Annotated in this window: 112 protein-coding genes and 1 other RNA gene (2 of these 113 running past the window's edge); 51 read left to right on the forward strand and 62 right to left on the reverse strand. The window is 67.5% G+C overall.

Annotated features, from left to right (window positions below; all coding sequences use genetic code 11):
* Positions 1-305 carry the 5' portion of a 3-methyl-2-oxobutanoate dehydrogenase (2-methylpropanoyl-transferring) subunit alpha gene (locus ACSQ86_RS24890; protein WP_436309753.1) on the reverse strand. 943 nt of this gene lie to the left of the window's left edge, so the window shows 305 of its 1248 coding nt (coding positions 1-305); the start codon lies at positions 303-305; the stop codon falls past the left edge of the window.
* A 164-nt stretch (positions 306-469) separates the two neighbouring features.
* On the opposite strand from ACSQ86_RS24890, the gene ACSQ86_RS24895 reads away from it, so the two are divergent.
* Positions 470-955 (forward strand): tetratricopeptide repeat protein, encoded by a 486-nt coding sequence (locus tag ACSQ86_RS24895; RefSeq protein ID WP_436309754.1) that lies wholly within the window; start codon positions 470-472, stop codon positions 953-955.
* A gap of 197 nt (positions 956-1152) precedes the next feature.
* On the opposite strand, the gene ACSQ86_RS24900 is transcribed toward ACSQ86_RS24895, so the two are convergent.
* Complete coding sequence (locus ACSQ86_RS24900; RefSeq protein ID WP_436309755.1) at positions 1153-2160, reverse strand: Bug family tripartite tricarboxylate transporter substrate binding protein; 1008 nt, start codon at positions 2158-2160, stop codon at positions 1153-1155.
* Between the two features lie 114 nt (positions 2161-2274).
* Here ACSQ86_RS24900 and ACSQ86_RS24905 point away from each other — a divergent pair, with 114 nt between their 5' ends.
* Genes ACSQ86_RS24905 through ACSQ86_RS24915 form a run of 3 tightly spaced genes read left to right on the forward strand, consistent with a single transcriptional unit; the run spans position 2275 to position 5290 of the window.
* The gene (locus ACSQ86_RS24905) at positions 2275-3942 is read left to right on the forward strand and encodes an MBL fold metallo-hydrolase (RefSeq protein WP_436309756.1); all 1668 of its coding nucleotides are present in this window, start codon (positions 2275-2277) and stop codon (positions 3940-3942) included.
* A complete protein-coding gene (locus ACSQ86_RS24910; RefSeq protein WP_436309757.1) occupies positions 3939-4649 on the forward strand; it encodes an RNA pseudouridine synthase in 711 nt (236 codons plus the stop codon). Before ACSQ86_RS24905 ends, ACSQ86_RS24910 begins: the two co-directional genes overlap by 4 nt.
* The gene (locus ACSQ86_RS24915; protein ID WP_436305479.1) at positions 4649-5290 is read left to right on the forward strand and encodes a Pr6Pr family membrane protein; all 642 of its coding nucleotides are present in this window, start codon (positions 4649-4651) and stop codon (positions 5288-5290) included. The genes ACSQ86_RS24910 and ACSQ86_RS24915 overlap by 1 nt, the downstream gene beginning before the upstream one ends.
* Here ACSQ86_RS24915 and rnpB read toward each other — a convergent pair.
* Positions 5285-5613, reverse strand: an RNA gene (gene rnpB / locus ACSQ86_RS24920) — RNase P RNA component class A. The genes ACSQ86_RS24915 and rnpB overlap by 6 nt on opposite strands.
* Positions 5614-5671: 58 nt before the next feature.
* Here rnpB and cysK point away from each other — a divergent pair.
* Positions 5672-6592, forward strand: coding sequence for a cysteine synthase A (gene cysK, locus ACSQ86_RS24925; protein ID WP_093103959.1), 921 nt, complete (start codon positions 5672-5674; stop codon positions 6590-6592).
* Between the two features lie 18 nt (positions 6593-6610).
* On the opposite strand, the gene ACSQ86_RS24930 is transcribed toward cysK, so the two are convergent.
* The 3 genes from ACSQ86_RS24930 to ACSQ86_RS24940 all read right to left on the reverse strand — a co-directional run bounded on the left by ACSQ86_RS24930 (position 6611) and on the right by ACSQ86_RS24940 (position 7651).
* On the reverse strand, positions 6611-6868 hold the full coding sequence (locus ACSQ86_RS24930; RefSeq protein WP_436309758.1) for a hypothetical protein: 258 nt from the start codon (positions 6866-6868) through the stop codon (positions 6611-6613).
* A 119-nt stretch (positions 6869-6987) separates the two neighbouring features.
* Complete coding sequence (locus ACSQ86_RS24935) at positions 6988-7410, reverse strand: type II toxin-antitoxin system VapC family toxin (RefSeq protein WP_436309759.1); 423 nt, start codon at positions 7408-7410, stop codon at positions 6988-6990.
* On the reverse strand, positions 7385-7651 hold the full coding sequence (locus ACSQ86_RS24940) for a ribbon-helix-helix protein, CopG family (protein WP_093103955.1): 267 nt from the start codon (positions 7649-7651) through the stop codon (positions 7385-7387). Before ACSQ86_RS24940 ends, ACSQ86_RS24935 begins: the two co-directional genes overlap by 26 nt.
* Positions 7652-7735: 84 nt before the next feature.
* Here ACSQ86_RS24940 and ACSQ86_RS24945 point away from each other — a divergent pair, with 84 nt between their 5' ends.
* Positions 7736-9361 carry an NAD(P)/FAD-dependent oxidoreductase gene (locus ACSQ86_RS24945; protein WP_436309760.1) on the forward strand — a complete coding sequence of 542 codons (1626 nt, stop codon included), beginning with the start codon at positions 7736-7738 and terminating at the stop codon, positions 9359-9361.
* A gap of 131 nt (positions 9362-9492) precedes the next feature.
* Here the strand turns inward: ACSQ86_RS24945 and htpX are convergent, their stop codons facing one another.
* From htpX to pyrC, 4 genes are all read right to left on the reverse strand, one after another.
* On the reverse strand, positions 9493-10365 hold the full coding sequence (gene htpX / locus ACSQ86_RS24950; RefSeq protein WP_436305485.1) for a protease HtpX: 873 nt from the start codon (positions 10363-10365) through the stop codon (positions 9493-9495).
* A 184-nt stretch (positions 10366-10549) separates the two neighbouring features.
* On the reverse strand, positions 10550-11326 hold the full coding sequence (locus ACSQ86_RS24955) for a DUF3025 domain-containing protein (protein WP_436309761.1): 777 nt from the start codon (positions 11324-11326) through the stop codon (positions 10550-10552).
* Complete coding sequence (locus tag ACSQ86_RS24960) at positions 11323-12066, reverse strand: NYN domain-containing protein (RefSeq protein WP_436293663.1); 744 nt, start codon at positions 12064-12066, stop codon at positions 11323-11325. Before ACSQ86_RS24960 ends, ACSQ86_RS24955 begins: the two co-directional genes overlap by 4 nt.
* Positions 12063-13103 carry a dihydroorotase gene (gene pyrC, locus ACSQ86_RS24965; protein ID WP_436293664.1) on the reverse strand — a complete coding sequence of 347 codons (1041 nt, stop codon included), beginning with the start codon at positions 13101-13103 and terminating at the stop codon, positions 12063-12065. Before pyrC ends, ACSQ86_RS24960 begins: the two co-directional genes overlap by 4 nt.
* An 80-nt stretch (positions 13104-13183) precedes the next feature.
* Between pyrC and ACSQ86_RS24970 the strand changes: the two genes are divergently transcribed.
* The 9 genes from ACSQ86_RS24970 to ACSQ86_RS25010 all read left to right on the forward strand — a co-directional run bounded on the left by ACSQ86_RS24970 (position 13184) and on the right by ACSQ86_RS25010 (position 22275).
* A complete protein-coding gene (locus tag ACSQ86_RS24970; RefSeq protein WP_436309762.1) occupies positions 13184-14200 on the forward strand; it encodes a LysR family transcriptional regulator in 1017 nt (338 codons plus the stop codon).
* On the forward strand, positions 14184-14957 hold the full coding sequence (gene cnbZ / locus ACSQ86_RS24975; protein ID WP_436309763.1) for a 2-amino-5-chloromuconate deaminase CnbZ: 774 nt from the start codon (positions 14184-14186) through the stop codon (positions 14955-14957). Before ACSQ86_RS24970 ends, cnbZ begins: the two co-directional genes overlap by 17 nt.
* Positions 14958-15030: 73 nt before the next feature.
* Positions 15031-16698: an ABC transporter substrate-binding protein gene (locus ACSQ86_RS24980; RefSeq protein ID WP_436305490.1), complete on the forward strand. Its 1668-nt coding sequence runs from the start codon at positions 15031-15033 to the stop codon at positions 16696-16698.
* 99 nt (positions 16699-16797) lie between these two features.
* Complete coding sequence (locus tag ACSQ86_RS24985) at positions 16798-17751, forward strand: ABC transporter permease (RefSeq protein WP_436293667.1); 954 nt, start codon at positions 16798-16800, stop codon at positions 17749-17751.
* A gap of 13 nt (positions 17752-17764) precedes the next feature.
* Positions 17765-18664: an ABC transporter permease gene (locus tag ACSQ86_RS24990; protein ID WP_436293668.1), complete on the forward strand. Its 900-nt coding sequence runs from the start codon at positions 17765-17767 to the stop codon at positions 18662-18664.
* A gap of 4 nt (positions 18665-18668) precedes the next feature.
* A complete protein-coding gene (locus ACSQ86_RS24995) occupies positions 18669-19706 on the forward strand; it encodes an ABC transporter ATP-binding protein (RefSeq protein ID WP_093103938.1) in 1038 nt (345 codons plus the stop codon).
* 47 nt (positions 19707-19753) lie between these two features.
* On the forward strand, positions 19754-20743 hold the full coding sequence (locus ACSQ86_RS25000) for an ABC transporter ATP-binding protein (protein ID WP_436310298.1): 990 nt from the start codon (positions 19754-19756) through the stop codon (positions 20741-20743).
* 20 nt (positions 20744-20763) lie between these two features.
* Positions 20764-21942, forward strand: a complete 1179-nt coding sequence (locus ACSQ86_RS25005) for an amidase (protein WP_436305492.1) — start codon at positions 20764-20766, stop codon at positions 21940-21942.
* A gap of 123 nt (positions 21943-22065) precedes the next feature.
* Complete coding sequence (locus ACSQ86_RS25010; RefSeq protein ID WP_093103933.1) at positions 22066-22275, forward strand: hypothetical protein; 210 nt, start codon at positions 22066-22068, stop codon at positions 22273-22275.
* On the opposite strand, the gene ACSQ86_RS25015 is transcribed toward ACSQ86_RS25010, so the two are convergent.
* Positions 22272-23096: an isocitrate lyase/PEP mutase family protein gene (locus ACSQ86_RS25015; RefSeq protein ID WP_436309764.1), complete on the reverse strand. Its 825-nt coding sequence runs from the start codon at positions 23094-23096 to the stop codon at positions 22272-22274. The two genes, ACSQ86_RS25010 and ACSQ86_RS25015, sit on opposite strands and share 4 nt — an antisense overlap.
* Positions 23097-23156: 60 nt before the next feature.
* Between ACSQ86_RS25015 and ACSQ86_RS25020 the strand changes: the two genes are divergently transcribed.
* Together ACSQ86_RS25020 and ACSQ86_RS25025 are read left to right on the forward strand one after the other, a co-directional pair.
* Positions 23157-23594, forward strand: coding sequence for a GFA family protein (locus ACSQ86_RS25020; protein ID WP_436309765.1), 438 nt, complete (start codon positions 23157-23159; stop codon positions 23592-23594).
* Between the two features lie 11 nt (positions 23595-23605).
* Positions 23606-24070 carry an SRPBCC family protein gene (locus tag ACSQ86_RS25025; RefSeq protein WP_436309766.1) on the forward strand — a complete coding sequence of 155 codons (465 nt, stop codon included), beginning with the start codon at positions 23606-23608 and terminating at the stop codon, positions 24068-24070.
* Here ACSQ86_RS25025 and ACSQ86_RS25030 read toward each other — a convergent pair.
* From ACSQ86_RS25030 to ACSQ86_RS25040, 3 genes are all read right to left on the reverse strand, one after another.
* A complete protein-coding gene (locus ACSQ86_RS25030; RefSeq protein WP_436309767.1) occupies positions 24057-24548 on the reverse strand; it encodes an ureidoglycolate lyase in 492 nt (163 codons plus the stop codon). The genes ACSQ86_RS25025 and ACSQ86_RS25030 overlap by 14 nt on opposite strands.
* Positions 24548-25753: a Zn-dependent hydrolase gene (locus ACSQ86_RS25035; RefSeq protein WP_436310299.1), complete on the reverse strand. Its 1206-nt coding sequence runs from the start codon at positions 25751-25753 to the stop codon at positions 24548-24550. Before ACSQ86_RS25035 ends, ACSQ86_RS25030 begins: the two co-directional genes overlap by 1 nt.
* Before the next feature lie 137 nt (positions 25754-25890).
* The gene (locus tag ACSQ86_RS25040; protein ID WP_436309768.1) at positions 25891-27009 is read right to left on the reverse strand and encodes an ATP-binding protein; all 1119 of its coding nucleotides are present in this window, start codon (positions 27007-27009) and stop codon (positions 25891-25893) included.
* A 90-nt stretch (positions 27010-27099) separates the two neighbouring features.
* On the opposite strand from ACSQ86_RS25040, the gene ACSQ86_RS25045 reads away from it, so the two are divergent.
* Complete coding sequence (locus tag ACSQ86_RS25045) at positions 27100-27372, forward strand: winged helix-turn-helix domain-containing protein (protein ID WP_436309769.1); 273 nt, start codon at positions 27100-27102, stop codon at positions 27370-27372.
* 109 nt (positions 27373-27481) lie between these two features.
* Here the strand turns inward: ACSQ86_RS25045 and ACSQ86_RS25050 are convergent, their stop codons facing one another.
* Complete coding sequence (locus ACSQ86_RS25050; RefSeq protein ID WP_436309770.1) at positions 27482-27766, reverse strand: hypothetical protein; 285 nt, start codon at positions 27764-27766, stop codon at positions 27482-27484.
* On the opposite strand from ACSQ86_RS25050, the gene ACSQ86_RS25055 reads away from it, so the two are divergent.
* The gene (locus ACSQ86_RS25055; RefSeq protein ID WP_436309771.1) at positions 27750-28250 is read left to right on the forward strand and encodes a hypothetical protein; all 501 of its coding nucleotides are present in this window, start codon (positions 27750-27752) and stop codon (positions 28248-28250) included. The two genes, ACSQ86_RS25050 and ACSQ86_RS25055, sit on opposite strands and share 17 nt — an antisense overlap.
* Positions 28251-28331: 81 nt before the next feature.
* Entirely contained in the window at positions 28332-28979 is a 648-nt protein-coding gene (locus ACSQ86_RS25060) for a dihydrofolate reductase family protein (RefSeq protein WP_436309772.1), read from the forward strand.
* Between the two features lie 17 nt (positions 28980-28996).
* Here the strand turns inward: ACSQ86_RS25060 and ACSQ86_RS25065 are convergent, their stop codons facing one another.
* Positions 28997-30064: a LysR substrate-binding domain-containing protein gene (locus ACSQ86_RS25065; protein WP_436305501.1), complete on the reverse strand. Its 1068-nt coding sequence runs from the start codon at positions 30062-30064 to the stop codon at positions 28997-28999.
* A gap of 213 nt (positions 30065-30277) precedes the next feature.
* Between ACSQ86_RS25065 and ACSQ86_RS25070 the strand changes: the two genes are divergently transcribed.
* Genes ACSQ86_RS25070 through ACSQ86_RS25080 form a run of 3 tightly spaced genes read left to right on the forward strand, consistent with a single transcriptional unit; the run spans position 30278 to position 33653 of the window.
* Positions 30278-31198 (forward strand): Bug family tripartite tricarboxylate transporter substrate binding protein, encoded by a 921-nt coding sequence (locus tag ACSQ86_RS25070; protein WP_436309773.1) that lies wholly within the window; start codon positions 30278-30280, stop codon positions 31196-31198.
* Positions 31195-32637, forward strand: coding sequence for an amidohydrolase (locus tag ACSQ86_RS25075; protein WP_436305503.1), 1443 nt, complete (start codon positions 31195-31197; stop codon positions 32635-32637). Before ACSQ86_RS25070 ends, ACSQ86_RS25075 begins: the two co-directional genes overlap by 4 nt.
* Positions 32634-33653 (forward strand): alpha/beta fold hydrolase, encoded by a 1020-nt coding sequence (locus ACSQ86_RS25080; RefSeq protein WP_093103916.1) that lies wholly within the window; start codon positions 32634-32636, stop codon positions 33651-33653. Before ACSQ86_RS25075 ends, ACSQ86_RS25080 begins: the two co-directional genes overlap by 4 nt.
* 12 nt (positions 33654-33665) lie before the next feature.
* Here ACSQ86_RS25080 and ACSQ86_RS25085 read toward each other — a convergent pair whose 3' ends face one another.
* Positions 33666-34574: a LysR family transcriptional regulator gene (locus ACSQ86_RS25085; RefSeq protein WP_093103915.1), complete on the reverse strand. Its 909-nt coding sequence runs from the start codon at positions 34572-34574 to the stop codon at positions 33666-33668.
* Positions 34575-34685: 111 nt separating this feature from the next.
* Here ACSQ86_RS25085 and ACSQ86_RS25090 point away from each other — a divergent pair, with 111 nt between their 5' ends.
* From ACSQ86_RS25090 to ACSQ86_RS25130, 9 genes are all read left to right on the forward strand, one after another.
* Positions 34686-36815: a 3-hydroxyacyl-CoA dehydrogenase NAD-binding domain-containing protein gene (locus ACSQ86_RS25090; RefSeq protein WP_436309774.1), complete on the forward strand. Its 2130-nt coding sequence runs from the start codon at positions 34686-34688 to the stop codon at positions 36813-36815.
* Positions 36816-36837: 22 nt separating this feature from the next.
* The gene (locus ACSQ86_RS25095) at positions 36838-38028 is read left to right on the forward strand and encodes an acetyl-CoA C-acyltransferase (RefSeq protein ID WP_436305505.1); all 1191 of its coding nucleotides are present in this window, start codon (positions 36838-36840) and stop codon (positions 38026-38028) included.
* Positions 38029-38039: 11 nt separating this feature from the next.
* The gene (locus ACSQ86_RS25100) at positions 38040-39248 is read left to right on the forward strand and encodes an acyl-CoA dehydrogenase family protein (protein WP_436309775.1); all 1209 of its coding nucleotides are present in this window, start codon (positions 38040-38042) and stop codon (positions 39246-39248) included.
* A 10-nt stretch (positions 39249-39258) separates the two neighbouring features.
* Positions 39259-40398: an acyl-CoA dehydrogenase family protein gene (locus ACSQ86_RS25105; protein WP_436309776.1), complete on the forward strand. Its 1140-nt coding sequence runs from the start codon at positions 39259-39261 to the stop codon at positions 40396-40398.
* Positions 40395-42308, forward strand: coding sequence for an acyl-CoA synthetase (locus ACSQ86_RS25110; protein ID WP_436309777.1), 1914 nt, complete (start codon positions 40395-40397; stop codon positions 42306-42308). Before ACSQ86_RS25105 ends, ACSQ86_RS25110 begins: the two co-directional genes overlap by 4 nt.
* A gap of 38 nt (positions 42309-42346) precedes the next feature.
* The gene (locus ACSQ86_RS25115; RefSeq protein WP_436309778.1) at positions 42347-43342 is read left to right on the forward strand and encodes a Bug family tripartite tricarboxylate transporter substrate binding protein; all 996 of its coding nucleotides are present in this window, start codon (positions 42347-42349) and stop codon (positions 43340-43342) included.
* Positions 43343-43443: 101 nt separating this feature from the next.
* Entirely contained in the window at positions 43444-44004 is a 561-nt protein-coding gene (locus ACSQ86_RS25120; RefSeq protein ID WP_093103904.1) for a TRAP transporter small permease, read from the forward strand.
* On the forward strand, positions 44001-45299 hold the full coding sequence (locus ACSQ86_RS25125) for a TRAP transporter large permease (protein WP_093103903.1): 1299 nt from the start codon (positions 44001-44003) through the stop codon (positions 45297-45299). The genes ACSQ86_RS25120 and ACSQ86_RS25125 overlap by 4 nt, the downstream gene beginning before the upstream one ends.
* Before the next feature lie 23 nt (positions 45300-45322).
* Positions 45323-46357: a DctP family TRAP transporter solute-binding subunit gene (locus tag ACSQ86_RS25130; RefSeq protein ID WP_093103901.1), complete on the forward strand. Its 1035-nt coding sequence runs from the start codon at positions 45323-45325 to the stop codon at positions 46355-46357.
* A 263-nt stretch (positions 46358-46620) separates the two neighbouring features.
* Here ACSQ86_RS25130 and ACSQ86_RS25135 read toward each other — a convergent pair whose 3' ends face one another.
* Both ACSQ86_RS25135 and ACSQ86_RS25140 read right to left on the reverse strand, forming a co-directional pair.
* Positions 46621-47022 (reverse strand): nuclear transport factor 2 family protein, encoded by a 402-nt coding sequence (locus ACSQ86_RS25135; protein ID WP_436297252.1) that lies wholly within the window; start codon positions 47020-47022, stop codon positions 46621-46623.
* Between the two features lie 15 nt (positions 47023-47037).
* Positions 47038-47604 carry a hypothetical protein gene (locus ACSQ86_RS25140; protein ID WP_436305511.1) on the reverse strand — a complete coding sequence of 189 codons (567 nt, stop codon included), beginning with the start codon at positions 47602-47604 and terminating at the stop codon, positions 47038-47040.
* A gap of 248 nt (positions 47605-47852) precedes the next feature.
* On the opposite strand from ACSQ86_RS25140, the gene ACSQ86_RS25145 reads away from it, so the two are divergent.
* Both ACSQ86_RS25145 and ACSQ86_RS25150 read left to right on the forward strand, forming a co-directional pair.
* Positions 47853-48842 carry a helix-turn-helix domain-containing protein gene (locus ACSQ86_RS25145; RefSeq protein ID WP_436305512.1) on the forward strand — a complete coding sequence of 330 codons (990 nt, stop codon included), beginning with the start codon at positions 47853-47855 and terminating at the stop codon, positions 48840-48842.
* A gap of 519 nt (positions 48843-49361) precedes the next feature.
* Positions 49362-50921: a Fic family protein gene (locus tag ACSQ86_RS25150; RefSeq protein ID WP_436309779.1), complete on the forward strand. Its 1560-nt coding sequence runs from the start codon at positions 49362-49364 to the stop codon at positions 50919-50921.
* Positions 50922-51011: 90 nt separating this feature from the next.
* On the opposite strand, the gene ACSQ86_RS25155 is transcribed toward ACSQ86_RS25150, so the two are convergent.
* From ACSQ86_RS25155 to ACSQ86_RS25190, 8 genes are all read right to left on the reverse strand, one after another.
* Positions 51012-51389, reverse strand: coding sequence for an IS1/IS1595 family N-terminal zinc-binding domain-containing protein (locus tag ACSQ86_RS25155; protein WP_436306354.1), 378 nt, complete (start codon positions 51387-51389; stop codon positions 51012-51014).
* Positions 51390-51875: 486 nt separating this feature from the next.
* Entirely contained in the window at positions 51876-52613 is a 738-nt protein-coding gene (locus tag ACSQ86_RS25160; RefSeq protein WP_093104165.1) for an amino acid ABC transporter ATP-binding protein, read from the reverse strand.
* 24 nt (positions 52614-52637) lie between these two features.
* Entirely contained in the window at positions 52638-53327 is a 690-nt protein-coding gene (locus tag ACSQ86_RS25165; protein ID WP_436305514.1) for an amino acid ABC transporter permease, read from the reverse strand.
* 1 nt (position 53328) lies between these two features.
* Positions 53329-54063, reverse strand: a complete 735-nt coding sequence (locus tag ACSQ86_RS25170; RefSeq protein ID WP_436293686.1) for an amino acid ABC transporter permease — start codon at positions 54061-54063, stop codon at positions 53329-53331.
* Between the two features lie 93 nt (positions 54064-54156).
* Positions 54157-55056, reverse strand: coding sequence for an amino acid ABC transporter substrate-binding protein (locus ACSQ86_RS25175; RefSeq protein ID WP_436305515.1), 900 nt, complete (start codon positions 55054-55056; stop codon positions 54157-54159).
* Between the two features lie 360 nt (positions 55057-55416).
* Entirely contained in the window at positions 55417-56397 is a 981-nt protein-coding gene (locus ACSQ86_RS25180) for a LysR substrate-binding domain-containing protein (RefSeq protein WP_093103894.1), read from the reverse strand.
* Between the two features lie 21 nt (positions 56398-56418).
* Complete coding sequence (locus ACSQ86_RS25185; protein ID WP_436309780.1) at positions 56419-57357, reverse strand: 2-hydroxyacid dehydrogenase; 939 nt, start codon at positions 57355-57357, stop codon at positions 56419-56421.
* 32 nt (positions 57358-57389) lie between these two features.
* On the reverse strand, positions 57390-59222 hold the full coding sequence (locus ACSQ86_RS25190) for an ABCB family ABC transporter ATP-binding protein/permease (protein ID WP_436309781.1): 1833 nt from the start codon (positions 59220-59222) through the stop codon (positions 57390-57392).
* Between the two features lie 41 nt (positions 59223-59263).
* On the opposite strand from ACSQ86_RS25190, the gene ACSQ86_RS25195 reads away from it, so the two are divergent.
* Entirely contained in the window at positions 59264-59686 is a 423-nt protein-coding gene (locus tag ACSQ86_RS25195) for an acyl-CoA thioesterase (protein WP_436305517.1), read from the forward strand.
* 74 nt (positions 59687-59760) lie between these two features.
* Here ACSQ86_RS25195 and ACSQ86_RS25200 read toward each other — a convergent pair whose 3' ends face one another.
* The 10 genes from ACSQ86_RS25200 to ACSQ86_RS25245 are packed head-to-tail and all read right to left on the reverse strand — an operon-like array spanning position 59761 to position 70334.
* Positions 59761-60525 carry an enoyl-CoA hydratase gene (locus ACSQ86_RS25200; RefSeq protein ID WP_436309782.1) on the reverse strand — a complete coding sequence of 255 codons (765 nt, stop codon included), beginning with the start codon at positions 60523-60525 and terminating at the stop codon, positions 59761-59763.
* A 39-nt stretch (positions 60526-60564) separates the two neighbouring features.
* Positions 60565-61164, reverse strand: coding sequence for a 2-hydroxychromene-2-carboxylate isomerase (locus tag ACSQ86_RS25205; protein WP_436309783.1), 600 nt, complete (start codon positions 61162-61164; stop codon positions 60565-60567).
* Between the two features lie 10 nt (positions 61165-61174).
* On the reverse strand, positions 61175-61903 hold the full coding sequence (locus ACSQ86_RS25210; protein WP_093103884.1) for an SDR family oxidoreductase: 729 nt from the start codon (positions 61901-61903) through the stop codon (positions 61175-61177).
* 4 nt (positions 61904-61907) lie between these two features.
* On the reverse strand, positions 61908-62738 hold the full coding sequence (locus tag ACSQ86_RS25215; protein WP_170855526.1) for an acyl-CoA thioesterase: 831 nt from the start codon (positions 62736-62738) through the stop codon (positions 61908-61910).
* Between the two features lie 31 nt (positions 62739-62769).
* Positions 62770-63675, reverse strand: a complete 906-nt coding sequence (locus tag ACSQ86_RS25220) for an alpha/beta hydrolase family protein (protein WP_436293689.1) — start codon at positions 63673-63675, stop codon at positions 62770-62772.
* A 44-nt stretch (positions 63676-63719) separates the two neighbouring features.
* On the reverse strand, positions 63720-64916 hold the full coding sequence (locus ACSQ86_RS25225; protein ID WP_436305522.1) for an acetyl-CoA C-acyltransferase: 1197 nt from the start codon (positions 64914-64916) through the stop codon (positions 63720-63722).
* 25 nt (positions 64917-64941) lie between these two features.
* Positions 64942-67341 carry a 3-hydroxyacyl-CoA dehydrogenase/enoyl-CoA hydratase family protein gene (locus ACSQ86_RS25230; protein WP_436309784.1) on the reverse strand — a complete coding sequence of 800 codons (2400 nt, stop codon included), beginning with the start codon at positions 67339-67341 and terminating at the stop codon, positions 64942-64944.
* 23 nt (positions 67342-67364) lie between these two features.
* Entirely contained in the window at positions 67365-67796 is a 432-nt protein-coding gene (locus ACSQ86_RS25235; protein ID WP_436293692.1) for a DUF2147 domain-containing protein, read from the reverse strand.
* A 5-nt stretch (positions 67797-67801) separates the two neighbouring features.
* Positions 67802-69598, reverse strand: coding sequence for an acyl-CoA dehydrogenase C-terminal domain-containing protein (locus ACSQ86_RS25240; RefSeq protein ID WP_436293693.1), 1797 nt, complete (start codon positions 69596-69598; stop codon positions 67802-67804).
* 52 nt (positions 69599-69650) lie between these two features.
* A complete protein-coding gene (locus tag ACSQ86_RS25245; RefSeq protein WP_436305525.1) occupies positions 69651-70334 on the reverse strand; it encodes a TetR/AcrR family transcriptional regulator in 684 nt (227 codons plus the stop codon).
* Positions 70335-70568: 234 nt separating this feature from the next.
* Here ACSQ86_RS25245 and ACSQ86_RS25250 point away from each other — a divergent pair, with 234 nt between their 5' ends.
* Positions 70569-71870, forward strand: coding sequence for an NAD(P)/FAD-dependent oxidoreductase (locus tag ACSQ86_RS25250; protein ID WP_436309785.1), 1302 nt, complete (start codon positions 70569-70571; stop codon positions 71868-71870).
* A gap of 29 nt (positions 71871-71899) precedes the next feature.
* Here the strand turns inward: ACSQ86_RS25250 and ACSQ86_RS25255 are convergent, their stop codons facing one another.
* The 16 genes from ACSQ86_RS25255 to ACSQ86_RS25330 all read right to left on the reverse strand — a co-directional run bounded on the left by ACSQ86_RS25255 (position 71900) and on the right by ACSQ86_RS25330 (position 89006).
* Positions 71900-72748, reverse strand: a complete 849-nt coding sequence (locus tag ACSQ86_RS25255; RefSeq protein WP_436309786.1) for an isocitrate lyase/PEP mutase family protein — start codon at positions 72746-72748, stop codon at positions 71900-71902.
* Between the two features lie 7 nt (positions 72749-72755).
* Positions 72756-74171, reverse strand: coding sequence for an FAD-dependent oxidoreductase (locus ACSQ86_RS25260; protein ID WP_436309787.1), 1416 nt, complete (start codon positions 74169-74171; stop codon positions 72756-72758).
* Positions 74168-74782, reverse strand: coding sequence for a cysteine hydrolase family protein (locus ACSQ86_RS25265; protein WP_093103867.1), 615 nt, complete (start codon positions 74780-74782; stop codon positions 74168-74170). The genes ACSQ86_RS25260 and ACSQ86_RS25265 overlap by 4 nt, the downstream gene beginning before the upstream one ends.
* Positions 74772-76847: a hydantoinase/oxoprolinase family protein gene (locus tag ACSQ86_RS25270; protein WP_436309788.1), complete on the reverse strand. Its 2076-nt coding sequence runs from the start codon at positions 76845-76847 to the stop codon at positions 74772-74774. Before ACSQ86_RS25270 ends, ACSQ86_RS25265 begins: the two co-directional genes overlap by 11 nt.
* A complete protein-coding gene (locus ACSQ86_RS25275; protein ID WP_436293699.1) occupies positions 76844-78529 on the reverse strand; it encodes a hydantoinase B/oxoprolinase family protein in 1686 nt (561 codons plus the stop codon). Before ACSQ86_RS25275 ends, ACSQ86_RS25270 begins: the two co-directional genes overlap by 4 nt.
* 2 nt (positions 78530-78531) lie before the next feature.
* A complete protein-coding gene (locus ACSQ86_RS25280) occupies positions 78532-79500 on the reverse strand; it encodes a tripartite tricarboxylate transporter substrate binding protein (RefSeq protein ID WP_436309789.1) in 969 nt (322 codons plus the stop codon).
* Positions 79497-80870, reverse strand: a complete 1374-nt coding sequence (locus ACSQ86_RS25285) for an MmgE/PrpD family protein (protein WP_436305533.1) — start codon at positions 80868-80870, stop codon at positions 79497-79499. Before ACSQ86_RS25285 ends, ACSQ86_RS25280 begins: the two co-directional genes overlap by 4 nt.
* Complete coding sequence (locus ACSQ86_RS25290) at positions 80860-81357, reverse strand: 3-isopropylmalate dehydratase (RefSeq protein WP_436305534.1); 498 nt, start codon at positions 81355-81357, stop codon at positions 80860-80862. Before ACSQ86_RS25290 ends, ACSQ86_RS25285 begins: the two co-directional genes overlap by 11 nt.
* Positions 81354-82631: a 3-isopropylmalate dehydratase large subunit gene (locus tag ACSQ86_RS25295; protein WP_436305535.1), complete on the reverse strand. Its 1278-nt coding sequence runs from the start codon at positions 82629-82631 to the stop codon at positions 81354-81356. The genes ACSQ86_RS25290 and ACSQ86_RS25295 overlap by 4 nt, the downstream gene beginning before the upstream one ends.
* Positions 82628-83584 (reverse strand): tripartite tricarboxylate transporter substrate binding protein, encoded by a 957-nt coding sequence (locus ACSQ86_RS25300; protein ID WP_093103857.1) that lies wholly within the window; start codon positions 83582-83584, stop codon positions 82628-82630. The genes ACSQ86_RS25295 and ACSQ86_RS25300 overlap by 4 nt, the downstream gene beginning before the upstream one ends.
* A 25-nt stretch (positions 83585-83609) precedes the next feature.
* Complete coding sequence (locus tag ACSQ86_RS25305) at positions 83610-84320, reverse strand: ABC transporter ATP-binding protein (protein WP_436305536.1); 711 nt, start codon at positions 84318-84320, stop codon at positions 83610-83612.
* Positions 84317-85072, reverse strand: a complete 756-nt coding sequence (locus ACSQ86_RS25310) for an ABC transporter ATP-binding protein (protein ID WP_436305537.1) — start codon at positions 85070-85072, stop codon at positions 84317-84319. Before ACSQ86_RS25310 ends, ACSQ86_RS25305 begins: the two co-directional genes overlap by 4 nt.
* A complete protein-coding gene (locus tag ACSQ86_RS25315; protein WP_436305538.1) occupies positions 85065-86045 on the reverse strand; it encodes a branched-chain amino acid ABC transporter permease in 981 nt (326 codons plus the stop codon). Before ACSQ86_RS25315 ends, ACSQ86_RS25310 begins: the two co-directional genes overlap by 8 nt.
* Positions 86042-86914 carry a branched-chain amino acid ABC transporter permease gene (locus ACSQ86_RS25320; protein ID WP_436305539.1) on the reverse strand — a complete coding sequence of 291 codons (873 nt, stop codon included), beginning with the start codon at positions 86912-86914 and terminating at the stop codon, positions 86042-86044. The genes ACSQ86_RS25315 and ACSQ86_RS25320 overlap by 4 nt, the downstream gene beginning before the upstream one ends.
* A gap of 91 nt (positions 86915-87005) precedes the next feature.
* Complete coding sequence (locus ACSQ86_RS25325) at positions 87006-88208, reverse strand: ABC transporter substrate-binding protein (protein ID WP_436293706.1); 1203 nt, start codon at positions 88206-88208, stop codon at positions 87006-87008.
* A 15-nt stretch (positions 88209-88223) separates the two neighbouring features.
* Positions 88224-89006, reverse strand: coding sequence for a GntR family transcriptional regulator (locus tag ACSQ86_RS25330; protein WP_093104163.1), 783 nt, complete (start codon positions 89004-89006; stop codon positions 88224-88226).
* A 126-nt stretch (positions 89007-89132) separates the two neighbouring features.
* Between ACSQ86_RS25330 and ACSQ86_RS25335 the strand changes: the two genes are divergently transcribed.
* Positions 89133-89885, forward strand: a complete 753-nt coding sequence (locus tag ACSQ86_RS25335) for a tetratricopeptide repeat protein (RefSeq protein ID WP_436309790.1) — start codon at positions 89133-89135, stop codon at positions 89883-89885.
* 40 nt (positions 89886-89925) lie between these two features.
* Here ACSQ86_RS25335 and ACSQ86_RS25340 read toward each other — a convergent pair whose 3' ends face one another.
* The 3 genes from ACSQ86_RS25340 to ACSQ86_RS25350 are packed head-to-tail and all read right to left on the reverse strand — an operon-like array spanning position 89926 to position 92274.
* The gene (locus ACSQ86_RS25340) at positions 89926-90774 is read right to left on the reverse strand and encodes a fumarylacetoacetate hydrolase family protein (protein ID WP_436305541.1); all 849 of its coding nucleotides are present in this window, start codon (positions 90772-90774) and stop codon (positions 89926-89928) included.
* A gap of 22 nt (positions 90775-90796) precedes the next feature.
* A complete protein-coding gene (locus ACSQ86_RS25345) occupies positions 90797-91543 on the reverse strand; it encodes an SDR family NAD(P)-dependent oxidoreductase (RefSeq protein WP_436305542.1) in 747 nt (248 codons plus the stop codon).
* Positions 91540-92274 carry an SDR family oxidoreductase gene (locus tag ACSQ86_RS25350; RefSeq protein WP_436293708.1) on the reverse strand — a complete coding sequence of 245 codons (735 nt, stop codon included), beginning with the start codon at positions 92272-92274 and terminating at the stop codon, positions 91540-91542. Before ACSQ86_RS25350 ends, ACSQ86_RS25345 begins: the two co-directional genes overlap by 4 nt.
* A 150-nt stretch (positions 92275-92424) precedes the next feature.
* On the opposite strand from ACSQ86_RS25350, the gene ACSQ86_RS25355 reads away from it, so the two are divergent.
* The 3 genes from ACSQ86_RS25355 to ACSQ86_RS25365 are packed head-to-tail and all read left to right on the forward strand — an operon-like array spanning position 92425 to position 95754.
* Positions 92425-93132, forward strand: a complete 708-nt coding sequence (locus ACSQ86_RS25355) for a FadR/GntR family transcriptional regulator (protein WP_436305543.1) — start codon at positions 92425-92427, stop codon at positions 93130-93132.
* Between the two features lie 19 nt (positions 93133-93151).
* A complete protein-coding gene (locus ACSQ86_RS25360) occupies positions 93152-94678 on the forward strand; it encodes a UxaA family hydrolase (protein ID WP_436305544.1) in 1527 nt (508 codons plus the stop codon).
* Between the two features lie 17 nt (positions 94679-94695).
* Entirely contained in the window at positions 94696-95754 is a 1059-nt protein-coding gene (locus ACSQ86_RS25365; protein ID WP_436305545.1) for a malate/lactate/ureidoglycolate dehydrogenase, read from the forward strand.
* 50 nt (positions 95755-95804) lie between these two features.
* Here ACSQ86_RS25365 and ACSQ86_RS25370 read toward each other — a convergent pair whose 3' ends face one another.
* Entirely contained in the window at positions 95805-96395 is a 591-nt protein-coding gene (locus ACSQ86_RS25370) for a hypothetical protein (RefSeq protein ID WP_436309791.1), read from the reverse strand.
* A 14-nt stretch (positions 96396-96409) separates the two neighbouring features.
* Positions 96410-96976: a hypothetical protein gene (locus tag ACSQ86_RS25375; RefSeq protein WP_436309792.1), complete on the reverse strand. Its 567-nt coding sequence runs from the start codon at positions 96974-96976 to the stop codon at positions 96410-96412.
* Between the two features lie 265 nt (positions 96977-97241).
* Here ACSQ86_RS25375 and ACSQ86_RS25380 point away from each other — a divergent pair, with 265 nt between their 5' ends.
* The 5 genes from ACSQ86_RS25380 (at position 97242) to ACSQ86_RS25400 (ending at position 101933) form a co-directional block, all read left to right on the forward strand.
* A complete protein-coding gene (locus tag ACSQ86_RS25380) occupies positions 97242-97574 on the forward strand; it encodes a hypothetical protein (RefSeq protein WP_436305548.1) in 333 nt (110 codons plus the stop codon).
* Positions 97575-97600: 26 nt separating this feature from the next.
* Entirely contained in the window at positions 97601-99046 is a 1446-nt protein-coding gene (locus ACSQ86_RS25385; protein ID WP_436309793.1) for a hypothetical protein, read from the forward strand.
* 114 nt (positions 99047-99160) lie between these two features.
* Entirely contained in the window at positions 99161-99541 is a 381-nt protein-coding gene (locus ACSQ86_RS25390; RefSeq protein ID WP_436305551.1) for a response regulator, read from the forward strand.
* Positions 99542-99679: 138 nt separating this feature from the next.
* Positions 99680-100810 carry a sensor histidine kinase gene (locus ACSQ86_RS25395; protein ID WP_436306356.1) on the forward strand — a complete coding sequence of 377 codons (1131 nt, stop codon included), beginning with the start codon at positions 99680-99682 and terminating at the stop codon, positions 100808-100810.
* Positions 100811-101132: 322 nt separating this feature from the next.
* Positions 101133-101933, forward strand: a complete 801-nt coding sequence (locus tag ACSQ86_RS25400) for a hypothetical protein (protein ID WP_436309794.1) — start codon at positions 101133-101135, stop codon at positions 101931-101933.
* Between the two features lie 180 nt (positions 101934-102113).
* Here the strand turns inward: ACSQ86_RS25400 and ACSQ86_RS25405 are convergent, their stop codons facing one another.
* Together ACSQ86_RS25405 and ACSQ86_RS25410 are read right to left on the reverse strand one after the other, a co-directional pair.
* Complete coding sequence (locus ACSQ86_RS25405; RefSeq protein WP_436296559.1) at positions 102114-102425, reverse strand: hypothetical protein; 312 nt, start codon at positions 102423-102425, stop codon at positions 102114-102116.
* A gap of 73 nt (positions 102426-102498) precedes the next feature.
* A complete protein-coding gene (locus ACSQ86_RS25410) occupies positions 102499-102708 on the reverse strand; it encodes a hypothetical protein (RefSeq protein ID WP_436305552.1) in 210 nt (69 codons plus the stop codon).
* Positions 102709-102973: 265 nt separating this feature from the next.
* Here ACSQ86_RS25410 and ACSQ86_RS25415 point away from each other — a divergent pair, with 265 nt between their 5' ends.
* The 4 genes from ACSQ86_RS25415 to ACSQ86_RS25430 all read left to right on the forward strand — a co-directional run bounded on the left by ACSQ86_RS25415 (position 102974) and on the right by ACSQ86_RS25430 (position 104964).
* Positions 102974-103534, forward strand: a complete 561-nt coding sequence (locus ACSQ86_RS25415; RefSeq protein WP_436295281.1) for a hypothetical protein — start codon at positions 102974-102976, stop codon at positions 103532-103534.
* Between the two features lie 107 nt (positions 103535-103641).
* Positions 103642-103986, forward strand: a complete 345-nt coding sequence (locus ACSQ86_RS25420) for a putative quinol monooxygenase (protein ID WP_436305553.1) — start codon at positions 103642-103644, stop codon at positions 103984-103986.
* A 16-nt stretch (positions 103987-104002) separates the two neighbouring features.
* Entirely contained in the window at positions 104003-104551 is a 549-nt protein-coding gene (locus ACSQ86_RS25425) for an alpha/beta fold hydrolase (RefSeq protein WP_436305554.1), read from the forward strand.
* A gap of 137 nt (positions 104552-104688) precedes the next feature.
* Positions 104689-104964, forward strand: a complete 276-nt coding sequence (locus ACSQ86_RS25430) for a GAF domain-containing protein (protein ID WP_436305555.1) — start codon at positions 104689-104691, stop codon at positions 104962-104964.
* A gap of 152 nt (positions 104965-105116) precedes the next feature.
* Here the strand turns inward: ACSQ86_RS25430 and ACSQ86_RS25435 are convergent, their stop codons facing one another.
* Complete coding sequence (locus ACSQ86_RS25435; protein WP_436305556.1) at positions 105117-105566, reverse strand: topoisomerase DNA-binding C4 zinc finger domain-containing protein; 450 nt, start codon at positions 105564-105566, stop codon at positions 105117-105119.
* Positions 105567-105620: 54 nt separating this feature from the next.
* Between ACSQ86_RS25435 and ACSQ86_RS25440 the strand changes: the two genes are divergently transcribed.
* Complete coding sequence (locus tag ACSQ86_RS25440; protein WP_436305557.1) at positions 105621-106019, forward strand: nuclear transport factor 2 family protein; 399 nt, start codon at positions 105621-105623, stop codon at positions 106017-106019.
* A 138-nt stretch (positions 106020-106157) separates the two neighbouring features.
* On the forward strand, positions 106158-108752 hold the full coding sequence (locus tag ACSQ86_RS25445; RefSeq protein WP_436309795.1) for a winged helix-turn-helix domain-containing protein: 2595 nt from the start codon (positions 106158-106160) through the stop codon (positions 108750-108752).
* Here ACSQ86_RS25445 and ACSQ86_RS25450 read toward each other — a convergent pair.
* Positions 108715-109712: the end of an alpha/beta fold hydrolase gene (locus ACSQ86_RS25450; RefSeq protein WP_436309796.1), read on the reverse strand. It continues 2773 nt past the right edge of the window; only the last 998 of its 3771 coding nucleotides appear in the window; its start codon lies beyond the right edge, outside the window; it ends in the stop codon at positions 108715-108717. The two genes, ACSQ86_RS25445 and ACSQ86_RS25450, sit on opposite strands and share 38 nt — an antisense overlap.

The following is a 109712-nucleotide window of genomic DNA, read 5'->3' on the forward strand; positions in this document are numbered from 1 at the left end:
TTCTTCTGGCGCTGCGCGATCAGCATGCGGGCGTCGAAGATGCGCGTCTTCAGCATCGAGACGAGGCCGCGGCGCAGCAAGGCTGCATCCGCCTCCGGCACCCACGGGCCGACGGCACGGCCCTCGTCGTCGAGCACGCGCACCAGTGTGTAGGCGAGGTCGCTGGTGTCGGCCGGCGATGCGTCCAGCGGCGGCCGCCGCACCTGGCCGGCGCGCGAAATATGCAGGTAGGAAAAATCGGTCTCATGGCCCGGCCGCCCGGTGGGCTCCGGCACATGCAGACGAAGAGGTGCGCCCTGGCTCATCGCGTTGTCTCCGCGCTCGATGGGATCGCTCGCCAGCAAAGCCTAGCGAATTTCAGGCTCCGGCGCAGCCGGTCAATCGCGCGTATCTCGCTTGACACGCGGGGCCGGCAGGACTCGAATTCGATCGGGAGAGAGAGCGGCGGAGCACTCATCAGGAGCACATCATGCGCAAGAAGATCCTGGCGACGATGGCCTGTCTCGCTTGCCTGAGCCTGCCCGCATGGCCCGCGGGCGGTGGAGGTGGAGGCGGGGGCGGTGGCGGCCCGTCGCAGCAGGAGCTGGACCCCGACTACCGCGCCGGCCAGGCCGCCGTCAAGGCCGAGCAATGGGCCGAAGCCCTGCCCCCGCTCCAGGCGGCCATCCGGACCGATCCCAGGAATGCCGATGCCTGGAACCTGCTGGGCTTCGCCTATCGCCACCTGGGCGACATGGACAACTCCTTCGAGCACTACGAGCGCGCCCTGCAGCTCAACCCCGGCCACCGCGACGCGCACGAGTACGTGGGCGAGGCCTATCTGCAGATCGGCCAGCTCGAAGGCGCGGAGAAGCACCTGAAGGCGCTCGACAAGCTCTGCTGGTTCCCCTGCGAGCAGTACACGGAGCTGAAGGAGAAGATCGCGAAGTTCAAGCGCTCGCGCGCCGGGGAATAGGTTCTGTTGACGATGTGGGGGCGCGGAGGCGGGCGGTGTGCCCTGTGCCGGCCGACGTCACCGGCCCTTCGGGCTTCCCTGCGCTGCTCGGCAGTGCCTCAACGGCCGGCCCAGGGCACACCGCCCGCAGCCGTGGAGGAGCCTGGGTCGCATCCCACCCCCGAAGCCCGGCATGCGTCCAAGGGGCTGGCGCCTCCTCAGTCGATACTCACGTTCGCCGCCTTCGCCACCTCGGCCCACTTCACCCGGTTGGCGTGAACGGTGGCCTTGAACTGCGCGGGCGTTTCGATGCGCACCGTGTTGCCCTGGCCCTCGAACTTCTCGCGGATCTCGGGCTGTTCGAGCACGGCCTTGATCGCGGCATTGAGCTTGTCGACGATGCGCGCATCCGTGCCCTTGGGCGCGAAGACGCCGAACCAGATCGAGCTGTCGAAGCCCTGGGTGCCGGCGATGCCGCTCGCGGCAATGGTCGGCACTTCCTTCACCGCCGCCACCGGCTTGGCGGTGGTGACGCCCAGCAGCCGTACCTTGCCCGCCTTGTACTGCGGCAGCACGGTCTGCACCTGGTTCATGATGCAGCAGGTCTCGCCGCGCACCACCGAAGCGATGGCCTCCGGCCCGCCCTTGTAGGGCACGTGCACCATCTGCAGGCCGAGGCGCGAGTTGAGTTCGGCAAAAGCCATGTGGGTGCCGGCGCCGTTGCCGGTGGAGGCATAGTTGTACTTGCCGGGGTTGGCCTTCACGAGTTCGACGAACTCCTTGAGCGTCTTGACGTTGATCACCTCGGGATTGATCGTGAGGACGTTGGAGACGTCGAGCACCGGCGCCACGGGCACGAAGTCGGCCTCGACGTCGAAGGGCAGCTTCTTGTAGAGCGCCGCATTGCTGCCGTGCGTGGCGGCGGTGCCGAAGGCAAGCGTGTAGCCGTCGGGCCTGGCGCGCGCCACGTACTCGCTCGCGATGTTGCCGGCGGCGCCGGACTTGTAGTCGATCACCACCGGCTGGCCGAGCTTCTGCTGCAAGGGCTCCTGGATCGTGCGCGCCACCACGTCGACGCCCGAGCCGGCCGGGAAGCCCATGATCAGCGTGACGGGTTGCTGCGGCCAGTCGGCCTGGGCAAGAGCAGCGGGCGCGGCGCAGGCGCCGAGGGCGAGGCCGGCGGCAGCGAACAGACGGCGCGAACGGCTGGAGAGAGAATGGGGCATGACTGTCCTTCGAAGCGGATGGAGCAAGCGCCGATTGTGGCGCGAGGCTCATGCGAAACCCTGTCGAAGCTTATGCAGCACAGCTCTCTGATCGCCTCTCGATAATTGCGCCCCATGGTCCGCCCCACCCAACAGCTCCATCCCCCGCGCGAACCGGCGCCGCCGCTCGCCGCCGCCACCGTGCTGCTCCTGCGCGACACGCCCGAAGGCATCGAGGTCCTGATGACGCGGCGCTCCGCCAGCGCGAGCTTCGCGCCCGGCGCCTATGTGTTCCCCGGCGGCCGCATCGATGAAGGCGACCGCGCCGCGCACCGCATCGCTTTGCGCCGGCCCACGCAAAGCGAACAGCAGCTCACGCAGGCCGTGGCCGCGGTCCGCGAGAGCTTCGAGGAGCTCGGCGTGCTGCTCGCGCGCCACGAGGACGGCCGCCCGGTGAGCGCCGACGAGGTGGCGGCGATGGACCGCAGCACGGCCGCCAGCGCCATCGCCCTGGCCGACCAGTGCGCGACGCGCGGACTGCGGCTGGCGACCGACGAGCTCTTCACCTTCGCGCATTGGATCACCGACCGCGACCTGCCCAAGCGCTTCGACGTGCCCTTCCTGGTGGCGCGCATGCCCGAGGGCCAGACGCCGACGGCCGACGAGACCGAGCAGTTCGAGCCCTGCTGGGTGCGGCCGGCCGATGCGCTCGCGCGCCACAAGGCGGGCGGCTTCCTCATGATCTTCCCGACCGTGCGCACGCTGGAGCGCATGGCCGCCTACGACTCGGTCGACGCCCTGCTCGACGCCTGCGCCCACCGTGCAGACGGCGAAGGCCCGCTGTTCACCAGCTGTCCGCGCGCCGGCCTGCTGCGCGGCCAGGAGGCGCGCTACATGGAGCACGACTCGCCCTACGGGGAACTGGCGCTGGTCTGCCCCGACGGCCAGATCGTGCATGCGCTCGACTGGCAAAGCGAGGCGCTGGTGCCGCTCTTGAAGAACGTGCAGCGGCTGACCGCGCCGAACCCCGGCGCGATGACCGGGCCCGGCACCAACAGCTACATCGTGGGCGATGCGGCCAGCGGCTACATCGTGATCGACCCGGGACCGAACGACGCGGGCCACATCGAGCGGCTGCACCGCGCGACCGGCGACGACATCCGCATGATCGTCTGCACCCATTCGCATGCCGACCACTCGCCGGGCGCGGCGCCGCTGCAGGCGTTGTGCGCAGCATCGAAGCCGGCCATCCTCGGCCTGCCCTCGGCGCCGACGGCACGCGCCTCGGCGCGCTTCGCACCGGACCGCACGCTGCAGGACCAGGAACGCCTGGTGCTGCACGGCCTGGACGGCACCACGCACACGCTGCGCGCCGTCCACACCCCCGGCCACGCGGCCAACCACCTGTGCCTGGTGCTGGAGGAGGACGGACTCCTGTTCTCCGGCGACCACGTGCTCAACGGCAGCACCACGGTGGTCGATCCGCCGGACGGCAACATGAACGCGTACCTCGATTCGCTCGACAGGCTGGATGCGCTCTGCGCCGAGGGCGAGGTGCGCTTCATCCTGCCGGCGCACGGCTACGTGCTCGGCGAGGCGCGTGCCGCCATCGCGTATCTGAAGGCGCACCGCCTGAAGCGCGAGGCCAAGATCGCCGCCGCGATGCAGCGCCTGCCGCAGGGCACACCCGAGGACTGGCTGCCGCTCGCCTACGACGACGTGCCCGAACGCATGTGGCCGGTGGCCGCGCGTTCCCTGGCCGCGCATGTGGAACGCATCCGGCAACTGGCGCAAGCTCGATGACCGATAGCGACGAAGGCATCCGCCTGGCCAAGCGCGTGGCCGCGATGGCCGGTTGCTCGCGGCGCGAAGCAGAGCTGCTGATCGAGAACGGCGCGGTGCGCATCGACGGCGAACCGGCACTGCTGCCGCAGACGCGCGTGCACGCGCACCAGCAGGTCGAGATCGAGCCCGGTGCGCGGCCCGAGCCGGTGGTGCCGGTCACGCTGCTGCTGCACAAGCCGGCCGGCACGCCGACCGACAACGCGCACCGTCTGCTGGTGCCCGCCAACCACCACGAGCCCGAGCGCGCGGGCCTGCGCTTCCTGCCGCGCCACGTGGCGGCCCAGCGCTGCATGACGCCGCTCGAAACCGGCGCCAGCGGGCTCGTGGTCTTCACGCAGGAGTGGCGCATCGAGCGCAAGCTGCAGGAAGACGCGGGCATCCTCGAGAACGAAGTGATGGTCGACGTGGCCGGGCCGGTCGGGCCCGATGTGCTGGCGCGGCTCGAACGCGCCTCTGCGGCGCGCGTCAGCATCGGCCAGCAGGCCGAAGGCCACACCGGCCTGCGCTTTGCGATCAAAGGTCCGCGGCCGGGGCAGATCGCTCACCTGTGCGACGAGGCGGGCCTGCGCATCCTCGCGATGAAGCGCATCCGCATCGGCCGCGTGCCGCTCGCGGGCCTGCTGCCCGGCCAGTGGCGCTATCTGCTGCCGAACGAGCGCTTCTGATGCCCACGCCCGTGCGCCGGTTCGCCGCCGCAGCCGCACTCATCGGCTGGGCCGCACTCGCGCTGCAGCTGGTGCTGTCGATCGGGCTGGCCACGGCCGGCGGGAGGCCGGCCGGCTGGGGCGTCTTCATGTACCTCGGTTACTTCACCATCCTGACCAACCTGCTCGCCGCGCTGGCACTGACGGCCGCGGCAACCGTTGCGCAAGGCGCGTTGTGGCGCTTCTTCCGAAGGCCCGGCGTGGCGAGCGCGATCGGCGCCAACATCGCGGTGGTGGGCCTGGTCTACTTTTTCGTGCTGCGCCACATCTGGAATCCGCAGGGCCTGCTGTGGCTGGCCGACGTGCTGCTGCACTACCTGATGCCGGTGCTCTTTCTCGTCTACTGGTGGATCGCGGTGCCCGCGCACGGCCTGCGCGGGGGCGACATCCCGTACTGGTGGACCTATCCGCTGGGCTATCTTGTCTATGCACTGGTGCGCGGCGCGATCGCCGGGGTCTATCCGTACCCCTTCATCGACGTGGGTGCGCTGGGCTATGGCCGCACCGCGCTCAATGCGGTGGGCGTGCTGATCGGCTTCTCGCTGGTCGCCGCGCTGCTGGTGGCGATCGGCCGCAAGAAGCCGACCCCGAAAAAAGTGTGAAGCGCGCCTGTAGGCCGGATTCTGTGCGTTGAGGTTGCCCCCAACGTGACCGCCATTACTCTGGGCCGTTTGTCGCCAAACGGCTCGGTGCCACCTACCCGCCAGCTCTGCGGAACCACATCGACGCTGGCCTACTTGGTGTTGCTGCGCGCAGAGATTGCCCGTTTCACCCGACCGGGGTTGCCCCCAGCCGACTCGTCTCTGTTGCTCTGATCCTCACCTCGCGGTGGAGAGCCGTTAGCTCCTGCGCTGTCCTGTGCAGTCCGGACCTTCCTCCAGTGCGCTCTTTCGAGACTTGCACCAGCGGCGGTCTGGCGCGCTTCACACCATGGATTATCGCGACAATGGCAGCCCGCTTCGCGCGCCACGAAAGAATCACCCATGAAAGCTCAGAGCATCCTGCAGACCATCGGCAACACGCCGCATATCCGCATCCAGCGCCTGTTCGGCCGAGCGACGCAGCAGGTGTGGATCAAGTCCGAGCGCGCCAATCCCGGCGGCTCGATCAAGGACCGCATTGCGCTCTCGATGGTCGAGGACGCCGAGAAGTCCGGCGCGCTGAAGCCCGGCGGCACCATCGTCGAGCCCACCTCGGGCAACACCGGCATCGGGCTCGCGATGGTCGCGGCCGTCAAGGGCTACAAGCTGATCCTCGTGATGCCCGACAGCATGTCGGTCGAACGCCGCCGCCTCATGCTCGCCTACGGCGCAAGCTTCGACCTCACGCCGCGCGAGAAGGGCATGAAGGGCTCGATCGCGCGCGCCGAGGAGATCGTCGCCGGCACGCCCGGCGCCTGGATGCCGCAGCAGTTCAACAACCCGGCCAACGTCGAGGTGCATGTGCGCACCACGGCCGAGGAGATCGCGGCCGACTTTCCCGATGGGCTGGACGTGCTCATCACCGGCGTGGGTACCGGCGGTCACATCACGGGCTGCGCGCGGGTGCTCAAGAAGAAATGGCCGAAGCTCAAGGTGTTCGCGGTGGAGCCGGTCGCCTCGCCCGTGATCTCGGGCGGCGCGCCGTCGCCGCACCCGATCCAGGGCATCGGCGCCGGCTTCATTCCGAAGAATCTCGACACCGAACTGCTCGACGGCGTGATCCAGGTCGATGCCGAACCGGCGCGCGAGATGGCGCGCCGCTGCGCGGCTGAAGAAGGCATGCTGGTGGGCATTTCCTCGGGTGCCACGCTCACCGCGATTGCGCAGAAGCTGCCCGAACTGGCACCCAACGCGGTGGTGCTGGGCTTCAACTACGACACCGGCGAGCGCTATCTGTCGGTCGACGGCTTCCTGCCGGCTTGAAGCCTCAGAGCATGTCTTTCAACCCCTCGTCGAGCGGCCGATCGCAGGTAGCGAGCGCCTTGGGTAGCTGCCGCGCGAGATCTCGACCTTCGGGGGTGTCGCCTGAATGGGGTCGGCGCTCGGAGCGGAGGCGCCTTCGCCGGCTGCCGGCAATGGCGCCACGACCTCGGGCATCGCCGAGCTTGCATCGGCCGGCAGGGTGTCGGCCGGTTGCGCGAACACCATCGCATGGGCCAGGATCAAGGTGGCGCAAAGCGCCGTGCGTCGATGGCGCATGCCATCCTCCCTTTGTTGAAGCGACGCGATTGTCTGGTCGGCTATCGGTAGTCGGTTCCGCAACTTGTGCAATCGTTCACAGGAAGGTCGCCGAAATTCGCGGGATGTCGAAGTCTGATTCAGTCCTTCAGCCAGAGCCGCTTGAGCCGCTTTCCGCGCGGGCTGCGATAGCGATCGAAGTCTTTGCGATCCACAGTCAGCACGTTGTAGATGCCGGTGCGATCGGCCGCGAAGACCAGCGCGACATCGGCGAGGTCCGCACCGCCGTCGGTATAGCGCTCGGTGAAGTCGGCGATCTCCGAAAGATCGGCAGGGTCGCTCGACAGCACCGTCAGCCGACCGGCGGCAGCCCAGCGCAGCAGATTGAGCCAAGCCGTGTCGTCGAGCAGGTGGCCGGCCTCGGTGAGCACCTCCCAGACCGTGTAGAGACGCTGGCCGGCGAGTTGCTGCAACATGCCGACGGCGCCCGCGTGGTGCGTATCGCCGTCGTTGAACAGCGCGACCAGGAAACCCGTGTCAGCGAGCGTATCCGTGCTTTTCACGCAGCCGCTCCAGGATCGCTCGCTTGGCCAGGTTGGCAACGCTTTCAGGACGGCGCAGGCCACCACCCTTGCCGATATAGAGCGCATCGATCTCTGCCGCCGCGCGCTCGACCGGCATCACTTTGCCCGCGTAGGCAGCGATGCTGCGGCGGATGAACTCCGACTTGCTGATGTGCAATGCAGCCGCCGCGCGCTCCAGCAGGGTCTCGTCTTCCGCAGGCAATCGAATCGACAGTGTCATGATCAGGCTCCTGTAATACAGAATTGTATTACAATCCAAGATTCCGGCCACAGCCTTTGCCCGATCGACACGGGCCTCAAAGCCATGCTCCGAATCTCCGAAATCAAGCTGCCGCTCGACCACGGCGATGCGGCACTCCCTGAAGCCATCGCAACGGCCCTCGGCACGCCTGCCGCGGCGATCGCCGGCTTCAAGGTCTTCAAGCGCAGTTTCGATGCGCGCAAGCCGCAACTCCTGCAGGTCTACATCGTCGACGCGACGATCACGGACCCGGCGCTCGAAGCCGCGCTGCTCGCGAAGTTCGCCGGACATCCGCACATCGGCGCTGCGCCCGACATGGTGTGGCGCGCCCCGGTCCAGGCGCCGGCCGGGTTGCCGCTGCGCCCCGTGGTGGTCGGCTTCGGCCCCTGCGGCATCTTCTGCGCGCTGATGCTTGCGCAGATGGGCTTCAAGCCGATCGTGCTGGAGCGCGGCAAGACCGTGCGCCAGCGCACCAAGGACACCTGGGGCCTGTGGCGCAAGAGCGTGCTGAACCCCGAGTCGAACGTGCAGTTCGGCGAGGGCGGCGCCGGCACTTTCTCGGACGGCAAGCTCTACAGCCAGATCAAGGACCCGCGCTTCCTCGGCCGCAAGGTGATGGAGGAGTTCGTCAAGGCCGGCGCACCGCCCGAGATTCTCTACGTCGCGCATCCGCACATCGGCACCTTCAAGCTGGTGAAGGTGGTCGAGAACATGCGCGAGCAGATCACTGCGTTGGGCGGCGAGATCCGCTTCGAGCAACGCGTGACCGATGTGCTGATCGAGGACGGGCAGCTGCGCGGCCTGACCGTGCTCGACCAGCGCACAGGCGAGAGCAGCGAGCTGCGCGCCGACCACGTGGTGATGGCGCTCGGCCACAGCTCGCGCGACACCTTCGAGATGCTGCATGCGCGCGGCGTGCACATCGAAGCCAAGCCCTTCTCGATCGGCTTTCGCGTCGAGCATCCGCAGGGCCTGATCGACCGCGCGCGCTGGGGCCGGCATGCCGGCCATCCGCTGCTGGGCGCGGCCGACTACAAGCTGGTGCACCACGCGAGCAATGGCCGCTCGGTCTACAGCTTCTGCATGTGCCCGGGCGGCACGGTGGTCGCCGCCACCAGCGAGCCGGGCCGCGTGGTGACCAACGGCATGAGCCAGTACTCGCGCAACGAGCGCAATGCGAACGCGGGCATCGTGGTGGGCATCGATCCGCGCGACTTCCCTGGTGACGCGCTCGCCGGCATCGCCCTGCAGCGCGAACTCGAATCCAATGCCTTCGTGCTCGGCGGCGGCGACTACCGCGCGCCCGGCCAACTGGTCGGCGATTTCGTCGCCGGCAAGCCCTCGACCGCGCTCGGAAGCGTCGAGCCTTCGTACAAGCCGGGCGTGACGCCGACCGACCTGCACGCCGCCCTGCCCGGCTACGCGATCGAGGCGATGCGCGAGGCCTTCCCCGCTTTCGGCCGAAAGATTCAGGGCTTCGATCTGCACGACGCGGTGCTGACCGGCGTCGAGACGCGCACATCCTCGCCGATCAGGATCACGCGCGGCGACGATCTTCAAAGCCTCAATGTGCGCGGCCTCTACCCCGCCGGCGAGGGCGCAAGCTATGCGGGCGGCATTCTTTCGGCCGGCGTCGACGGCATCAAGGTGGCGGAAGCGGTCGCGCGCAGCGTGCTTGCGCGGGCCTGAGCCCCCTCACAACCGTTCGGGCTGAGCTTGTCGAAGCCGGGGCCGGCCCTTCGACAAGCTCAGGGCGAACGGGGGTGTTTGATCGGCTCAAAAAAACCGCCCGAAGGCGGCTTTGATGCAGGCACTGAAGCTCAGGCCGGTGCGTTTTGGAGCGCAGCAATGCGCTCCTCGATCGGCGGGTGCGTTGCAAAGAGCTTGCCGATGCTGCCCGTGATGCCCATGGCCTCAACCGCCTTCGGCAGTTCGCCGGGCGACAGGCCGCCCAGGCGCGCGAGCGCATTCATCATCGGCTGCTTGCGGCCCATCAGCTGGGCCGCGCCGGCGTCGGCGCGGAACTCGCGCTGGCGCGAGAACCAGGCCACCACGATCGCGGCGGCGAAGCCGAGCACGATGTCGAGCACCAGCGTGGTGATCATGTAGCCGATCCCCGGGCCGGTGCTGTCGCTGCCGCGGCGCAGGAAGCCGTCGACCACATAGCCGATCACGCGCGAAAGGAACACGACGAAGGTGTTCATCACGCCCTGGATCAGCGTCATGGTGACCATGTCGCCGTTGGCCACGTGCGCCACTTCGTGGCCGATCACGGCCTCGACTTCTTCGCGCGTCATGTTGGCCAAGAGGCCCGTCGACACCGCGACCAGCGAGGAGTTCTTGAACGCGCCGGTGGCGAAGGCATTGGGGTCGCCCTCGAAGATGCCGACCTCGGGCATGCCGATGCCGGCCTTGTCGGCGAACTTGCGCACGGTCTGCACGATCCAGGCCTCGTCGGGCGACTGCGGCTCGTTGATGATGCGCACGCCGGCGCTCCACTTGGCCATCGGCTTGCTGATCAGCAGCGAGATGATCGCGCCGCCGAAGCCCATGACCAGCGCAAAGCCCAACAACGCTGTGAGATTGAGACCATTGGCCGTGAGGTAGCGGTTGACGCCAAGCAGGCTGGCGACGACGCCGAGCACCGCGACCACCAGGACGTTGGTCAGGACGAACAGAAGGATGCGTTTCAAGTTGATTTCTCCGTGGGTACAGACGATGGCTCGCCGTGGCGAGCAAATGAGGGCCGCCACCCTGGTTTCAAGCGGTGGACGGTCGGGGGCAGGCAGTTGTTCTTGGTTGTGGAGCCCCGCGTGGCTCAGGCGTACAGAGTGATGATAGGAGCAAAAGTTCTGCGTCAAGCGCACGCCACCACGCTCACTCCGGGTAAAGCCGGCCCGCCGGCCGCGGTGGCCTGAGGACTTCGGTATCGTCATAGAAGCCGGGTGCCTCGTTCGGCGCCCACCAGCCGGGCACGCCGAGCACGGGCAGCGGGGCGAAGGGCTTGCTCGCGAGATGGGCAGCGTCCAGCGCTGCTGCGATCGCCGCATCGTCGATCGCGACCGATCGGCTGGCGCCCGGCGCACAGAGCACATGCGCGGTCATCGGCTTGCGTGGCGAACTCAGCTTTTCGAGCAGCGCATGGCCGAAGACCAGGAGACGCGCCTGCCGCCACAAGGCCCGCTCGGCCACGAACAGCCGCTGCCAGTCGCGCGCGAGCAAGGCTTCCCACAAGGCAGGCGGCGCATCGAGCACGGCTCCGTTCTCGTCGAAGAGCGTGAGCGCATCGCGCAGCGGCCCGCGCTCGGCGCCGATGCCGGCGCGCGCGATCTCGGCCGCCTGCAGTTCGTTGAGGCGCCGCTTGGTCGCGGGGAAATGCAGCCACACGAGGCCGTTGAAGAAGTCGTGCAGGTTGTCGCGCGTGGGCACCTGCGCGGTCCGGAAGATGAAGGCTTCGTAGGCCTCATCGGCCGGCGCCGTGTGCGCGGTCACGAAGCGCAAGGGGCCGGCCGGCAGCCCGATGGGCACGGGTTGGTTCGACAGCGCCTCTGCCACGCCGAGGCCTTGGGCAAGCGTCGCACCCGCGGCGGCCGCCCGCAGCGCATAGGGCGCCAGCCATGGCCGCGCCGTATCGACGGGCCAGGCGGGGTTCACGACGGCAGCGGGCCGACGTACTGCACCTTGTTGGGCGTCTTCTCCGGCGTCAGCGCGAACAGCTCGGGGTATTTCTTGAACAGCTTGGGCGAGCTCGCGCTCTTGCCCAGCAGCTTGGCGCCGCGCAGCCGCTCGGCCGCGTGGTTGAGCTCGATCTTGCCGCCCGCACCCAGTTCGGGAACGGCGTCGAGGATGCGCAGCACGTCCTCGGGCAGCGCCGGCATGCGCGCCACCGGGGGTGCCGGGGCCTTGGTGCGGCGCGGTGCGCGCGCCGCCCGCTTGGCCGCCGGCTTGGCGACGGCCGGCCGCTCGGATTGATGGTGCTGGAGGTCGATGAAGCTGTCGTAGACCGCGACGGTCTCGTCGCCGGTCTTGCCCTGCTGCCCGATGCCGCAGACGCGGCAGCCTTTTTCGCGCAGCCGGATCACCAGCGGCGCGAAGTCGGAATCGGAGGACACCAGCACCACGATGTCGGGACGCTCGGCCACCGCGAGATCCATGGCATCGACTGCGAGCGCGATGTCGGTGCTGTTCTTGCCGGCCGACAGGTTGACCATGGGCCGCACCGAGAGCCGCTTGAAGAGCGCCTGCTGCTTAAACGCGGTCTCGGCATTGCAATACGCGCGCCGCACGTGGATCGCGCCGTGCTCGGCCATCGTGCGCTGCACGGCCTGCTCGATCACGTCGGACGAGACGTTGTCGGCGTCGATCAGCAGCATCACACACGGGGTGGGGATCATGTCAGTCTCCACGCCACGGTTTCGCCGCCGCGCAAGGGTTTCAAGGTTGCATCGCCGTAAGGCACCGTTTCCGGCACGGTCCAGCTTTCGCGCTTCAGGGTCACGGTGTCGGTGTTGCGCGGCAGGCCATAGAAGTCGGCGCCGTGGAAGCTCGCAAAGCCTTCGAGCTTGTCGAGCGCGCCGGCATTGTCGAAGGCTTCGGCGTAGAGCTCGAGCGCGGTCAGCGCGGTGTAGCAGCCGGCGCAGCCCAGTGCATGCTCCTTGAGGTGCGCCGGATGCGGCGCGCTGTCGGTGCCGAGGAAAAAGCGGTCGCTGCCGCTGGTGGCGGCCTCGACCAGCGCCACGCGGTGCGTCTCGCGCTTGAGCACCGGCAGGCAGTAGTAGTGCGGCCGGATGCCGCCGGTGAAGATGGCGTTGCGGTTGTAGAGCAGATGGTGGGCGGTGATGGTGGCGGCGGTGAAGCGGCCGGCATCGCGCACGTAGTGGGCGCCCTCCTTCGTCGTCAGGTGCTCGAACACCACCTTGAGCTCGGGGAAGTCTCGGCGCAGCGGGATCATCACGCGATCGATGAACACGGCCTCGCGGTCGAAGAGGTCGACCGCGGGGTCCGTCACCTCGCCGTGCACCAGCAGCAGCAGGCCGTGCTTCTGCATCGCTTCCAGCGTCTTGTAGGTCTTGCGGATGTCGGTCACGCCGGCATCGCTGTTGGTGGTGGCGCCGGCAGGATAGAGCTTGAGGGCGCACACGCTGGCCGCGGCGGCGCGTGCGATTTCCTCGGGCGGCAGCTTGTCGGTGAGATAGAGCGACATGACCGGCTCGAAGCTCAAGCCCTCGGGCACGGCAGCGCGGATGCGATCGCGGTAGGCGATGGCCTGGTCGGCGCTCGTCACCGGCGGGCGCAGGTTGGGCATGATCAGCGCGCGGCCGAACTGGCGCGCCGAATGCGGCACCACGGCCCCGAGCGCGGCGCCGTCGCGCACGTGCAGATGCCAGTCGTCCGGGCGGGTGATGGTGAGGGTGTCTGCAGGTCTTGTCATGGCGGGATTGTCCCATTGCGCCGCAGGCCCGAGGGCATGCCAATTGCTTGCCCGCGAGGACCCACAGGAAGACCCCCACGATGCTGTCCACTTCGATGCTCTACTTTCGCGAAACGGCGCGCGCCGGGTCGTTGCGCCGCGCGGCCGAAATCCTCGGCATCGCACCCAGCGCGGTCAGCCGGCAGATCGCCAACCTCGAGACCGAGCTCAAGATCCTGCTGCTCGACCGGCGCGCCAACCGCACGACCCTGACGCCGGCCGGCGAACTGGTGCTCGCGCATGCCGAATCGGCCCTGCAGGAAAGCACGGCCCTGCGCGCCGCCTTGCAGGAGCTGGTCGGCAAGCCCTCGGGCACGGTGCGCATCGGCAGCATCGAGGGCATGGTCGGGCACTTCCTGTCCTGCAACCTGGCGCGCTACCAGAAGCGCCACCCGGAAGTGAAAGTACAGGTCTCGGTGGTGGGCTCGCGGGCGGTGCTCGAAGCGCTGCAGGAATGCCGCATCGACATGGCGCTGGCCTTCAACCTGGCCGAGCGCCATCCGTTTCGCGAGCATGCGCGGCTGGAACAACCGCTCTGCGCGCTGGTCGCGCCCACGCATGCGCTGGCGCAGCGGCGCTCGGTGTCTTTTCTCGAACTCGCCGGGCAGCGCGTGGCGCTGCCCGACCGCAGCTTCCAGATCCGCCACCTGGTCGATCGCATCGCGGCCAAGCTGGGCGTGGAACTCGAGCTCGCGGTCGAGACCAACACGCTCGAGATGGCGCGCGGCGTGGTGCGCAACGGCGACCTGGTCACGCTGATGCCGCGCTATGCCGCGCTGCACGAGGTGTCGAACGGCGACCTCTGCGCCGTGCCGCTCAAGGAGCGCGACTTCGCGCAGACCGCGACCAGCCTCGTCACCCTGCCGACGCAGCGCCTCTCGCCGGCCGCGCGCTCGCTGCTGGAACTGCTGGCCACCGCCATGGGCCGCTACGGCGGCAAGGCCGGCGGGCGTTCTGATTTCGGCAACATGCGCATGCCTGAATCGGCCTTCTCTCCGGCGCAGCCCTTGCCTAGAGTGGCTGCTGATCTGGAGGAACCGAATGGCAGCAGCAGCTGAGCTGGAGGACTTCCCCGAAGGGGGCTATCGCTATTTGAAGGGCGTGTTCCAGTACTCGGGCGGCGTGGCTGCGCTGCCCGGCTACGCGATCGAGCGCATGGTGTTTCCCGAGGCGCTGCCGCTGGCCGAGGGCTTCGAGGCGATCGCAGCCCACCTGGCCGCGCTGGGGCGCCCGCTCGCGGCGCTGTGTGCCTGCGAGCTGCGTTCGCCCGCGCCGTTCTCCGAAGCGGGTTTCGAGGCTTTCAACCGCCACTACGCGGGCACGCTCGAACGCTGGGGGCTGGCGCGCGGAGAGCGCAATCCGGTGGCGCGCACCAACGTCTGCCCGCTCGTGAGGGTGCCCGCCGCGCCGGCCTTCCATGCCTTCTCCTACACCGTCGAGACCGGCGACGCGCCCGGCCAGGCCGGCTTCGTGGTCTCGGGCGGCGGCGAGGCGCGCGACGGCCAGGCCAGCTACCGCGAAGGCATGGTGCGGCTCGGCGACACCAGCCGCGACGGCCTGCGCGAGAAGCTGCGCTACGTCATGGGCGAGATGGAGCGGCGCACCACCGCGCTCGGCTTCGGCTGGGCCGACGCCAGCGCCGTGCAGGCCTACACCGTGCACGACATCGGCGCGCTGGCGTTCGACGAGATCGTCCGGCGCGGCGAGCTGGGCTGCGGGCTGACCTGGCAGCTCACGCGCCCGCCGATCGTCGACATGGAAGTCGAGATGGACCTGCGCCGCGTGCGCTGCGAACGGCTGTGGTCGCGCCCGTGAAAAGCCGCACTGGCACGGCTCGTGCATGACTTCTCATCGAATCCATTTTTGTTGCCCTGAACAGGAGTTCTCCGTGAAGCGTGTCGTTCCGTCTCTGCCCCTGAAACCCCTGGCCGCCTGCGCGGCGCTGCTGACGCTGGCGCTGGCGCAACCCGCCGCCTTCGCGCAGGAGAAAACGCTGCGCATCGCGATGACCGCCGCCGACATTCCGCGCACGCTGGGCCAGCCCGACCAGGGCTTCGAGGGCAACCGCTTCACCGGCATCCCGATCTACGACTCGCTCACGCAGTGGGACCTCTCGAAGGCGGATTCGCCCAGCGTGGTGATTCCCGCGCTCGCGACTTCCTGGGCGGTGGACGCGAAGGACAAGACCAAGTGGGTCTTCAAGCTGCGTCCCGGCGTCAAGTTCCATGACGGCTCGGCCTTCAATGCCGACGCGGTGGTCTGGAACGTGGCCAAGGTGCTCGACAAGGAAGCGCCGCAGTTCGACCCCAGCCAGGTCGGCGTGACGGCCTCGCGCATGCCGACGCTCAAGAGCGCCCGCAAGATCGACGACCTGACGATCGAGCTCACGACCAGCGAGCCCGACGCCTTCCTGCCGATCAACCTCACCAACCTGTTCATGGCCTCGTCGGCCCAGTGGGATGCCAAGCTGAAGGCCGTGCCGGCCAGCGTGACGGTGCCGGCCGAGCGCTCGAAGGCCGCATGGACCGCCTTCGCGGCCGACCCCGCGGGCTCGGGTCCCTTCAAGGTCACGCGCTTCGTCGCGCGCGAGCGCCTAGAGCTGGCCGCCAACAAGAGCTACTGGGATGCCAAGCGCGTGCCCAAGATCGACAAGGTCGTGATGCTGCCGATGCCCGAGGCCAATGCACGCACGGCTGCGCTGCTGGGCGGCCAGGTCGACTGGATCGAGGCGCCCGCGCCCGATGCGATGCCGCAGATCACGCAGCGCGGCTTCAAGATCTACTCGAACGCGCAGCCGCACGTCTGGCCCTGGCAGCTCTCCTTCGTCGAAGGCTCGCCCTGGCTCGACAAGCGCGTGCGCCAGGCGGCCAACCTCTGCGTCGACCGCGGCGGCCTGAAGCAGCTGCTGGGCGGCATGATGGCCGAGCCCAAGGGCACGGTGGCGCCGGGCCACCCGTGGTGGGGCAACCCCAAGTTCGACATGAAGTACGACGTGAAGGCCGCGCAGGCGCTCATGACGCAAGCCGGCTTCTCGGCCGCCAAGCCGGTGAAGGTCAAGGTCCAGATCTCGGCCTCGGGCTCGGGCCAGATGCAGCCGCTGCCGATGAACGAGTTCGTGCAGCAGTCGCTGAAGCAATGCTTCTTCGACGTGCAGTTCGACGTGATCGAATGGAACACGCTGTTCACCAACTGGCGCAAGGGCGCCAAGGACGCATCGGCCAACGGCGCCAATGCCACCAACGTGAGCTTCGCGGCGATGGACCCCTTCTTCGCGATGGTGCGCTTCGTGAGCACCAAGGCCTTCCCGCCGGTGTCGAACAATTGGGGCTACTACGGCAGCCCCGAGGTCGACAAGCTGGTGGCCGACGCCCGCACCAGCTTCGACGACAAGGCGCGCGACGCCGCGCTCGCCAAGCTGCATGCGTACATCGTGGACGACGCGCCCTTCGTCTGGATCGCGCATGACGTCGGCCCGCGCGCGCTGTCGGCCAAGGTCAAGAACGTGGTGCAGCCGAAGAGCTGGTTCATCGATATTGCAACCATGAGCATGGACTGAGACCGCCCAACCGTTCGGGCTGAGCCTGCCGAAGCCGGACCCCGCTGGGGCGAGCCCTTCGACAAGCTCAGGGCGAACGGGGTTTGGAGAACCCATTCAATGCTCGCCTACCTCCTGCGCCGCGTCTTCTATGCCATCCCGATCATGATCGGCGTGGCCTTCGTGTGCTTTGCGCTCGTGCACCTGGCGCCGGGCGATCCGCTGGTGTCGATCCTGCCGCCCGATGCCTCGGCCGACCTGCAGGCGCAGCTGCGCGAGCTCTACGGCTTCAACCGCTCGCTGCCCGAGCAGTTCGTGCTGTGGGTGTGGCGCGCGATGCACGGCGACCTGGGCGTCTCGATCGCGAGCAACCGCGCGGTGGCCGGCGAGGTGCTGACTGCGGTCGGCAACACGCTGCGCCTGGCGGTGGTCGCGACCGCGATCGGCTTCGTGCTGGGCTGCCTGTTCGGCTTCGTCGCCGGCTACTTCCGCAACTCCTGGCTCGACCGCGCGGCCTCCATGCTGTCGGTGCTGGGCGTGAGCGTGCCGCACTACTGGCTGGGCATGGTGATGGTGATCGTGTTCTCCTCGCAGCTCATGTGGCTGCCCGCCACCGGCGCCGGCCCGGGCGGCTCGAACGACTGGGCCTGGGACTGGGAGCACCTGCAGTTCCTCGTGCTGCCCGCGCTCACGATGTCGGTGATCCCGATGGGCATCATCGCGCGCACCGTGCGCGCGCTGGTGGCCGAGATCCTCGAGCAGGAGTTCATCGTCGGCCTGCGCGCCAAGGGGCTCACGCACTTCGGCGTGTTCCGCCACATGGTGAAGAACGCGGCGCCCACCGCGCTGGCCGTGATGGGCCTGCAGCTGGGCTACCTGTTGGGCGGCTCGATCCTGATCGAGACCGTGTTCTCCTGGCCCGGCACCGGCTTCCTGCTGAACTCCGCGATCTTCCAGCGCGACCTGCCGCTGCTGCAAGGCACGATCCTCGTGCTCGCGCTGTTCTTCGTGCTGCTCAACCTGGTGGTCGACGTGCTGCAGACGCTGCTCGACCCCCGAATAGCTCGCGCCTGAAACGAGGACGACCATGTCGGCTCTGCCAGCTCCCCTCTCTGCTTCGACTGTTTCGTCGCTGCCCATGCAGCGCTCGCGCGGCTACTGGACTTCGGCCATGCTGCGCTTCACGCGCGACCCGGTCGCGATGGGCGCGGCGCTGGTCGTGCTGCTCTTGATCGCGCTGGCCGTCTTCGGCCCGTGGCTTGCGCCGGCGGACCCGTACCAGTCGTCGATGCTGAAGCGGCTCAAGCCGATCGGCACCGAAGGCCTGCCGCTGGGCAGCGACGAGCTGGGCCGCGACATGCTCTCGCGCCTGATTGTCGGCGCGCGCCTGTCGCTCTTCATCGGCATCACGCCCGTCATCTGCGCCTTCGTCCTCGGCGCGGCGATCGGCATCCTCGCGGGCTATGCGGGCGGCATCGTCAACACCGCGATCATGCGCACCATCGACGTGTTCTATGCCTTCCCCTCGGTGCTGCTGGCGATCGCGCTGTCGGGCGTGCTGGGTGCGGGCGTGGTCAATTCGCTGATCTCGCTGACCATCGTGTTCATCCCGCAGATCGCGCGCGTGGCCGAGAGCGTGACCACGCAGGTGCGCGGGCGCGACTACGTGGAGGCCGCGCGGGCTTCGGGCGCCAACGCCTTCACCATCGTGCGCGTGCACGTGCTGGGCAATGTGCTGGGGCCGATCTTCGTCTACGCGACCAGCCTGATCGCGGTCTCGATGATCCTGGCCTCGGGCCTCTCCTTCCTGGGCCTGGGCGTGAAGCCGCCGGAGCCCGAGTGGGGCCTGATGCTCAACACCCTGCGCACCGCGATCTACGTGCAGCCCTGGGTGGCGGCGCTGCCGGGCGTGATGATCTTCATCACCTCGATCTCCTTCAACCTGCTCTCCGACGGCCTGCGCTCGGCGATGGACAACAAGGGCTGATCCGATGGAAGCAATCAACGACATCGGCGGCCCCGCACAGCCCCTGCTCGCGATCCGCGGACTGCAGAAGCACTTCCCGCTCAAGAAAGACCCGCTGGGCCGCGGCGGCGGCGTGGTGCGCGCGGTCGACGGCGTGGACTTCGAGGTACTCAAGGGCGAAACGCTCGGCGTGGTCGGCGAATCGGGCTGCGGCAAGTCGACCACCGCGCGGCTCTTGATGCAGCTCATCGCGCCGACGGCCGGCGAGGTGATCTTCGACGGCCGCGCCGTGGGCAGCCGCGACCTGCCGCTGAAGGAATTCCGCCGCCAGGTGCAGATGGTGTTCCAGGACAGCTATGCCTCGCTGAACCCGCGCCTCACGATCGAGGACTCGGTCGCCTTCGGCCCGCAGGTGCACGGCGTGGCGCGCAACGAGGCGGTGCATCGCGCGCGCGACCTGCTCGCGCGGGTGGGCCTGGAGCCGCAGCGCTTTGCCGAGCGCTATCCGCACGAGCTCTCCGGCGGCCAGCGCCAGCGCGTCAACATCGCGCGCGCACTGGCCCTGCAGCCGCGCATGGTGATCCTCGACGAGGCCGTGTCCGCGCTCGACAAGTCGGTCGAGGCGCAAGTGATCAACCTGCTCCTGGACCTGAAGGCCGAGTTCGGCTTGACCTACGTCTTCATCAGCCACGACCTGAACGTGGTGCGCTACATGAGCGACCGCGTGATGGTGATGTACCTGGGCCAGGTGGCCGAGATCGGCCCCTCGAACGCGCTCTACGAAGCGCCGGCGCATCCCTACACGCGCGCCCTGCTCTCGTCGATGCCCTCGATGGACCCCGACCACCGCACCGAGGAGGCGGCGCTGGCCGGCGACCCGCCGAACCCGATCAACCCGCCCTCGGGCTGCCGCTTCCACCCGCGCTGTGCGCTGGCCGCGCCGGTGTGCAGCCAGCAGGTACCGGCGCGCGTGATCGCCGGCGCCCAGCAGGCCGTGAGCTGCCTGATCCACGAGCCGGGCAGCGGGCATCCGATGGCTCAAGCGCTGGCGCAGGCCGCATGACTTCCATGTCCGACACCTCATCAACACCCTCCTGCGCGCCCGAACCCATGGTGAGCCTGCGCGAGCTCAGTGTCACCTTCTCTGGTGGCCGCAAGCCCGTGCATGCGGTGAGCGGCGTGAGCCTCGAGGTGCAGCGCGGCGAAGTGGTCGCGCTGATCGGCGAATCGGGCTCGGGCAAGAGCGTGACCATGCGCACCCTGCTGCGCCTGCACCCCGAGCGCCGCACGCGCATGGGCGGCCAGGTCCGCGTGGCCGGGCGCGACGTGCTGGCGATGACGCAGGCCGAGCTCACGGATTTCCGCGGCAAGGTGGCCTCGATGATCTTCCAGGAGCCGCTGCTGGCGCTGGACCCGGTCTACTCGGTCGGCGCGCAGATCGTCGAATCGATCCGCCGGCACGAGCCGGTGTCCGCCGCCGAGGCGCGCCGGCGCGCGCTGGAACTGTTCGAGCGCGTGCGCATCCCGAGCCCGGAGCGCCGGCTTGCGGCCTATCCGCACGAGATGTCGGGCGGCATGCGGCAGCGCGCGATGATCGCGCTGGCCCTGGCCTGCCGGCCGCAGCTGCTCTTGGCCGACGAGCCCACCACCGCGCTCGACGCCACGGTGCAGATCCAGATCCTGCTGCTCCTGCGCGAACTGCAGCGCGACCTGGGCCTCTCGGTGGTGTTCGTCACGCACGACATCGGCGCCGCCGTCGAGGTGGCCGATCGCATCGCCGTGATGTATGCCGGGCGCATCGTCGAGGAGGGTACGGCGCGCGAGCTGATCCGCTCGCCGCGCCACCCGTACACGATCGCGCTGCTGAAGAGCCGCGCCCACGGCGCGCTGGCGCGCGGCAGCCGGCTCGAAACCATCGGCGGTGCGCCGCCCGACCTGTCGGCGCTATCGCCGGGCTGCGCCTTTGCCGAACGCTGCGCGCTCGCGAGCGAAGCCTGCCGCGCGGCGCAGCCGCCGGTGGTCGAACTCGCACCGGGCCATCGCGCGCGCTGCATCCATACCGGCGCCGCCGCGGCCATCGCGCCGGTGGTCGTCGCCTGAACCTCACTCAACACGCCACCATGCCATTGCACGACCCCGCCCACGCCTTCGTCCCCTACCCCGACGTGCCCGTCCGCGGCGCGCCGACCGGCCCGCTGGCCGACCTGAGCTTCGGCGTCAAGGACCTGTTCGATGTCGCGGGCTACCCCACGGGCGGCGGCAGCCCCACGGTGCTCGCGATGTCGGGCATCAAGACGCGCACCGCGCCGACCGTGCAGAAGCTGCTCGACGCCGGCGCCCGTTTCGCGGGCAAGACCGTGACCGATGAGCTCGCGTTCTCGATGAACGGCAACAACGCGCATTTCGGCGCGCCGATCAACGGCGCGGCCAAGGACCGCATCACGGGCGGATCGTCCTCGGGCTCGGCCTCGGCCGTGTCCTCGGGCCTGTGCGACTTCGCGCTCGGCACCGACACCGGCGGCTCGGTACGCGCGCCGGCCAACCATTGCGGCCTGTACGGCCTGCGCCCCACGCACGGCCGCGTCAGCCTCGAAAGCGCGCTCGACCTTGCGCCCAGCCTCGACACCTGCGGCTGGTTTGCGCGCGACATCGGCACCTTCGCGCGCGTGGCCGACGTGCTGCTCGAGGCCGATGCCAACCCGCTGCCGGCCAGGCTTCGGCTGCTGTGGCCGACGGACCTGTGGGCGATGCTGGAGGCGCCGGTCAAGGACGCGCTCGACGGCGCCGCCCAGCGCGTGCAATCGCTGCTCGGCAAGGCGTCGCCGGTCGAGGTCGCGCTCGAATCCTGGGACGCGATGTACTGGAACTTCCGCTACGTGCAGGGACGCGAGTCCTGGCTCACCGACGGCCCGCTGATCGAGCGCTACGCGCCGCCGCTCGGCCCCGGCGTCGCCGAGCGCTTCGCCTGGTCGCGCGACGTGACGGACGCGCAGGTCAACGCCGCGCGCGCCTTCCGCATCGCCTTCCGCACTCAACTCGCAGAATTGCTCGGCACCGACGGCGTCCTGCTGATGCCCACCATGCCCGACATCGCGCCGCGGCGCGATGCCGCCGACAGCAGCCTCGAGGACTATCGCAACCGCGCGATCCGCATGCTGTGCGTGGCCGGACTCAGCGGTTTTCCGCAACTCTCGATGCCGCTGGCGCAGCGCGAGGGCGCGCCGCTGGGCATGTCGCTGCTCGGGCCGGCGGGGTCGGATCGTTCCTTGATCGCGTTGGCGGAGCGCATCGCGGGATAGCCGCCCGGCTCAGATACCTTCGGAAAATGTGGCCTTTTGCCGTATTGAGGCCAGATCCCACGCTCGACACCGTGTCGCATTGAGTACCTTCGCGTTAGCATTCGCGCGCCAAAGGGGACTTGCATGAACACCTATCGCACGCTGAATCAGGCCACCGGAGTCGCTCGCACGCTCAGCGCGCGTTCGGCGCGAACCATCGTCGTCTACAGGACCGATGACGAAAAGTTCGTGACGGCGGCCATGAATGATCCCGTCATGGGAACCATCGAGGGCGTGTACCGCGACGGCTACGCCGTGCGAACGGTGCTGACGCGGGCGCAGCAGGCGGGCTAGCGCCCACTGAAAAACGCATCGAGTTCCTTGCCCGAGGCGGCGTCCGCGAAGCCGTCGAAACGCCCCTCTTCCGAAAGCGTGCGGGCCGCGCGCATGAATCCACCCCATGCCGCTCGCGCCAGCGCACCGCCGACGCTGACGCGCCGCACGCCGAGTTCGGCAATGTCCTGCAGGGTGAGCTCGCTGGTCGATCCGACGAGCAGATTGACCGGCTTGGGTGCGACGGCAGCCACCACGGCGGCGATCTGCTCGCGCGTGCGGATGCCCGGCGCGTAGAGGCAGTCGGCGCCCGCCTCCGCATAGGCCTTGAGCCTGGCGATCGTGTCGTCGAGGTCCGGCCGGCCTTGAAAGAAGTTCTCCGCGCGTCCCACCAGCAAGGTGTCGCCGCCCGCCTCGTCGATCGCCCCGCGTGCAGCGCGAAGCCTTGCGACCGCGACGTCGATGGCATGAAGCGGATGCGCCGGGTCGCCTGTCGAATCCTCGATCGACAGCCCGGCCACGCCGGTCTCGACGGCCATCCGCACGCTTTCGGCAACGCCTTGCGGATCAGGGGCGAAGCCGCTCTCGAAATCCGCGTTCACCGGCAGATCGGTTGCAGCGACGATCTCGCGCAGATGGGCGAGGATGGTCTCCCGCGAAAGCGCGCCATCGGCCTGGCCCCGCGACCAGGCGAAGCCCGAGCTCGTCGTGGCCAGCGCCTTGAAGCCCAGGCCTTGCAGGAAACGGGCGCTGCCCAGATCCCAGGGATTCGGCAGCACGAAGCAGCCTTCGGCATGGAGGGCGCGAAAGGCGGCGCGTTTTTCGGCGACAGTGCGGGTCATGGGAACCTCGGTTTGGGGATGGGCTGGATTTTGAACGCAACGACGCACAAGGGGGCAACCATGAGCGAAGCGACGGTCTTCGAAGGCGGCTGCCTCTGCGGCGCGATCCGGTATCGCGCCATCTCGGCGCCTATCCGTGGCGTCATCTGCCACTGCGCCATGTGCCGCAAGCACTCCGGCGCGCCGGCATTGGCCTTCGTTCATTTCCGCACGCAGGACTTCAGCTGGCTACATGGCGAGCCCGCCCGCTATCGATCTTCGGCATTCGCGGAACGCGGCTTCTGCCCGGTATGCGGAAGCACCCTCAGCATGCACGAGGAAGTGCTGGCGGACCGTGTTCAGATCACTGTCGGCAGCCTGGACGAACCGCAGCGCGTGCGTATCGACGATCATGTGTGGACCCGGCAGCAGGTCCCATGGTTTCGAATCGACGACGCGTTGCCGGGCTTTCCAACGAGCAGTTCCGCCGTAGCCACCAAGGCAAACGGCTCCAATTGAGGACGCTGCACATGAACGAAAAGCCCCATGCCCATGCCGAATCCACCGTGGACCGCGCGTTCGTCCACTCGCGCTTGATCGACGCGCCACGCGAGCGGGTCTTCAAGGCCTTCAGCGATCCCGCCCACCTGGCGCGCTGGTGGGGTCCGAACGGATTCACCAGCACGTTTCACGAGTTCGATCTGCGCCCCGGTGGCAATTGGCGCTTCGTCATGCACGGGCCTGACGGTGCGAACTACCCCAACGAGAGCGTCTTCGTCGAAGTCGTTGCGCCGGAGCGAATCGTCTTCGAGCACATGTCTCAGCATCACTTCCAATTGACCATCACATTTGAGGCGCGAGGAGCCAAGACACTGGTCGGATGGCACCAAGTGTTCGACACCGAGGCTGAACGGCAGCGCATTGCCAAGGTCGTGGTCGAGGCGAACGAACAGAACCTCGATCGCCTCGCCACCGAGGTACTCAACGTGGAATGAACCCGACGTCTGCCGGCACTGCCAAGGCCATGGTGTCGCAGTCGACCGCGGCGCCCACCCGCTCCACCACCACGAAGTCGCCCGCATCCACCGCCAGCAGCGCGTGATGCCAGGTGCCGGGCGCGAGCGTCACGCCCTGGCGGCCGTCGGTGACGAAGGCGGCGAGCGCCTCGCCGGCGGGCGCAGGGCCCGCGGGCGCCACCACGATCACGAAGCGGCGCTCGCCGAGCGGCACGAAGCTCTGGCTGCCCAGCGCGTGCCGTTCCATCTCGGTCACTGCATGTGGAAAGCGGCGCGCCTGCGCGCGGAACAGCGCGAGCATCGGCCGGCCGCCCTCGGCGCCGAGCTGCAGGTCGTCGACCAGATCGAAGCGTTCGGCATTGCCGCCGTTGATGAGACGCCCCTCGCCCGCGGGGGCCGCGAGCACGGTGCCGTAAGGCGCAAAGGCTTCTGCGGTAAGCGGCTGCGCAAGCAGCATCACTGCGCGATCCCCGCGCGGTCCAGCATCGCGTGCAGCAGCACGTTGGCGCCGGCCGCGAGGTGCTCGGGCTTGGCATCCTCGATCTCGTTGTGCGAGATGCCGTCCTTGCAGGGCACGAAGATCATCGCTGTGGGCGCAGTGCGCGCGACGTACACCGCGTCGTGCCCGGCGCCGCTCACGATGTCGAGATGCGCAAGACCGGCACGCTCGGCACCTTCGCGCACCGCGCGCACCAGCGGCTCCGCGAAGTGGGCCGGCGGGAAGTAGACGGTCTGCTCGACCTCGACCGTGAGCCCGCCCTGTGCCTGCAGGGCCGCGCAGGCCGCGCGCAGCTGCGCGTCCATGCGGTCGAGGCCCTCGTCGTCCGTGTGCCGCAAATCGACCGTGAAGGTCACGCGGCCGGGAATCACGTTGCGCGAATTGGGATGCACCTGCACATAGCCGACGGTGCCGCGGGCGTTGGGCTGCTCGCCCATCGCGATCTGATGCACGGTCTGCATGAGGCCGGTGGCGCCCTGCAGCGCGTCGCGGCGCAACTGCATCGGCGTGGGGCCGGCATGCGCTTCCTGGCCCGTCACGACCACGTCGTACCAGCGCTGGCCCAGCGCTCCGGTGACCACGCCGAGCGGAATGTCGGCATCTTCCAGCACCGGGCCCTGCTCGATGTGGGCCTCGAAGTAGGCGCCGAAGCGCGGTGCGCCGTCGTCCACGGCGGCCGGCGTGTCGCCCGCGAAGCCGATGGCTTGGAGCGCATCAGCAACCGTCACGCCTTCGCGGTCGGTGGCGGCGAGCGCATGCGCGAGCGTGAAGGCGCCCGCATAGACGCCCGAGCCCATCATCACCGGCACGAAGCGCGAGCCTTCTTCATTGGTCCAGACACAGACCTCGAGCGGCGCCAGAGTGCGGATGCCGGCATCGTTCAAGGTGCGCAGCACCTCCAGGCCCGCGAGCACGCCGTAGTTGCCGTCGAACTTGCCGCCGGTCGGCTGCGTGTCGATGTGGCTGCCGGTGGCCACGGCCGGCAGGTTCGCGTCCTGCCCTTCGCGGCGCGCGAACAGGTTGCCGATCGCATCGACGCGCACGCTGCAGCCGGCTTCCTTCATCCAGCGCACGAAGAGCTCGCGGCCCTGGCGGTCAAGATCGGTCAACGCGAGGCGGCAGACGCCGCCCTTCTCGGTAGCACCGAGCTTCGCGAGCTGCATCAGCGAATCCCAGAGGCGCTCTGGGTCGATCGAAAGTGGAGCGGCGGCGCGGCCGGCCGCAGGTGTGGGGGTGCTCAAGGCGACATCATTCATGCCGCGAGTACAGCAGAAAGCGTGCCCAGCGTCCAAGCATGTCGCTAGACCAGAGCCTCGCGATAGGCCAGCGGAAGCCGCAGCTGCGCCACCAGCCCGCGCGGCCCGCGCTTGAGCTGCACTTCGCCGCCATGCGCGCGTGCGATGGAGCGGCAGACAGCCAGGCCCAGCCCGCTGCCCTGCTTGCCGGACGCACGCGCGGCGGGCGCGCGGTAGAAGGGCTGGAAGACCCGCTGCAGCTCATCGTCCGGCAGCCCCGGTCCGCTGTCGCTGACCTCGGCCACCGCGTTGTCCTCGTCGATGAACAGTCGAACCCGCGCCTGCTCGCCGTACTTCACCGCGTTCTCGATCAGGTTGTCGAGCAGCCGGCGAACGCCGATCGCGTCGACCTCGACCGCGGCCTGCTCGCTGCGCTCCAGGCGCACGTCCTTGCCGACGAAGGCCGCGTCGTCCACCACGTCCTTGAGCAGGCTCGACAGGTCCAGCCGCTCGCGCGAACCCGGCTCCGAGGCATCGCGGATGAAGGCCAGCACCGAGCTGATCATCCGCTCCATCTCCTCCACGTCCTGCAGCATGCCGGTGCGCATGTCGTCCGGCACGTCCTCGATGCGGAAGCGCATGCGCGTGAGCGGCGTGCGCAGGTCGTGGCTGATGGCGCCGATCATCGCGGTGCGGTCATCGACGAAGCTGCGCAGCCGGCTCTGCATGAGGTTGAAGGCCTGCGCCGCACGGCCGAGCTCCGCCGGCCCCTCGAGCGCGAGGACCGGCGCCGCCGGGTCGCGGCCGAGCCGCTCGGCGGCATGGGCGAAGCCGGCGATCGGCCGCACCAGCCGGCGCGAGAACATCCAGCCCGCGGGCGCGACCACGGCCGCGGCGATCAGGAACCACAGCAGCACGCGGCGCTGCCAGGCGTTCGGAAAGGGCTCGGGCACGGGCTGCACCGTGGCCCAGTTGCCATCGCCGACCCGCATCGCAGCAATGAAGTCGCCCTCGACGAAGGGCGCCGGCGCCAGGCCGAACAGGCCGCGCGCCGGCGGGTTGACGGACACGCTCTTTTCCTCGGGCACCGGCCGCTGGGCGGGCCGCGCCGCCGGCACGCGCTGCAGCGCGGAAGGCGCCGCCGGGACGGACGGAACGGATGCAGCGGGTGGGACGAGCGCCACTGGCTCGGCGGCCGCCGGTTGCGGCGTGTCGGCAGGAAGGGGGAGGGCCTTGCGTGAGGATACCGGTACCGGTGCCGCCGTGGGAGGCGGGTGCTGTACGACCCGGCGAACGCGGTCGTCAGCCTGTCGGACGGCGAATTCCGCCTGCTGCGCGCCTTCACGCAGCATCCGCGGCGCGTGCTGCAGCGCGACCAGCTGGTGGACTACGCGCTGGGCTCGGACAGCGACTCCTACGACCGGGCGATCGACGTTCAGGTCAGCCGCCTGCGGCGCAAGCTCAGCTTCGGCGATGCACGCGCCGACCTGATCCGCACGGTGCGCAACGAGGGCTACATGTTCGTGCCTGCCGTGACGCGCGGCTAGTTCCGCCGGCTTCGCAACAAAGCCGCAAGGCGGCGAAATCCGCCGGCAACATCGTGGCTCGAAGCTCGGGGCTCCACCCACCCACGGAGCCACAGTGTCAGTCCACGATTCACACCCCACGCGGAACAACAACAGCCACGCTTTCACCGAACCGTCGCATGGCCACCATCTGGCCGACGATCTTCCGCTGATCTCGGCGCAGCTCCTTCAGCGCCGCAGAGCGCTGGCATGGCTGGGCTCCACCACCGCCGGCTCGGCACTCCTGCTGGCCGGCTGCGGTGGCGGCGGCTCCGACGGGAGCAGCCTCGCGGGCCAGCGGCATCGTCCGCAGCGACATCCGCAGCAGCTTCATCAGCACGACGACGCAGGCACCCGGCGTGCTGACCACGCTCACGCTGACGCTGGTCAACACCAATTCGAGCTGTGCTCCGCTGGCCGGCTACGCGATCTACCTCTGGCACTGCGACCGCGACGGCAACTACTCGCTGTACACGGCCGCGGCCGAAAGCTACCTGCGCGGTGTGCAGGTCACCGATGCCAACAGCCAGGTCACTTTCACGACGATCTTCCCCGGCTGCTACGCCGGCCGCTGGCCGCACATGCACTTCGAGGTGTTCGCGAGCCTCGCCACGGCCACCACCGGCCGCAACGCGGTGCTGACCTCGCAGCTGGCGATGCCGAGCGCGGCGTGCAGCGCGGTCTACCCCTACGCCACCGGCTACACCACGAGCGTGAACAACTTCGCCGCCGTCTCGCTCACGACCGACAACGTGTTCAGCGACAACACCGCGGCGCAGATCGCCGCCATGACGCCCGCCATGACCGGCAGTATCACGGCCGGCTACACCGCGACCGCGACCATCGGCATCGCGCGCTAGCTGCTAGCGCCGGGTTAGCCCCCCATCGCCTCCAGCGTGATGTTGGTGGGCTGACAATGCAGGATCACCAGGAGACGCGACATGCCCAAACTGCGCTTCAAGATTGCCATGTCACTCGACGGCTTCGTGGCCGGTCCCGATCAGAGCGTGCAGAACCCGCTCGGCATCGGCGGCACGCGCCTGCACGAATGGGCCTTCCAGCTCGAGGTGTTTCGCAGGCTCCATGGCCAGGAAGGCGGGGAAGTCAATGCAAGCGCGGCGGTCGTCGAGGAATCGCTGGCCAACATCGGCGCGACGATCATGGGACGCAACATGTTCGGCGGGCATCCCGGCTCCTGGGATGCGAACACGCCGTGGAAGGGCTGGTGGGGAGACAGCCCGCCCTTCCATCATCCCGTCTTCGTTCTCACGCATCACGCGCGCGAGCCGCTCGAATGCGAGGGCGGAACGCGCTTCACCTTCGTCACCACCGACATCGAGGACGCGCTGGAGATGGCGAAGCGCGCCGCCGGAGGCAAGGACGTATCGCTCGCCGGCGGCGCCAGGGCCGCGCAGCAGTATCTGGCAGCCGGTCTCGTCGACGAGATGGAGATCAGCCTGGTGCCGACGCTGCTCGGCAGCGGCGAAAGGCTGTTCGAGAACGTCGGCGACCAGCTCCGTGGCCTCGAGCTCGTGCGGACGGTGGCCGCGCCGGGCGTCACGCACCTCAAGTTCGCCAAGCGCGGCTGATCGGCAGGCGTGAGATCTCAGTGCGCCGCCGCGCTGCCCGGGTCGGGCGGCAGCATCGTCGCACCGGGGCCGAGCAGCACCCGGCTGTCCCACCCCTGCGCGCGCGCCATCTCGCTCAAGGCCTGGTCGTTCAGCGCCAGTCCGTCGATCGAATGGAACAAGCGACGGCGCGCAGGATCGTCGGAGCCGAGCGCGCGGTAAACCACCGCGTTGAAGCATTCGATGAAGCAGCGCGCGGCCGCGCTCATCGGGTCGCCGCGGCGCGAGATCAGGCTCACCGTCGTCTCGTTGAGGCGCTCGGCCAGCGGCAGCACGCAGAGCTGCTCGCGGCCGGCGATCGCCTCCACCAGGGGCCAAGGCATCAGCGTCAGCATGTCGGTGCTGCGGATCAGGCTGGTGACGATCACCGTCGAATGCGCCACGTGGACAGTCGGCGCGCATTCGCGCAGGTAGCGGGCGAACACGTCCTCATGCGGGTCTGCCGGGTCGTCGCCGGGCGTCCAGTTCAAGAGCCACTGCGCATCGCGCAGCTCGGCCAGCGATCGGCTGTGCGCGAGCGGATGGCCTTCGCGCCCCACCACCGCCGAGCTGGTGCGGAACAGCGGCACGTGAGCCATGTCCTCATGGGTGGACGCCGGGCCGGCGCGGCCGATGCAGAAGTCCAGCGTGCCGTCGCGCAGCTTCGGGATCGAGACCGTCAGCACGCTTTCCATCAACTCCAGGCGCACCGTCGGCATGCGCTGCTGGAACAGCTTGACGACGTCGCCCAGGCAGGTCAGGGCGAGCCACGAATTCACGCCGATGCGCAGCGGCGCCCGCCCGCGGCCCGATAGCTGCGCCATCTCTTCCTCGGCACGCGCCAGCTGGCCCACGACCAGCCGCGCGTGCACCAGCAGCGCCCGGCCGGCATCGGTGAAGGTCACGCCCTTGGCCTCGCGCGTGATGAGCAGCGTCCTGACATCTTCCTCGAGCTCGCGCACCGCCTTGGTCACCGCCGCCGGCGACAGCCCGGCGGCGCGCGACGCAGCGCGAATGCTGCCGTGGTCGCCGACGGCGACGAGGGCCTTCAACTGGTGAACCTTCATGCGCGTCTCCGAAAAATGTGAGGCGCGGGCCGCAAGATGCGTACCCGGCAACCGGCGCTCAACAGCGCCACCGTTGCAGGACTGTTGCACACGGGCGGCAAATCCTAGGATCGGGCCAGATTCATCCCCACGCCCTTCCCGACCATGATGGCCCATTGCCGATCCCCTCTCCCGCGCCTCTTCGCGGCCGTGTTCGCAGGCACGGTCGCGACCGTGGCCCCCGCCCAGGACGACTACCCCTCGCGGCCGATCACGCTGGTCGTCGGCTATTCCGCCGGCGGCTCGACCGACAGCGTCGCACGGCCCTTCGCCGAGGTGTTCGGCCGCGTGCTGAAGACCCGCGTGATCGTCGAAAACTTCAGCGGCGCCGGCGGCGCGCTGGGGGCGCTGAAGGTGGTCACCGCAAAGCCGGACGGCTACACGCTCCTGATGGGCGGCAACAGCGAGCTGATCGCGACCAAGCTGATCAATCCGAAGCAGCGCTACGACGGCCAGAAGGACCTGGCGCCGATCGGCGTGGTCAACCACCAGGGCGGCATGCTGCTGGCGTCGCGCCAGTCGGGCGTCAAGACTACCGACCAGTTCATCCAGCTGCTGCGCAAGAACCCGGACAAGTACAACTACGGCAGCTCGGGCACCGGCTCGATGTTCCACTTCGCCGGCGAGCTGGTGCGCGAACGCACCGGCACCCGGATCACACACGTGGCCTATCGCGGCGTCCCGGCGCTGGGCAACGACCTGGCCGGCGGCGCGGTGGAGTTCGGCTACATGGGCACCGGGCCGGCCAAGCCGCTGATCGACGCCGGCGTGGTGGTGCCGATCGCCGTCACCAGCGGCACGCGGGCGCCGATCTATCCCAACGTGCCCGCGCTGGCCGAGCATCCGGAGCTCAAGGGCTATGAGCTCACAGGCTGGTTCGCGCTGATGGCACCCAAGGCGGTGCCGGAGCCGGTGATCGCGAAGCTCAAGGCGGCGCTGAAGGAAACCTTGAAAGACGCCCGCCTGCGCCAGACCTTCAACGACCTGGGCGGGCTGCCGATGGTCGAGGACGAGGACCTGCCGGCGCTGATGCGCGCGGAGGACGCACGCTATCGGAAGTTCGTGGCGACCGCCCAGCTGGAGACGCAGAAGTGAAGCCCGCCTCCGCCGTCGCCGAGATCGCCGCCGCCGTCGAGGCGCGGCGCCGCCCCTACATCGAGATCGCCGACCGCATCTGGGGCCTGGCCGAAATGCGCTACCGCGAGTTCGAGTCGGCCGAGCTGCACGCGGCGGCCCTCGAGGCCGAGGGCTTCCGCGTCACGCGCGGCGTGGCCGGGATGCCCACCGCCTTCGTCGCCGAGGCCGGCAGCGGCGGCCCGGTGATCGGCTTTCTCGGCGAGTACGACGCGCTCGCGGGCCTGAACCAGGCCAGCGGCGCGCTCGAGTGCCGGCCCGATCCGGAACGCGCGCTCAACCAGGGCCATGGCTGCGGCCACCATCTGCTGGGCACGGCAGCGCACTTGGCGGCGGTGGTCGCGCGCGACCACCTGAGGCGCCATGACCTGCCCGGCACGGTGCGCTTCTACGGCTGTCCGGCCGAGGAGGCTGCCGCCGGCAAGACCTTCATGGCGCGCGCCGGGCTCTTCGACGATCTCGATGCCGCGCTGTCCTGGCACCCGTCGGTGGCCAATTCGGTGTTCATGAACGCCACGCTGGCCAACGTGCAGGCCTACTTCCGCTTCCGCGGCAAGTCGGCGCATGCCGCACTCGCGCCGCACCTGGGACGCAGCGCGCTCGACGCGGCTGAGCTGATGAACGTCGGCGTCAACTACCTGCGCGAGCACATGCCCGAGCAGGCGCGCGTGCACTTCGCCTACATCGACTCGGGCGGTCCGTCGACCAACGTGATTCCGGCCCATGCCGAGCTGCTCTACACCGTGCGGGCGACACGCATCGACGAGGCGCTGGCGCTGTTCGAGCGCGTCGAGCAGGTGGCGCGCGGCGCGGCGATGATGACCGGCACCACGGTCGAGATGGTGTTCGACAAGGCAGTCTCCAATGTGCTGCACAACGACACGCTCGACCGCGTCATGGCCGAGCAGATGGAGGCCGTGGGCGCGCTCGAGGTCAGCGAAGACGAGCGCCGCTTCGCCGCCAAGATGCAGGCCACGATCTCGGGCGAGGAGCTGGCCAGCAGCGCCAAGCATTTCGCCGCCGCGCTGCGCGACCCGCAGCCCATCGCCACCGGCATCCAGCCCTACCGGCCCGACGCCGCGCGCCCGGTGACCGGCTCCACCGACATGGGCGACGTGAGCTGGGCCGCGCCGACCACCCAGTGCCTGACCGCCTGCTTCGCGTGGGGCACGGCCTTCCATTCGTGGCAGATGGTCGCGCAGGGCAAGACCTCGCTGGCGCACAAGGGCATGCTGCTGGCCGCCAAGTGCCTGGCCGCGACCGGCGTCGCGCTGGCCGGGCGTCCCGAGCTGCTGTGCGAGGCGGAGAACGAGCTGCGCGCCAAGCGCGGTGGCGCAGCCTACCGCTGTCCGATTCCCGAGGAGGTACTGCCGCCGCCGGCGCGCGAAGCCAAGCCATGAAAGGAATCCCGGCCGCGATCCTTGTCGCGCTGACCTCGATGGGCTGTACGAGCACGGACGCCATCCGGGTGCGCGAGATCGGCAGCTTCCACGTCGGTGGCCAACAGGTGACGCTGTCCGGCCTGCCTGCACGCGAGATCCGCTTCACACCATCCACGCCGCCCGTTCGTCGCGATCCGAACGGGGACTTCGAGTCGGGCCAGATGTATGTGCAATACGTGCGGCTGGCCTCGCCGGCGCGCAGCCTGCCTCTGCTCCTGTGGCATGGCGGCGGCCTGAGCGGCGTGACCTGGGAGACCAAGCCCGACGGCCAGCGCGGCTGGCAGGACTTCTTCATGCGCGCCGGCTACGACACCTATGTCAGCGACGCGATGGAGCGCGGCCGGGCGTCCTGGTCCCGCTATCCGGAGATCTTTGCCGGCGAGCCGCTGTTCAGGACCAAGAAGGAGGCATGGGAGGTGTTCCGCATCGGGCCTGCGTTCGACGGCGGCCCGCAGGGACGTACCGCCTTCCCAGGCACCCAGTTTCCGGTCGGCGCCTTCGATCAGTTCATGAAGCAGAGCGTCCCGCGCTGGACGACCACGGACGCGGTCACCCAACAGGCCTATGACGCCCTGGTCGACAAGGCGTGTCCCTGCGTGATCCTGGCGCACAGCCAGGGCGCCAACTTCGCGTTCCAGGCCGCGCTGCGGGCGCCGGCCAAGGTCCGGGCGCTGGTGCTGGTCGAGCCCAGCGGGGCGCCCGAGGCGGCGACCCAGGACATGACCGCGCTGAAGCACACGCCGATCCTCTACGTCTGGGGCGATCGCCTGGACACCAGCGTGTACTGGAACCAGCAGGTCCTGCCTGCCGTCCGGCGCTTCCGGGATGCGCACCGGGCCGCGGGCGGCGTCTCGGACTGGATCGACCTGCCGGCAACCGGCCTGCACGGCAATTCGCACATGCTGATGATGGACAGGAACAGCGACCAGATCGCGCAGATCGTCGACCGCTGGATCGGCCAGCGTGCGCCCTGAGGCGGCCCTGCCTCAGCGCGATCCCTCGTCCGGTGTGCCCCGCGCCCGCTCGAGGATGAAATCGATGAAGGTCCGCGTCGCCCGCGTGTGCTGGCGGTTCGGCATGTAGAGCATGAACATCTGCGTGCCGAAGATGCTGAGCCGCCAGTCGTCCAGCGTGGTCAGGACTTCGCCGCGCCGCACGTCCTCCTGCACCACGTAGTCGGGCACCAGCCCGATGCCGAGGCCGGCCAGGATGGCCTGGCGCAGGAACAGGAAGTTCTCGGAGATCAGCGTCGGCTCCAGCAGCACCTCGCGCCGCTCCTCGCCCTGGTAGGCCGAGATGCGCAGTTGCCGGCCGATGACCGCCGCGGTGACCACGGGCGCGGCCGTCAGCTGGTCGAGCTGGGTGGGCAGGCCGTGCTCCTGCGCGTAGGCACGCGAAGCGCAGGCGACATAGCGCACCGGGCCCAGCGCTCGCGCCACCAGATTGAGCGGCGGCTCGGGGATTACGCGGATCGCGATGTCGACCTCGTCGCGCAGCAGGTCCTCGATGCGGTTCTCGAACAGCACGTCGAGCACGATGCCCGGGTACTGGCGCTTGAAATCGATCAGCCAGTCGGACATGACCAGCTGCCCGTAGCCGCTGGGCACGCTGAGCCGCACGCGCCCGACCAGGCCCTGGCCCAGCGCCGACGCCGACTCGCGCGCGGCCTGGAGCTCGCTCTGGATGGCGAGGCCGTGCTGGTAGAGGCGCTGGCCGATCTCGGTGGCTTCGGCGCGCCGCGTGGTGCGCCGCACGAGCTGCGCGCCGACCGAGCGCTCGAGCTGGTTCAGGTGGTAGCTCACGTTGGCGCGGCTCATCTTGAGCCGGCGCGCGGCCTCGCTCAGGTTGCCGGCATCGAGGATCTCGACCAGCAGGGTCAGCGATTGCAAATCCATGATGAGGCGGGCATTGTGTCAAAAATTCTTTGACAGTCTGTCAATCGCCAATGCAATTGTCAAAGCGGCGAGCCGGGCCAAGAATGCTGGGTTCACCCGGAGACAAAGACCATGGCCACGACTGACACCCTTCCTGCGTCCGATCCCGTCACCTTCCAGCGCCAGGCCGATGTGCTGGTCGTCACCATCGACAACCCGCCGGTCAACGCCCTGGGCGTGGATGTGCGCCGCGGCTTGGTCGAGGCCATCGACGCCGCCGAGGCCGACGGCGCCGTGGCCGCGGTGCTGGTCGTCGGCGCCGGCCGCAACTTCATCGCCGGCGCCGACATCCGCGAATTCGGCAAGCCACCGCTGCCGCCCTCGCTGCCCGAGGTGTGCAGCCGCATCGAGAACTGCAGCAAGCCGGTGCTGGCCGCGATCCATGGCGCCGCGCTCGGCGGCGGGCTGGAGATCGCACTGTCGGCGCACTACCGCCTGGCCGTGCCTTCCGCCAAGCTGGGCCTGCCGGAGGTGCAGCTCGGGCTGATGCCCGGCTCCGGTGGCACGCAGCGTGCGCCGCGCCTGATCGGCGTGAAAGCCGCACTCGATCTGATGTTGAGCGGCCGCCATGCGGGTGCCAAGGAAGCGTTGGCCCTGGGCCTGGTCGATCGCCTGGGCGAAGGTACCGACGCGCTGGCCGAAGGCCTGGCCCATGCAAAGGAACTGGTCGCGGCCAAGGCGCCGGTGCGCCGCACGCGCGACGCGAACGCGCTGGCCGAGCTAGAGGCGCAACGCGCCGCACTCGAAGCCGCGCGCGCCGACACCGCCAAGAAAAGCCGCGGCCTCTTCTCGCCGATGAAGATCGTCGAGGCCACCGAGGCCGCGCTCACGCTGCCCTTCGACGAAGGCATGGCGCTGGAGCGCAAGCTCTTCCTGCAGTGCATCGAGAGCCCGCAGCGCGCCGGCCTGATCCATGCCTTCTTCGCCGAACGCGAAGTGCTGAAGGCGCCCGAGACCAAGGCCGCCAAGCCGCGGCCCATCGTATCCTGCGGCATCGTCGGCGGCGGCACCATGGGCGCCGGCATCGCGGTCGCGATGCTCGACGCCGGGCTGCCAGTGACCATGATCGAGCGCGACGAGCCCAGCCTCGCGCGCGGCCGGGCCCATGTCGAAAAGGTCTACGACGGCCTGATCCAGAAGGGCCGCATGACGGCCGAGGCCAAGACCGCGGTGATGGCGCGCTTCTCGGGCTCGACGGCCTACGACGCGCTGGCCAACGTCGACCTCGTGGTCGAAGCCGTGTTCGAGGACATGGCGGTCAAGAAGGCCGTCTTCGCCGAACTCGACCGCGTGTGCAAGAAGGGGGCGGTGCTCGCCACCAACACCTCCTACCTCGACATCGACGAGATCGCGTCCGGCATCTCGCGCCCGGCCGACGTGCTGGGCCTGCATTTCTTCTCACCGGCCAACATCATGAAGCTGCTGGAGATCGTGGTGCCGGCGAAGGTCAGCGCCGACGTGGTCGCGACCGGCTTCGAGCTCGCGAAGAAGCTGAAGAAGACGCCGGTGCGCGCGGGCGTCTGCGACGGCTTCATCGGCAACCGCATCCTCGCGGTGTATCGCCAGGCGGCCGACCACATGATGGAGGACGGCGCCTCGCCCTACCAGATCGACAAGGCGGTGCGCGACTTCGGCTACCCGATGGGCCCGTTCCAGGTGTCCGACCTGGCCGGCGGCGACATCGGCTGGGCCACGCGCAAGCGCAAGGCCGCCACCCGCGACCCGAAGGCGCGCTACGTGCAGATCGCCGACCGCATCTGCGAGCGCGGCTGGTTCGGCCAGAAGACCGGCCGCGGCTACTACCTCTACCCCGAGGGCGCGCGCACCGGCACGCCGGACCCCGAGGTCGAGGCCATCATCGATGCCGAGCGCCAGCGCGCGGGCGTCGCGCCGCGCAAGTTCAGCGACGAAGAAATCATGCGCCGCTACATGGCCGCGATGATCAACGAGGGTGCCAACGTCGTGCACCAGCGCATCGCGCTGCGTCCGCTGGACGTCGACGTGACCTTTCTCTACGGCTACGGCTTTCCGCGCCATCGCGGCGGGCCGATGAAGTACGCCGACACGGTGGGCCTCGCCAAGGTGCTGGCCGACATCCGCGAGTTCGCCAAGGAAGACCCGCTGTTCTGGCAGCCTTCGCCGCTCTTGGTGGAGCTGGTCGAACGCGGCGCCGATTTCGCGAGCCTCAATCAATCCGAGTAAGCCGAACCAGGAGACAAACACCATGCGCGAAGCCGTCATCGTTTCCACCGCCCGCACGCCGCTCACCAAGGCGCACCGCGGCGAGTTCAACATCACACCCGGCCCCACGCTGGCCGCCTTCGCGGTGCGCGCCGCGGTGGAACGCTCGGGCCTGGACCCGGCGCTGATCGAGGACGCCATCCTCGGCTGCGGCTACCCCGAGGGCACCACCGGCCGCAACGTGGCGCGCCAGAGCATCGTGCGCGCGGGGCTGCCCATCAGCATCGCCGGCACCACGGTCAACCGCTTCTGCGCCTCGGGCCTGCAGGCCATCGCGATGGCCGCGGGCCGCATCGTGGTCGAGGGCGCGCCGGCCATGATCGCGGGCGGCGTGGAGAGCATCTCGCAGATACGCACCCGCAGCGCCACCGACAGCGGTGACAGCGGCATGGACCCGTGGATCGTCGAGCACAAGCCCGCGCTCTACATGGCGATGATCGAGACCGCCGACATCGTCGCCCAACGCTACGGCATCGGCCGCGAGGCGCAGGACCGCTTCTCGGCCGAGAGCCAGCGCAAGACCGAGGAAGCGCAGCTCGCCGGCCGCTACCGCGAGGAAATCGTGGCCTGCACCACCACCATGGCCGTGACCGACAAGGACACCAAGGAAGTGAGCCATCGCGAGGTGACGATCGACGTCGACACCTGCAACCGCCGCGGCACCACCTACGAGGCGCTGGCCAAGCTGCAGCCGGTGATGGGCGCGGACAAGTTCGTCACCGCCGGCAACGCCTCGCAGCTGTCCGACGGCGCCTCGGCCTGCGTGCTGATGGAGGCCAAGGACGCCGAGCGCGCCAACCTCAAGCCGCTGGGCGCCTTCCGCGGCCTCGCGATCGCGGGCTGCGAGCCCGACGAGATGGGCATCGGCCCGGTGTTCGCGGTGCCGAAACTGCTGGCGCGCAACGGCCTGAAGGTCGACGATATCGATCTCTGGGAACTCAACGAAGCCTTTGCTTCGCAGTCCATCTACTGCCAGCAGAAGCTGGGCATTCCGGCCGAGCGGCTCAATGTCGACGGCGGCGCGATCTCCATCGGCCACCCCTTCGGCATGACCGGCGCGCGGCTCACGGGCCATGTGCTGATCGAAGGCAAGCGGCGCGGCGCCAAGTACGCCGTGGTCACGATGTGCATCGCGGGCGGCATGGGCGCTGCCGGGCTGTTCGAAATCTACTGAGGAGCACGGACATGGACCTGAACTTCACCTCCGAAGAAGAAGCCTTTCGCGACGAAGTGCAAGCCTTCCTGGCCGAGAAGCTGCCCAAGCGCCTCTCCGACAAGGTCGCGAGCGGCAAGCACCTGGGCAAGGCCGACATGGAGGAATGGCATGCCATCCTCCACGCGCGCGGCTGGCTCGCCAACCACTGGCCCGAGCAGTACGGCGGCCCCGGCTGGACCGCAGTGGAAAAATTTATCTTCGAGAACGAATGCGCGCTGGCCCATGCGCCGCGCATCGTGCCCTTCGGCGTGAACATGCTCGGGCCGGTGCTGATCAAGTACGGCAGCGAGGCACAGAAGCGCCGCTGGCTGCCGCGCATCCTCGATGGCTCCGACTGGTGGTGCCAGGGTTATTCGGAACCCGGCGCGGGCTCCGATCTCGCCTCGGTCAAGACCTCCGCGGTGCGCGGCACCGATGCCCAGGGCGATCACTACATCGTCAACGGCCAGAAGACCTGGACCACGCTGGGCCAGCACGCCAACATGATCTTCTGCCTGGTGCGCACCAACCGCGAGGCCAAGAAGCAGGAAGGCATCAGCTTCCTCCTGATCGACATGAAGACGCCCGGCGTCGAAGTGCGGCCGATCATCACGCTCGAGGGCGAGCACGAGGTCAACGAAGTCTTCTTCTCCGACGTGCGCGTGCCGGCCGAGAACCTGGTGGGCGAGGAGAACAAGGGCTGGACCTGCGCCAAGTACCTCTTGACCTACGAGCGCACCAACATCGCGGGCGTGGGCTTCTCGGTGGCTGCGCTGGAGCAGCTCAAGGCCATCGCCGCGAAGCAGACGAAGAACGGCAAGCCGCTCGCCGAAGACCCGGCCTTCGCCGCGCGCATGGCGCGGGTGGAGATCGACCTGGAGAACATGTTGACCACCAACCTGCGCGTGATCGCGGCCGTGGCCGGCGGCGGCGTGCCGGGCGCCGAGAGCTCGATGCTCAAGATCCGCGGCACCGAGATCCGGCAGGAGATCTCGTCGCTGAACCGGCGCGCGATGGGGCCCTACGCGCGGCCCTTCGTCGCCGAGGCGCTCGAAGAGGGCTTCGACGGCGTACCGATCGGCCCGGACTATGCCGCACCCGCAGCGGCCAAGTACTTCAACAACCGCAAGCTGTCGATCTTCGGCGGCTCGAACGAGATTCAGAAAAACATCATCTCCAAGATGATCCTGGGCCTGTGAGGAAACTGCCATGAACTTCGAACACACCGAAGACCGGCGCATGCTCGCCGACAGCCTGAACCGCTTCATCGCCGAGCAGTACGCCTTCGAGACGCGCGACCGGATCGCGAAGTCGGCCCAGGGCTTCAGCACCGAGATCTGGCAGCAGTTCGCCGAGCTCGGCGTGATCGGCGCACTGTTTCGCGAAGAAGACGGCGGCTTCGGCGGCGGCGGCTTCGACCTGGCCGTGGTCTTCGAGGCGCTGGGCCGCGGCCTGGTGGTCGAGCCCCTGCTCGGCGCGGTCATGGTCGGCGACGCCATCGCAGCCGCCGGCAGCGAGGCGCAGAAGGAAACGCTGGCCGAGATCATCGGCGGCGGCACCATCGCGGCGCTCGCGCACGACGAACCCGGCACGCACTACGAACTGGCGCACGTGCAGACCCGCGCCGACCGCAGCGGCGACCGCTGGCTGCTGAACGGCGCCAAGGCCGTGGTGCCGCAGGGCGAGCAGGCGGATCTGTTCCTGGTCTCGGCCCGCAGCTCGGGCGCGCCGGACGACGAGGCCGGCATCTCGCTGTTCCTGGTGCCCGCGAAGACAAAAGGCGTCTACGTGCGCGGCGCCCCGGCCATCGACGGCGGCCGCGTGGCCGAAGTGGTGCTGGACGGCGTGACGCTCCCCGCCGATGCGTTGCTCGGCGCCGAAGGCCAGGGCCATGCCGTGCTGGAACGCGCCGTCGGGCGTGGCGTGCTGGCCCTGTGCGCCGAAAGCCTGGGCGCGATGGAAGCCGCCAAGACGGCGACGCTGGAGTACCTGCGCACGCGCAAGCAGTTCGGCACGCTCATCGGCAGCTTCCAGGCGCTGCAGCACCGCATGGCGGAGCTGCTGCTCGAGATCGAGCAGGCCCGCTCGGCCGTGATCAATGCGGCCGCCGCCATCGACGACACCGACCGCGCCACACGCGAGCGCGCGCTGTCGGCGGCCAAGGCCAGCATCGGCCGCATCGGCGCGCTGGTGGCCGAGGAAAGCATCCAGATGCACGGCGGCATCGGCATGACCTGGGAGCTGCCGCTGGCCCACTATGCCAAGCGCCTCGTGATGATCGACCACCAGCTGGGCGACGAGGACCATCACCTGCAGCGCTTCATCGCCTTCGGCAGGCAGGCAAGATGAGCACCGCGCCCTTCAGCCCGTCGTTCCCCGTCCGCAGCATCGAGGACGTGCGAAGGCTCGAGGAGACGCCGCTTTCCGAGGCGCTGACCGTGCGCAGCACCTACGAGATCTTCCGCAATGCCGCCGCGGCCTTCGGCGACAAGACGGCGCTGACCTTCCTGCGCACGGCCGATCCGGCCGACGAGCCGATCCGCTGGTCCTACGCCGAGCTCTTGGCCGGCATCCACCAGACCGCGAACGTGCTGCACGCGCTGGGCGTCGGGCCGGATGATGCGGTGGCCGTGCTGCTGCCGGGCTGCCTCGAGTACCACCTGGCCCTGTGGGGCGGAGAAGCGGCCGGCATCGTGCAGCCGCTCAACCCGCTGCTCGCCGACGAGAAGCTGGTCTCGCTGATGACGGCCGGCCGCGCCAAGGTGCTGATCGCCTACGGCTCGGACGAGGAATCGGGCATGTGGTCGAAGGCGATGCGCCTGCGCGGCCAGGTGCCCACGCTCACCACCGTGCTGCGCGTGGCGCCGCACGACGAGCCCGTGGGCAGCGCCGGCGAGCTGCCCGAGGGCGTGGCGGACTTCAACGCGATGTGCGCGCACGTGCCGGCCGACCGCCTCGCGAGCGGCCGCGACATCGCGCCTGCCGACATCGCCGCCTACTTCCATACCGGCGGCACCACCGGCGCGCCCAAGCTCGCGCGCCACAGCCATGGCGCGCAGGTCTTCACCGCCTGGGCCAGCGTGAAGCTGCAAGGACTGAAGAGCAGCGACGTCACCATCAACGGCTATCCGCTGTTCCACGTGGCGGGCGTGCTGCCGGCTTCGCTGTCGGCGCTGTCGGCCGGCGTGGAGGTGATCATTCCGACCACGGCGCTGCTGCGCAACAGGCAGGTACTGGCCAACTACTGGCGGCTGGTGGAGAAGTACCGGCCGACTTCGCTGTCGGCCGTGCCCACGGTGCTGGCGGCACTCGCCAACGTGCCGCTGGACGGCGCCGACATTTCCTCCATCCACTACTGCCGCACCGGCGCCGCCGTGCTGGCGCCCGAACTCGCGGCGCGCTTCGAGCGCCTGTTCGGCCTGCACGTGCATGAAAGCCTGGGCATGACCGAGATGGCCGGCATCTCGACCATCACGCCGCCGGGCGTGATCGGGCCGGCGGGCTGCGTGGGTTTCAGGCTTCCGTATTCGCAGCTGCGCATCGTCGCGCTCGACGAGCACGGCAACCCGAGCGATCGCGAACTGCCGGCGGGCGAGCAGGGCATGGTGCTCTTCAAGTCGCCCAATCTGTTCTCGGGCTTCGTCGATCCAGCCGACACGGCCAAGGCCTTCACCGCCGACGGCTGGCTCGCCACCGGCGACCTGGGCTGGCTCGACGGCGAGGAGCGGCTCAACCTGAGTGGCCGCTCCAAGGACCTGATCATCCGCAGCGGCCACAACATCGACCCCAAGACCATCGAGGACGCGCTGGGCGCGCACCCGGCGGTGCAACTGTGCGCCGCGGTCGGCGCACCCGATGCCTACGCAGGCGAGCTGCCTGTGGCCTTCGCCACGCTGGTGCCCGGCATGACGGCCAGCGAAGCCGAACTGCTGGCCTTCACCGCCGCGCGCGTCGACGAAGCGCCGGCCAAGCCGAAGTCGGTGGTCGTGATCGAGCACATGCCGATGACCAACGTCGGCAAGATCTACAAGCCCGAGCTGCGTGCCCTGGCCGCGCGCAAGGTGGCGGAGGCGCTGGTCGGCGAGGCCTGCGCCGCGCTCGGCCTGGCGGCACGGCCCGAGGTGCAGGCCGATGGCGAGAGCGCGCTCAAGGTCGTGATCGATGCGGCCGCGGCCGGGGCGCAGGCCGCGCCGCTGCAGGCGCGGCTTACGGAGGCGCTCGGACGCCTGCCCTTCAAGACGCAGGTCGTCCTGCGATAAGCCCCCCATTCCAAAAAAAAACCGTACAGGAGACACACATGAACATCCACTCCCTGAACCGCCGCGCCTGGCTCTGCGCCGCGGCCTCGGCCCTCGCGCTGGGCGCGGGCAGCGTTGCGCACGCCCAGGCCTACCCGAACAAGCCGATCAAGATGGTGGTGCCCTTCGCCGCCGGTGGCGGCACCGACGTGCTGGCGCGCGTGATCGGCGAGAAGCTGGCGGCCGGCCTGGGCCAGCCGGTCGTCATCGACAACAAGCCCGGCGCGGCCGGCATCATCGGCACCGACGCGGTCGCCAAGGCGGCGCCCGACGGCTACACCATCGTGATGTCGCTCTCCAACGCGCTGCTCACCAACCAGTTCCTCTACGAGAAGCTGCCCTACCACCCGGAGCGCGACCTGACGCTGGTCTACCAGGTCGCGATGGGCCCGCTGGTGCTGGTGGTGCATCCCGGCGTGCCGGTCAAGACCGCGCCCGAGCTGCTGAAGTACGTGGCCGCCAACAAGGGCAAGCTGGCCTACGGCTCCTACGGCCTGGGCGCCTACCCGCACCTGGCCGGCGCGCACATGAGCCTCACGCAAGACGCCGACATGAACCACGTGGCCTACAAGGGCGAGGCGCCGATGGTGCAGGACCTGATCGGCGGCCAGATCCAGATGGCCTACGCGAGCGCGCTGCAGGCCAAGCCGCACATCGAGGCCGGCAAGCTCAAGGCCATCGGCGTGACCGGCGAACGCCGCATGAGCACCCTGCCCAACGTGCCCACGCTGGCCGAGCAGGGCCTGAAGGACGAGGCCTATCGCCTGACCGGCTGGCTGGCCGTCGCAGCGCCCGCCGGAACGCCCAAGCCGATCGTGCAGCGGCTCGCCGACGAGATCCGCAAGGCCACGCAGCAGCCAGACGTGCAGCAGAAGGTCGCGGCCATGGGCTTCGAGCTCAAGGACAGCTCGCCCGAAGCTTTTACCGCGGCCTACAAGGCCGAGCGCCCGGTGTGGGAGCGGCTGATCAAGCAGTCGGGCGCCAAGCTCGAGTGAACGACGAGGACCGGGGCTCAAGGAAAGCCCCGATGGGGCGAGCGGTTATGGATCGTTACGATCTGCGCTGGCCGAATTCCGGCCGCTGACCCGTTCCCCCGATGTCCTCTCCCCCTGAGTCCGGCCCTTTGCTGGACGCCGCCAGTCCCCTGCCCCCCGAAATCGAAGCCGCCGACGAGCCCACGCGCGTGCCGCTCGCCATCGAGGACTGGGCCACGGTGATCATCATGGGCCTCTTGGCCTGCATCACCTTCGCCAACGTGCTGGTGCGCTACTTCACCGACTCCTCCTTCGCATGGACCGAGGAGTTCTCGGTCTTCCTCATGATCCTGCTGGCCATGGTCGCGGGCTCGGCCGCCGTCGCGCGCGACCGCCACATCCGCATCGAGTACTTCGCCGAGGGCGGGTCGATGGCAAGGCGTAAGCGGCTCGCGCAGTTCGGCGCGCTGATGGTGGCGCTCTTGTTCTTCCTGATCGCCGCGCTCAGCGTGCGCGTGGTCTGGGACAACTACCGTTTCGAGGAAACCTCGCCCGGCATCGGCGTGCCGCAGTGGTGGTACTCGATCTGGCTGCCGATCGTGTGCTCCGCGATCGCGCTGCGCGCGGTAGGCCTGTTCGTCCGGCGCGGCCGCGAGATGCGCGCCGGGGGCTCGGGCGAATGATCCCGACGCTGCTCTTCGTCGCCTTCATCCTGATGATGCTGGTCGGCGTGCCGATCGGCGCGGCGCTCGGCCTCGCGGGCGCGGTCGCCATCGGGCTCGCCAATGCCGACGCGCAGTGGTTCGGCCTGCTCGCCGTGCCGCAGAACTTCTATGCCGGCCTGGGCAAATACCCGCTGCTCGCGATCCCGATGTTCGTGCTGGTGGGCTCGATCTTCGACCGCTCGGGCGTGGCGCTCAGGCTCGTCAATTTCGCGATCGCGATCGTCGGGCGCGGGCCCGGCATGCTGCCGCTGGTGGCGATCGTGGTGGCGATGTTTCTCGGCGGCATCTCGGGCTCGGGCCCGGCCAACGCGGCGGCCGTGGGCGCGGTGATGATCGGCGCGATGTCGCGCGCGGGCTACCCCAATGCGTACTCGGCCAGCGTGGTCGGCGCGGCTGCGGCCACCGACATCCTGATCCCGCCCTCGGTGGCCTTCATCGTCTACTCGGTGCTGGTGCCGGGCGCCTCGGTGCCGGCGCTGTTCGCCGCCGGCATGGTGCCGGGCGTGCTGGCCGGCATCGCGCTGATCGTCCCGGCCGTGTGGCTGGCGCGCAAGCACAAGATGGGCGCGCTCGAATCCACCCTGCCGCGCCCACCTTTCTGGAAGAGCCTGCGCGATGCGGTCTGGGGCCTGGCGGCGCCGGTGCTCATCCTGGGCGGCATGCGCGCCGGCTGGTTCACGCCCACCGAGGCGGCCGTGGTCGCGGTGTTCTACGGGCTCTTCGTCGGCATGGCGATCCACCGCACGATCAAGGTCCGCGACCTGTTCGTGATCCTGCGTGAATCGGGCGAGCTCTCGGCCGTGATCCTGCTGGTGGTGTCGCTCGCGGGCATCTTCGCCTACTCGCTCTCGACGCTGGGCGTGATCGATCCGGTCACGCGCGCGATCGTGAATTCGGGGCTGGGCGAGTACGGCGTGCTGTCGCTGCTGATCCTGCTCTTGATCACAGTCGGCATGTTCCTCGACGGCGTGTCGATCTTCCTGATTTTCGTGCCGCTCTTGTGGCCGATCGTGCAGTACTACAAGTGGGACCCGGTGTGGTTCGGCGTCATCCTCACGCTCAAGGTGGCGCTGGGTCAGTTCACGCCGCCGCTGGCGGTGAACCTGATGGTCTCGTGCCGCATCGCCGGCGTGCGCATGGAAGAGACCGTGCGCTGGGTCGGCTGGATGCTCGTTGCGATGTTCCTCGTGATGGTGGCGGTGATTGCCTGGCCCGAATTGGCGCTGTGGTTGCCCCGAAAACTAGGTTATTAGATTTTTCCAAAGGAGACTGACCCATGAAATTCCGTCGTTCCCTGCTCGGCCTGATGGCCGTCGCCGCCGCGCTCGGCGGCTTCTCGGCGGCCGCGCCCGCGCAGACCTACAAGCCCGAATACAAGATGTCGCTCGTGGTCGGCACCGCCTTCCCTTGGGGCAAGGGCGGAGAGATCTGGGCCAATCTGGTTCGCGAGCGGACCCAGGGGCGCATCAACATCAAGCTCTATCCCGGCGTCTCGCTGATCCAGGGCGACCAGACGCGCGAATTCAGCGCGCTGCGACAGGGCGTGATCGACATGGCCATCGGCTCGACCATCAATTGGTCGCCGCAGGTCAAGCAGCTCAACCTGTTCTCGCTGCCCTTCCTGATGCCCGACTACGCGGCGGTGGATGCGCTGACTCAGGGCCAGGTGGGCAAGGAGATCTTCGCGACACTCGAGAAGGCCGGCGTGGTGCCGCTGGCCTGGGGCGAGAACGGCTACCGCGAGATCACGAACTCCAAGCGGCCCATCAAGACGCCGGAAGATCTGAAGGGCCTGAAGATCCGCGTGGTGGGCTCGCCGCTCTTCGTCGACACCTTCACCGCGCTGGGCGCCAATCCCACGCAGATGAGCTGGGCCGACGCGCAGCCCGCCTTCGCCAGCGGCGCGGTCGACGGGCAGGAAAACCCGATGTCGATCTTCACCGCGGCCAAGCTGCACACCGTGGGCCAGAAGAACGTGACGATGTGGGGCTACGTGGCCGATCCGCTGGTCTTCGTGGTCAACAAGGAGATCTGGAATTCGTGGACGCCGGCCGACCAGGCGATCGTGCGCCAGGCGGCGATCGACGCCGGCAAGCAAGAGATCGTCATCGCGCGCAAGGGACTCGCCGAGGCCGACCAGCCCCTGCTCAAGGACATCGCCGCGCTCGGCGTGACGGTCACCAAGCTATCCCCGGCCGAGCGCGAAGCCTTTGTGAAGGCGACACGGCCGGTGTATGCGAAGTGGAAGCCGACGATCGGCAACGATCTGGTGGCGAAGGCAGAGCAGGCGATTGCCAGTCGGAAGAAGTAGGGCTCACATGCAATAAAAAAGCCCCGCGATGCGGCTAGGGGTTGGCTTAAAGTGTTGACGCTGAAGCCCTAAACGCCAACGATCTCCGAGTCACTTGCTGCCCGGGGATCGTTTCTTTTGTGCGCGACCCGTAGGTCCGCAATGAAGCAAGGGCGAACAGCCGGTTAGGGCCCAAACCGGCAGGTCGCATCGCTGGATTCGTGGCCAGAAAGCCGTCGCCCGCGCCGGGTGGGTTGTCGGCGCGGCGTCAGTGCTTCCGGTTCTCACGCAAGGAACTCGTCGCCGAACATCGGCAGCCCGCTCTTCGATTCGGCCCGAGTCGCCTCGTCCTGCAGCACATCCCAGTGCTCGGCCAGAACTCCGTCGGCGATGCGCAGGATGTCCACCCCGATCCAGTTCACCGGACGGTGTTCACCCCAGAAACGGCCGTGGATCATCACGTGGTCGCCCTCGGCCATGATCAGGCCCGGCTCGTAGCGCAGCGACGCCGGCAGGCTCTTGATCAGGTTGAAAAGCCCGTCGCGGCCCGGCGAAATGTGAGCACTGTGCTGGATGTAGTTCGGCGACCAGTAGCGTTCGGCCTTCGCGTAGTCGCGCTGGTTGAACAATGCGTCGAAGGCCTCGAGGACCAGAGCTTTGTTTCTCGCTTCGATGGACAGACTCACTTTCGTTCTCCAGACCTACTTGCGCGCAAGCGGGATCTGCAGGTTCGTCGGCCGGTTCTCTTCCTTGTCGAACCCACGACCGTCCACGTTGCGCGCGCCCCAGAACAGCATGTCGTGGCTCAGGTAGACCAGATCGAATTCCATGAAGTTCTTCCCTTCGGTCAACCCGAACGGGGGAAACGCCTTGCCGAACACACTTTGCGTGTCGTTGACTTGCCACTTTCCGTAGCCAGTGGCGGCCACCTGATTCAGCAGATCGGCAAACCCCTGGATCAGCGGCGCGACCTCGTATCCCTCGTCAGCGACGAAGTCCACCTTTTGCGCCCCTGGAGCGATCGAGTGAGGGCCGCGCCAGATCATGTGACCCCGGATGGCGATTCGGGCGATGGGCACCGCACCGTTCGGGTCTGCCGAATTGACGATGTTCAGCTCGAATCGATCCCCGGCCAAGTACTTGAATTCACGCTTCAGATAGAACGGCTTCAGCGTGCCGTCGGGATTCTTGCTGGCGCTCGGGCGGACCTCCGGGGCGATGCTGGCCCAATCACCGACGAGGGCCTCCTTGATCTGTTCCACGTTCATGACGGTCTGTCCTTCGGGTTTGCGGGAGGGCGATTCGGTCGATGACGCACAGGCTGCGAGAGTCAACGCCAGCACGAGCGCCAAGAGGCGCGAAATGCGTCGTGTCCACATCTGGAAAGAGTCCTCGCCTGAGAAGGTGCGCAAATTATGAAGCGCGAGCGCCCTGCTCCGTTAGCCCAAATCGGCAAAGCGACACAGCGTGCCAGCCTAGGCTATTCTTCGATTGCAGCGCCGCCACCGAACACCGCATGACACTCAAACTGGACGTATTCGACGACTTCCACGTGCATGGCGCCTCGGCGCCGGAGTGGAATCAACGCTATCTGCAGGTATCGCCGGGGGCCATGCACAGTTCGCTCGCCGAGGTGACGACGGACAGCATCCATGTCTTTCGCAAGTGGATGAGTGAGCGGGTGATTCAACAGGGCTGTCTACCCAACGGCAAGATCTGCTTCGCGATCCCACTTGGGAAGTTCGCTGGAACGCCCCGAATGCAAGGGCACGAAATGCACGAGGACAGCGTCGTCGTTCTTCGCGGCGGCGACGAGTTCACGCTACAACGGCCGAAAGGGATGGAGCTGATGGCGGTGACGTTCGAGCTCGACGAATTTCGTCGCCTGTCTGACGAACGGCCGTGGGCACCGGGCGCCCGGGCTCTACTGTCCCGCTCCGTGCTGCGAGCCCCGGGTCGCGCGATGCAGCGATTGCGGTACGACCTTCTTTCGTTGTTCGATGAGACGTCGACAACCGATCCATGCAAGTCGGAAGCGATCAACGACCAGTCAGTGTCCCGAGGCGTGTTCGAAGCGCTTTGCGAACTGTTCGATGGTGCCGCCGACGCGAGGCAGCCCGTCGGGAGCGCTTCGGCCAGTTTCATCGTCGCGCAATGCCATTGGATGGTGGCAGGCAGCGGGGATTCCCCACCTAGCGTAGAGGAACTGTGCCTGCGCCTTCGCACGAGCCGGCGCACCTTGCAGAACAGCTTCAGGCAGGTCGCCGACGCGACGCCTGTGCACTATCTGCGCTGCGTGAGGCTGAACGCCGTGCGTCGGCAGTTGATGTCGACACGAGCGGTGGACCTGAACATTGCGCAGGCGGCCGCAGACAGAGGATTCAACCATCTGAGCCACTTTGCTCAACGGTACAAGGCGCTGTTCGGAGAATTGCCGTCACAGACGATGCGAGGCCGCACCTGCGCCAGCTCGCAGGACGGCGGCGGGCAAAGCTACAAGGCGTGAGCGGCCTGCACCGGACGGCGGGGTTGGCTGCGTACCGCCATCCCAGTACGGCTCACCGTCGACCTCGATGGAGCGGTGAATCCAGGGTGGGCAGTCCGCTCAAACCGCCACGTCATTCCCATTCACACCCGCACCCGATTCCGATCCAAACGGGCACCACGTTCGTTTGATTCGCCTGGTTCGCTTGCAAGCTGACAGTCGCGGCCGACCGTTCATCGCCGCCTTCAGGCATCCGGCAGAGGTTCCCGTGCGGACTTCGGTTGCTCGCTCGCCAGCGCTGAACGTGGCGAACTACGCGGAGGGGTTTCAGGGCCGCTTGCAGGGCGGCGCCGCTCAGAAGGCCGAAGGGGGAAGTGTCTGTCATTTCTGGAACGCTGGCCTTGTAGATTGTTTTCTGGTTGATGGCCAAAAAGTAGATATCACACCAACAAATGTAGACGAATTTGGTAGAATGGCCCGTGAAGTAGATGGTTTTTCAACCCACCTAGACAAATCCGGACCTAGACGCTGCTCGAGTAGATGAATTCGCTTGCCGAACCCGCCACTGGTAGCCCGCGCGTCGCGCCGGTCTACCTGGGCTACGAAGCCCTCATTCGGCGCTATCAACTGCAGGTGCCGCCGCTACGCACGGTGAGCGTAGGCGTGGACCGTGCTGTCGAGCGCCATATCATCGCAGCAGACGGAGACGAGCGCGTCGAATTGCCTCTTCCACGACTGACCGACACCAACAGCTTGGTGGGCCAACTGACCTTCGCACTCAAGCGCGAGCGACTGAACCTCACCGTGTTGGGCGCCCTCTTCGAGCACAGGGAGACTTTAGAGGGTGTGCAGGCTTGGCTAGAGGACAAGCCCTCGTCGAAGTACGCCCGAATGGCGGGACATTTGGCCCAGTGGTTGACGGGACACGAATTTGCATACAAGTTGCCGCCGGGCACCCCACGCGTGCCTGTGCTCGACCCAAAGGAGTACATCACCGGCCCAGCCGTGCCGGACACCAAGTTTGGCGTGACGCACAACCTGGTGGGAGGCCGCTTCTTCAGCCCTCTGATTCGGCGTACTGAAAGGCTCGACGCGCTACTCGCTGAGGACCTCGGCGCAAAGGTGGCGAACGCCCTGAGCAACCTCGAGCCGCAAATGTTGGCACGAGCCGTGGACTTCCTGTACCTATCGGAGACGCGCTCGACCTACAACATCGAGGACGAAATTCCCGACAACAATCGCTCGGCCAAGTTCCGACGCCTGCTGGAACAGGCCGGCGAGCCCGGCGCGCTCAGCGAAGAGCAGCTGGTGCAATGGCAGTCACAGATTGTTGGCCCCTTGTCCATTGAAGCGTCTTATCGCAATAGTCAGAACTGGCTTTCGCGCCCCGGAGGACGCCTGCGGAACATCGCTGACTTCATACCTCCGCCGCCGACGCTCGTGGACTCGATGATGGACTCAGTGGCCGAGGTCGCTGCGTTGGCCGCGGGGCGGGGCCTTCATCCGGTACTGGCTGCTGCTTGTTCCTCGTTCGGCCTGGTCTACGTGCATCCGTTTCTAGATGGCAATGGGCGGCTACATCGTTTCTTGCTGCACCATGTGCTGCGACAGGCCGGCTTCACGCCTGCCGGTGTGGTACTGCCACTGTCTGCGCGCATGCTCAAGGACTTGCCTCGCTACTCCGCCCTGCTCAAGAGCTACTCGCGGCCGCGCACGGAGCTTCTCGACTACCTGCTGGATGCAGAAAGCGCCACCATCTTGGTACGGTCTCCGCAACCAGCATGGCTGTACGCCTACTTCGACGCCACCGAGATGTGCGAGTTCATCCTCGAGTGTGTGAAGCTATGCGTCGAAGAGGACCTGCTGGACGAGGTGGCCTACCTTCGCGCCCATGACCTTACCGTGCGCGAGATGGGAAACTGGCTCGACATGCGCCAGTCGCAGCTCAACACACTCATCGACGTTATCGTCCAAGGACACGGCAAGTTGTCCACGAACAAGCGCAAGCTGGCTGAAGGACTGAGCGATGCCGAGGTCGAACGCATGGAGGCGACCGTCAACAGCCGCTTTGCAGAGTACTTCGAACGGCACGCGCCCTGAGCGGGCAACGATATTGCCTCGATTGGGCTCGGGCGTCGAACGACCGGTGTTGGCGGCGACTGTAGCCTTTCAAAGCTGTCTGCCCGCGCCTTATGCACCGCTAGTGTAGCTCGGCACCCACAGTCCAGCCATGCGAGCCGCCGACCACCGGCCACAGGTGGCTCTAAGCTTGATGGCGCCGCGCGGGGCTGCTTTCAGAGTGAGGCCTTCCTTGAAAGTACAGCACCTCCTCAAGCTGAATAGGCCCATCAACATCATGAACACGTCGCGGTTCTTGTGAGTCTTTCGCTGCCTTATTAGGAGCGGGTTGCCTCCGTCTGTGAACGTCTTTCCGCAGGAATTGCAACGCCATCTGGCCGTGCCAAAGCGAGTCTTTCCGAAGCGGGCGTAGTGACCGGGTTCGCCAATGGCTTTGCCGTCGTTCTCGCACTTCTCATTCGGGCACGACGCAGCGGTACGACCAAGAATGTGCGAGCTGAGCCGATGTAGCGATGTAGCTCCTCGACCACAGCTTGGTTGCTACGAATTGGCATGTGCGCCTTGCAGAGCGCACATTTCATCAAAGTGGAGTCGTTGGCACCGTGGCGCGCGTAGTCGCCAGGGTTCGGATCGGACTCAGGTGCGCGTCGCCTTTGATCGGGCGACTCGGCGACGCCAAAGGAGCCACACCTGATCGTCTTGCAGAAGTTGACTTGGATGCCATCAACGGCATCGGGAAACCGAAAACCTGACGGAGAAATCTTGTCCAGAAAAAACCCTCCGAGCCCGAATGGGCAGGGAGGGCAGTCAACGAAACCAAGCCGTCGGGATCAACACTTTAAGCCAACGGCTAAACCGATGCGGGGCTTTTTTGTTCGTGGGGTGCCGCCGATCCGGCTTCGCCGGTCGGCTGGCGCCGCCCCTGGTAAGGGGTTGGCGCGCGCGACACGAAGTGCGCGAAGCCTGGGGGCGAGCCTAATGCGCCAGGATCTTGTTCAGGAAGTCCTTGGTCCGCGGTTGACGGTTCTCCGGATGGCTGAAGAACTCGTCCTTCGAGCAGTCCTCGAGGATGCGGCCGCCGACGTCGATGAAGATCACCCGGTTGGCCACCTTGCGCGCAAAGCCCATCTCGTGGGTGACCACCATCATGGTCATGCCTTCCTTGGCCAGCGCCACCATCACGTCCAGCACTTCGCCGACCATCTCGGGGTCGAGCGCCGAGGTCGGCTCGTCGAACAGCATCACCATCGGGTCCATGCTCAGCGCGCGGGCGATCGCCACGCGCTGCTGCTGGCCGCCGGAGAGCTGGCCAGGGTACTTGTCCTTGTGCGCCATCAGGCCCACGCGGTCGAGCATCTTCAAGCCGCGGGTCTTGGCCTCGTCGGCGCTGCGGCCCAGCACCTTGATCTGCGCGATCGTGAGGTTCTCAGTCACCGAAAGATGCGGGAACAGCTCGAAGTGCTGGAACACCATGCCGACCTTGGAGCGCAGCTTCGGCAGGTTGGTCTTCGGGTCATGCAGCGGGATGCCATTGACCGTGATCTCGCCCTTCTGGAAGGGCTCGAGCGCATTCACCGTCTTGATGAGCGTGGACTTGCCGGAACCCGAGGGCCCGCACACCACCACCACGTCGCCCTTGGCGATGTCGACCGAGCAGTCCTGGAGCACCTGCACCGGGCCATACCACTTGGAAACGTTCTTGATTTCGATCATTTTGTCGGACATCTTTTTTCTCCTTCAGCGGATGATGGCGATTTTCTTGTGCAGGCGTTTGACGAGCCAGGACAAGGCATAACACATGATGAAGTACACGACCGCCGCGAGCAGGTAAGCCTCGATCGGACGGCCGAAGTTCTTGCCCGCGGTCTCGAAGCCCTTGAGCATGTCGTAGGCGCCGATGGCGTAGACCAGCGAGGTGTCCTGGAACAGGATGATGGTCTGCGTGAGCAGCACCGGCAGCATGTTGCGGAAGGCCTGCGGCAGCACCACCAGCTTCATGTTTTGGCCGTAGGTCATGCCCACCGCCTGGCCCGCGTAGACCTGGCCGCGCGGGATCGACTGGATGCCCGCGCGCATGATCTCGCTGAAGTAGGCGGCCTCGAACGCGATGAAGGTGATCACGGCCGAGATCTCGGAGCGATAGTTGCTGCCCACCGAGCCGAAGGAGGCGTAGAACGAGCCCGGCACCAGCAGGAAGAACCACAGGATCACCATCACCAGCGGAATGCTGCGCATGCCGTTGACGTAGACGGCGGCGGGCGCATCGAGCCACTTCTTGCCCGACAGCCGCATCAACGCCAGGATGGTGCCGAAGATCACGCCGCCGATGGTGGCGATGATGGTCAGCATGATGCTGAAGTAGAAGCCCTTGACGACGAAGTTGCTGATGACGTCCCAGTTGTAGAAGGACAGGTCGAGATTCATCATGTCAGTGTCCTCCGCCGCCGGCGTTGGCCGAGACGATGAAGCCCGGCACGCGGGTCTTCTTCTCGATGTACGCCATCAGCCGGTTGATCGCGAAGGCCGAGATCACATACAGCCCCGTGACGGCCAGGTAGACCTCGATGCCGCGCGAGGTTTCTTCCTGCGCCTGCATCGCGAACATGGTGAGTTCGGCCACCGACACCGCGAAAGCCACCGACGAGTTCTTGAAGATGTTCATCGTCTCGCTCGTGAGCGGCGGAATGATGATGCGGTAGGCCATCGGCAGGATCACGTAGCGGTAGTACTGTGGCGTGGTGAAGCCCACCGCCATGCCCGCGTAGCGCTGGCCCTTGGGCAGCGCCTGGATGCCGGAGCGCACCTGCTCGGCGATCCGCGCCGAGGTGAAGAAGCCCAGCGCGAGCACCACCAGGATGAAGCTGGGCACATCCTTCAAGACCGGAATCATGGCCGGTATGACGTGGTACCAGAGGAAGATCTGCACCAGGAGCGGAATGTTGCGAAAGAGCTCGACCCACGCGTTGCCGAAGCGGATCAGCCAGGGGCTGTCGGGCAAAGTGCGGATGATGCCGATCAGCGAGCCCAGCACGAGCGCGACGATCAATGCCAAGAGGGCCACGGACACGGTCCAGCCCCAGGCCGACAGCATCCATTCCCAGTACGTCGGGTACTTCCCCCCGGGGTCTTGCAAGAAGACCTGCCAATCCCAGTTCGATCCCATCGGGACTCTCCTTCTCTACCTGATTGTTATGTTGGGCGTTAAAACAAACGCCCGCCGGGTGCGGCGGGCGTTGCGCGGCGACGGGCGCGGGATTTACTTCTTCACCGCGTAGTCTTCCATCGGCTTGTCGTTCGGATTCGCCCACGCGTTCTTGGTGGCGTCCGACAAGGCCAGGCCGATCTTGACGTTCGATGGCGGAATCGGCTGCAGGAACCACTTGTCCCAGAGCTTGTTGAGCTCGCCCGACTTGATCTGCGCCTTGATGCTGTCGTCGACCGCCTTCTTGAATGCCGGGTCGTCCTTGCGGATCATGATCGCGATCGGCTCGACGCTCAGCACTTCGCCGACGATCTTGAAGTCGGCCGGCGTCTTCGCCTTGGCGATGTTGGAGGCGAGGATCGAGCCATCCATCACGAAGGCATCGGCGCGGCCCGATTCGAGCAGAAGGAAGCTGTCGGAGTGGTCCTTGCCGTAGAGCTCCTTGAAGTCGACGCCGGTGGCGCGCTCGTTCTTGCGCAGCGTCTGGACCGAGGTGGTGCCGGTGGTGGTGGCGACGGTCTTGCCGTTCAGGTCGGCGATCTTGGTGATGCCCGAGGTGGCCTTGACGGCGATGCGCACTTCCTCGACGTAGGTGGTGACGGCGAAAGCGACGTCCTTCTGGCGCGTGGCATTGTTGGTAGTGGAGCCGCACTCGAGGTCGACGGTGCCGTTCTGCACCAGGGGAATGCGGTTCTGCGAGGTCACGGGCTGGTACTTGGTTTCCAGCTTCTTGCCGACAGCCTTCTCGAGGTCCTTGATGATGTTGGCGCAGATGTCGTAGTGGAAGCCGGTGTACTGGCCGCCGCCCAGCGTGTAGGAAAGTCCGGAAGATTCGCGCACCCCTTCGGTGATGCTGCCGGCGGCCTTGATCTTCGCTAGGGTGTCATTGGCTTGCGCGAAAGCGCCGCCGGCGGCCAACGCCATCACTGCCATTGCCAATACTTGCTTCTTCATTTGGAAAACTCCTGTGTGACTGAGAGAGATACGCCGAAATTCTAGACACTCGCATTCTGCGGGGTACCCGGGCCAACCCGGTGCGCCCTGCACCGATGACGGACACGCCGAGTGTGGCAGGAGTACCGCACTGGTGCGCCGCATCGCATTCGTCTTGAGCGCATTCGACTAAGCAGCCTTTGTGCCCGAAGGCACGGCTAAAAAAAAGCACGCGCGTGGGCGTGCGTCAAAACCGTGTGCGACAGCAAAACTTGGGGCCAGACTGTAGGGCCGGCATCGCGCGCAGGCAAATGCGCAATGCGGAGATCGGCATGCCGCAGCGTCATAGATTGTGCAGTGCACAAATAACCCGGGCCTCGTTCAAGGCGCCGGCTGGGTCCCGACCAGATAGGCCCACAGCGCTTCGACCGTGCCCTTGGCCCGCGGGCCGGCGGCCTCGCTCTTGGCGCTGCGCGCACCAGCCTTGGCCGGCGCCGATGCGGCGGGCCGCTCGCGATAGGCGCGGATCTCCATCGTCGCCTCCAGGCTCTCGATCTCCGGCGGCAAGGCACTCACCAGCGTGCGGGCGCGCACTTCCCTTCGCACCGCGCTCTGCGGCAGGAAGGCGATGCCGTGGCCTTCGAGCGCCATCACCTTGAGACCCTCGGCCATGTCGGTCTCGTAGACGCGATCGAGGTGGATGGCGGTGTCGGATTCCTTGAGCAGCTGGTCGACCACGCGGCCCAGGTAGGCGCCGGGCGCATAGCCCAGGTAAGGCAGCGGCTGGCCGGGCCGGCCCGGCAGGCGGTAGCGCGGCGCGCCGTCGGCATCGGGCTTGACCCAGGGCGCGACCACCTCCTGGCCAAGGCTCACCATCTCGTAGCGGGTGGCGTCCAGCGGCAGCGGCTGCGAGGGATGGTTGTAGGCGATCAGCAGATCGCAGCTGCCTTCGACCAGCCGCAACACCGCATCGTGCACGTTGAGCGCAATGAGCCGGCTCTTCATCGGCCCGAACTGTTCGCGCAGACTCGTGACCCAGGCCGGAAAAAAGGTGAAGGCCAGCGTGTGCGGCACCGCGAACTCGATCACGTCCTGCGCCGCGGCCGAGTGGCCGCGCAGCATGGCGCGCGTGCTTTGCAGCGCCTGCAGCATCTCGATGGCCTGGCCGTACAAGGTCTGGCCGGCGGGCGTGAGGCGCGTGGGGTAGGAGCTGCGGTCGACCAGGTCGGTGCCGGCCCAGCCTTCGAGCGCCTGGATGCGGCGCGAGAAGGCGGGCTGGGTCACGTGGCGCAATTGGGCCGAGCGGCTGAAGCTGCGGGTCTCGGCAAGGCTGACGAAGTCTTCAAGCCACTTGGTTTCCATGAAGGCTGATTATGTCTTTCCCTAAATAGGCGACACCACGCCGCGCCGCGCGAAGTGCCCTTCGGCATTGGCCATGAAGCGGTTCACCGAGGCCTGCGTCGCCTCGGGCGACCAGCCCGCCATGTGCGGCGTGAGCAGCACGTTGTCGAGCCCGATCAGCGGCTCGGGACGCTTCGGCTCGCTTTCGTAGACATCGAGGCCGGCGCCCGCGATGCGCTTTTCGCGCAGCGCCTTGGCGAGCGCCTCGGTGTCGATCACGCTGCCGCGCGAGATGTTGACCAGGAAGCCCTGAGGGCCGAGCACGTCGAGGATTTCGGCATCGACCATGTGCCGCGTGCCCGGCCCGCCCGGCGTCGCGACCATCAGCACGTCGGCCCAGGCGGCCAGCGCCTTCAGGCTGTCGAAGTAACGGTGCGCCGCCCCCTCGCGCGGCTTGCGGTTGTGGTAGCCGATCTCCATGTCGAAGCCCGCGGCGCGCTTGGCGATCTTCTGGCCGATGGTGCCCAGGCCCAGGATGCCGAGACGCTTGCCCGAGACATTGGGCGGCTGCGGAATCTCTTCGCGCCATATGCCTTCGCGGCATTGCCGGTCGAGCGTGCGGATGCCGCGCACCGCACCGATCAAGAGGCCGAAGGCGTGGTCGGCCACGCAGTCGTCGTTGGTGCCGGCGCCGTTGGCGAGCGCAATGCCGCGCGCACGGGCCGCCTCGAGCGGGAGGCCCTCGTAGCCGGCGCCCATCGCGCAGATGAGCTCGACCTTCGGCATCGCCGCCAGCTCCTGGGGCGTGAGGCCGATCACGCCGATGGTCAGCACGGCGCGGAACTCCGCGCCCTGCGCGGCGATGGCGGCCGCGCGCTCGGCCTTGGTGGGCGCGTAGCTCATGTCGTAGACCGCGGCAATCTGGGCCTGGTGGGCGCTCGAAAGGCTGTTGAGCACCAGCAGGGGAATCTTCTCGGACACTCTCGAATCGCTCCTGGGTCAGTAAAAAGAGTTCAAAGAACGGGCTGGGCCTCGATCTTCTGCAAGGTCCACATCTGCGCGTACTTGCCCTGCTGCGCGAGCAAGGCCGCATGCGTGCCGCGCTCGACGATCACGCCGCCCTCGAGCACGAGGATCTCGTGCGCATCGACCACCGTCGAAAGACGGTGCGCGATCACCAGCGTGGTCTTGTTCTGCGCCGCGCTCTTGAGCTCGGACTGGATCGCGCGCTCGTTGGCCGAATCGAGCGCCGAGGTGGCCTCGTCGAAGATCACGATCGGCGGGTTCTTCAGCAGCGTGCGCGCGATCGCCACGCGCTGCTTCTCGCCGCCCGAGAGCTTGAGGCCGCGCTCGCCGACGGTGGTTTCGTAGCCCTTGGGCGTGGCGGCGATGAAGTCGTGGATACGCGCCGCGCGGGCGGCCTCCTCGACCTCGACGCGGCTTGCGCCCGGCCGGCCGTAGGCGATGTTGTATTCGACGGTGTCGTTGAAGAGGACGGTGTCCTGCGGCACGATGCCGATGGCCTGCCGCACGCTGGCCTGCGTGACCTGGCGGATGTCTTCGCCGCCGATGCAAATTCGCCCCTGCTGTACGTCGTAGAAGCGGTAGAGGAGTCGAGCCAGCGTCGACTTGCCCGAGCCCGAGGGACCGACCACGGCCACAGTCTTGCCCGCCGGGATCTCGAAGCTCACATGCTTCAAGATCGGCCGCGCGGCTTCGTAGGCGAAACTCACGTCCTCGAAGCGCACGGTCGAATCGGTGCCGGCCAGGGGCTTCGCGTCGGGCGCATCGCGCACCTCGCGCTCCTTTTCCATCAGCACGAACATCTTGTCGAGGTCGGTCAGGCTCTGCTTGATCTCGCGGTAGATCACGCCCAGGAAGTTCAGCGGGATGTAGAGCTGGATCATGAAGGCGTTGACCATCACCAGGTCGCCCAAGGTCATGCGCCCGTCGACCACACCGGCCGTCGCGCGCCACAGCATCAGCACGAGGCTGACCGCGATCAGCAGCTGCTGGCCGGTGTTGAGCATGGAGAGCGTGCGCTGGCTCTTGATGGCCGCCTTCCGATAGCGGTCGAGGCTGGCGTCGTAACGTCCGGCCTCGAACTCCTCGTTGTTGAAGTACTTGACGGTCTCGTAGTTCAAGAGCGAATCGACGGCACGGCTCTGCGCCACCGAGTCGAGCTCGTTCATGGTCTTGCGGAACTGCGTGCGCCATTCCGTCACCGTGACGGTGAAGACGATGTAGATCACCAGCGCGACCGCGGTGATCCAGACGAAGAGCGCGTCGAACTTGACGCCCAGGATGGTCAGCACCAGCGTCAGCTCGATGATGGTCGGCACGATGCTGTAGAGCGACATCGAGATCAGCGAATGCACGCCGCGCGTGCCGCGCTCGATGTCGCGCGTCATGCCGCCGGTCTGCCGCTCGAGGTGGAAGCGCAGCGAGAGCGCATGCAGGTGGCGGAACACCTCCAGCGAGATGCTGCGCGCCGCGCCCTCGGTCGCCTTGGCGAAGACCAGCTCGCGCAGCTCGCCGAACAGCGAGGTCGAGAAGCGCAGCAATCCGTAGGCCCCCAGCAGGGCGATCGGCACCACCAGCAGCGCCTGCGCCATGTCGGGCTTGGGCGTCATGGTGTCGACCAGGTTCTTGAGCAGCACCGGCACGCCGACGTTGGCCACCTTGGCGCCCACCATGAAGGCGAGCGCGGCCATCACGCGCCACTTGTAGCGCCAGAGGTAGGGGAACAGGCGGCGCAGCGTGGCCCAGTCGGAGCGGTCGCCGCGCGCGGGCTGGCCCGCAGAGACGGGGTGGGGAGAGGAAAGGGCTTCGCCGCTGCGGCGCATCGGAGACAATCGTGGCTGTTTGTTGTTCTCAGATTGTGCCCATGTCCGAATCTCCAAGTGCCAATGTGGCCGCCACCCTCAAGAGCCTGCCCGCCGACATGGAGCTGGTGCTCAAGGTGATTCCGCTGCCGGCCGACGTCAACGCCAACGGCGACATCTTCGGCGGCTGGGTCATGGCCCAGTGCGACCTGGCCGGCTCCGTCATCCCGGCCCGCTACGCCAAGGGCCGGATGGCCACCGTCGCGGTCAACGAGTTCATCTTCAAGCAGCCGGTGCGGCTGGGCGACATCCTGTCCTTCTATTCGAAGCTGGTGCGCATCGGTCGCACCTCGGTCACCGTCACGGTCGAGGTGTTCGCCGAGCGCTTCAAGGCGCAGGGCGAGTACATCAAGGTGACCGAGGCCACCTTCACTTACGTCGCGATCGACGACAACGGGCGACCGAGGCCGATCGTCAAGGACTGATCGGCAACGCTACGAGGTGGTCACGGACTGTGACCACCTCACAGACACGACAGCGCACCAGAGGTCGCCTGACCTCAGATCTTCGAGAAATCCGGCCGCCGCTTTTCCATGAAGGCCGTGAAGGCCTCTCGCGCCGCCGGCTCGCGCAGCATGCGGCCGAAGCTCTGGCCTTCTTCGCCCATGCGTTCGAGCACGGCCGACTGCTGCGACTTCTTCATCAGGCGCTTGGTTTCGATCAGCGCCGTGAGCGGCTTGGCCGCCAGCTTGCGCGTCTGCGCCTGGGCGATGGCGTTGGCCTCGGTGGGCGGGACCACGCGGTTGATCAGGCCGACTTCGAGCGCCGCCTCGGCCATGAAGGGCTCGCCCAGGAGCAGCGCCTCGGCCGCGCGGTGGTAGCCCAGCATCTGCGGCACCAGCAGGCTAGAGGCCGCCTCGGGGCACAGGCCCAGGTTGACGAAGGGCATCGAGAAGGCCGCGTTGTCGCCCGCGTAGACCAAGTCGCAATGGAACAGCATCGTGGTGCCGATGCCCACGGCCGGACCGCAGACCGCGGCCACGATCGGCTTCGGGAAGGTTGCGATGCCGTGCAGGAAGCGAAACACGGGCGAATCCGGCGTCGAGGGCGGGGCGTCCAGGAAATCGCCGATGTCATTGCCGGCGCTGAAGATGGTGGCGTCGCCCTGGATCAGCACGGCGCGCACCGCGCCGTCTTGCTCAGCCTTGGCCAGCGCATCGGCGAGCTCGGCGTACATCGCGCGGGTGATGGAATTCTTCTTGTCGAGACGGTTGAAGGTGAGGGTCATCACACCCGCTTCGGTGTGGACGAGGATGTCGCTCATGGGAGTTCCTTGCTGCAAAGAAATGAAAGTATCGGGCGATCAGGCGCCGAGTGCTTCACGGACGAAATCGAGCCGGTCCTGGCCCCAGAACATCTGGTCGCCGACGAACATGGTGGGCGCGCCGAAGACCCCGCGCCGCACAGCTTCTTCGGTCTGGGCCTTGAGGCGGTCCTTGACCTCCTGTGCATTGGCCAGCGCGATCATCGATGCCGGGTCGAAGCCGGCCTCGGCCAGGGCGGCAGCGAGCGTGGCCGGGTCGTTGAGATTGCGCGGCTCGACCCACATCGCGTGGTACACGGCATCGACGTACGCGCGAAAGCGCTCCGGCTCGCGCATCTGCATGCCGGTGGCGCCGCGCATCAGCAGCAGCGTGTTGATCGGGAAATAAGGGTTGTGCTGCAGCGGCACGCCGTAGCGCCGAGCGAAACGTGCCAGGTCCTCGAACACGTAGGGGCCCTTGGCCGGAATGGCGGCCGGCGACTGGTTGCCGGTGGCCTGGAACACGCCGCCCAGCAGCATCGGCTTCCACACCAGTTCGGCGCCGGCGTCGGCGCACAGGTGCGGCAACTGGGTGGCGGCCAGGTACGAGGCGGGGCTGCCGAAGTCGAAATAGAACTCAACCGATCGCGTCGTCGTCATACCGGTCTCCTCAGAACTTCTCGGACCACGGGCGCAGATCGAGCTCGTGGGTCCAGGCATCGCGCGGCTGCGCGTGCAGCATCCAGTAGGCATCGGCGATGTGCTCGGGGTTGAGGATGCCGTCTTCCGTCTTCAACGCATAGCGCTCGGGGAAATTGCTGCGGATGAACTCGGTGTCGATGGCGCCGTCGATCACCGTGTGCGCAACGTGGATGCCGCGCGGCCCGAGCTCGCGCGCCATGCTCTGGGCCAGCGCGCGCAGCGCCATCTTGGCACCGGAGAAGGCGGCGAAGTTGGCGCTGCCGCGCAGCGAGGCCGTGGCGCCGGTGAAGAGGATGGTGCCGCGCCCGCGCGCCACCATGCGCTTGGCGACTTCGCGTCCGTTCAGGAAACCGGAGAAGCAGGCCATCTCCCAGACCTTGAAGTACTTGCGCGCGGTCTCGGTCAGGATGCTCTCGGGCACGTTGGCGCCGATGTTGAACACCAGCACCTCGATCGGCCCGATGCTCGACTCGATCTGCTCGACCAGCGCGACGACCTCCTCTTCCTTGCGCGCATCGCTGGCAAAGGCATGCGCAGTGCCGCCTTCGGCTTCGATCTGCGCGACCAGCGGCTGCAGTTTGTCGAGGCTGCGGCGCGTGACGCAGGCCGCATAGCCCGCGCGCGCGAAGCGGCGGGCGATCGCGCCGCCGGTGGCATCGCCAGCGCCGACGATCAAGGCTGCTCTGCTGGCCGTCATTCAGTCATTCCTTGAAGTAGACGATCTGATTGCTGGTGGCGAGCAGCGCGCCCGCTTCGCTCCACAGCTGCGCCGACTGGTCGAAATAGCCGTTCTGGAACTGTTGCCCCGTCGCGCGGCCCAGCAGGTAGCCGTGGCCTACCTCCGCCAGGTGCCTCGCGTCGGCATGGAAGTAGGTCGTGATCGACACCGTGCCGATCGGCACCGGCTTGGCGCGGCGCAGCCAGACGCGCGGGTAGAAGGTGTCGCTCAAGGCTGCGAGCGAGGCGAAGTCGAGCGGACGCGGCTCTGCATCCCGCAGCCACATGCGCGTTTCGCTGTGATCGCCGCTGCCGTCCCACTTGGCTGGAATCGCGCCGCTGATCGGACGCATTTCGTACTGCGAGATCCAGGCCACGCGCGCGGGGCCGATGCTCAGGCGCTCGACCTCTTCGGGCGACGGCACCTCGGGCATCGGCAGATCGTTGGCGCCCCAGGTCTCGCGGCGCAGTGCCGTGACCGCGGTCGCGGTGGTCGTGACATGCGGCTGGCCGTCGGCGCCGGCCTGCGACATCTGCATGGTCCAGTGCTGCGTCGAGCGGTTGGTGCGCACCGGTATCGCCAGCACCTCGAAAGCGCCCGCCTCCAGCGCCGCGGCGTAGTTCACCGTGAGCGCCACCGGCGCGCCCAGCAGTTCGGGATGCTTCAGCACCGACTGCAGCATCACCGCCGCGGTCGTGCCGCCGAAGGGCCCGACCATGTTCCAGTAGTCCGGGCTCGTGGCACCGGTGAAAAGCCCGGCGCGGATGTCGCTGTGCGCGAGCGCGAGGGCCTTGTCCAGAGGATGTGTGCTCATGATCGTCGCAGTGTGCCTCCGTGACCTTGGCTTATGCAGTCGTGTGCGGGACGCCCGATGGCGCTGTAGAAGTCAGCGCCGCGAGCCGGTGCAGGCTGTCGGCCAGGCGCGGCCACAGGCTCAGGCTGAACTGCTCGCGGAAGAAGCCGAAATGCCCGATGTGGCGGGCCTGCACGTCGGCCGGCGCGATGCGCTGCATCGCGCGCGGCGCGCCAGCGTAGAAGCTCAGCAGGCTCTCGGTGCCTTCGAGCGTCATGAGTTCATCGTCGGTCATCGACAGGGCCAGCACCGGGAAGCGCACGCGCTCGTAGCTGCGGGCGGCCGCAGCGCCTTCGGCGCCGACGCTGTAGCGCGGGTTCAGGCACCAGCGCCGCCATTGCAGGATCACGCCGCGCGGCAGGTCGCCCACCTTCTTGAGCTTGCGACCGGGAAAGTAGCCCCAGAGCCGCGTGGCCAGCGGCACCAGGAAGAACCAGAAGTAGAGGATGCTGCGCTTGAGGCGCGGCGCGTTCTCGCGCCAGTAGCCGCTGCCCGCCGCGATGCTGATGAGGCCGTCGACCTGCTGCGGCCGCTCGAGAAAACCCGGCAGCTGCGCGCCCAGGCTGTGGCCCAGCAGGTAGAGCGGCCGGTCGGAGCGCGCGGCCTTGGCGGCGTCGATCACGGCCTCGTAGTCGCGCGCCCAATCGAACAGGTCGGCCTCGAAACCGCGCAACGAGCCGCCGGCCGTCGCCGGCCGCGAATCGCCCGAGCCGCGGTAGTCGAAGGTCCAGACGCTGAGGCCCTCCTGCGTCAGCCAGCGGGCAAAAGGTTCATAGAAGGCCTGGCGCACGCCCATCGCGCCGCCGATCACGACGCTGGCGCGCTGCGGGCCGATGGGCTCGTAGATCCGCAGCGCGAGCTGCGTGCCGTCGTCAAGCTGCAATGTCTCTTGTCTCACGCTTGTCTCCTTGTTTTCTTTTCGAGCAAGCACCGGCCCGGACGTCAGACGCGTTCAAAAATCCCGGCAGCGCCCTGCCCCATGCCCACGCACATCGTGACCATGCCGTACTTGAGTTTCTTGCGCTGCAGCGCATGGACCACGGTCGCCGACCGGATGGCGCCGGTCGCGCCCAACGGATGGCCCAGCGCGATCGCGCCGCCCATCGGATTGACCTTGGCCGGGTCCAGGCCCAGCGTGTTGATCACCGCCAGCGACTGCGCGGCGAAGGCTTCGTTGAGCTCGATCCAGTCGATCGCGTCCTGCGTGAGTCCGGCATAGCGCAGCGCCGCCGGAATCGCCTCGATCGGGCCGATGCCCATGATGTGCGGCGGCACGCCCTTGCTCGCGAAGCTCACGAAGCGCGCGAGCGGCTTGAGGTCGAACTGCTTGCAGGCCTTCTCGCTCGCGAGGATCAGCGCGCCCGCGCCGTCGGAAGTCTGCGAGCTGTTGCCCGCCGTGACCGAGCCGCGCGCGGCGAACACGGTGCGCAGTTTGGCCAGGCCTTCGAGGCTGGTGTCGGGGCGCGCGCCTTCGTCGAGGTTCACCGTGCGGGTTTTGGGCGTGGCCTCGCCGGTCTCGAGGTTCGGCGCGCGGTCCGTCACCTCAATGGGCGTGATCTCGGCAGCGAACTCGCCGGCCTGCTGCGCGGCCAGCGCACGCTGGTGCGACTGCAGCGCGAAGGCATCCTGCGCCTCGCGGCTCACCTTCCACTGCTGCGCCACCTTCTCGGCCGTGAGGCCCATGCCGTAGGCGATGCCGACGTCGCCGTCGCGCTCGAAGATCGATGGCGACAGCGAGGGCGAGTTGCCCATCATCGGCACCATGCTCATGCTCTCGACGCCGGCCGCGATCATCACCTCGGCCTCGCCGACGCGGATGCGGTCGGCCGCCATCTGCACCGCCGACAGGCCGGAGGCGCAGAAACGGTTGACCGTGATGCCGCCGATGCTGGTCGGCAGGCCCGCGAGCACGGCGCCGATGCGCGCGACGTTGAGGCCCTGCTGCGCCTCGGGAATCGCACAGCCGCAGATGATGTCCTCGATCGCCTTCGGATCGAGCCCCGGCACCGCCGCGAGCGCCGCCTTCAGGGTGGTCGCGAGCAGATCGTCGGGACGCATGTTGCGGAAGAAGCCGCGGTGCGAGCGGCCGATGGGGGTGCGGGTGGCGGAGACGATGTAGGCGTCTTGAAGTTGTTTCATGGAGGATGCTCCTTCTGGGTATTACTTAGTTGCGTAGCGGCTTGCCCGTCGAAAGCATCCCCATGATTCGCTCCTGCGTCTTCGGATGCAGGATCAGCGAGCAGAAGGCCTTGCGCTCCAGCGCCATCAGGTATTCCTCCGTGACCAGGCTGCCGGCATCGACGTCGCCACCGGTCACCACGCCTGCGATCAGGCCCGCGATGTGGAAGTCGTGCTCGCTGATGAAGCCGCCGTCGCGCATGTTGACCAGTTGCCCCTTGATGGTGGCGGCGCCGCTGCGGCCCGCGACCTTGAATTGACGGCGCAGCGGCGCGCGCCAGCCGGCGTCGGCCATGGCCTTGGCCTGCTGCAATGCGACGTAGAGCAGCTCGTCCTTGTTGGGCACGATCACGTCGCTCTCGAGCAGATAGCCCAGCTTCTTCGATTCCAGCGCGCTGGTGCCGACCTTGGCCATGGCCGCGGCGGTGAAGCCTTCGGTCAGGAAGGGCAGCAGGTCGGTGCCGGTGGAGGCTTCGGCGTTCTCGGCCGCACGGCGCGCGATGTAGGTCAGGCCGCCGGCGCCGGGCACCAGGCCCACGCCGACTTCGACCAGGCCGATGTAGCTTTCCATCGCCGCGACGCGCTTGGCCGAGTGGATGGCCAGCTCGCAGCCGCCGCCCAGCGCCATGCCGCGCACGGCCGAGACGACCGGCACGCCGGCATAGCGGATCTTGAGCATCACGTTCTGCAGCTCTTCTTCCGCCCCCTCGACCGCGCCGATGCCCGCGACCACGAAGGCCGGCAGCATCGCCTGCAGGTCGGCGCCGACCGAGAACATCTCGTCGGGGGACCAGATCACCATCGCCTTGTATTCGCGCTCGGCGAGATCGACGCCCGCGGCCAGCGCATCGGCGACGTCGGGGCTGATGGCGTGCATCTTCGAATGGATGCTCGCGATCAGCACCTCGCCGTCGAGCGTCCAGAGGCGCACGTCGCCTTCGTCCTGGATCGTCGTGCCGGCCTTGCTGGCGTCCGGCGCATTGCTGCCCAGCACGCTCTCGGGGAACAGCTGGCGTTCATGCACGGGCAGGCGGCGCGGCGCGATGAACTTGCTCTGCGATGCGCTCCACGAACCTTCGGGCGTGTGCACGCCACCCGCTTGTGCGACCGGACCTTCGAACACCCAGGAGGGCAGCGGCGCAGTGGCGAGCGCCTCGCCGGCATCGATGTCTTCCTGGATCCACTTGGCGACCTGCGCCCAGCCGGCCTCCTGCCACAGCTCGAAGGGGCCCTGCTTCATGCCGAAGCCCCAGCGCATCGCGAAGTCGACGTCGCGCGCACTCTCGGCGATGGTCGCGAGGTGCACGGCCGCGTAGTGGAAGCTGTCGCGCAGGATGGCCCAGAGGAAGCGGCCCTGCGCGCCTTCGCTTTCGCGCAGCAGCTTCAGGCGCTCCGGCGCCGGCTTCTTGAGCATGCGGCCGTAGACCTCGTCGGCCTTGTCGCCCGAAGGCACGTACTCGCCCTTGGCGAGGTCGAAGCGCAGGATGTCGCGACCGGCCTTCTTGTAGAAGCCGGCCTTGGTCTTCTGCCCCAGGTTGCCGAGTTCCAGCAGCTTGGCCAGCACCGGCGGCGTCGCGAAGTTGCCGTAGAAGGGATCGGTCTCCGCACTCAGGTTGTCCTGCAGCGTCTTGACCACGTGGGCCATGGTGTCCAGGCCCACCACGTCGGCGGTGCGGAAGGTGCCCGAGCTCGCGCGGCCCAGCTTCTTGCCGGTGAGGTCGTCTACCACGTCGGGCGTGAGGTCGAACTTCTCGACTTCCTTCAGGGTCGCGAGCATGCCGGCGATGCCGACGCGGTTCGCGATGAAGTTGGGCGTGTCGTGCGCGCGCACCACGCCCTTGCCGAGCGTGCTGGTGACGAAGGCTTCCAACTGGTCCAGCACCCCGGGCTCGGTGGTCGGCGTGTTGATCAGCTCGACCAGCAACATGTAGCGCGGCGGGTTGAAGAAGTGGATGCCGCAGAAGCGCGGCTTCAGCGCCTCGGGCAGCGCCTCGCTGAGCTTGGTGACCGAGAGGCCCGAGGTGTTCGAGGCCAGGATCGCGTGCTTGGCGACATGCGGCGCGATCTTCTTGTAGAGATCGAGCTTCCAGTCCATGCGCTCGGCAATGGCTTCGATCACCAGGTCGCACTCGCCGAGCTTGGCGAGGTCGTCTTCGTAGTTGGCCTGCTCGATCAGCGTCGCATCGGCCGCATCGCCCAGGGGTGCGGGCTTGAGCTTCTTGAGGTTGTCGATAGCGCGGCTCACGATGCCGTTCTTCGGACCCTCTTTTGCAGGCAGGTCGAACAAGACGACCGGCACGCGCACATTGACGAGATGGGCCGCGATCTGCGCGCCCATCACGCCGGCGCCGAGCACGGCGACCTTTTTCACTTGAAATCGGGACATGGAATTTCCAACAAATAGGTGTCTTACTGAACGCGAACCCAGGTCTGCGTGCGGCCGATGCCGAACACCGAGCCGCGCACTTCGAGCTTCTTGCCGCCGTCGATCGGCGTGAGCCGCAGCGTGTAGGTCTTGCCGTTTTCGGGGTCGAGGATCTTGCCGTCCTCCCAGACCTCCCTGCCCTCGGCCTTCTTCGCGCCGCGGATGATCTCGAGACCAAGCAGCGGCTTGCCCTTGCGGTCGTCGGTGCACTCGTCGCACACCGCATCCTGCTTCGCATCCTTGCGCAGCAGCTTCTCGATGCGGCCGTTGAGCGCGCCGCCCGACTCCGCGACGCGGATCTGCGACTTGGCTTCGTTCGTCTTGTCGTCGATGCTCTGCCAGACGCCGACGGGCGACATCTGCGCGAAAGCCGAGCCGGCCGACGCGAGTGCGATGGCTGCAAGAAGGCGCTTCATGATGCTTAGGCCAGGGCGGCGTCGGTGTTCATCAGCGGCGCGCTGCCGGTGCGCGCGGTGCGCATCAGCGTCGCGGTCTCGGGGAAGAGCTTGGCGAAGTAGAAGCGCGCTGTCTGCAGCTTGGCCTGGTAGAACGGATCGGTGTTGCCGGCCGCGATCTCGGCGAGCGCCACGCGCGCCATCAGCGCGAAGAAGTAGCCGAACACGAAGTGGCCCGCCACGCGCAGGTAGTCCACGGCCGCAGCGCCCACCTCGTCGGGATTCTGGAAACCCTTGAAGCCGATCTCGGTGGTGAACTTGGTGAGCTGCTCGCCCAGCACCGCGATCGGCGTGATGAACTCGCTCATCTTCTCGTTGACGCCTTCTTCCTCCACCAGCTTGGCGACCAGCTTGCCGAACTTCTTCAGCGTGGCGCCGTTGTTGCCCAGCACCTTGCGGCCCAGCAGGTCCAGCGACTGAACGGTGTTGGTGCCCTCGTAGATCATGTTGATGCGGTTGTCGCGCACGAACTGCTCCATGCCCCATTCCTTGATGAAACCGTGGCCGCCGAAGACCTGCATGCAGGCGTTGGTCGAGATGTGGCCGTTGTCGGTGATGAAGGCCTTCACGATCGGCGTGAGCAGGGCGACGATCTCGCCCGAGTCCTTGCGCACCTTCTCGTCGGGATGGTGGTGCTCCTTGTCGAGCAAGAGCGTGCAGTAGATGGCCAGCGCGCGGCCGCCTTCGGCATAGGCCTTGGCGGTCATCAGCATCTTGCGCACGTCGGGATGGAAGATGATCGGATCGGCTTCCTTGTCCTTGGCCTTCACGCCCGAGAGCGAGCGCATCTGGATGCGGTCCTTCGCGTAAGCCAGCGCGTTCTGGAAAGCCACTTCGGTCAGGCCCAGCGACTGGTTGCCGACGCCCAGTCGAGCCGCGTTCATCATCACGAACATCGCGGCCAGGCCCTTGTTGGGCTCGCCGACCAGCGTGCCGGTGGCACCTTCGAGCACGATCTGCGCTGTGGCGTTGCCGTGGATGCCCATCTTGTGCTCGAGGCCGCCGCAGTAGATGCCGTTGCGGCTGCCGAGCGAACCGTCGGCCTTGACGTTGAACTTCGGCACGACGAACAGGCTGATGCCCTTGCTGCCCTTGGGCGCGTCCGGCAGGCGGCCCAGCACCAGGTGGATGATGTTGCCGGCCATGTCGTGCTCGCCGGCCGAGATGAAGATCTTGTTGCCGGTCAGCTTGTAGGTGCCGTCGGCCTGCGGTTCGGCCTTGGTGCGAAGCAGGCCGAGGTCGGTGCCGCAATGCGGCTCGGTCAGGCACATGGTGCCGGTCCATTCGCCGCTGGTGAGCTTGGGCAGGTAGGTCTTCTTCTGCTCGTCGGTGCCGTGCGCCACCAGCGCCTCGTACGCGCCGTGCGAGAGGCCCGGGTACATGGTCCAGGCCTGGTTGGCCGAGTTGAGCATTTCGTAGAAGCACTGGTTCACCACGAAAGGCAGGCCCTGGCCGCCGTATTGCGGATCGCACGACAGCGCCGCCCAGCCGCCTTCGACGTACTTGGCGTAGGCCTCCTTGAAGCCCTTGGGCGTCTTCACTTCATGCGTGCTCTTGTCGAGCACGCAGCCCTCCTCGTCGCCGTTGATGTTGAGCGGGAAAGTCACTTCGGCGGCGAACTTGCCGCCCTCTTCGAGCACCGCGTTGATGGTCTCGGCATCGACGTCAGCGTGCTTCGGGAGAACCTTGAGTTCTTCGGTGACCTTGAGCACTTCGTGCATCACGAACTGCATGTCGCGAAGGGGCGGGGTGTAGGCGGGCATGGAAAGGTCTCCAGGGAATAGAAAGAAAAAGGGGAGAGGGTGAGCGGCTGCTTCAGCGCACGGTCTTGAGCCGGCGCGTAGACGGCGCGGTGTCGCCGGCCAGGGCCTCCGGCGTGGCGCAGCGCGCCAGGATGTTGTCGAAGCCCACGTTGGCGCGCGAGAGCGAATCGGGCGAGCGCAGGAAGCGCGCTTCGTAGTGCAGGGCCAGGATCAGCGCGTGGATCTCGAAGGAGATCTGCTTCGCATCGGCATCGGCGTGCAGGTGGCCTTCTTCCTGGGCCTGCATCACGGCGCGCAGCATGGCCGCGAGCCAGATGTTCACCGACTCGGCCAGCGCGTCGCGCACCGGGCCGGGCCGGTCGTCGAATTCGACCGCGCCGCTGATGTAGATGCAGCCCGAGTCGATCTCGGCCGAGGTGCGCTTCATCCAGTTGGCGAACAGCGCGCGCAGCCGCGGCAGGCCGCGCGGCGCCTGCAGGGCGGTATAGAAGACTTCCTGCTCGAAGCGCGCGTGGTACTCGCGCACCACCGAGATCTGCAGTTCCTCGCGCGAGCCGAAGTGGGCGAACACGCCCGACTTGCTCATCTGCGTGACCTCGGCCAGCGCGCCGATCGACAGGCCCTCCAGCCCGATCTGCGCGGCCAGGTTCAGCGCCGCATCGACGATGACGGCCTTGGTCTGCTGGCCTTTCTGGGGCGCACGGGTGGCCTTGGGGGGAAGGTCGGTGGCGGGCATGGGGAAGGGCTTCGAATAAAACGAACGGTCGTTCTATTTTGCAGTCCTTTGGCGCCCGGCCCGTGCAAAGACCTACGGCGGAGGAAGGTTATCGACGGTTCGGCAGGGCTTGCAGGCCTGCTCGCGGACGGCGCTATCCTGCGCATCCCGACTTTCCTGGACTGATTCGCCGTGCCCCTGCCAAGCCCCTCCCCCACCGCGCATGAAACAGCGTCGAACGAAGAAAACTGCGACGTGCTCGTCATCGGCGGCGGCCCGGCCGGCTCCACCATCGCGGCGCTGCTGGCGCAGCAGGGCCGCGATGTCGTGCTGCTCGAGAAGGAACACCACCCGCGCTTCCACATCGGCGAGTCGCTGCTGCCGGCCAACGTCGCCCTGTTCGAGCGCCTCGGCGTGCGCGAGCAGGTCGACAGGATCGGCATGACCAAGTGGGGCATCGAGTTCGTTTCGCCCGAGCACGACCACTGCAGCTACGTCGAGTTCGCCGAAGCCTGGGACAAGACCATGCCCTCCGCCTGGCAGGTGCGCCGCTCCGAGCTCGACGAGCTGCTGTTCCGCAATGCCGCCGCGCGCGGCGCGCGCACGCTCGAAGGCTGCAAGGTGCGCGACGTGCGCTTCGACAACGCGGGCGCGACCGCGCAGGCGCAGCTGGAAGACGGCTCGCAGCGCAGCTGGCGCGCGCGCTTCGTGGTCGACGCCACCGGCCGCGACACCCTGCTCGCGAACAAGTTCCGCAGCAAGGAGAAGAACCCGGCGCACAACAGCACCGCGCTGTTCGGGCATTTCCGCAACGTGCGGCGGCTCGAAGGCAAGCGCGAGGGCAACATCAGCATCTGCTGGTTTCCCCACGGCTGGTTCTGGTTCATTCCGCTGGCCGACGGCACCACCAGTGTGGGCGCGGTCTGCTGGCCCTACTACCTGAAGTCGCGCGACAAGCCGCTGGCGGAATTCTTCCGCGACACCATCGCGCTGTGCCCCGAGCTGGCCGACCGCCTGAAAGAGGCCATGCTGGTCGACGGCGCGGTGCATGCCACCGGCAATTTCTCCTACAGCAGCACCCATGCCACGGGCGAGCGCTACCTGATGCTCGGCGATGCCTTCACCTTCATCGATCCGATGTTCTCCTCGGGCGTCTACCTGGCCATGCACAGCGCCTTCGACGGCGCCGAGCTGGTCTCCACCGCGCTCGACCGGCCGGACGCGCTGGCAGCCGAACGCAAGGCCTTCGAGGCCATGATGCGCAAGGGGCCGCGCGAGTATTCGTGGTTCATCTACCGCGTGACCAACCCGACCATCCGCGACATGTTCATGCATCCGGCCAACCCCTTGCGCATCAAGGAGGCGCTGATGTCGCTCCTGGCCGGCGACATCTACGGCAGCACGCCGATGTGGGGCGCGCTGCGCATGTTCAAGTTCGTCTACTACCTCGTCTCGCTGCGCTACCTGCGCCGCACCTGGCGCGGCTGGCGGCGCCATCGCTACAACATTCGCGACATGGGGCAGCTCAAGGGCGAGACCATTCTCAAGCCGGAATGAGGCCGCGCGAGGGCGGTGTGCATGCGCGCCTATTCGTAGCGCTTGCCCAGCGCCATCAGCTCCGGCGTGCCGATCACTTCGTTGAGGCCGTCGAAGTCCAGCATGCGGTCGCGCCATGGCTCGGTCGTGCGGTGCTGCGCGAGGCTCGCGTAGTAGCCCTGCAGCGTGTGGACCACCGCGCGCGCCGTGCCGCCGGGAAAGATCGCGATGCGAAAGCCGTGGGCCTGCAGCGCATCGGCATCCTGGATCGGCGTCTTGCCGCCTTCGACCATATTGGCCAGGAGCGGCACGCGGTGGGCGAAACGCTTGCAGGCGGCCTCCATCTGCGCGGGCGAACGCAAGGCCTCGATGAAGAGCGCATCGACGCCGCATTCCAGGTACGCCTCGGCGCGGTCGAGCGCCGCGTCCAGCCCCTCGACGGCGACGGCGTCGGTGCGCGCGAGGATCAGCGTCTCGGCCGAGGCACGCGCATCCAGCGCAGCCTTGAGCTTGCCCGCCATTTCGCGCGCAGGCACGACCGTCTTTCCGTCCAGGTGACCGCAGCGCTTGGGAAAGCCCTGGTCCTCGATCTGCACCATGGCCGCGCCGGCACGCTCGAAGCCGCGCACCGTGCGCTGCGTGTTGAGCGCATTGCCGAAGCCGGTGTCGGCATCGACGATCACCGGCAGGTTCACGCGCTCGCAGATGCGCGCCAGCGTGTCGGCCACCTCGGTGAAGGTGGTGAGGCCGACGTCCGAACGGCCCAGCCGCGTGTAGGCGATCGAAGCGCCCGAGAGGTAGAGCGCCTCGAAGCCGGCCAGCTCGGCCACCAGCGCGCTCACGGCGTCGTAGACGCCGGGTGCGAGCACGATCTCGCTGGACGCGAGCCGTTCCTTCATTGAAGTGTCATTCGCCATGTTGGTTCCTTCCTGCCTTGACGAGCGCCGCCGCCGTGCGCGCCGCGATGGCGCCGCCGGCCACGGCACTCAGGAGGCCGTTGCCCGAGAGATAGCCCCACACCGCATCGCCCGAAACGCCGCCGGCTGCGCCGCCCGCCGCGATCAGGTTGGGCAACGCCGTGCCGTCCTCGCGCAGCACGCGCATGTCCGGCCCGATGTCGAGGCCGCCCTGAGTGTGGAACAGCGCGCCCGACACCTTGACCGCGAAGTACGGCGCGGCCAGCCCGCGCTTGAACACGCGGCCGTCGGGTTGCGGACCGATGGCGCGCAAGGCATCGAGCGTGGCTTGCAAGGTGGGCACGTCGCAGCCGATGCACGCGGCGAGCTGCGCCACCGTGTCGCAGCGGCGCAGCGCGCCGGCCGCCTCGGCCTCGCAGAAATCCGGGAACTCGTGCGCCAGCGCGAGCAGCGGCGCATCGAACACATTCCAGGCGACGCCGCCCGGCTGCGCGAGCACCTTCACCGCGGCCTCGGAATAGCCCTGGGTCTCGTTATGGAAGCGCCGCCCTTCGCGGTTGATCTGCACGCCGCCTTCCATCATCACGGCCCAGGACATCAGCGCGCCCTGCGGCGTGACCCAGGAGCCGTGTCCCTGGTAACCGCCGAGGTCGCGCAGCCGCGCGCCCAGTGCCCGGCCCCAGAGGATGGCGCTGCCATCGTTGCCGGTGTGGCCGCCGAAAGCGGCATCCGCCATCTCGGGCAGCAGCGCGCGCACCATCTCCGCGTTGCCGCCGAAGCCGTTGCAGGCCAGCAGCAGCGCATCGCAGCCGAGCAATTCTTCGCGGCCGTCGGGCCGGCGGTAGCCGATGCCGATCGCACGGTCCTCTTCATCGAAGCACAGCGTTTCGACCAGTGCCTGGGTAAGCACCGGGATGCCTGCCGTCTCTACCGCCGCCTGCAGCGCGGCCATGAGCGCAGCGCCGGTCTTCTGCGGCAGCGCATGCATGCGATGGGCGCTGTGGCCCGGATAGAGAAAGCCGTCGAGCAGGATCCAACCGAGCCCGTGCCGCGCCTGCAATGCGTCGAGCGCGGGACCGATGGCTTCGGCATAGGCCCGCACCAGCGCAGGCGCGGCGCGGCCGTGGGCCTTGGCCTGGATGTCGGCGGCGAAGCGTTCGGCGCTGTCATCGTGCACGCCCTGCGCGCGCTGCACGCGGGTGCTCGGCGCGGGGATGAAGCCCGAAGAGAGCGCGGTCGATCCACTGGGCGTCGCATCGCGTTCGAGCAGCACGCAGTCGATGCCCGCGTCGTGCAGCATCAGCGCCGCGGTGAGGCCGCAGGCGCCGGCGCCGACGATGGCGACGCCGGTGTGCGCCTCCGCATCGATGGCCGATGCGCGACGGATGTTTCGCTGCAGCGTCATGCCAGCGACTGGATGAAGGCCGCGCAGTCGGTGACTTCGGCCACGTTGCGCATGTCGGCCAGCGAGGTCTGGTGCCGCTCCTCGCCGAAGGCCGCGCAGCCGTCGGCCAGCACCAGCGTGCGGTAGTCGCGCATGTGGGCGTCGCGCACCGTGCTGGCGACGCCGCCGTTGGTCACGATGCCGCAGACGGCCACGGTATCGATGCCGGCGCGGCGCAGCACCCAGTCGAGCTGGGTGTTGAAGAAGGCCGAGTAGGCGACCTTGCTGACCGTCACGTCGATGAGTCCTGCCAGTTCGTCGACGTTCGCCTGCCCCCAACTGCCCGGCGCGAAGTCGCCCTTCGTCAGGTAGGGCCGCAGCGCCTTCAGGTGCGGCGACACCATGGGCTCGCCGGCCGCATCGGGCCACAGCGTGAACTGGCTCGCGACCACCATGCCGCCGGCGCTCTTGAGCGCACGCGCCACGCCGGCCACGCGCGCCGGCAGCAGCAAGGCAGGTGGGTTGGTGTCGCCGCCGCGCGCATAGGCACCCTTCGGGTCGAGGAAGTCGTTCTGCAGGTCGATGATGACCAGCGCGGTCTTCGCAGCCGCAATGCGTGTATCAGCGTCCATGTGAACTCACCAGCAGGTTGCCGAAGGCATCGACCTCAGCCTGGAAGCCGGGCTCGAGCCACACGGTGGTGTCGACCTGCTCCAGGATCGCAGGCCCTTCGACGCGCGCGCCCACCGGCAGGTCGAGGCGCGCGAAGCGCTGCGCCTCGTGCCAGCGCCCTTGGTGGAACACGCGCTGCGTGCCCAGCGGGGCGATGCTGCCCTCGCCTTCCGGCGCCAGCACGGCCAGGTCGAACTTGGGCCGCACGCCGATGCGCGCGTAGCGCAGGTTCATCACGCGGATGCCGATGCCGTCGAGCACGCGGCCGAAGGTGGCCTCGTAGCTCGCTTCGAAAGCGGCGCGGATCGTCTCTCGCGTGAGCGTCGCGCCGCTGCCCGGCGGCAACGGCACCGGCAGCGTATGGGTCTGGCCCGCATAGAGCATGTCGAGCGCGACGATCTCGCGCACCTCGTCGAAGCGCACGCCGGCGGAATCGAGGCGCTGCTGGCAGGTCTCGGCCAGCTGCGCGATGCGCTGCCGCATGGAATCGACGTCGAGATCGGCCAGCGGCCGATTGAGGGTCTGCACCGCGTCGTGCCGCATGTCGGCGATCACGCAGCCCAGCGCCGAAGTGACGCCGGGATAGCGCGGCACGATGCCGGTGGCCACGCCGACCTCGCGCATCATCGCGCACACGTGCAGGGCGCCGCCGCCGCCGAAGGGCATGTAGGCGAAGCGGCGCGGGTCGTGGCCGCGCTCGATCGACACCAGCCGGATCGCGCCGGCCATGCGCGCGTTCGCGACCGTAAGGATGGCCTCGGCCGCCGCATGGACGTCGAGCCCCAGCGGCTTCGCCACGTGCGCCTCGATGGCCTGATAGGACTTCTCCGCGTCGAGCGCCGCCAGCAGGCCGCCACCGAGCGGCCGGTCGGCCGCAATGCGGCCCAGCAGCACGTTGGCATCGGTCACCGTCGGGCGCATGTTGCCGCGGCCGTAGCAGGCCGGGCCGGGAACGCTGCCGGCCGACTCGGGCCCGACCTGCAGCATGCCGCTCGCATCCACCGAGGCGATCGAGCCGCCGCCGGCGCCGATGGTCTCGATCTGGATCATCGGCGAGCGGATCACCATGCCAAACTCGATCGCGGTCTGCGCCGCCAGCGCCGCCTCGCCGTTCGCCACCAGCGAGACATCGAAGGAGGTGCCGCCCATGTCGCCGGTGATCGCGTTGGGGAAGCCCGCCGCGCGCGCGATCTCGGCGCAGGCGATCACGCCGGCCGCCGGGCCCGAGAGCGCAGTGCGCACCGGCAGCTCGCTCGCGGTGGCGCGCGACATCACGCCGCCGTTGCTCTGCACCACCAGCAGCTCGCCGGCGAAGCCCTGGCCGCGCAGATCGGATTCGAGCCGTTCGAGGTAGCTGCCGACCACCGGCTGCAGCGCGGCATTGAGCGTGGCGGTGGAGCAGCGCTCGAACTCGCGGATCTCGGGCAGCACCTCGCTGGCCGAGGTCACGTGCGCGTTGGGCCAGATCTCGCGCACCGCGGCGACGGCGAGACGCTCGTTCTCCGGGTTCGCATAGGTGTTGATGAAGAACACGCACACGGCCTCGCAGCCCTCGGCCAGCAGCGCGCGCGCTTCAACGCGCACTTGGTCGAGGTCGACCGGCGTGTGCAGCGTGCCGTCGGCCAGCACGCGCTCGTCGACCTCACGTCGCAGGTTGCGCGGCACCACCGGCGTGAAGCTGCCGCGCAGGCCCCAGGTCTGCGGGCGGTCGCGGCGGCGCATTTCCAGCACGTCGCGGAAGCCGCGCGTGGTGAGGATGCCGGTTTTCGCCACCTTGCGTTCGAGCAGCGCGTTGGTGCCGACCGTGGTGCCGTGCACGATGGTGGCGATGGCCGCGGCCGAATCGGTCACGCGCGCCACGCCGTTCATGAAGCCGCGCGCTTCCTCGCCGCGGGTGGAAGGCACCTTGACGATGCGCGCCGTGCCGGCCGACTCGTCGAGCACGAAGAGGTCGGTGAAGGTGCCGCCGACGTCGACGCCGACGACCAGCGAGCCGCCTTCAGCGGATTTGATTGCTGCTGTCATTGCTGATCTTTCTTCTTCGCGGGCTCGACGCTCACGTAGCCCATCGCCCTGTCCTGCGCGCGCTGTTCTGGCCGGCGTTCCGCCGCATCGCCCCAGCCGCCGCCGCCGGGCGTTTCGAGCCGCACGCGTTCGCCGCGCGCGAGCCGGATGCCGCGCATCTTCGACACCATCGGCGGCACGTGCCAGGCGCCTTCGTTCTCGTAGCGAAAGACATTGAGCGCACCCGCGCCGCCGCCCGCGATGCCCTTGGGCGGCGAGCTGCCGCGCTCGCCGAAGACGAAGACCTCGGCATCCTTCTCGAGCAGCTCGATCTCGTAGACCGCGCCGAGGCCGCCGCGGAACTGCCCGTCGCCGCCCGAGTCGGCGCGCAGCGACCATTCGGTGAAGCGCACCGGGTAGGCGGCCTCGAGGATCTCCAGCGGCGGGATGGTGGCGGTGGAGATCGGCGCGTTGCCGTGCGAGAGGCCGTCGCCGCCCGAGTGCCCGCCATGCCCGCCGCCGAAGAAGCTGAACATCACCCAGCGCTGCCCCTCGCGCCCCGCGTCGCTGCGGTGGCCCGCGATCGACAGCGCATTGATGGTGCCGTAGGCCTGCGCGACGGCGCGCGCCGGATCGGCCTGCGCCGCGGCGCTGAAGATCACGTCGATCATGCGCAGGATGGTCTCGGTATAGCCGCCCATCGGACGTGGCCGCTCGGCGCTGATCACCAGCCGGTCGGGGATCTCGAAGTCCACCGCGTCGAGCACACCGGCATTGGCCGGCACATCGGGGAACAGGTGCTTGAGCGCGACGTAGCAGGCCGCGACCGCCGTGGCGCGCGAGATGTTGACCGGCCCCGCGCACTGTGGCGAGCTGCGCGAGAAGTCGAGCAGGAGCCGCTCGCCGGCCACCGTCATGTCGAGCGCGATGGTGAGCGGCTCGCTGGTGATGCCGTCGTTGTCGAGCAGGTCCTCGAAGCTGTAGCGGCCGTCGGGCAGCGAGGCGATGTGCGCGCGCATCAGCTTGAGCGCGCGGCTGCGCAGCTCGCCCATGGCCTGCAGCACCAGCGCATCGCCGTACTCGTCGAGCAGTCCGTGCAGCCGCTTCGTGCCGAGCTCCAGCGCGGCGAGCTGGCCGTTCAAGTCGCCCCACAGGCTTTCGGGCAGGCGCGTGTTGGCGCGCAGGATCGCCAGCACGTCGGCGTCGAGCTCGCCGCCGCGCACGATGCGCACCGGTGGGATCTGCACCGCCTCCTGCCAGCACTCGGTGGCCGCCGGGTTGTAGTTGCCGGGCACCGCGCCGCCGACGTCGTGCCAGTGCGCGGCCGAGGCCATGTAGCAATAGAGCTTGCCGCTGCGGAAGAAGGGCCGCACCAGCTTGAAGTCGTTGGCGTGCGTGCCGCCGTCGTAGGCGTCGTTGCTGATCCAGATGTCGCCGTCGACCATACCGCCGCGCGGCGCCGCCGCGGCCGCGGTCATGCGCACCGCGAAGGCCATGGCGCCGACGAACACCGGCAGGCCCGACTTGCCCTGCACCAGCGTGTCGCCGCTCACCGCGTCGTAGAGGCCGTGGCAGGCGTCGTGGGCCTCCGCGATGATCGGGTTGAAGGCGCTGCGGTAGAGCGTCGCGTCCATCTCGTCGGCCACCTGTTCGAGGCGGCCGCGCAGCACGGCGAGGGTAACGGGGTCGAGTGCGTCGTTCATGGTCAATCCACTTTCGCTCCGCTTGCCTTCACGACCTTGCTCCACTTGTCGATTTCGCGCTTCACATGCGCCGCAAACTGGACCTGCGTGGAGCCCACCGGCTCGGCGCCCAGCGCGGCCAGCTTCTCGCGCACCTCGGGCAGCTTCAGGATGCGCTGCACCTCGGCCGAGAGCTTGTCCACCACCGGCTTCGGCGTGCCCTTGGGTGCGAACAGGCCCGACCACGCGTCAGCGTAGAAGCCCGGGTAGCTCTCGGCGATGGTCGGCAGCTCGGGCAGTGCCGGCGCGCGGTGCAGGCTGGTCAGCGCAATGGCGCGCAGCTTGCCGGCCTTCACGTGCGGCAGCGCCGAAGGCAGGCCATCGACCATCATCTGCACCTGACCGGCCAGCAGGTCGGAGACCGCGGGCGCACTGCCCTTGTAGGGCACATGCGTGATCTCGATGCCGGCGGCGGACTTGAGCATCTCCATGCCCAGGTGCGCGGCCGTGCCGTTGCCGAGCGATGCGTAGTTGAGCTTGCCGGGCTCGCGCCTGGCGAGCGCCACCAGCTCGGCCAGGTTGCTGACCGGCACGGAGGGGTGCACCACCAGCACGTTGGGCACCACCGCGACCTGGCTGATGGCGACGAAGTCGGCCACCGGGTCGTAGGGCATCTTGCTGTAGAGCGAGGTGTTGATCGCGTGCGATCCGGTCACGCCCATCACCAGCGTGTAGCCGTCGGGCGCGGACTTGGCGACGAAGTCGGAGCCGACATTGCCGCCGGCGCCCGCGCGGTTGTCCACCACCACCGGCTGGTTCCACTTCTCGCTCATCTTGGTGGCGACCAGGCGCGCCGCGGCGTCGGTGGCGCCGCCAGCCGGGAAGGGCACGACGATGCGGATCGACTTGTTCGGGAAGTCGTCGGCCTGGGCCGCGGCGAGAAGCGGCAGGCTAAGGAGGAGCGTGGTCGCGAGATGGCGCAGGCGTTTCATGGTCGTATGGAAGTGGTGTGAAGAGGAACGAGTTGCTGCCAGAGCAGGCGCAGGTCGATGTCCTGCTGCGCGTCGAGCGCGGTGTTGCAGAAGAGCGCGGCCCGCTCGCCGGCGAGGCTGCGCGCGACGTAGCGCCTGAACTTGGCGACGAGCGCCGCGCGGTCGAGCGGATGGGCGGCATCGCCCGCAATGGTGTGCACGGCTTCCTGCAAGCGGCCGGAGGAATGCTCCACCACCAGCGTGGCGCCGCGCTGCTTGCGCGCCGTCAGCTCCGCATCGGGCTTGAGCACCACCAGCGCTTCGAGCCGCCGCAGCTCGGCGTCGTCGAAGCGCGCTTCAGTGTAGACCGAGGGGTCGATGTCGCCGAAGCGCAGCATCGCCGCGATGCCGAAGCTGAGGCTGAACTGCGCCTGGATCGGCGTGCGCGGCGCGCGGTTGCCGCAGTAGACGATGGCTTCTTCGTAGACCTTGAGCGTGATGCCCTGAATGCCCCGGGTATCGCCGGCCAGTCGTTCGCGAAGCTGCCGCGCAGCCACCGCGCCGTAGTGAACGTGGCGCACCGCCGCGAAGGGCTTGAGATACGCATCCAGCAACAGCGTGATCTCCGCATCGGGCAGCGCCTGCGGCGCGGCGGCCGCATGCGCGTTGGCATAGTGGGCCAGCGCATCGGCCGGCGCGTCGATGCCGGCCGCGCTCGCGAAGGCCGCTTGCAGGCCGAGCGAGGCGCTGTGCCCGAGGTAGGTGTTGCGCGCCGTGCGGCCCTGGGTCACGGGCAGGTAGAGGCTGGTCGCGAGCTGGCAGGCGGCGATGCCGATCGCCTGCACGATGCCCGCCGCGGGCAATCCGATGAGCCGCGCCACGCCGGCGGCGACGCCGAGCGCCGGCCAGTTGGCATCGACATGCATGCCCGGGCGAATGCGCAGCCAGGCGCCGCAGCGTGCGCCGACCTCGTAGCCGAGCACGAAGGCATCGACGAAGGCGTCGAGCGTCGTATCTCGCTGCAGCGCCAGCGGCAGCAGCGCCGCCACCAGCGGCACGCCGGGCCGGCCGTGCGCGAGCGCGTGGCCTTCGCAGGCTTCGTCCCAGGTGGCGGCCATGGCCAGCACCTGGGCCGCGGCGTGCACGCTCATCGAGGGACCGTCGGGCAGCGCGAAGCCGCCGGGTTCGCAATCGGCCACCGCCGCTTCGAGCTGCCGCACCTCTCTTGCATGGCGGCCTGCGATCGCGCAGCCGACGGTGTCGACGAGCAGGCGCCGCGCCTGCTGCGCGGCTTCGGGCTCTGCCGAGCGCGCCGCGTGCCGCGCCACGGTGGCATGCAGCACCGCGAGATGCGCGTCCCAGCGGCGCAGGTCGCCTTCTTCAGCGCGCATGCGCGTCCCCGGTGGCGAGACGCAGGCGCAGCTGCTTCAACAAGCCGCCCGCGCGCGCCATGTCCATGAGGAAAGCCGGCACCGGCTCGCAGGCCAGCGTGCGGCCCTCGGCGGTGCGCACAGCCGGCGTCTCTACATCGAGCTCTACCCTCTCGCCTTCCTTCAGCGATTCGGCTTCCGCGCAAGTGAGCAGCAGCAGCCCCACGTTGAAGGCGTTGCGGAAGTAAAGCCCGCTGTACGAGGGTGCGATCACCGCCGCCACGCCCAGCTGCACCAGCACCGCCGCGGCCTGCTCGCGCGAAGAGCCGATGCCGAAGTTCGGGCCGGCCACGATCACGTCGCCGCGCCGCACCTCGCGCGCGAACTCGGGGCGCACGGCTTCGAGGCAATGCTGCGCGATGGTCTCGATGCCGTGCTTCATCGCATGGCCGGGGGCCAGCGCGTCGGTGTCGATATCAGCGCCCAGGCACCACACGCGGTGAGTCATTGCAGGATCTCCCGCGGGTCCGTGACGCACCCGCGCAGCGCCGAAGCGGCCACGGTATAGGGCGAACCGAGGTACACCTGCGCCGTCGCCGAACCCATGCGCCCCTTGAAGTTGCGCGCGGTGGTCGAGATCACGGTGATGTCGTCGCCCATCGGATCGCCATAGCCGGAGCACGCGCCGCAGGCGGTCGGGAAGAGTTCGGCGCCGGCGTCCATCAGCACCTGCAGCACGCCCTCTTCGCGCGCCTGCTCCTGGTCCTGCAGGCTGGCCGGCGCGACGATCAGGCGCACCCCGGCCGCCACCTTGTGACCGCGCAGCACCTGCGCGGCGGCGCGCAGGTCGTCGAGCTTGGCGCCGGTGCAGGCGCCGATGTAGGCCACGTCGACCGGCGTGCCGGCATCGCGGCTCACGCCGTGGGCATTGGCCGGGCTGTGCGGCGCCGCGACCTGCGGCTCCAGCGCGGCGGCGTCGAAGCGGTGCTGCTCGAACGTGGCACCTTCATCAGTGAACCACGGCGCGATGTCCACCGGCGGCGCGCCGGCCTCGGCGAGGTAGGCGGCGGTGGTCGCGTCCGGCGCGATCAGCCCGGCCTGCGCGCCGAGCTCGGCGCTCATGTTCGACAGCGTCATGCGTTCCTGCATCGACAGCGCGGTCACGGCCGGACCGCAGAACTCGACCGCCTGGTAGCGCCCGCCGTTCATGCCGAAGCGGCCGATCATGGAGAGCATCATGTCCTTGGCCGTCACGCCGGCAGGCAGCGCGCCATCCCACCACATGCGGATGGTCTCGGGCACGCGCAGCCAGATCTCACCGGTGACCACCACGCCGAGCATCTCGGTGCTGCCGACGCCGAACATGTAGGCACCGAACGCGCCGCCGGTGGGCGAATGCGAATCGCCGCCCACGCACAGCATGCCGGGGCGGATGTGCCCGTGCTGCGGCACCACCACGTGGCAGATGCCCTGGCTGTCGTAGACATGCGGCAGCTTCTGGTCGCGCGCCCAGTCGCGCGCGATGCGCACGATGCGGCGCGAGTCCTCGTCGCGCTCGGGCACGTAATGGTCCATCACCAGCACGATGCGCGACTTGTCCCAGACCTGTGCGCCCAGTTCCTCGAGCATCGGCTGCAACCGGCGCGGGCCCGATGAGTCGTGGAACATCGCGAGATCGACCGCGCAGGTCACGACCTCGCCCACCGCCACCTGCGCGCGCCCGCAGGCGCGGGCAATGAGCTTCTGCGCCAGCGTCTGCGGCGCGCGTGCAGCGGCGCTCATTCCGGCCTCGCTCCGGAGAACTTGACCACCTTGGCCCAGCGCGTGATCTCGCTCTGCACGAAAGCCGAGAACTGCTCGGGCGCGTTGCCGACCGGGATCGCGCCCTCGGTCTCCAGGCGCTTGCGCATCTCGGGTTGCGCAATCGCCTGCCGCGCCGCATCGCTGGTGCGGCGCGCGACGTCGGCCGGCATGTTGCCCGGCCCGAAGAGCCCGAACCAGGCGCTCGACTCGTAGCCCGGCAGCACCTCGGCGATCGCAGGCACCTCGGGGAAGGCGGGCAGGCGCTTCGCGCTCGTCACGCCCAGCGCCTTCAGCTTGCCGGCCTTGATATGCGCCTGCACGTTGCCGACCGCCGCGAACATCAGCTGCACCTGGCCCGCGAGCACGTCCTGCACGGCCGGCGCGGTGCCGCGGTAGGGGATGTTCACGATGAAGGCGCCCGACTGCATCTTGAAGGCGTCGCCCGCCATGTGCAGCGAGGAGCCAATGCCGCCGATCGCGAAGTTGAGCTGCCCCGGCTTGCTCTTGGCCAGCGCGATCAGTTCGCGCACGTTGTTGGCCGGCACCGATGGATGCGCGACCAGGATGGAAGGCGCGGTCGCGACGCAGGTCAGCGCCGTGAAGTCCTTCACCGGATCGAAGGGCAGCGACGGGTAGAGCGTGGCATTGATCGCATGGCTGGTGAAGCTCATCAGGAGCGTGCTGCCGTCCGGCGCCGCCTTGGCCACCGCGTCCGCCGCGATGTTGCCGCCGGCACCCGGCCGGTTCTCGACGATCACCGTGCGGCCGAGCACCGGCCCCATGCTGGCCGCCAGCGTGCGCGCCAGCGTGTCGGTGGAGCCGCCGGCCGGCGCGCCGACCAGGATGCGCACCGGCGCGCCGCCGATCTGGGCGCGCACGCCGCCGGCGAATGCCGCCGCCATGGGTGCAATGAGGATGTCACGACGTTTCATGTTGTCTCCTTCTGGCGCGGCCGGATCAAAGGCCCAGGTAAGCGCGCCGCAAGTCATCACTTGCCAGCAAGTCCTTCGGCAAGCCCGAGAAGCGCACGCTGCCGTTCTCCAGCACGTACGCACGATCCGCGATCTCCAGCGACTGGCCCACGTTCTGCTCGACCAGCAGCACCGCAAGGCCGTCGTCGCGCAGTTGGCGAATGAGCGAGAACATCTCCTCCACCAGCAGCGGCGACAGGCCCAGCGAGGGCTCGTCGAGGATCAGCAGCACCGGCTCGGCCATGAGGCCGCGGCCGATCGCGAGCATCTGCTGCTCGCCGCCGCTCATCGTGCCGGCGTGCTGGCGCAGGCGCTCCTTCAGGCGCGGGAAGATCGCGAACACGCGCTCCAGGTTGAGCGCGCGGCGTTCGCGGGCGCGCGTGAAGGAACCGAGCTCGAGGTTCTCCAGCACGCTGAGGTTGGGGAACACCTTGCGACCCTCGGGCACCTGGATCAGCCCGGCGCGCACCACCTCGCGGTAGTGGGCGCCGCTCAGGTCCTGCCCGTCGAAGCGCACCGTGCCGGCCCAGGCCGGGCAGAGGCCGCAGACCATCTTGTTGAGCGTGGACTTGCCGGCGCCGTTGCTGCCCAAGAGCGCGACCATCTCGCCGGCATTTACCTGCAGGTCGACCCCGCGCAGCACTTCGACGCGGCCGTAGCCGCCGCGCAACTCCTTGATGTCGAGCAGGACCGTCATGCCGCCGCTCCCGCGGCGCGCAGCCGCGCCGCCGTGCCGTGGCCCAGGTAGGCCTCGACCACCTTGTCGTTCGACGTGACCTCGGCCGGGCTGCCCTCGGCAATCAGGCGGCCCTGCGCCAGAACCCAGACATGCTCGGCCAGGTGCATCACGGCCTGCATCACGTGCTCGATCATCAGCACCGTCACGCCGCTCGCGGCAATGCCACGCACCACCGGCATCATCTCGGCGATCTCCCGCGGATTGAGGCCGGCCAGCACCTCGTCGAGCAGCAGCAGGCGCGGCTGCGTGGCGAGCGCGCGTGCCAGCTCCAGCCGCTTGCGGCCGGCCACGGTGAGGTCGGAGGCCGGTTTGTCGATCTGTCGCGCAAGGCCCACTTGCTGCGCCACCGCCTCCGCGCGCGCCAGCGCGATGCCGCGGCTGCGCTCGTGCAGGTGCGCGCCGACCGCGATGTTCTCGCGCACCGTCTGGGCCGCGAAAGGCTTGACGATCTGGAAGGTGCGCGTCATTCCCAGGAGCGCATTGCGATGCGGCTCGCGGCCCGTGATGTCCTGACCCGCGAAGCGCACCGTGCCGCTGTCGGGCTTGAGGAAGCCCGACATCAGCGCGAACAGCGTGGTCTTGCCGGCGCCGTTGGGGCCGATCAGCGCGCACAGGCGCCCTTCTTCCACCGCGAGGCTCACGTCCTGCACCGCCGCGAGGCCGCCGAAGGAACGCGAGATGCCGGCGAGGGACAGCAGCGCTTCAGCCACGGCGGCCTCCCTTCCCGGCCCAGAGCTGCCGTGCCGACAGGCCGATGCCCGCGATGCCGCGCGGCACGAAGATCACGATCAGCACCAGCACCACGCCGTAGATCACCATGTTGATGCCCGGGAGCTCGCCGAACAGGTTGCGCGTAAGGTCCGACAGCACGTGCAGCACGAGCGCGCCCAGCACCGGCCCCCACAGCGTGCCCATGCCGCCGACGATGGCCGCGACCAGCGCCTCGACCGAGGTCGCGGGGCCGTAGGCGATGCCGGGGTCGATGTACTGGAACACCTGCACGTAGAACGCGCCGGCCGCGCCCATGAAGGCGCCCGAGATGCCGATGGCCGCGAGCTTGACGTTGAAGGGGTTCACGCCCACTGCGCGCGCCGCATCCTCGTTGTCGCGCACCGCCTGCAGGCAGGCGCCGAAGCGGCTGTTGCGCAGCCACCAGGTGACGATGAGCGCGGCCGTGACGAAGCCCAGCACCAGCCACAGGTAGCCGCTGCGCGAGGCGAACTGCAGGTTGGCGGCGGACTCGCGCAGCGGCACCATCAAGCCCACGCCGCCGCCGGTGAAAGGCACCGACAGCGCGAGGATGCGGAACGCCTCCGCGAAAGCCAGCGTGACCAGCGCGAAGTAGGAACCCTTGAGTCCGTAGCGAAAGCTCAGCGCGCCGACGAAGAGTCCCACCAGCGCCGCGCCCGCCACCGCGAGCGGCAGCGCGACCCAGGCGTTGATGCCGCCCTGCAGCTGCGCGATGGCCTGGATGTAGGCGCCGGTGCCGAAGAAGAGCGCATGGCCGAAGGAGAACTGCCCGCCAAAGCCGCCGAGGATGTTCCAGGCCTGCGCAATGAGCGTGGCATAGAGCGCCATCATCACGAAGTTGAGCGTGGTGCCGGACGCCGTGACCAGCGGCACGCAGGCCACGAGCACCGCGAACAGCGCAATGAGGGCGAGTTGCCGGTTGCCTGCGCTCATGCCCTCGCTCCGAACATGCCTTCGGGCCGGAACAGCACGACGCCGATGAAGATCGCGAAGATGCCGATCTGCCCCAGCGACTCGCCGAGGTAGAGCCCGCCCAGCGACTCCACCACCCCGACCAGGAAGCCGCCGACGAGCGCGCCGACGAAGCTGCCCATGCCGCCGAGCACGACGACGGTGAAGGCCACCAGCACGAAGCCGCTGCCCACCTGCGGGTTGACGTAGTAGGCCGGCAGCAGGAAGCACGCGGCCGCGCCCAGGCAGGCCAGGCCGATGCCGAAGCTCATCGCGTAGACATGGTCGACGTCGATGCCCATGAGCTTGGCGCCTTCCCTTTCCTTGGCCACCGCGCGGATCGCGCGGCCCAGGTCGGTACGGCCCATGATCCAGAACAGCAGTGCCGACACCACCAGCGCGCCCGCGAAGGCCACCAACTTGGGCACCGCGATCATCGCGGGCCCGATGGCCACCGTGCTGAGCGAATAGGCGGTGTCGATGTTGCGCGTGTCGGACTTGAAGAAGATCAGCGCGAGGTTCTCCATCACGATCGCGATGCCCAGCGTGGCGAGCAGGATGTTCTCGTCCTTGCCGTGGCCCGCGCGGTTGATCACGATGCGCTGCAGCGCGTAGCCGAGCGCGAACATGCCCGGCACGACGATCGGCAGCGCCAGGTAGGGGTCGACGCCCCAGCGCTCCTTGAGGAAGTACACCGCGTACAGCGCCAGCATCAGGCAGGCACCGTGCGCGAAGTTGATGATGTGCAGCACGCCGTAGATCAGCGTGAGGCCGAGCGCGATCAGCGCATAGACCGCGCCGGTGGTGAGGCCGTTGAGGACGGAGGGAAAGAGAATGCCGAAGTCGAGCATGGTCAGGCGTCTCGAAGATGCACGCCGATGGACAGGCCCGCAGCCCCCAACCTAGCCCTCTCCCGGGAGGGGAGGGAACAAGAGATGGTGCTCATGCCTTGAGCGGGAACACGGGATCCACCTCGCGGTAGTCGCGCGGAATGATCACCTTGATGTCGTTCTTCACCACCTGCGTCATCAGCGGCTGCGCGCCCTCGTTCTGGCCGTTCGTGAATTTCGTCGGGCCATACGGCATGATGTGATTCGAGAAGGTGCTCTTCTCCAGCGCATCGATGATGGCAGCGCGCTCGGCCGACCTGGCACGCTCCAGCGCATCGGCCAGCAGCCACATCGCGGTGTAGGTCATGAACACCTCGTAGCTGAAGAACTGGCCCTTGGCCTCGACCCGCTTCTTCAGTTCCTGCGAGCGCTTGTCCTTCGGGTTGAACCAGTGATTGCAGTCGATGATGCCGTTGGCCGCGTCCGGAAACTCCTTCACGAACTTGTAGCTCGATGCCGCGCCGCCCAGCACCGAGAAGATCGCCTTGGGACTGACCTTCTGCTGCTGCATGGTGCGCACCAGGAGCGCGTACTCGTTGTAGTAGTTGGCCGGGATCACGATGTCCGGGTTGACCGACTTCATGCGCAGCACGATGTTGTTGAAGTCGCGCGTCGGATTCGCGTGCTTCACCACTTCCTTCACGTCGAAGCCATAGCCCGGCAGCTCGCGCGACAGCAGCGCCGCCGTGCCGGCGCCGAACAGCGACTCCTCGTGGATGATCATCACCGTCTTGGCCGGATTGCCCGCGGCCTTGTTGAGCACCAGCAGATTGGCCATCGCGACCTCGGTCGACTTCTTGTAGCCGGGGCCGAAGCGAAAGGTGTTCTTCAGGCCGCGCTCGACGATCTGGTCGGCCACGCCCACATCCACCACGTGCGGCAGGTTGTACTTGGCCGCGGCCTGCGTGGTCGCGAGGCAGATGGCCGAGGCATAGGCGCCGACGATGGCCGAGACGCCTGCCTCGTTCATCTTCTCGACCTCCGCCGTGCCGGCCTGCGGCTGCGACTGCGCATCGCCGAGCAGGGCCTCGATCTGCGCGCCGCCGAGCGACTTGATGCCGCCGGCCTTGTTGATGTCCTCGATCGCGAGCTGTGCGCCCAGGCGGCATTGCTGGCCCGAATAGGCGAGCGCGCCGGTCACCGGATGCAGCACGCCGACCTTGACGGTCTTCGGCTGCGCGCCGGCCACGAGCGGGAATGCGATGGCGGAAGCCACGGCGGCGGATTGCGACATGAAGCGGCGACGATTCGACATGGGGCTTTTCCTCTTTCAGTTGAACTGGGCTGACACATCCTTGCTGACCCACACCTTGGCGTCGATACTGCCCACGCGGGACAACTGCATCTCGTAGGTGTAGCGGTCGGGCCGGTAGAAGCCGTGCAGCCACTGCACCGGCCGATCGGCGTCGTCGTAGACGAGGCGGCGCACGGCCAGCAGCGCCGAGCCGACGGAGACTTCGAGGTGTTCGGCCAGCACGTTGTCCGCAAGCCGCGCAGAGATCGTCTGGTGCGCGCGCCCGACCTTGACGCCCGCCTCTTCCAGCAGCACGAGGATGGGCTTCTTGGCGAGTTCGCGCCGCCCGAAGCGCCGCGCCACCTCGGCCGGCACGTAGGTGGTGATGTGCGAGAGCGGCCCCTCGCGCGTCGAGCGCACGCGCACCGCCTTCTGCACCGCATCGCCGAGCTGGATCTGCAGCGCCTCGGCCACCTGCGTCGAAGCCGACACCATCGCGACATCGACCACCTTGACCGAGGTGCGCAGGCCCATGGTGACCAGGTTCTCCAGCAGGCCATGCAGGTTGGCGCGCTGGCTGCCCTCGTTCTCGCGCGGCTCGGCGGCCGACACGGGCGGCACCGGCCGCGTCCGGCGCCCGGGGTTGCGCGAGATCAGCCCTTCGGTGGACAGCCGCTCCAGCGCGCGCCGCACGGTGACGCGCGCCACGCCGAACTGCGCCATCAGCGCCAGCTCGCCCGGCACGCCTTCGGCGAAACGCCCTTCATCCAACTGCTCGCGCAGCACCAGGTAGATCTGGTGGTATTTCGGCAAGGGCATCTGCGACATGCCCTGAATGTTTGTGCAGTTCTAATGTTCTGTCAATGAGACATTTGAAGTCGGCGCGGGCCCTCTGTCCTGGGGACGCGTGTTCAGCTAAGCTCGCCCGCAGAGGAGGAGGGAAACGTGAGGACATTCCTGCTGGCGCTGGCGATGACCGTCGCCTTCCTCGCTTCCGGCTGCGCGACCGGCCCGGGTGCCAAGGCAACGGCGCCCATCGCGAAGGAGACACAGGCACAGGACTTGGCCGACTTCCAGAAGGCGAGCCTTCTGGTCTTCAAGCAAGCCAAGCCTGCGGAAGGTCTGCAAGTGATCGATGGATTGATCGGTCGCTTCGAGGCCCGATACCGCGACAGCAAGCAGCGCATCTACAGCGCGCGCACCTTGCCCGAAAGCCTCTACTACATGACCCAGGCGGCGAGCGATCGGAAGGATGCGATCGACGTCGGCCCGACCTGGGGCCATGCCCAATACCTCAAGGGCTATGCGCTGATCGAACTGAAGCGAGTTCCCGAAGGACGCCGCGCGATCGAGCGCGCGATCGAGCTCTCGCCTGCCAATGCGCAATTCCGCTCGGAGCTCGGCCACACCTACCAGGTCGACAAGAACTGGCCGAAGGCGCTCGAGATCTTCACCGAGGCCGAGCGCCTCATCGAGTTTTCCAAGGACGACGAAAGGGTTCGCCACCAAACCCGCGCACTGCGCGGCCAGGGCTTCGCCCTCATCGAGATGGGCCGTCTCGACGAAGCCGAGAGCCGCTATCGCCGCTGCCTCGAACTCGATGCCGGCGACAGGCGGGCGCAGACGGAGTTGCGCCTCATCGACAGTCTTCGCGCGCGCGATCGTACGACGCTTCCCGGACGCCCCACGCCGCTTTGAAGACAAAAAGCGGCGGCAAGCAGGCCGCCGCCTCGCGCGTTCAAAGCTTGAACGCCACCACGTCCTGCCGCTGCTCCCCCAGCCCCTCGATGCCCAGCGTCATCACGTCGCCCTTCTTCAAATAGAGCGGCGGCTTCATGCCGAGGCCGACGCCGGGCGGCGTGCCGGTGGTGATGACGTCGCCGGGCACAAGCGTCATGAACTGGCTCACGTAGCTCACGATCTTGGCGATGTTGAAGATCATGGTCTTCGTGTTGCCGGTCTGCATGCGCTTGCCGTTGAGGTCGAGCCACATCGCGAGCTTCTGCGGGTTGGGCACTTCGTCGCGCGTCACGAGCCAGGGGCCGATGGGGCCGAAGGTGTCGCAGCCCTTGCCCTTGTCCCAAGTGCCGCCGCGCTCGATCTGGAATTCGCGCTCGCTCACGTCGTTGATGACGCAGTAGCCGGCCACGTAGTCGAGCGCGCTCTTCTGCGAGACGTAGCGCGCCTGGGCGCCGATCACCACGCCGAGCTCCACCTCCCAGTCGCTCTTGACCGAGTTCTTGGGCAGCATGACCGGATCGTTCGGGCCCTGGATGCAGCTCGTGGCCTTCGTGAAGACCACTGGCTCGGCCGGGATCGGCAGGCCCGACTCGGCCGCGTGGTCGGCGTAGTTGAGGCCGATGGCGATGAACTTGCCGACATCGGCGACCGGGCTGCCGTAGCGCGGCTTGCCCTTGACCAGCGGCAGCTTGTCGGTCTTCAGCTTGCGCAGCTTGGCCAGCGCGGCATCGCCCAGCTGCTTGGGGCCGATGTCCTCGACCACCGCGCTCAGGTCGCGCAGCAGACCCTTGTCGTCGATGAGGCCGGGCTTCTCCTTGCCGGGGTTGCCATAGCGAACGAGTTTCATGTGTGCCTTTCTTGTTGCGAGTTCAGTAAGTGGAGCGGCCGCCGGACAGGTCGAACACGGCGCCGGTGGAGAAGGAGCAATCTTCGGTGCAAAGCCAGCTCACCATCGCGGCGATCTCCTCCACCGTGCCGAAGCGCCCCATCGGGATCTTCGAGAGCATGAAGGCGATGTGCTCGGGCGTCATCTGGTCGAAGATCGCGGTCTTCACCGCGGCCGGCGTCACGCAGTTGACGCGGATGCCGGTGTCGGCCAGCTCCTTGCCGAGCGACTTGGTGAGCGCGATCACGGCCGCCTTGCTGGCGCTGTAGGCGCTAGCGTTGGGATTGCCGTCCTTGCCAGCGACCGAGGCGATGTTGACGATGCGGCCATGACCCTGCTTGCGCATCTGCGGCACGACCTCGCGGCAGCAGAGAAAAACACCGTTGATGTTGACCTCCATCACCTCGCGCCATGCATCCACCGGATAGTCCCAGAGCCGGGTGTTGGGCCCGGTGATGCCGGCGCTGTTGACCAGCGCATCGATGCGCTTCGCCTGCGCCAGCGTGTCCGCCACGGCCTTCGCCACCGAGGGCTGCTGCGACACGTCGACCGCGAGCGCGAAGGCCTTGGCGCCGAGCGCCCAGGCCGCCTTGGTGACCGCTTCGCTGTCGCGGTCCCACAAGGTCACGCTGCCGCCGGAGGCGATGAGCCGCTGCGCGATGCCGTAGCCCAGGCCCGTCGCGCCGCCGGTGACGACCGCGTGCCGGCCGGCGAAATCGAGCTGGTTCATATGGTGATACCGCCGTCGGCCGCGTAGGCCTGGCCGGTGACGAACTGCGATTCGTCGCTGGCGAGGAACACGACCAGCGGCGCGATCTCTTCTGCCTGCGCCAGCCGGCCCATCGGCTGGCGCGCGATGAAAGCCTTGCGCGCTTCGACCGGGTCGGCATTGGCGTTGATGCGCTCGCCCAGCGAGGGCGTGTCCACCGTGCCGGGGCACACCGCATTGCAGCGGATGCCCTGCCCCACGTAGTCGGCCGCGACACTCTTGGTGAGCCCCAGCACCGCGGCCTTGGTGGTGCCGTAGACGCAGCGGTTCGGCAGGCCCTTGATGCTCGAACACACGCTGGCCATGTTGATGATGCTGCCGCGGCCCGCGGCCAGCATGCCGGGCAGCACGGCCTGGATCAGCCAGAACTGGGCCCGCACGTTGAGCCGGAAGGCGAAGTCGAGGTCGTCGTCGGTGGCCTGCAGCGCGGCGCCGTTGTGCACCACGCCAGCGCAGTTGAACAGGATGTCGAGCGTGGGCAGGGTCTTGGTGAAGGCGTCGATCGCGGCCTTGTCGAGCACGTCGAGCTTGGCGGCCTGGATGTTGGCGACGCCTGCGTAGCGCGCGAGCAGCTTCTCGTTGACGTCGGTGGCCCAGACCTGCGCGCCCTCGGCGGCGAGTGCGAGTGCGCTGGCATGGCCGATGCCCTGCCCGGCCGCGGTCACGAGCGCGGTCTTGCCCTTGAGTCTCATGGGATGTCCTCGTTGGAATCTGGGTCGAAAAAGGGACGCGATGCAGGCGTTCAGGGTTTGGCCCGATGGCTGCATCTCGGGGAGAATCGTATTCTGAATTGGCCTTACCACTTGTCCAATTCAGGACAACCCTTAAACCCATTGACCCACGTGCCCCTGCAGACCGTCGAACCCAGACGCCTTTACCGCCAGATCGCCGACCAGCTGCGCGCGCTGATCGCCAAGGGCGAGTTCGCGGCCGGCGCGCGCCTGCCGGCCGAACGCGACCTGGCCAAGCAGCTGGGCGTGAGCCGGCCCTCGGTGCGCGAGGCGCTGATCGCGCTCGAGGTCGAGGGCTGGGTCGAGGTGCGCACCGGCTCGGGCGTCTACGTGCTCGACCGCTCGCACCGCGCCGCGGCGCCCGTGGCCGCCACCGAATGGGGCCCGCTCGAATTGATCCGCGCCCGCCGCGTGGTCGAGGGCGAGACCGCGGCGATCGCGGCGGGGCTCGCCAAGCGCAAGGATATCGATGCGATGACGCGCGCCATCGAACGCATGCGCGAGCTGGCCGACCGCAACCTGATGCCGCTCGATGGCGACCGCGCCTTCCACCTTGCGATCGTCGAATGCTGCGGCAACGTGGTGCTTTCCGAAACGGTGCAGGCCTTCTGGGATTCGCGCAAGGGGCCCATCTTCACGCGGCTGGGCGGCTACTTCGAGACCGTGAATTCGTGGCGCAGCGCCATCGCCGAGCACGAGGCGATCCGCGACGCGATCGCCGCGCGCGACGCCGACGCGGCGCGCCGCGCGATGCACGCGCACATGGACAAATCGCACCAGCGATTCAGCGCGAGCTGGCGCCGCGCGAATGCCGCTTGATACTTCAAGGACACACACGATGAACCCCTTTATCCGCCTCCACCCCGCCGACGATGTCGTCATTGCGCGCGGCCAGCTGCTCGGCGGCACGCCGGTCGAAGGCGTCGCCGCGCGCGGCCTGATCCCGCCCGGCCACAAGATCGCCATTCGCGCCATCGCCCAGGGCGAGCCGGTGCGCCGCTACAACCAGATCATCGGCTTCGCGAGCAAGCCGATCGCGCCCGGCGAGCACGTGCACACGCACAACCTCGACATGGGCCCCGACAAGGGCCACTTCGACCGCGACTACGCCTACGGCGCCGACGTGAAGCCGCCGCCCGCGCGGCGCGAAGCCACCTTCATGGGCATCAAGCGCGCCGACGGCCGCGTGGCCACGCGCAACTACATCGGCGTGCTGACCAGCGTGAACTGCTCGGCCACCGCGGCGCGCGCCATTGCCGACCACTTCTCGCGCAAGACCAATCCGGCCGCACTCGCGGACTACCCCAACGTCGACGGCGTGGTCGCGCTCACGCACGGCACCGGCTGCGGCATGGACACCGGCGGGATGGGCATGCAGATCCTCGAACGCACGCTCACCGGCTACGCCACGCACGCCAACTTCGCCGCCGTGCTGGTGGTCGGCCTGGGCTGCGAGGCCAACCAGATCAACGCCTGGCTCGCGACCGGCAACCTCGCCGAGGGCGAGAACTTCCGCGTCTTCAACATCCAGGACACGGGCGGCACGCGCAAGACGGTGGAAAAAGGCGTGGCGCTCATCAACGAAATGCTGCCGCGCGCCAACGCGGTGAAGCGCGAGCCCTGCAGCGCGGCGCACATCACCATCGGCCTGCAGTGCGGCGGCTCGGACGGCTATTCGGGCATCAGCGCCAATCCGGCGCTGGGCGCCGCGGTCGACCTGCTGGTGGCGCACGGCGGCACCGCCATCCTGTCGGAAACGCCCGAGGTCTATGGCGCCGAGCACCTGCTCACGCGCCGCGCGGTAAAGCGCGAAGTGGGCGAGAAGCTGGTCGAGCGCATCCACTGGTGGGAGCACTACACCGAGATCAACGAGGGCGAGATGAACAACAACCCCTCGCCCGGCAACAAGGCCGGCGGGCTCACCACCATCCTCGAGAAATCGCTGGGCGCGGTGGCCAAGGGCGGCACCAGCAACCTCGAGGCGGTGTACGAATACGCCGAGCCGGTGACGGCGCACGGCTTCGTCTACATGGACACGCCGGGCTACGACCCGGTGAGCGCGACCGGCCAGGTCGCGGGCGGCGCCAACATGATCTGCTTCACCACCGGCCGCGGCTCGGCCTACGGCTGCGCGCCCTCGCCCTCGCTCAAGCTCGCGACCAACTCGGCGCTGTGGCAGCGGCAGGAAGAGGACATGGACATCAACTGCGGCGAGATCGTCGAAGGCACGGTGTCGATCCAGGAGATGGGGCAGCGCATCTTCGAGCTGGTGCTGGCCACGGCCTCGGGCGAGCAGAGCAAGAGCGAGAAGCACGGCTACGGGCAGAACGAATTCGTGCCGTGGCAAGTCGGCGCGGTGATGTAGCCGGATTGGAAATTTTCATGCCCAAAACACTTCAAGCATCCACCCTCCGCGCCCAAGTCGCCGCCATCATCGCCGGCACCGGCAGCACGCCCGCCGAAGCCGAACAGGTCGCCGCCAACCTCGTGCTCGCCAACCTCAGCGGCCACGATTCGCATGGCGTGGGCATGGTCCCGCGCTATGTCGACGCCGCAGCCGAAGGCGGCCTCAAACCCAACGCCAGCGTCAAGATCAACCTCGACACCGGCCCCATGCTCGCTCTCGACGGCCAGCGCGGCTACGGCCAGATCGTCGGCGTGCAGGCGATGGAACTCGCCATCGCGCGCGCCAAGCAGCACGGCAGCTGCATCCTCTCGCTCGCCAACGCGCACCACCTGGGCCGCATCGGCCACTTCGCCGAGATGGCGACCGCGCAGGGCCTGGTGGCGATGCACTTCGTCAACGTGCTCTCGCGCCCCGTGGTCGCGCCCTGGGGCGGCGGCGACGGGCGCTTCGGCACCAACCCGTGCTGCATCGGCATACCGATCAAGGGCGCAGAGCCCTTCATCCTCGACTACGCGACCAGCCGAGTGGCGCAGGGCAAGATGCGCGTGGCCCACAACAAGGGCGAGCGCGTGCCGCCCGGCTACCTGATCGACGAGCACGGCGCGCCCACCGACGACCCCGGCGTGGTCGTCGTGCCCCAGAGCAACGGCCTCTTCGGCGCGCTGATGACCTTCGGCGAACACAAGGGCTACGGCATGGCGGTGGCCTGCGAGCTGCTCGGCGGCGCGCTGACCGGCGGCGGCACCTGGCACCGCCCCGCCGACACCGCACGCACGGTGCTCAACGGCATGCTGGCGATCGTGATCGACCCGGCCAAGCTCGGCACGCAGGCCAGCTTCGAAGAGGAGGCGAGCGCTTTCATCGCCTGGCTGCGCCAGAGCCCGGCAGGCCAGGGTTTCGACGCGGTGCAGATCGCGGGCGAGCCCGAACGCAAGGCGCGTGCGGCGCGCGAGCGCGAGGGCATCTGGCTCGACGACGCGACCTGGGGCGAGATCGTCGCGGCCGGGGCGAAGGTGGGCGTGAGCCTCGGCTGAGGCAGCCGAAAGTCCGGCTCGCCGCCCAATCCTTCAGGCGCGACGCGCCTTCAGCGCAGCTTGTCGTTGGCCCTGATCTCGGCGCTCAGCTTGCTGGCGACATCCGAACCCGCACGGTTCGCCGCGAGGCTGAAGTTGCTCTTGAATTCGCTGAACTCCGCGTTGCCCGATCCGGCAGCACGCACGCTGGCAACTTCCTGGCCGGACGCATCCGTGACCTTGCACGCGATCTCGCTGGTAAAGCGCGTCGGCGGCCAGGTGAACGGAGACGGCGATCCGGAGGTGGTCTTGATCTCGGGCGTGAAGACCAGCGCCACGCCCGAGTCGCGCATCGCGTTGGCGTCGGCCGCCGAACGGATCACGATCACGTCCGCGTACACCGAGCGAAGCGCTTCGCGGATCGCCTTCTCCAGATCGCGATACGGGTAGTAGCTGACGCGGTCGCCGCCGCCGCCTTCTGTGGTCACTTCCTTGGCGCGGTCCGCATCGGTCATTGCATAGGCGACCTTCTTCTGGACCAACTGGGACTCGACGCGTTCCGGCGTCTTCTCGGCGCTGACCACGATGGGGTGGGCACAACCGGCGAGAACGGCAACGACCGCGGTCGCGGCACAAAGACGAACAAAACTGCGGATGGACATGGGATCTTTCTTTTTCACTTGCTGATGGCGGCGATGAACGCCGGGTCTGTGTACACCTCGCGCAGCAGCGCGCGCACGAGGTTCGGGTATTCGGCCTGCCCCTTCGGGATCGCCACCGCGCCGGCGAAGCTCGACTCGAAGCTCGTCTGCGCCGAATACACCTTGCGCAGCCTTTGCTTGCCGTCGCGGGCGACCGTCAGCTCGACGTCCATCAGCCCGGTGCCGGTCGATATGTTGGCCACCGCGATTTCGTTCTTCTGAATGACCGTGTCGATGCGCGTACGGGCGGTGGCGTCGTACAACGAGATTTCCTTCAGGTCGCCAACCAGCGCGTATTCCAGGTACTTGGCGAAAGTGCCGCTGCCCGACCGAAAACCCGCGCCGCGCAGCGACAGGTTGTTGACGGCGTTGTTCGCGTCCGTGGGCTGCACGGTCGCCACGGCGACGCGCTCCGCCGGGACGCGCTTCAGGCGGTCGAGCGCTTCGTAGTCGCTGGAGTAAGGGGGTGCGATCAGTTGCGCGCAGCCGGTGGCTAGAAGCGCAGCCGTGCACATCGAGATCAGTCTCAGGCGTGATGCCATCTCTCGCTCTTTCTTCTGGTTGTTTGAGGAGCGGGAAATGTAACTTGCTGTACAGCAAAGGCCGCCGCGCCCTGAAACTGCCCCCGGGTTTCGCAACCGTTCGTGAAATTTCTCTCTCAGGCGCCTCATGAACCGAGCGTCGGTCCCCTTCCCCCGAACGCGGGATGCCAAACGCGAAGGCGGCATTTCCGCCGCGGGGCTTCTTTTCTAGATTGCATGCACGCGCGTTTCATTCAGCGCGTGCCGATCGAAGGAAGGAAGCACCATGCAGTTCCAAAAAAATCGCCTTGCCACCGCTGCGCTCCTCGCCGCCTGCGCATGGATCGCCACCGGCTGCGACATGACGCCCGGCGTGATCTATGTTGCCAACGGCGCCGACTTCAACGTGATGAGCCTGACCGATGCGCAGGACGTCTGCGACACCCCCGGCCGCGTGGCCTACCTGAGCTGGTGGGACTCGGCGACGCTGAAGGGCTGCTGGGTCCGCGAACGCGGTGAGATCGTCGCGCGCTTTCCGGGGATGGCGGAGCGGCGGATTCCTGTGGGGGACTTTCAGCGCACCGAGCTGGCGGGGTACAGGAATTTGACGCTGGACTGAGCGCCCGGCCATACATCCTTTAGTGGATGGCGCCCGCGGGCGCGCGGGTCATCATGCGGCCTGCGACCACTCTCGGAGCCGGCAGCATGGGTTTCATCGTTCTTCCCCCCGGCAGGTGGCAGGTGATCTGCGCGAGCAGCGCGGTCTTCGAGGTCGACAACGCGGCCAGCACCGCGGACAAGCAGCTCGACTTCGGCGAAGAAACCAGGCCGCCGCTGGTCATCGACCTCGTCTCGGGCGCAATGCGCCAGCTGAAGGACGGCGAATCGTGGAACGCGGCGACCGACATCGCGGGCGCGCCGGTCTCGACCCCGCTCCCCGCCATCACCGTTGAAGCGGCGCGCGCCAGGTCGGCCACCGCACCGGCCACGCGCGCACGCGAACGGTCGATGCGCCTCGCGCCCATGGTCGACGACGCGATGAAGCTGCTTCGCCATGCGGCATCGACCAAGAGCCCCGACATCGACGACGACCTGCGCAACGCCATCATCTCGACCCACGACCTCGTCGGGCGCCACGCGGCAACGCTCGAGGACGAGCAGAAGTTCTTCAAGGCCTACCAGGAGCTGACCCGCAAGCTCGCGCCCGTGACCGCCGAAACGCTGCAGGCATCGATGCAGCGGCTGCCCCCGCTGTCGTCGCTGTTGCAGTTGCGCGGCAACTTCATGACCCGGATGTCGGGCATGACCTGGGGCCGCTTCATCCACGCGGTGCTTTTCGTCGTCGTGCTCATCATGGCCGCCCTGGCGCTGGGCCACCAGACCATCGGCAGCGCCGCGCTGGCACGCCACAAGGCGCTGAGCGACGACATCACCAAGCTGGCCGACGACAGGGTGAAGCTGCAGGCCGCGATGTTCGACAAGCAGGCGCTGGCGGACAGGGACCGGTCGGAGCCCGGGTCGCCTGCGGCGCGTGCCATTGCGAACGCGGTGCGGCAGGCCGGGGACGAACTGGTGGTGAAGAGCGAGCAGAAGAAGCAGCTCGAATCCGAAAGAGACGGCATCCCGCCGACACTGGGCCGCTGGGAGCAGCGGCCGTGCAACACGTGGCTGCTGAAGGCGTGGCTGTGCCTGGACAGCGGCAATGGCAACGGCGGCAACGTCCGCAACGGCAATGGCAACGGCACGACATCCGCCGCCGAAGTGCTCGACAGCGCCAGGACCACGCTGGACCGACTCAACCGCATCGTGCTGCCCCTGCTCTTCGGGCTGCTCGGCTCCTACTCTTACCTGCTGCGCAACATCAGCCTGGAGATTCGAGCCCAACAGTTTGCGCCGCACTCGTCACTGCACCACATCGCGCGGCTCTCGCTCGGCGCACTGGCCGGCATCGCATCGACCTGGCTGCTGACGCCGCAGCAGGTGGGGCTGTCGAGCAGTCTGCCGATATGGACGCTGGCGTTTGTGGCGGGGTACGGGACGGAGCTGGTGTTTGCGTTTATGGATCGGATTGTTTTGGCGTTCAAGGCTTAAGCAGCTTGCAGCTGCCAGCAGGTGTTGGTCCCACAAGAAGTCGGGCAGCATGCCCACCCACCTCCTTGGGCGAGTCAGGCGCCATGGGCTCCCCTCTCTCCAATGCGTGCGCCTGTGGCAGCCATCACTTATCTCGTTGAGGACAATGCGATCATCAGGGAAAACTTGATTCCTACGCTGCACGATCTTTCCAACTGCAGGGTCGTAGGGTTTGCCGAAGGCGAGCATGACGCGAGCGAGTGGCTCGACGGCCACAACGGCTCCTGGGACTTGGCGGTGGTCGACCTCTTTCTCAAGGATGGGTCAGGGCTCGGTGTTCTGAAAGGGTGCGACCACCGACAGCCGCACCAACGAGTGGTCATCCTCACGAACTACTGCACGGTCGACATCCGTGCGCGATGCATGGCTCTGGGTGCGGATGCCGTCTTCGACAAATCTACGGAACTGGACGGGTTTTTCGACTTCTGCAATGCGCCAAAAGATACCCCCATGTGACGCGCCTGGACTGCGCGAGCTGGAACTTCTCCGTGCTTTACCGCACGGACTCATCGCGCTTGAAGTCGTAGAAGAGAAGAACGAGAGTTCGGCGTTCGTCGAGATGAAGTACGTTAGAAGCTCACGAGGCGTTCCATGATGCAAAGATTCTTGATCAACAACCGGGATGAGCTGATCTCACGCTGCAAGACAAAGGTTGCGCAGAGACCCAGACGAGCCGCAACTGAACAACAGCTTGCAAATGGCGTTCCATTGTTTCTGGACCAACTGACAAGAACGCTTGCAGCGGAAAAGGCTGACGAAGCTGAGGAAGGCATCAGAATCTCGGGGGCCTCGGGCGGGGATTCGCTGGCATTGTCTGAGCTGGGCCTGAGCGCCGCTGCGCATGGAAGAGAACTGCTGAAGCTTGGCTATTCAGTCGACCAGGTCGTTCACGACTACGGCGACGTCTGCCAGGCAATCACTGATTTGGCATTTGAGAGAGACGCGCCATTCGCCATCGGGGAGTTCCGCACCCTGAATCGGTGTCTGGACAATGCCATCGCCGACGCTGTCACAGAGTTCAGTCTTCAACGCGACACACAGATCGCCCGGCAGCAAGACGTCGATGCGCACGAGCGTCTCGGCTTCCTGGTTCATGAATTGCGTAACTCCTTGGGTACGGCAATTCTTGCGGTCCGAGCCCTTGAGTTGGGCAACATGACAGTGAGCGGCGCTACTGGAGCCGTCCTGAAACGCAGCCTTTCATCGCTTGGAAATCTGATCAGTCGGTCGCTCGCCGAGGTACGCAGTAGCTCACCGGAGCAACGCCAGACATTCTCCGTAGCCTCGTTGATAACGGACGCCGAAAACGCGGCCCAACTAGTTGCAAGCGCCGCAGGTTGCACCTTTGAGGTCGCACCAGTAGACCCTCTTCTGCGCGTTAGCGCGAACCGCGAACTCTTGCTCGCTGCGTTGACCAACCTCGTGCAGAATGCGTTCAAATTCACTCGCTCTCAAACAGAGGTCATGTTGACGGCCCGCGGAGTGGGAGAGCACGTCCTCATCGAAGTCGAGGACCACTGCGGCGGGCTGTCGCCCGAAAGTGCCGCCAAGATGTTCATCCCCTTTAATCAAGGCAGTGATGACAAATCAGGCCTGGGTCTCGGTCTTTGCATCGCCCGGCAGAGCGTTGAGGCCGACTCCGGCACGTTGACTGTTCGAGACGTGCCTGGCACCGGATGCGTTTTCAGCATTCGCCTTCCGCGCTGCCCGCTAAAACCGGAATGAGCTCCGGGCGGCACGGTATCTCGTCGATGCTCCGGAAGGTGCCGTACTGATCGCATGCGCTGAGCTAGAGGCGACCATTGCCTTGAGTTTGGTATCGAACAGACCAACTGATGTTTCAGCGATAGCCTGACGTTGTGCCCATCGGGCATATCGAGCAACCTCATGGCCCTTTCGCTATTTGCCGCTGAATCCCTCGTCCGCGATTGCTGCCACCATGGCCCGGGCTAGGGGGGAGGACGCGTTCTCTCGAGGCGAACGCCGTCTGAATCTCCCCGAGTACATCGGGCTGGTGGCTTCGTGCCAGGCCGCTTTCGATGCTGTCATGGCTAAGCTGCCTCCGCGAAGCCAGATCGACCTCTGGAACGCTCTTCAGCCGCAGACCATCATCACATCCAGCGGAAAACGAATGCTTTGGGTTCTGCGTCGCGGCGTCCTGGATGACCTCGCACCCCGGGTCGAGAGCATGCTGACCCGCACCTGGCAGCCCGAGCCCACGGAGAACGACCAACTTGTCTTTCGCGCAGTGCTAGAGGCGCTCGCGACCGGCCGGGAGCGATTGAGTGAAATCACCGAGTTCTGCAACGAGATTCACCCCTGGCCTTCCGTACTGGGGGTGGCCGGCTACTTGACGGGAAACCTGGCGGCCGCGGTCAAAGTGGCCATGTGGGATGTCGTGGGCGACCGTCAGCCGCGGCGTTTGCGATTGCCCAGCTGGGTGCTGGTGGGAACGCTGCTCGACGCCCTTGGCGCCGCTTCGAGGCGGGCTCGTGCAACCCTCGCGGCACTCACTGCAGCACTGGGCACCGTCCTCGGCCCGGAGAAAATGCAGCTGACGGGTGAACACGCGCGCCTGCTGGTCGAGCTATACCGTGCCACGAACGGCGGCCGTTGGCACTCGGCCTCGGAATCGGCTCTTCGAGACGGCATGGAGTACGCCCAGCAGGGCACGGCCTTTGGTAACACGCTTGGGGACGAGTTCCAGAGTCTCTTGAAGGGGCTGACGGGGCTGCAGCTGATTCGGATAGGCCTGGAGCAGGAAATACGCTGGACCTCCCTCACCTTGATTCACCTCGCACCTGGCGAAGCCGCGGGGGAGCTGACCGCGTTCGCTTTCAAAGCGTAGTCGCCTTCGGAGGCGCGCGGCCGATGAGCGAAGACATGTTCCTTCGACCGGGCTTGATCAACGCCGCTGCGAGCACCAAAGGTCTTCAACCAACAACCGGTTCAGCAGATTCCTTGACCGAAGACGGTTTCGGGTACGCGATCCCGCCCGAGATGTGGCGGGGAGGCGTTTCTTCGGCGGCTACCAGGTCATTAGGGCCGTGTTCGCCTCGGCAACCCCGGCTTCGAACCTGCGCCGCCGCGCACTCTCCGCACTCAGCGCGGTATGCAGTAGATCGAGGTCTATCGCGCAGCCTAGAACGGCCCCCTGGATCTGGCGTGCGACCTTGGTCCGGGCAGATAAGGGTTCATCGTATGGCTCCCCGACGCTCGATCGCAGCTTTGCAATCACTGCCATCAGCAGGCGGTTCCAATCCCTAAGCACAGTGACGTCCGGGTCGGCCTCGACGCCGGCCGGGACCGAATGCGACACGTGGGTAGTCTTGTCGATCATGGTGAGTCCCGTTCGGGTTGCTTTTTCTGATGGGCCGGAATACGGGCAAAGGGTGCCTCTTGTACGGACCGCTTCAGTGCGACGTCGTTGGCCGGACGTCAGGCCATTCAACTTCCATTCCCATGACCGCTCGCGCATACAGGTAGTTGTCGCGCGCGCGCTCGGAGAGTGAGTCCATATCGACATGACCGACCGCGTCGCACGGAAAGACATAGGCGCGACGAGTGGAAATGAGAGAGCGGAAGAGCAACTCATAGCCAGTGGATGCGGGAGAAGCAATCACGACGGACTCCTTTGCGCGCGCCGGTGGTCCTGGGGGGTGAACAGAGTAAGGATTTGGATTCTCCACAACCAAGGTAGCGATTGATTGGTAGGAATACTCCTACATCCAATCGAACCTTACAAGACGTGCTTTCTTCTACGTTTGCCCAAGAAGTAGGCAGTCGAAGGCCAAAAGGATTTGGGAATGGCGGCGACCGCCGACACTGCACGCCCCAACAAAGTGCTACCACTTGGTGTCGCTGCTACCTGCGGCGCCTAGGCTCCTCATGACCTCATCTGCAGTCGACGACGCTCGACAGATATTCCTGGCGGCAACACCCGTCATCCGCATCAGCAGCCTTGGCGACAGACGCTGGAAGCGCGACGTCTCCAAGGGCCCGCAAGCCGGCGGACCCTTCCTCCGAGCCCGGTACGAAATTCTCGACGAAGCGGCATGGGAGGCGTTGAGGCCCTATCTCTACCTGGTGGCTGGCGACGACCAAGTCATCCTGTACGTGGGCATCTCTCGCAATCGGCTGCAGGACAGGTGGCATCTGTTCACTGGCTACGATGCAAAAACGGGCACTCTCTTGGTGGGAAAGCAGCTTTTTCATCGTGAGTGCTGGCTTCACTTCGAGAGCGAAAATGAAACCAACGCTGAGCGCACGTACGAGGTGCGGTGTATCGACGGAAAAGGCTTGGCGCAGGTCCTTCATCGCCTTGGGTTGCCTCTGTCGGACATCGGCGTGTTCGGTCGCAGTGATGCATCCGTCATCTCGGGCATAGAGCGGTGGATGTCACGAAGCTTTGAACTGGCGCCGTGGAATCGGAGCACGGCGCATTCCTGACATCAAGAAGGCACCTCGGAACGCGCTGAGTGCGTTAACGAACGGACGGCAGACGCTGGCGCACCTAGAACGTCCCGGATGCCACACTTTATTAGGGAAGATCGGCCATGTCGCAGTTCGTCGTCATAGTGCGCAATCGCGTGAAGCCCGGCCATGAGCAAGAGTACGTCGCCCTGGTAACGCCAGTCCTCGATGCAATGCGCCACGAGAAAACCTTCATCAATACCATGCTGCACCAGGATCCAGCAGACCCTTGCGAGTTCACGCTATACGAGACCTGGATCGACAGGGAAGACTTCCTTCGGATCCAGATGGGTCGGGCATACCGCAAAGCGTACGAGTCGCGCCTTCCGGAGATACTCGAGCGTCCGCGAGAGATGCATTACTGGAGTCCCATTCGCTGCGACTATGTTTTCGCAACGCCCGGATTGGCAGTTTTGTCGCAGCCCTGAGAGTGACTGGGGAGGCATGGTCGCCTGGCATCTCGCCGCCAGAAACCCGGACCAGTTGATTGGCGTTGCCATTCTCAACGCACCGCACCCGGCGACCTTCACCTCATTCGCACTCACTCATCCTATACAGCTTGCAAGAAGCGCCTACGTGGCCCTGTTCCAAGTTCCATGGCTGTCCGAAATCTTGCTGAGTGCCTACGAGTACGCGGCGCTGAGCTTGGCGCTCACGCGCACGAGCCGACCTGGCACGTTCAGCGATGCCATGCTCGCCCACTACCGAAGCGCCTGGTCAGAGGAAGGTGCTCTGACCACGATGCTCAACTGGTACCGTGCTATGCCGCTCGCCAAGCCTCAAACCTGCCGTATTCAAACCCCCGCCAGGGTAATTTGGGGTGATGGTGATAGCGCCTTGGAACATGGATTTGCAGAGGCCGGTATTGCCTACTGTGAACGCGGCGATGTGGTTCACATCCCAGGCGCTACGCACTGGGTTCACCACGAGGAGCCGGAGCTCGTGAACTCTCTGTTGACGGAATTCCTGGAGCCGATGCGCGCGAGCGCGTAGCAGTCACGCGAGCAGCGGCTGCCCAGCCTCAGCGGAAGAGCGCGTAGGCGTCAAATCAGTGAGCCCAGCGACACCTGGACTTCGGGTATCCATCATTTCCGCCTCCTCCAAGGCGGGGAAGATACGGCCCGAGTACCTTGCTGCAGTGCCCTTCGACAAAAGCTTCTGTCAGTTTGTTCTTCGGGACAGCTCGTTCAGGAACAGACGACTCGGCGGCTGACCCAAGGCTCGAAGGCCATCCTTATCAAGGCGTGGTCGTCTCGTATCACAGCGTTCCGCTGGTGACAGCTGCCGGCGAGCTGTGGGGCACGCTGAGCCATTTCGACATGGCGTCCCTGCCGCTGTCTGATGACGAGTTCGAGCTTCTGCAGAGTGCAGCCAGGCTGCTGCCAAGTTTCCTTGTCGAAGGTTGAATCAGCGGCGGTCTTTCCAATCTCTTCATCGGACGTTCGCCGAGATTCAATCTCGGCGCCGACACAGCGAATCGCTCAAGCGCCCTTGTCCAGCCGCGCATGGATGTTCCGCACCGTCCATCAGCTTCTTCACGCGCGACCTCGACCGGCGCTCATGCAGTGCCCCTGCATTTGGGAAACGCAGCGCATCCCCAGAAAGATTCGCCCACATGCGCGCCCTTCCTCGCGGTCCTTCGCACCATGTGCCCCGCGCATCGTGGGCATACAGGCGTTGCCGATGCGCTGCTGGTGTCCGTCGCTTCAGGCTGGGGCTTTGCTTCAGCACTCCATGAGCGCTCGTCGAGCCCTGCTCCACGCGCCGATCGGATCAACTCGAAGAGCACATCGCCACCCAAATCAACTTGGCATTGCGTCCCTTGGCGAACTCGCGCGCCTCGTCCGTGAATCGCCCCGACGTCACGACGAACCCACCACCCGCGGCGCTGCCCGATGTGACCTGCGGCCTGGTCACTATCTCGGCCGCGATTCGAACAGCCCATGCATGCGCAAGGAAGTAGCTCACCGGTGCCAGCGAAACGCTTAACCGCAGCGCGGCGTTGCATCTTGCACTTGTAGTACTAAACTATTCGCCCTTTCAACCCACAAGGAGACGCGCCATGGGTACCCCCACCGAGATTGCGAAGCAAGGCTACGCAGCGTTCGCCAGCCGCGATATTCCTGCGCTCCTCGCGCTCCTTGCAGATGACGTGGAATGGCGATTCCTGGGCAGTCCGGAAACCGGTACGCCCTATGGCGGAACCTGCAAGGGCAAGCAGCAGGTGGCCGAATTCTTCGGAAAGCTCGCGCAGGCCGATGAGATTCAGGAGTTCGAGCCTCGCGAGTTCCTCGAAGGGCCCAACCACGTGACGGTCCTCGGCCGCGTAAAGAGCAGGGCGCTCCCGGATGGCAAGATGCACGAGTCCGAATGGGTGCAGGTCTTTACGTGGAAAGACGACACCAAGATCAGCCGCTGGATTGGGACGGGGGACACGGCCGCCAGACTCAACTCGAAGTAGCCGGGCATCGACAAAAATTGTTACCGCAGTTGTTACTTTCGACCGACGCGGTTACAACCCTGGCTTTGCCTGTGTTCATACCGCTTTGAGGTCGCTTTGCTTCCGACTGATTCGATCTACCGCTTCGACAATATCGAATTGCGCCCTTCCACCCGGCAACTGCTGGTAGGGGGCCAGCCCGCCAACCTGGGGAGCCGCGCCTTCGATGTGCTTTCGGCCTTGATCGCGCACCGCGAGCGGATGCTGACCAAGAACGAGCTGCTCGAGATGGTGTGGCCGAACCTGGTGGTGGAGGAAAACAACCTCCAGGTGCATGTGAGCGCGCTGCGCAAGCTGCTGGGGCCCAAAGCCATCGTCACGATTCCGGGCCGCGGCTATCGCTTCGCCGCCGCGCTGGACGCCCTGCCCGCTTTGGCCGCGGTCGCCGCGGTTGCCGCGAGCGCCGGGGCGCCCGCATCGAGTCCCAGGGGCGCTCCCATGGCATCTGCCGCCAGGGCCCTGCGCTCGGACACCGGCAACCTGCCTGCCCTGCTGCCCCCCTTGCTGGGCCGGGATGCCGAGCTGGCGATGCTGCGCGAGCTGGTGCTGCAGCAGCATCGGCTGCTCAGCCTGCTGGGGCCGGGCGGCATCGGCAAGACCAGCCTGGCCCGCGCCGCCGCCCGCCAGGTGGCGCACGACTTCCGGGACGGCGCCTGGATGGTGGAGCTGGCCTCCATCTCGGACCCGGCCGCGCTGCCCGGCGCGGTGGCGCTCGCCTTGAGCATCAACCTGCCCGGCCGGGCCGACGCGAGCGTCGAGCTGGCCGAACGTCTGCGCGGCCACGAACTGCTGGTGCTGGACAACTGCGAGCACCTGATCGAGCCCGTGGCTGCGCTCGTGGGCTACTTGCTCGAAGCCGTGCCCAAGCTGCATGTCCTGGTCACGAGCCAGGAGCCCTTGAAGCTGGCCACCGAGCGGCCGGTCCGGCTCGGCGCCCTGGCAGTGCCGGACCATGCCGTCCTGGCCGACGCGGCGACGCATGGCGCGGTGGCCCTGTTCGTGGCTCGCGTCGGCGCCATGCAGCCGGGCTTCCGGCTCGACGAAGGCAATCTGGACGCGGTGGTGGACATTTGCCGCGAGCTCGACGGCCTGCCGCTGGCGCTGGAACTCGCCGCCGCGCGCGTGCCGCTCCTGGGCGTGCAGGGCGTGCGGCAGCACCTGGCCCAGCGCCTGCATGTGCTGAAGAGCGGCGTGCGCGATGCGCCTTCGCGCCATCGCACCCTGCGCACCACGCTCGATTGGAGCCATGCGCTGCTGAGCCCGGATGAGCAGAAGGTGTTCCGCCGGCTCGGCGTGTTCGTCGGCGGCTTCGGCCTCGAACTGGCGCAGCAGGTGGCGTCCGACGAGAGCATCGATATCTGGGCCGTGCTGGACCATCTCGGCAACCTGGTCGACAAGTCGATCGTCGTGGTCGATGCCGGCCCGGTGCCGCGCTACCGCCTGCTGGAGACGGCCCGCGTCTACGCCCGCGAGCAGCTCGAGGCGGCCTCCGAATGGGACAGCCTGCGACAATGGCATGCGCGCTGCATGCAGTCGGCGCTCGACCGGCGCGTGCGTGCCGGCCACCTGGGCGCCGAGACGGTGGACCAGTGGGTGCTGGCCTGCAGCCCCGAGATCGACAACCTGCGCAGCGCGATCGAATGGGCCTGCGGCCCCGGCGGCGATGCCGCGCTGGCGCTCGACCTGGTGAACATCGCCGCGGTGCTGATGTACCAGGCAGGCCGCTACCCCGAATGCCTGCGCTGGATGCTGATGGCCGAGCCCCTGATCGACGAGGCCACGCCGGCGCAGGTGGTGGCCGAGTTCAGCCTCGGCCTGGCGCTGGTCGGGCTGCACGGCGGCATCAGCGCGCAGCGGCGGATGCAACTGCTCGACCGGGCCTGCGACATCTTCGAGCGGCAGCCGCCGCACGGCCTGCTGGCCCTCACCCTGTGCTCGAATGCCTACGTGGCAGCCGTGAGCGGCGATTTCGACAGCGCCGAGCGCAGGCTGGCGCAATGCCGCGAGCTGGTCGAGCAACCCGGCCTGCGCCCCTTCAAGGGCACCTGGCTGTACTGCACGGGCATGGTGCGGCGCTACCAGGACCAGCCCGTCCAGGCGCTGTCTGCCTTCTCCCAGGCGCTGCCGCTGGTGCGGTCGGAGGGCAACGCGCGCACGCTGTTCCATGTGCTCAACAACCTGGCTGCCATGCATCACGAACTGGGGCATGTCGACGAGGCGGTGGCCCAGTTCCGCGGGCTCATCGACCATTTGCAGCGCTCGCCGCTGGCCGATGCGCAGATGATGGCCTTCGCGCTGAACTGGTACGCGCATGCGCTGACCGGTCAGGGCGCGCTCGAGGAGGCCCAGGCCCAGGTGCTTCGAAGCCTGCCGCATTGCCGCCGTTCGGTCGGGCTGCGCCACTTCGCGGGCATGCTGGCGCTGCTGGCGGCGCGCCAGGGCCGGCTGCGCGAGGCCGCGTTGCTGATCGGCTGCGACGACGCCGCGCGCCAGCGGCGCGGCGAGCGGCGCTCGCCCAGCGACGACCGCGCGATGGCGGCCGCCCTGGCGCTCATCGGTGCCGCGCATCCGGCGGCCAGCATCGAGGCCTGGCGCCTCGAAGGGGCCGGGCTCGACGAGGACGCCATCATGGCGCTGGTGTCCGAGCGGCACCTTCTCAACGCTGCCTCGGGTCCGCACGTTCGAGCTGCGTGATCAGGTAGGGGAAGACGTCCCGCGCCGCATCGCGCCCGATGAACAGGTCCATGTGGGCGTAGCCGTCGAAGATGTGGCGCGTGTAGAGCGCCGGGTCGTTGAAGGCCGACAGCCAGCTCTGCGTGCGGATGCAGGTTTCCGGGAAGAAGAGCTGGTTGCCGGCGCCGGCCACGAAGCTGATCGGCAGCGCCAGCCGCGGCGCGTTCTCCGGCACGACATAGACGTCGCGCCCCTCGCTGTCCACCGCCTTGGCCTGCTGCATCATCAGGCTCAGCTGCTCGAAGGGGCGCAGTGACACGCAGCCGAACATTTCCGCCAGCGCCGTGTGGGTGGCGTTGTTCAGCTGCGCATGCGCATACGAGGGGCCGAAGATGGAGAACACGCGGCGGCACAGCGGGTTCTTGCATTCCTCGCCGGCGGGAATGGGCACCTTCCAGGCGAGCGTGTCGATTTCGCGGTCCAAGTCGGTGGTGCCGGGCACGCTGTCGAAGCGGTCCTCCAGCGGTGCATAGCCTTCCAGCAGCCGGGCCAGGCCGAGATCGGCCTTGGCGTAGTTGAGCCAGTTCGTCACCGGATGCAGCGTCAGCTGCGAGGAGACGATCGACCGCACGCCGGTCATGCCGTCGAGCAAGGCCATCAGCAGGCTCATCGAACCGACGCAGTGCGCGATCGCCTGCAGATCCCGTGCGCCCGTGGCCTCCAGGATGAAGCGCACTGCGGCCGGCCAGTCGATGCGGGCGATGTCGTCGATGGTGAAGGGGGCGATCGGGCTGCCGGAATCGGGGCTGGCCCGGTAATCGAACAGCCACACGTCCCAGCCGCGCGCGCAGAGCGCTTCCACCAGGTTCTGCTCCACCGTGTCGGTGGCGAAGGACGACGCCCGCACCGAGAAGCCCGGCGCCAGCACCACCGGCCCGCGCGCGCCGCCGGCATAGCGGGTGAGCTTGATCCGGAAGCCGT

Source organism: Variovorax sp. LjRoot130 (assembly GCF_964253755.1).
Lineage (GTDB): Bacteria > Pseudomonadota > Gammaproteobacteria > Burkholderiales > Burkholderiaceae_C > Variovorax.

Excerpts from the sequence above, each read along its gene's own strand:
- ACSQ86_RS25435 (WP_436305556.1), bottom strand. The coding sequence starts at position 105,566 with ATGCAACGCCGCGCTGCGGTTAAGCGTTTCGCTGGCACCGGTGAGCTA.
- ACSQ86_RS25345 (WP_436305542.1), bottom strand. The coding sequence starts at position 91,543 with ATGAACCAGCTCGATTTCGCCGGCCGGCACGCGGTCGTCACCGGCGGC.
- ACSQ86_RS25285 (WP_436305533.1), bottom strand. The coding sequence starts at position 80,870 with ATGCGCGCTGAAGAAGGCGACCTGCGCCGCTGGGACGCGCATCTCGCG.
- ACSQ86_RS25145 (WP_436305512.1), top strand. The coding sequence starts at position 47,853 with ATGACACTCAAACTGGACGTATTCGACGACTTCCACGTGCATGGCGCC.
- ACSQ86_RS25400 (WP_436309794.1), top strand. The coding sequence starts at position 101,133 with ATGGCTAAGCTGCCTCCGCGAAGCCAGATCGACCTCTGGAACGCTCTT.
- ACSQ86_RS25205 (WP_436309783.1), bottom strand. The coding sequence starts at position 61,164 with ATGACGACGACGCGATCGGTTGAGTTCTATTTCGACTTCGGCAGCCCC.
- ACSQ86_RS25095 (WP_436305505.1), top strand. The coding sequence starts at position 36,838 with ATGCGCGAAGCCGTCATCGTTTCCACCGCCCGCACGCCGCTCACCAAG.
- ACSQ86_RS25200 (WP_436309782.1), bottom strand. The coding sequence starts at position 60,525 with ATGAGCGACATCCTCGTCCACACCGAAGCGGGTGTGATGACCCTCACC.
- ACSQ86_RS25015 (WP_436309764.1), bottom strand. The coding sequence starts at position 23,096 with ATGACCCGCACTGTCGCCGAAAAACGCGCCGCCTTTCGCGCCCTCCAT.
- ACSQ86_RS25280 (WP_436309789.1), bottom strand. The coding sequence starts at position 79,500 with ATGAAACGCCTGCGCCATCTCGCGACCACGCTCCTCCTTAGCCTGCCG.
- ACSQ86_RS25110 (WP_436309777.1), top strand. The coding sequence starts at position 40,395 with ATGAGCACCGCGCCCTTCAGCCCGTCGTTCCCCGTCCGCAGCATCGAG.
- ACSQ86_RS24970 (WP_436309762.1), top strand. The coding sequence starts at position 13,184 with ATGCTGTCCACTTCGATGCTCTACTTTCGCGAAACGGCGCGCGCCGGG.
- ACSQ86_RS25150 (WP_436309779.1), top strand. The coding sequence starts at position 49,362 with ATGAATTCGCTTGCCGAACCCGCCACTGGTAGCCCGCGCGTCGCGCCG.
- ACSQ86_RS25085 (WP_093103915.1), bottom strand. The coding sequence starts at position 34,574 with ATGGATTTGCAATCGCTGACCCTGCTGGTCGAGATCCTCGATGCCGGC.
- ACSQ86_RS25130 (WP_093103901.1), top strand. The coding sequence starts at position 45,323 with ATGAAATTCCGTCGTTCCCTGCTCGGCCTGATGGCCGTCGCCGCCGCG.
- ACSQ86_RS25360 (WP_436305544.1), top strand. The coding sequence starts at position 93,152 with ATGAACCCCTTTATCCGCCTCCACCCCGCCGACGATGTCGTCATTGCG.
- ACSQ86_RS25005 (WP_436305492.1), top strand. The coding sequence starts at position 20,764 with ATGCCATTGCACGACCCCGCCCACGCCTTCGTCCCCTACCCCGACGTG.
- ACSQ86_RS25290 (WP_436305534.1), bottom strand. The coding sequence starts at position 81,357 with ATGACTCACCGCGTGTGGTGCCTGGGCGCTGATATCGACACCGACGCG.
- ACSQ86_RS25270 (WP_436309788.1), bottom strand. The coding sequence starts at position 76,847 with ATGACAGCAGCAATCAAATCCGCTGAAGGCGGCTCGCTGGTCGTCGGC.
- ACSQ86_RS25350 (WP_436293708.1), bottom strand. The coding sequence starts at position 92,274 with ATGAGACTCAAGGGCAAGACCGCGCTCGTGACCGCGGCCGGGCAGGGC.
- ACSQ86_RS25265 (WP_093103867.1), bottom strand. The coding sequence starts at position 74,782 with ATGGACGCTGATACACGCATTGCGGCTGCGAAGACCGCGCTGGTCATC.
- ACSQ86_RS24900 (WP_436309755.1), bottom strand. The coding sequence starts at position 2,160 with ATGCCCCATTCTCTCTCCAGCCGTTCGCGCCGTCTGTTCGCTGCCGCC.
- ACSQ86_RS25255 (WP_436309786.1), bottom strand. The coding sequence starts at position 72,748 with ATGAAGGAACGGCTCGCGTCCAGCGAGATCGTGCTCGCACCCGGCGTC.
- ACSQ86_RS25060 (WP_436309772.1), top strand. The coding sequence starts at position 28,332 with ATGCCCAAACTGCGCTTCAAGATTGCCATGTCACTCGACGGCTTCGTG.
- ACSQ86_RS24915 (WP_436305479.1), top strand. The coding sequence starts at position 4,649 with ATGCCCACGCCCGTGCGCCGGTTCGCCGCCGCAGCCGCACTCATCGGC.
- ACSQ86_RS25035 (WP_436310299.1), bottom strand. The coding sequence starts at position 25,753 with ATGCAGCTCGCGAAGCTCGGTGCTACCGAGAAGGGCGGCGTCTGCCGC.
- ACSQ86_RS24945 (WP_436309760.1), top strand. The coding sequence starts at position 7,736 with ATGCTCCGAATCTCCGAAATCAAGCTGCCGCTCGACCACGGCGATGCG.
- cysK (WP_093103959.1), top strand. The coding sequence starts at position 5,672 with ATGAAAGCTCAGAGCATCCTGCAGACCATCGGCAACACGCCGCATATC.
- ACSQ86_RS25100 (WP_436309775.1), top strand. The coding sequence starts at position 38,040 with ATGGACCTGAACTTCACCTCCGAAGAAGAAGCCTTTCGCGACGAAGTG.
- ACSQ86_RS25235 (WP_436293692.1), bottom strand. The coding sequence starts at position 67,796 with ATGAAGCGCCTTCTTGCAGCCATCGCACTCGCGTCGGCCGGCTCGGCT.
- ACSQ86_RS25300 (WP_093103857.1), bottom strand. The coding sequence starts at position 83,584 with ATGAAACGTCGTGACATCCTCATTGCACCCATGGCGGCGGCATTCGCC.
- ACSQ86_RS24930 (WP_436309758.1), bottom strand. The coding sequence starts at position 6,868 with ATGCGCCATCGACGCACGGCGCTTTGCGCCACCTTGATCCTGGCCCAT.
- ACSQ86_RS24960 (WP_436293663.1), bottom strand. The coding sequence starts at position 12,066 with ATGATCCCCACCCCGTGTGTGATGCTGCTGATCGACGCCGACAACGTC.
- ACSQ86_RS25415 (WP_436295281.1), top strand. The coding sequence starts at position 102,974 with ATGACCTCATCTGCAGTCGACGACGCTCGACAGATATTCCTGGCGGCA.
- ACSQ86_RS25230 (WP_436309784.1), bottom strand. The coding sequence starts at position 67,341 with ATGTCCCGATTTCAAGTGAAAAAGGTCGCCGTGCTCGGCGCCGGCGTG.
- ACSQ86_RS25225 (WP_436305522.1), bottom strand. The coding sequence starts at position 64,916 with ATGAAACAACTTCAAGACGCCTACATCGTCTCCGCCACCCGCACCCCC.
- ACSQ86_RS25115 (WP_436309778.1), top strand. The coding sequence starts at position 42,347 with ATGAACATCCACTCCCTGAACCGCCGCGCCTGGCTCTGCGCCGCGGCC.
- ACSQ86_RS24995 (WP_093103938.1), top strand. The coding sequence starts at position 18,669 with ATGGAAGCAATCAACGACATCGGCGGCCCCGCACAGCCCCTGCTCGCG.
- ACSQ86_RS25275 (WP_436293699.1), bottom strand. The coding sequence starts at position 78,529 with ATGAACGACGCACTCGACCCCGTTACCCTCGCCGTGCTGCGCGGCCGC.
- ACSQ86_RS24990 (WP_436293668.1), top strand. The coding sequence starts at position 17,765 with ATGTCGGCTCTGCCAGCTCCCCTCTCTGCTTCGACTGTTTCGTCGCTG.
- cnbZ (WP_436309763.1), top strand. The coding sequence starts at position 14,184 with ATGGCAGCAGCAGCTGAGCTGGAGGACTTCCCCGAAGGGGGCTATCGC.
- ACSQ86_RS25090 (WP_436309774.1), top strand. The coding sequence starts at position 34,686 with ATGGCCACGACTGACACCCTTCCTGCGTCCGATCCCGTCACCTTCCAG.
- ACSQ86_RS25215 (WP_170855526.1), bottom strand. The coding sequence starts at position 62,738 with ATGAGCACACATCCTCTGGACAAGGCCCTCGCGCTCGCGCACAGCGAC.
- ACSQ86_RS24910 (WP_436309757.1), top strand. The coding sequence starts at position 3,939 with ATGACCGATAGCGACGAAGGCATCCGCCTGGCCAAGCGCGTGGCCGCG.
- ACSQ86_RS25000 (WP_436310298.1), top strand. The coding sequence starts at position 19,754 with ATGGTGAGCCTGCGCGAGCTCAGTGTCACCTTCTCTGGTGGCCGCAAG.
- ACSQ86_RS25065 (WP_436305501.1), bottom strand. The coding sequence starts at position 30,064 with ATGAAGGTTCACCAGTTGAAGGCCCTCGTCGCCGTCGGCGACCACGGC.
- ACSQ86_RS25260 (WP_436309787.1), bottom strand. The coding sequence starts at position 74,171 with ATGACGCTGCAGCGAAACATCCGTCGCGCATCGGCCATCGATGCGGAG.
- pyrC (WP_436293664.1), bottom strand. The coding sequence starts at position 13,103 with ATGACAAGACCTGCAGACACCCTCACCATCACCCGCCCGGACGACTGG.
- ACSQ86_RS25180 (WP_093103894.1), bottom strand. The coding sequence starts at position 56,397 with ATGGAAACCAAGTGGCTTGAAGACTTCGTCAGCCTTGCCGAGACCCGC.
- ACSQ86_RS24940 (WP_093103955.1), bottom strand. The coding sequence starts at position 7,651 with ATGACACTGTCGATTCGATTGCCTGCGGAAGACGAGACCCTGCTGGAG.
- ACSQ86_RS25420 (WP_436305553.1), top strand. The coding sequence starts at position 103,642 with ATGTCGCAGTTCGTCGTCATAGTGCGCAATCGCGTGAAGCCCGGCCAT.
- ACSQ86_RS25125 (WP_093103903.1), top strand. The coding sequence starts at position 44,001 with ATGATCCCGACGCTGCTCTTCGTCGCCTTCATCCTGATGATGCTGGTC.
- ACSQ86_RS25440 (WP_436305557.1), top strand. The coding sequence starts at position 105,621 with ATGGGTACCCCCACCGAGATTGCGAAGCAAGGCTACGCAGCGTTCGCC.
- ACSQ86_RS25330 (WP_093104163.1), bottom strand. The coding sequence starts at position 89,006 with ATGCCCTTGCCGAAATACCACCAGATCTACCTGGTGCTGCGCGAGCAG.
- ACSQ86_RS25190 (WP_436309781.1), bottom strand. The coding sequence starts at position 59,222 with ATGCGCCGCAGCGGCGAAGCCCTTTCCTCTCCCCACCCCGTCTCTGCG.
- ACSQ86_RS25080 (WP_093103916.1), top strand. The coding sequence starts at position 32,634 with ATGAAAGGAATCCCGGCCGCGATCCTTGTCGCGCTGACCTCGATGGGC.
- ACSQ86_RS25325 (WP_436293706.1), bottom strand. The coding sequence starts at position 88,208 with ATGTCGAATCGTCGCCGCTTCATGTCGCAATCCGCCGCCGTGGCTTCC.
- ACSQ86_RS25295 (WP_436305535.1), bottom strand. The coding sequence starts at position 82,631 with ATGAGCGCCGCTGCACGCGCGCCGCAGACGCTGGCGCAGAAGCTCATT.
- ACSQ86_RS25405 (WP_436296559.1), bottom strand. The coding sequence starts at position 102,425 with ATGATCGACAAGACTACCCACGTGTCGCATTCGGTCCCGGCCGGCGTC.
- ACSQ86_RS25160 (WP_093104165.1), bottom strand. The coding sequence starts at position 52,613 with ATGATCGAAATCAAGAACGTTTCCAAGTGGTATGGCCCGGTGCAGGTG.
- ACSQ86_RS24905 (WP_436309756.1), top strand. The coding sequence starts at position 2,275 with ATGGTCCGCCCCACCCAACAGCTCCATCCCCCGCGCGAACCGGCGCCG.
- ACSQ86_RS25165 (WP_436305514.1), bottom strand. The coding sequence starts at position 53,327 with ATGATGAATCTCGACCTGTCCTTCTACAACTGGGACGTCATCAGCAAC.
- ACSQ86_RS25365 (WP_436305545.1), top strand. The coding sequence starts at position 94,696 with ATGCCCAAAACACTTCAAGCATCCACCCTCCGCGCCCAAGTCGCCGCC.
- ACSQ86_RS25370 (WP_436309791.1), bottom strand. The coding sequence starts at position 96,395 with ATGTCCATCCGCAGTTTTGTTCGTCTTTGTGCCGCGACCGCGGTCGTT.
- ACSQ86_RS25240 (WP_436293693.1), bottom strand. The coding sequence starts at position 69,598 with ATGCCCGCCTACACCCCGCCCCTTCGCGACATGCAGTTCGTGATGCAC.
- ACSQ86_RS25395 (WP_436306356.1), top strand. The coding sequence starts at position 99,680 with ATGCAAAGATTCTTGATCAACAACCGGGATGAGCTGATCTCACGCTGC.
- ACSQ86_RS25010 (WP_093103933.1), top strand. The coding sequence starts at position 22,066 with ATGAACACCTATCGCACGCTGAATCAGGCCACCGGAGTCGCTCGCACG.
- ACSQ86_RS25320 (WP_436305539.1), bottom strand. The coding sequence starts at position 86,914 with ATGCTCGACTTCGGCATTCTCTTTCCCTCCGTCCTCAACGGCCTCACC.
- ACSQ86_RS25030 (WP_436309767.1), bottom strand. The coding sequence starts at position 24,548 with ATGCTGCTTGCGCAGCCGCTTACCGCAGAAGCCTTTGCGCCTTACGGC.
- ACSQ86_RS25020 (WP_436309765.1), top strand. The coding sequence starts at position 23,157 with ATGAGCGAAGCGACGGTCTTCGAAGGCGGCTGCCTCTGCGGCGCGATC.
- ACSQ86_RS25105 (WP_436309776.1), top strand. The coding sequence starts at position 39,259 with ATGAACTTCGAACACACCGAAGACCGGCGCATGCTCGCCGACAGCCTG.
- ACSQ86_RS24985 (WP_436293667.1), top strand. The coding sequence starts at position 16,798 with ATGCTCGCCTACCTCCTGCGCCGCGTCTTCTATGCCATCCCGATCATG.
- ACSQ86_RS24895 (WP_436309754.1), top strand. The coding sequence starts at position 470 with ATGCGCAAGAAGATCCTGGCGACGATGGCCTGTCTCGCTTGCCTGAGC.
- ACSQ86_RS25140 (WP_436305511.1), bottom strand. The coding sequence starts at position 47,604 with ATGAACGTGGAACAGATCAAGGAGGCCCTCGTCGGTGATTGGGCCAGC.
- ACSQ86_RS25170 (WP_436293686.1), bottom strand. The coding sequence starts at position 54,063 with ATGGGATCGAACTGGGATTGGCAGGTCTTCTTGCAAGACCCCGGGGGG.
- ACSQ86_RS25375 (WP_436309792.1), bottom strand. The coding sequence starts at position 96,976 with ATGGCATCACGCCTGAGACTGATCTCGATGTGCACGGCTGCGCTTCTA.
- ACSQ86_RS25120 (WP_093103904.1), top strand. The coding sequence starts at position 43,444 with ATGTCCTCTCCCCCTGAGTCCGGCCCTTTGCTGGACGCCGCCAGTCCC.
- ACSQ86_RS25385 (WP_436309793.1), top strand. The coding sequence starts at position 97,601 with ATGGCGCCCGCGGGCGCGCGGGTCATCATGCGGCCTGCGACCACTCTC.
- ACSQ86_RS25380 (WP_436305548.1), top strand. The coding sequence starts at position 97,242 with ATGCAGTTCCAAAAAAATCGCCTTGCCACCGCTGCGCTCCTCGCCGCC.
- ACSQ86_RS25245 (WP_436305525.1), bottom strand. The coding sequence starts at position 70,334 with ATGCCCGCCACCGACCTTCCCCCCAAGGCCACCCGTGCGCCCCAGAAA.
- ACSQ86_RS25195 (WP_436305517.1), top strand. The coding sequence starts at position 59,264 with ATGTCCGAATCTCCAAGTGCCAATGTGGCCGCCACCCTCAAGAGCCTG.
- ACSQ86_RS25305 (WP_436305536.1), bottom strand. The coding sequence starts at position 84,320 with ATGACGGTCCTGCTCGACATCAAGGAGTTGCGCGGCGGCTACGGCCGC.
- ACSQ86_RS25210 (WP_093103884.1), bottom strand. The coding sequence starts at position 61,903 with ATGACGGCCAGCAGAGCAGCCTTGATCGTCGGCGCTGGCGATGCCACC.
- ACSQ86_RS25425 (WP_436305554.1), top strand. The coding sequence starts at position 104,003 with ATGGTCGCCTGGCATCTCGCCGCCAGAAACCCGGACCAGTTGATTGGC.
- ACSQ86_RS25175 (WP_436305515.1), bottom strand. The coding sequence starts at position 55,056 with ATGAAGAAGCAAGTATTGGCAATGGCAGTGATGGCGTTGGCCGCCGGC.
- ACSQ86_RS25025 (WP_436309766.1), top strand. The coding sequence starts at position 23,606 with ATGAACGAAAAGCCCCATGCCCATGCCGAATCCACCGTGGACCGCGCG.
- ACSQ86_RS25340 (WP_436305541.1), bottom strand. The coding sequence starts at position 90,774 with ATGAAACTCGTTCGCTATGGCAACCCCGGCAAGGAGAAGCCCGGCCTC.
- ACSQ86_RS25315 (WP_436305538.1), bottom strand. The coding sequence starts at position 86,045 with ATGAGCGCAGGCAACCGGCAACTCGCCCTCATTGCGCTGTTCGCGGTG.